Origin of the sequence: Kocuria aegyptia (assembly GCF_039530085.1) — a bacterium.
Classification (GTDB): Bacteria; Actinomycetota; Actinomycetes; order Actinomycetales; family Micrococcaceae; genus Kocuria; species Kocuria aegyptia.
Window position 1 is genome coordinate 502,369 of record NZ_BAAAOA010000046.1, and the last position, 112,657, is coordinate 615,025.

The 112,657-nt window shown below is 72.4% G+C and carries 109 protein-coding genes, 1 tRNA gene and 1 riboswitch (2 of these 111 running past the window's edge); of the genes, 65 read left to right on the plus strand and 45 right to left on the minus strand.

Going from position 1 to position 112,657, the window contains the following annotated elements; translation table 11 throughout:
- The 7 genes from ABD220_RS16605 to ABD220_RS16635 form a co-directional block, all read left to right on the plus strand.
- Positions 1-371, plus strand: the 3' portion of a protein-coding gene (locus tag ABD220_RS16605; protein ID WP_344124484.1) for a Na+/H+ antiporter subunit E. It extends 361 nt beyond the left edge of the window; the window shows 371 of its 732 coding nt (coding positions 362-732); its start codon lies off the left edge, out of view; its stop codon occupies positions 369-371.
- A complete protein-coding gene (locus ABD220_RS16610) occupies positions 368-640 on the plus strand; it encodes an MrpF/PhaF family protein (protein ID WP_344124485.1) in 273 nt (90 codons plus the stop codon). Before ABD220_RS16605 ends, ABD220_RS16610 begins: the two co-directional genes overlap by 4 nt.
- Entirely contained in the window at positions 637-1,092 is a 456-nt protein-coding gene (gene mnhG / locus ABD220_RS16615) for a monovalent cation/H(+) antiporter subunit G (protein ID WP_344124487.1), read from the plus strand. The genes ABD220_RS16610 and mnhG overlap by 4 nt, the downstream gene beginning before the upstream one ends.
- 58 nt (positions 1,093-1,150) lie before the next feature.
- A complete protein-coding gene (locus ABD220_RS16620; RefSeq protein WP_344124488.1) occupies positions 1,151-1,429 on the plus strand; it encodes a DUF4235 domain-containing protein in 279 nt (92 codons plus the stop codon).
- Positions 1,430-1,676: 247 nt separating this feature from the next.
- A riboswitch (TPP riboswitch) is annotated at positions 1,677-1,798 on the plus strand.
- A gap of 90 nt (positions 1,799-1,888) precedes the next feature.
- A complete protein-coding gene (locus tag ABD220_RS16625; RefSeq protein ID WP_344124489.1) occupies positions 1,889-2,509 on the plus strand; it encodes an ECF transporter S component in 621 nt (206 codons plus the stop codon).
- A complete protein-coding gene (locus tag ABD220_RS16630) occupies positions 2,506-4,344 on the plus strand; it encodes an ABC transporter ATP-binding protein (RefSeq protein ID WP_344124491.1) in 1,839 nt (612 codons plus the stop codon). Before ABD220_RS16625 ends, ABD220_RS16630 begins: the two co-directional genes overlap by 4 nt.
- Positions 4,341-5,138 (plus strand): energy-coupling factor transporter transmembrane component T family protein, encoded by a 798-nt coding sequence (locus ABD220_RS16635; RefSeq protein WP_344124492.1) that lies wholly within the window; start codon positions 4,341-4,343, stop codon positions 5,136-5,138. The genes ABD220_RS16630 and ABD220_RS16635 overlap by 4 nt, the downstream gene beginning before the upstream one ends.
- A gap of 7 nt (positions 5,139-5,145) precedes the next feature.
- On the opposite strand, the gene ABD220_RS16640 is transcribed toward ABD220_RS16635, so the two are convergent.
- The 4 genes from ABD220_RS16640 to ABD220_RS16655 form a co-directional block, all read right to left on the minus strand.
- The gene (locus tag ABD220_RS16640) at positions 5,146-6,027 is read right to left on the minus strand and encodes an aminotransferase class IV (RefSeq protein ID WP_344124494.1); all 882 of its coding nucleotides are present in this window, start codon (positions 6,025-6,027) and stop codon (positions 5,146-5,148) included.
- Between the two features lie 29 nt (positions 6,028-6,056).
- A complete protein-coding gene (locus tag ABD220_RS16645) occupies positions 6,057-6,650 on the minus strand; it encodes a uridine kinase family protein (protein WP_344124496.1) in 594 nt (197 codons plus the stop codon).
- The gene (locus tag ABD220_RS16650; RefSeq protein WP_344124498.1) at positions 6,647-7,183 is read right to left on the minus strand and encodes a low molecular weight protein-tyrosine-phosphatase; all 537 of its coding nucleotides are present in this window, start codon (positions 7,181-7,183) and stop codon (positions 6,647-6,649) included. The genes ABD220_RS16645 and ABD220_RS16650 overlap by 4 nt, the downstream gene beginning before the upstream one ends.
- An 82-nt stretch (positions 7,184-7,265) precedes the next feature.
- Entirely contained in the window at positions 7,266-9,227 is a 1,962-nt protein-coding gene (locus ABD220_RS16655) for a BCCT family transporter (protein ID WP_344124499.1), read from the minus strand.
- 327 nt (positions 9,228-9,554) lie between these two features.
- On the opposite strand from ABD220_RS16655, the gene dnaK reads away from it, so the two are divergent.
- From dnaK to ABD220_RS16675, 4 genes are all read left to right on the plus strand, one after another.
- Complete coding sequence (gene dnaK / locus ABD220_RS16660) at positions 9,555-11,411, plus strand: molecular chaperone DnaK (protein WP_344124501.1); 1,857 nt, start codon at positions 9,555-9,557, stop codon at positions 11,409-11,411.
- 2 nt (positions 11,412-11,413) lie between these two features.
- Positions 11,414-12,055, plus strand: coding sequence for a nucleotide exchange factor GrpE (locus ABD220_RS16665; RefSeq protein WP_425552578.1), 642 nt, complete (start codon positions 11,414-11,416; stop codon positions 12,053-12,055).
- A gap of 166 nt (positions 12,056-12,221) precedes the next feature.
- Positions 12,222-13,256, plus strand: a complete 1,035-nt coding sequence (locus ABD220_RS16670; RefSeq protein ID WP_344124506.1) for a DnaJ C-terminal domain-containing protein — start codon at positions 12,222-12,224, stop codon at positions 13,254-13,256.
- Position 13,257: 1 nt separating this feature from the next.
- The gene (locus tag ABD220_RS16675) at positions 13,258-13,698 is read left to right on the plus strand and encodes a heat shock protein transcriptional repressor HspR (RefSeq protein ID WP_344124507.1); all 441 of its coding nucleotides are present in this window, start codon (positions 13,258-13,260) and stop codon (positions 13,696-13,698) included.
- A gap of 27 nt (positions 13,699-13,725) precedes the next feature.
- Here ABD220_RS16675 and ABD220_RS16680 read toward each other — a convergent pair whose 3' ends face one another.
- Genes ABD220_RS16680 through ABD220_RS16690 form a run of 3 tightly spaced genes read right to left on the minus strand, consistent with a single transcriptional unit; the run spans position 13,726 to position 15,627 of the window.
- Positions 13,726-14,220 (minus strand): GNAT family N-acetyltransferase, encoded by a 495-nt coding sequence (locus tag ABD220_RS16680; RefSeq protein ID WP_344124509.1) that lies wholly within the window; start codon positions 14,218-14,220, stop codon positions 13,726-13,728.
- On the minus strand, positions 14,217-15,008 hold the full coding sequence (gene trmB / locus ABD220_RS16685) for a tRNA (guanosine(46)-N7)-methyltransferase TrmB (protein ID WP_344124510.1): 792 nt from the start codon (positions 15,006-15,008) through the stop codon (positions 14,217-14,219). Before trmB ends, ABD220_RS16680 begins: the two co-directional genes overlap by 4 nt.
- Before the next feature lie 4 nt (positions 15,009-15,012).
- On the minus strand, positions 15,013-15,627 hold the full coding sequence (locus ABD220_RS16690) for an LOG family protein (protein WP_344124512.1): 615 nt from the start codon (positions 15,625-15,627) through the stop codon (positions 15,013-15,015).
- Positions 15,628-15,884: 257 nt separating this feature from the next.
- On the opposite strand from ABD220_RS16690, the gene ABD220_RS16695 reads away from it, so the two are divergent.
- From ABD220_RS16695 to ABD220_RS16705, 3 genes are all read left to right on the plus strand, one after another.
- Positions 15,885-17,150, plus strand: a complete 1,266-nt coding sequence (locus tag ABD220_RS16695) for a multidrug effflux MFS transporter (protein ID WP_344124513.1) — start codon at positions 15,885-15,887, stop codon at positions 17,148-17,150.
- A gap of 154 nt (positions 17,151-17,304) precedes the next feature.
- On the plus strand, positions 17,305-18,750 hold the full coding sequence (locus ABD220_RS16700) for an alanine/glycine:cation symporter family protein (protein WP_344124514.1): 1,446 nt from the start codon (positions 17,305-17,307) through the stop codon (positions 18,748-18,750).
- 66 nt (positions 18,751-18,816) lie between these two features.
- Entirely contained in the window at positions 18,817-19,692 is an 876-nt protein-coding gene (locus ABD220_RS16705) for a D-hexose-6-phosphate mutarotase (RefSeq protein ID WP_344124515.1), read from the plus strand.
- A 19-nt stretch (positions 19,693-19,711) separates the two neighbouring features.
- On the opposite strand, the gene ABD220_RS16710 is transcribed toward ABD220_RS16705, so the two are convergent.
- On the minus strand, positions 19,712-21,367 hold the full coding sequence (locus ABD220_RS16710) for an HNH endonuclease signature motif containing protein (protein ID WP_344124517.1): 1,656 nt from the start codon (positions 21,365-21,367) through the stop codon (positions 19,712-19,714).
- A gap of 138 nt (positions 21,368-21,505) precedes the next feature.
- Positions 21,506-21,901 carry a hypothetical protein gene (locus tag ABD220_RS16715; RefSeq protein ID WP_344124519.1) on the minus strand — a complete coding sequence of 132 codons (396 nt, stop codon included), beginning with the start codon at positions 21,899-21,901 and terminating at the stop codon, positions 21,506-21,508.
- Between the two features lie 188 nt (positions 21,902-22,089).
- Between ABD220_RS16715 and ABD220_RS16720 the strand changes: the two genes are divergently transcribed.
- From ABD220_RS16720 to ABD220_RS16730, 3 genes are all read left to right on the plus strand, one after another.
- A complete protein-coding gene (locus ABD220_RS16720) occupies positions 22,090-22,866 on the plus strand; it encodes a type 1 glutamine amidotransferase domain-containing protein (protein ID WP_344124521.1) in 777 nt (258 codons plus the stop codon).
- A gap of 119 nt (positions 22,867-22,985) precedes the next feature.
- Complete coding sequence (locus ABD220_RS16725) at positions 22,986-23,738, plus strand: SDR family NAD(P)-dependent oxidoreductase (RefSeq protein ID WP_344124523.1); 753 nt, start codon at positions 22,986-22,988, stop codon at positions 23,736-23,738.
- A 410-nt stretch (positions 23,739-24,148) separates the two neighbouring features.
- Positions 24,149-25,684 (plus strand): DEAD/DEAH box helicase, encoded by a 1,536-nt coding sequence (locus tag ABD220_RS16730; protein ID WP_344124524.1) that lies wholly within the window; start codon positions 24,149-24,151, stop codon positions 25,682-25,684.
- 79 nt (positions 25,685-25,763) lie between these two features.
- On the opposite strand, the gene ABD220_RS16735 is transcribed toward ABD220_RS16730, so the two are convergent.
- The gene (locus ABD220_RS16735) at positions 25,764-26,423 is read right to left on the minus strand and encodes an HAD family hydrolase (RefSeq protein ID WP_344124526.1); all 660 of its coding nucleotides are present in this window, start codon (positions 26,421-26,423) and stop codon (positions 25,764-25,766) included.
- Positions 26,420-27,133, minus strand: coding sequence for an HAD family hydrolase (locus tag ABD220_RS16740; RefSeq protein ID WP_344124528.1), 714 nt, complete (start codon positions 27,131-27,133; stop codon positions 26,420-26,422). Before ABD220_RS16740 ends, ABD220_RS16735 begins: the two co-directional genes overlap by 4 nt.
- 245 nt (positions 27,134-27,378) lie before the next feature.
- Here ABD220_RS16740 and ABD220_RS16745 point away from each other — a divergent pair, with 245 nt between their 5' ends.
- Positions 27,379-27,933 carry a DinB family protein gene (locus tag ABD220_RS16745; protein ID WP_344124529.1) on the plus strand — a complete coding sequence of 185 codons (555 nt, stop codon included), beginning with the start codon at positions 27,379-27,381 and terminating at the stop codon, positions 27,931-27,933.
- 79 nt (positions 27,934-28,012) lie between these two features.
- Here ABD220_RS16745 and ABD220_RS16750 read toward each other — a convergent pair whose 3' ends face one another.
- Positions 28,013-28,441 (minus strand): VOC family protein, encoded by a 429-nt coding sequence (locus ABD220_RS16750; protein ID WP_344124530.1) that lies wholly within the window; start codon positions 28,439-28,441, stop codon positions 28,013-28,015.
- Between the two features lie 320 nt (positions 28,442-28,761).
- Here ABD220_RS16750 and ABD220_RS16755 point away from each other — a divergent pair, with 320 nt between their 5' ends.
- On the plus strand, positions 28,762-29,370 hold the full coding sequence (locus ABD220_RS16755) for a CDP-alcohol phosphatidyltransferase family protein (protein WP_344124532.1): 609 nt from the start codon (positions 28,762-28,764) through the stop codon (positions 29,368-29,370).
- Here ABD220_RS16755 and ppgK read toward each other — a convergent pair.
- Complete coding sequence (gene ppgK, locus ABD220_RS16760) at positions 29,340-30,176, minus strand: polyphosphate--glucose phosphotransferase (RefSeq protein ID WP_344124534.1); 837 nt, start codon at positions 30,174-30,176, stop codon at positions 29,340-29,342. The genes ABD220_RS16755 and ppgK overlap by 31 nt on opposite strands.
- Positions 30,177-30,195: 19 nt before the next feature.
- On the opposite strand from ppgK, the gene ABD220_RS16765 reads away from it, so the two are divergent.
- Positions 30,196-30,333 carry a hypothetical protein gene (locus tag ABD220_RS16765; RefSeq protein ID WP_344124536.1) on the plus strand — a complete coding sequence of 46 codons (138 nt, stop codon included), beginning with the start codon at positions 30,196-30,198 and terminating at the stop codon, positions 30,331-30,333.
- Between the two features lie 153 nt (positions 30,334-30,486).
- Here the strand turns inward: ABD220_RS16765 and ABD220_RS16770 are convergent, their stop codons facing one another.
- From ABD220_RS16770 to ABD220_RS16805, 8 genes are all read right to left on the minus strand, one after another.
- Complete coding sequence (locus ABD220_RS16770; protein WP_344124537.1) at positions 30,487-30,807, minus strand: hypothetical protein; 321 nt, start codon at positions 30,805-30,807, stop codon at positions 30,487-30,489.
- Between the two features lie 618 nt (positions 30,808-31,425).
- On the minus strand, positions 31,426-32,952 hold the full coding sequence (locus tag ABD220_RS16775) for a SulP family inorganic anion transporter (RefSeq protein ID WP_344124538.1): 1,527 nt from the start codon (positions 32,950-32,952) through the stop codon (positions 31,426-31,428).
- A gap of 213 nt (positions 32,953-33,165) precedes the next feature.
- Complete coding sequence (locus ABD220_RS16780) at positions 33,166-35,364, minus strand: acyltransferase family protein (RefSeq protein WP_344124539.1); 2,199 nt, start codon at positions 35,362-35,364, stop codon at positions 33,166-33,168.
- Between the two features lie 234 nt (positions 35,365-35,598).
- Positions 35,599-35,967, minus strand: coding sequence for a MerR family transcriptional regulator (locus ABD220_RS16785; RefSeq protein ID WP_344124541.1), 369 nt, complete (start codon positions 35,965-35,967; stop codon positions 35,599-35,601).
- 102 nt (positions 35,968-36,069) lie between these two features.
- Entirely contained in the window at positions 36,070-37,755 is a 1,686-nt protein-coding gene (locus tag ABD220_RS16790; RefSeq protein ID WP_344124543.1) for a ribonuclease J, read from the minus strand.
- A 196-nt stretch (positions 37,756-37,951) separates the two neighbouring features.
- A complete protein-coding gene (locus ABD220_RS16795) occupies positions 37,952-38,833 on the minus strand; it encodes a ribonuclease Z (protein ID WP_344124544.1) in 882 nt (293 codons plus the stop codon).
- Between the two features lie 109 nt (positions 38,834-38,942).
- Positions 38,943-39,914 carry a CapA family protein gene (locus tag ABD220_RS16800; protein WP_344124546.1) on the minus strand — a complete coding sequence of 324 codons (972 nt, stop codon included), beginning with the start codon at positions 39,912-39,914 and terminating at the stop codon, positions 38,943-38,945.
- Between the two features lie 127 nt (positions 39,915-40,041).
- A complete protein-coding gene (locus tag ABD220_RS16805) occupies positions 40,042-41,388 on the minus strand; it encodes an MFS transporter (protein WP_344124548.1) in 1,347 nt (448 codons plus the stop codon).
- A 327-nt stretch (positions 41,389-41,715) separates the two neighbouring features.
- Here ABD220_RS16805 and ABD220_RS16810 point away from each other — a divergent pair, with 327 nt between their 5' ends.
- The 7 genes from ABD220_RS16810 (at position 41,716) to ABD220_RS16840 (ending at position 50,051) form a co-directional block, all read left to right on the plus strand.
- The gene (locus ABD220_RS16810; RefSeq protein ID WP_344124550.1) at positions 41,716-42,381 is read left to right on the plus strand and encodes a GntR family transcriptional regulator; all 666 of its coding nucleotides are present in this window, start codon (positions 41,716-41,718) and stop codon (positions 42,379-42,381) included.
- Between the two features lie 180 nt (positions 42,382-42,561).
- Positions 42,562-42,813, plus strand: coding sequence for a hypothetical protein (locus tag ABD220_RS16815; RefSeq protein ID WP_344124552.1), 252 nt, complete (start codon positions 42,562-42,564; stop codon positions 42,811-42,813).
- A 45-nt stretch (positions 42,814-42,858) separates the two neighbouring features.
- Complete coding sequence (hglS, locus tag ABD220_RS16820) at positions 42,859-44,268, plus strand: 2-oxoadipate dioxygenase/decarboxylase (protein WP_344124554.1); 1,410 nt, start codon at positions 42,859-42,861, stop codon at positions 44,266-44,268.
- 89 nt (positions 44,269-44,357) lie between these two features.
- Positions 44,358-45,884 carry an L-piperidine-6-carboxylate dehydrogenase gene (amaB, locus tag ABD220_RS16825; RefSeq protein ID WP_344124555.1) on the plus strand — a complete coding sequence of 509 codons (1,527 nt, stop codon included), beginning with the start codon at positions 44,358-44,360 and terminating at the stop codon, positions 45,882-45,884.
- A gap of 217 nt (positions 45,885-46,101) precedes the next feature.
- Positions 46,102-46,677, plus strand: a complete 576-nt coding sequence (locus tag ABD220_RS16830) for a hemerythrin domain-containing protein (protein ID WP_344124556.1) — start codon at positions 46,102-46,104, stop codon at positions 46,675-46,677.
- Positions 46,678-46,928: 251 nt separating this feature from the next.
- Positions 46,929-49,544: an ATP-dependent chaperone ClpB gene (gene clpB, locus ABD220_RS16835; protein ID WP_344124557.1), complete on the plus strand. Its 2,616-nt coding sequence runs from the start codon at positions 46,929-46,931 to the stop codon at positions 49,542-49,544.
- 282 nt (positions 49,545-49,826) lie between these two features.
- Positions 49,827-50,051 (plus strand): DUF3073 domain-containing protein, encoded by a 225-nt coding sequence (locus ABD220_RS16840; protein ID WP_062735120.1) that lies wholly within the window; start codon positions 49,827-49,829, stop codon positions 50,049-50,051.
- Between the two features lie 146 nt (positions 50,052-50,197).
- On the opposite strand, the gene purM is transcribed toward ABD220_RS16840, so the two are convergent.
- The 6 genes from purM to ABD220_RS16870 form a co-directional block, all read right to left on the minus strand.
- Positions 50,198-51,355, minus strand: coding sequence for a phosphoribosylformylglycinamidine cyclo-ligase (gene purM, locus ABD220_RS16845; RefSeq protein WP_344124560.1), 1,158 nt, complete (start codon positions 51,353-51,355; stop codon positions 50,198-50,200).
- A gap of 1 nt (position 51,356) precedes the next feature.
- On the minus strand, positions 51,357-53,150 hold the full coding sequence (gene purF / locus ABD220_RS16850; protein ID WP_344124562.1) for an amidophosphoribosyltransferase: 1,794 nt from the start codon (positions 53,148-53,150) through the stop codon (positions 51,357-51,359).
- A 16-nt stretch (positions 53,151-53,166) separates the two neighbouring features.
- Positions 53,167-53,583: a hypothetical protein gene (locus ABD220_RS16855; protein WP_344124563.1), complete on the minus strand. Its 417-nt coding sequence runs from the start codon at positions 53,581-53,583 to the stop codon at positions 53,167-53,169.
- A 10-nt stretch (positions 53,584-53,593) separates the two neighbouring features.
- Positions 53,594-53,959 carry a sterol carrier family protein gene (locus tag ABD220_RS16860; protein WP_344124565.1) on the minus strand — a complete coding sequence of 122 codons (366 nt, stop codon included), beginning with the start codon at positions 53,957-53,959 and terminating at the stop codon, positions 53,594-53,596.
- Positions 53,960-53,962: 3 nt separating this feature from the next.
- Positions 53,963-54,994 (minus strand): asparaginase, encoded by a 1,032-nt coding sequence (locus ABD220_RS16865; RefSeq protein WP_344124568.1) that lies wholly within the window; start codon positions 54,992-54,994, stop codon positions 53,963-53,965.
- A gap of 66 nt (positions 54,995-55,060) precedes the next feature.
- Complete coding sequence (locus tag ABD220_RS16870; RefSeq protein ID WP_344124570.1) at positions 55,061-55,363, minus strand: hypothetical protein; 303 nt, start codon at positions 55,361-55,363, stop codon at positions 55,061-55,063.
- A gap of 167 nt (positions 55,364-55,530) precedes the next feature.
- Here ABD220_RS16870 and purD point away from each other — a divergent pair, with 167 nt between their 5' ends.
- Both purD and ABD220_RS16880 read left to right on the plus strand, forming a co-directional pair.
- On the plus strand, positions 55,531-56,853 hold the full coding sequence (gene purD / locus ABD220_RS16875) for a phosphoribosylamine--glycine ligase (RefSeq protein WP_344124572.1): 1,323 nt from the start codon (positions 55,531-55,533) through the stop codon (positions 56,851-56,853).
- Positions 56,850-57,830: a phosphoribosylaminoimidazolesuccinocarboxamide synthase gene (locus ABD220_RS16880; RefSeq protein ID WP_344124574.1), complete on the plus strand. Its 981-nt coding sequence runs from the start codon at positions 56,850-56,852 to the stop codon at positions 57,828-57,830. Before purD ends, ABD220_RS16880 begins: the two co-directional genes overlap by 4 nt.
- A gap of 145 nt (positions 57,831-57,975) precedes the next feature.
- Here ABD220_RS16880 and ABD220_RS16885 read toward each other — a convergent pair whose 3' ends face one another.
- The 3 genes from ABD220_RS16885 to ABD220_RS16895 all read right to left on the minus strand — a co-directional run bounded on the left by ABD220_RS16885 (position 57,976) and on the right by ABD220_RS16895 (position 59,699).
- Positions 57,976-58,317 (minus strand): MGMT family protein, encoded by a 342-nt coding sequence (locus ABD220_RS16885; RefSeq protein ID WP_344124576.1) that lies wholly within the window; start codon positions 58,315-58,317, stop codon positions 57,976-57,978.
- Positions 58,314-59,456, minus strand: coding sequence for a sensor histidine kinase (locus ABD220_RS16890; protein WP_344124578.1), 1,143 nt, complete (start codon positions 59,454-59,456; stop codon positions 58,314-58,316). Before ABD220_RS16890 ends, ABD220_RS16885 begins: the two co-directional genes overlap by 4 nt.
- 111 nt (positions 59,457-59,567) lie before the next feature.
- On the minus strand, positions 59,568-59,699 hold the full coding sequence (locus tag ABD220_RS16895) for a hypothetical protein (RefSeq protein ID WP_017832565.1): 132 nt from the start codon (positions 59,697-59,699) through the stop codon (positions 59,568-59,570).
- A 216-nt stretch (positions 59,700-59,915) separates the two neighbouring features.
- Between ABD220_RS16895 and ABD220_RS16900 the strand changes: the two genes are divergently transcribed.
- The gene (locus ABD220_RS16900) at positions 59,916-60,599 is read left to right on the plus strand and encodes a response regulator transcription factor (RefSeq protein ID WP_344124582.1); all 684 of its coding nucleotides are present in this window, start codon (positions 59,916-59,918) and stop codon (positions 60,597-60,599) included.
- Positions 60,600-60,992: 393 nt separating this feature from the next.
- Here the strand turns inward: ABD220_RS16900 and ABD220_RS16905 are convergent, their stop codons facing one another.
- Positions 60,993-61,712 (minus strand): FadR/GntR family transcriptional regulator, encoded by a 720-nt coding sequence (locus ABD220_RS16905; RefSeq protein WP_344124794.1) that lies wholly within the window; start codon positions 61,710-61,712, stop codon positions 60,993-60,995.
- 155 nt (positions 61,713-61,867) lie between these two features.
- The gene (locus ABD220_RS16910) at positions 61,868-63,652 is read right to left on the minus strand and encodes an L-lactate permease (protein WP_344124584.1); all 1,785 of its coding nucleotides are present in this window, start codon (positions 63,650-63,652) and stop codon (positions 61,868-61,870) included.
- 274 nt (positions 63,653-63,926) lie between these two features.
- Between ABD220_RS16910 and ABD220_RS16915 the strand changes: the two genes are divergently transcribed.
- From ABD220_RS16915 to ABD220_RS16955, 9 genes are all read left to right on the plus strand, one after another.
- Complete coding sequence (locus ABD220_RS16915) at positions 63,927-64,778, plus strand: (Fe-S)-binding protein (RefSeq protein ID WP_344124586.1); 852 nt, start codon at positions 63,927-63,929, stop codon at positions 64,776-64,778.
- Positions 64,775-66,463, plus strand: a complete 1,689-nt coding sequence (locus ABD220_RS16920) for a lactate utilization protein B (protein WP_344124587.1) — start codon at positions 64,775-64,777, stop codon at positions 66,461-66,463. The genes ABD220_RS16915 and ABD220_RS16920 overlap by 4 nt, the downstream gene beginning before the upstream one ends.
- Positions 66,460-67,101 (plus strand): LutC/YkgG family protein, encoded by a 642-nt coding sequence (locus ABD220_RS16925; protein ID WP_344124589.1) that lies wholly within the window; start codon positions 66,460-66,462, stop codon positions 67,099-67,101. Before ABD220_RS16920 ends, ABD220_RS16925 begins: the two co-directional genes overlap by 4 nt.
- A 127-nt stretch (positions 67,102-67,228) precedes the next feature.
- Positions 67,229-67,585, plus strand: coding sequence for a CHY zinc finger protein (locus ABD220_RS16930; protein ID WP_344124591.1), 357 nt, complete (start codon positions 67,229-67,231; stop codon positions 67,583-67,585).
- Between the two features lie 203 nt (positions 67,586-67,788).
- Positions 67,789-68,538 carry an energy-coupling factor ABC transporter ATP-binding protein gene (locus ABD220_RS16935; RefSeq protein WP_344124592.1) on the plus strand — a complete coding sequence of 250 codons (750 nt, stop codon included), beginning with the start codon at positions 67,789-67,791 and terminating at the stop codon, positions 68,536-68,538.
- Complete coding sequence (locus ABD220_RS16940) at positions 68,538-69,272, plus strand: energy-coupling factor transporter transmembrane component T family protein (RefSeq protein WP_344124594.1); 735 nt, start codon at positions 68,538-68,540, stop codon at positions 69,270-69,272. Before ABD220_RS16935 ends, ABD220_RS16940 begins: the two co-directional genes overlap by 1 nt.
- Positions 69,273-69,397: 125 nt before the next feature.
- Positions 69,398-69,997: a biotin transporter BioY gene (locus tag ABD220_RS16945; RefSeq protein WP_344124596.1), complete on the plus strand. Its 600-nt coding sequence runs from the start codon at positions 69,398-69,400 to the stop codon at positions 69,995-69,997.
- A 93-nt stretch (positions 69,998-70,090) separates the two neighbouring features.
- A complete protein-coding gene (locus ABD220_RS16950; RefSeq protein ID WP_344124598.1) occupies positions 70,091-71,536 on the plus strand; it encodes a class I adenylate-forming enzyme family protein in 1,446 nt (481 codons plus the stop codon).
- The gene (locus tag ABD220_RS16955) at positions 71,517-72,683 is read left to right on the plus strand and encodes a thiolase family protein (RefSeq protein ID WP_344124600.1); all 1,167 of its coding nucleotides are present in this window, start codon (positions 71,517-71,519) and stop codon (positions 72,681-72,683) included. The genes ABD220_RS16950 and ABD220_RS16955 overlap by 20 nt, the downstream gene beginning before the upstream one ends.
- A gap of 127 nt (positions 72,684-72,810) precedes the next feature.
- Here the strand turns inward: ABD220_RS16955 and ABD220_RS16960 are convergent, their stop codons facing one another.
- Positions 72,811-73,026 carry a hypothetical protein gene (locus tag ABD220_RS16960; RefSeq protein WP_344124602.1) on the minus strand — a complete coding sequence of 72 codons (216 nt, stop codon included), beginning with the start codon at positions 73,024-73,026 and terminating at the stop codon, positions 72,811-72,813.
- Positions 73,027-73,113: 87 nt separating this feature from the next.
- Here ABD220_RS16960 and ABD220_RS16965 point away from each other — a divergent pair, with 87 nt between their 5' ends.
- The 13 genes from ABD220_RS16965 to ABD220_RS18135 all read left to right on the plus strand — a co-directional run bounded on the left by ABD220_RS16965 (position 73,114) and on the right by ABD220_RS18135 (position 85,646).
- Complete coding sequence (locus ABD220_RS16965) at positions 73,114-73,698, plus strand: CGNR zinc finger domain-containing protein (RefSeq protein ID WP_344124604.1); 585 nt, start codon at positions 73,114-73,116, stop codon at positions 73,696-73,698.
- A gap of 149 nt (positions 73,699-73,847) precedes the next feature.
- A complete protein-coding gene (locus ABD220_RS16970; RefSeq protein WP_344124606.1) occupies positions 73,848-75,038 on the plus strand; it encodes a glycosyltransferase in 1,191 nt (396 codons plus the stop codon).
- A gap of 91 nt (positions 75,039-75,129) precedes the next feature.
- Entirely contained in the window at positions 75,130-76,947 is a 1,818-nt protein-coding gene (locus ABD220_RS16975) for a hypothetical protein (protein WP_344124608.1), read from the plus strand.
- A gap of 296 nt (positions 76,948-77,243) precedes the next feature.
- Entirely contained in the window at positions 77,244-77,930 is a 687-nt protein-coding gene (locus ABD220_RS16980; RefSeq protein ID WP_344124610.1) for a prepilin peptidase, read from the plus strand.
- Between the two features lie 245 nt (positions 77,931-78,175).
- The gene (locus ABD220_RS16985) at positions 78,176-78,394 is read left to right on the plus strand and encodes a Flp family type IVb pilin (RefSeq protein WP_344124613.1); all 219 of its coding nucleotides are present in this window, start codon (positions 78,176-78,178) and stop codon (positions 78,392-78,394) included.
- 82 nt (positions 78,395-78,476) lie between these two features.
- On the plus strand, positions 78,477-78,848 hold the full coding sequence (locus ABD220_RS16990) for a TadE/TadG family type IV pilus assembly protein (RefSeq protein WP_344124615.1): 372 nt from the start codon (positions 78,477-78,479) through the stop codon (positions 78,846-78,848).
- Positions 78,836-79,828 carry a pilus assembly protein TadG-related protein gene (locus tag ABD220_RS16995; protein ID WP_344124617.1) on the plus strand — a complete coding sequence of 331 codons (993 nt, stop codon included), beginning with the start codon at positions 78,836-78,838 and terminating at the stop codon, positions 79,826-79,828. Before ABD220_RS16990 ends, ABD220_RS16995 begins: the two co-directional genes overlap by 13 nt.
- Before the next feature lie 29 nt (positions 79,829-79,857).
- The gene (gene cpaB, locus ABD220_RS17000; protein ID WP_344124619.1) at positions 79,858-80,595 is read left to right on the plus strand and encodes a Flp pilus assembly protein CpaB; all 738 of its coding nucleotides are present in this window, start codon (positions 79,858-79,860) and stop codon (positions 80,593-80,595) included.
- Positions 80,592-81,803: a CpaE/TadZ family protein gene (locus ABD220_RS17005; RefSeq protein ID WP_344124795.1), complete on the plus strand. Its 1,212-nt coding sequence runs from the start codon at positions 80,592-80,594 to the stop codon at positions 81,801-81,803. Before cpaB ends, ABD220_RS17005 begins: the two co-directional genes overlap by 4 nt.
- Positions 81,800-83,248 carry a TadA family conjugal transfer-associated ATPase gene (locus tag ABD220_RS17010; protein ID WP_425552580.1) on the plus strand — a complete coding sequence of 483 codons (1,449 nt, stop codon included), beginning with the start codon at positions 81,800-81,802 and terminating at the stop codon, positions 83,246-83,248. Before ABD220_RS17005 ends, ABD220_RS17010 begins: the two co-directional genes overlap by 4 nt.
- Entirely contained in the window at positions 83,248-84,186 is a 939-nt protein-coding gene (locus ABD220_RS17015) for a type II secretion system F family protein (RefSeq protein WP_344124623.1), read from the plus strand. The genes ABD220_RS17010 and ABD220_RS17015 overlap by 1 nt, the downstream gene beginning before the upstream one ends.
- A gap of 36 nt (positions 84,187-84,222) precedes the next feature.
- The gene (locus ABD220_RS17020) at positions 84,223-85,098 is read left to right on the plus strand and encodes a type II secretion system F family protein (protein ID WP_344124625.1); all 876 of its coding nucleotides are present in this window, start codon (positions 84,223-84,225) and stop codon (positions 85,096-85,098) included.
- Between the two features lie 287 nt (positions 85,099-85,385).
- Positions 85,386-85,646 (plus strand): helix-turn-helix domain-containing protein, encoded by a 261-nt coding sequence (locus ABD220_RS18135; RefSeq protein ID WP_425552581.1) that lies wholly within the window; start codon positions 85,386-85,388, stop codon positions 85,644-85,646.
- 10 nt (positions 85,647-85,656) lie between these two features.
- Here ABD220_RS18135 and ABD220_RS18140 read toward each other — a convergent pair whose 3' ends face one another.
- A complete protein-coding gene (locus tag ABD220_RS18140) occupies positions 85,657-86,016 on the minus strand; it encodes a 3'-5' exonuclease (RefSeq protein WP_425552582.1) in 360 nt (119 codons plus the stop codon).
- 300 nt (positions 86,017-86,316) lie between these two features.
- Here ABD220_RS18140 and ABD220_RS17025 point away from each other — a divergent pair, with 300 nt between their 5' ends.
- Positions 86,317-87,492 (plus strand): IS481 family transposase, encoded by a 1,176-nt coding sequence (locus ABD220_RS17025; protein WP_344124627.1) that lies wholly within the window; start codon positions 86,317-86,319, stop codon positions 87,490-87,492.
- A gap of 34 nt (positions 87,493-87,526) precedes the next feature.
- Here the strand turns inward: ABD220_RS17025 and ABD220_RS17030 are convergent.
- Positions 87,527-87,603: transfer RNA gene (locus tag ABD220_RS17030), tRNA-Pro, on the minus strand.
- A 393-nt stretch (positions 87,604-87,996) separates the two neighbouring features.
- On the opposite strand from ABD220_RS17030, the gene ABD220_RS17035 reads away from it, so the two are divergent.
- The 3 genes from ABD220_RS17035 to ABD220_RS17045 all read left to right on the plus strand — a co-directional run bounded on the left by ABD220_RS17035 (position 87,997) and on the right by ABD220_RS17045 (position 91,051).
- Positions 87,997-89,406, plus strand: coding sequence for a M28 family peptidase (locus tag ABD220_RS17035; RefSeq protein ID WP_344124628.1), 1,410 nt, complete (start codon positions 87,997-87,999; stop codon positions 89,404-89,406).
- Between the two features lie 173 nt (positions 89,407-89,579).
- Positions 89,580-90,290 (plus strand): HAD family hydrolase, encoded by a 711-nt coding sequence (locus ABD220_RS17040; RefSeq protein ID WP_344124630.1) that lies wholly within the window; start codon positions 89,580-89,582, stop codon positions 90,288-90,290.
- Positions 90,291-90,352: 62 nt separating this feature from the next.
- Positions 90,353-91,051 (plus strand): haloacid dehalogenase type II, encoded by a 699-nt coding sequence (locus ABD220_RS17045; protein ID WP_344124631.1) that lies wholly within the window; start codon positions 90,353-90,355, stop codon positions 91,049-91,051.
- 9 nt (positions 91,052-91,060) lie between these two features.
- On the opposite strand, the gene ABD220_RS17050 is transcribed toward ABD220_RS17045, so the two are convergent.
- The 4 genes from ABD220_RS17050 to ABD220_RS17065 all read right to left on the minus strand — a co-directional run bounded on the left by ABD220_RS17050 (position 91,061) and on the right by ABD220_RS17065 (position 95,966).
- The gene (locus tag ABD220_RS17050) at positions 91,061-92,068 is read right to left on the minus strand and encodes an NADP-dependent oxidoreductase (RefSeq protein ID WP_344124632.1); all 1,008 of its coding nucleotides are present in this window, start codon (positions 92,066-92,068) and stop codon (positions 91,061-91,063) included.
- Positions 92,069-92,111: 43 nt separating this feature from the next.
- Positions 92,112-92,534 carry an organic hydroperoxide resistance protein gene (locus ABD220_RS17055; RefSeq protein ID WP_344124634.1) on the minus strand — a complete coding sequence of 141 codons (423 nt, stop codon included), beginning with the start codon at positions 92,532-92,534 and terminating at the stop codon, positions 92,112-92,114.
- A 5-nt stretch (positions 92,535-92,539) separates the two neighbouring features.
- Positions 92,540-93,043 (minus strand): MarR family winged helix-turn-helix transcriptional regulator, encoded by a 504-nt coding sequence (locus ABD220_RS17060; protein WP_344124636.1) that lies wholly within the window; start codon positions 93,041-93,043, stop codon positions 92,540-92,542.
- Positions 93,044-93,110: 67 nt separating this feature from the next.
- The gene (locus ABD220_RS17065; RefSeq protein WP_344124638.1) at positions 93,111-95,966 is read right to left on the minus strand and encodes an FAD-binding and (Fe-S)-binding domain-containing protein; all 2,856 of its coding nucleotides are present in this window, start codon (positions 95,964-95,966) and stop codon (positions 93,111-93,113) included.
- Between the two features lie 208 nt (positions 95,967-96,174).
- On the opposite strand from ABD220_RS17065, the gene ABD220_RS17070 reads away from it, so the two are divergent.
- Positions 96,175-96,333, plus strand: a complete 159-nt coding sequence (locus ABD220_RS17070; protein ID WP_017832526.1) for a hypothetical protein — start codon at positions 96,175-96,177, stop codon at positions 96,331-96,333.
- Positions 96,330-96,944: an RBBP9/YdeN family alpha/beta hydrolase gene (locus tag ABD220_RS17075; RefSeq protein ID WP_344124640.1), complete on the plus strand. Its 615-nt coding sequence runs from the start codon at positions 96,330-96,332 to the stop codon at positions 96,942-96,944. The genes ABD220_RS17070 and ABD220_RS17075 overlap by 4 nt, the downstream gene beginning before the upstream one ends.
- On the opposite strand, the gene ABD220_RS17080 is transcribed toward ABD220_RS17075, so the two are convergent.
- Entirely contained in the window at positions 96,934-97,857 is a 924-nt protein-coding gene (locus ABD220_RS17080; protein ID WP_425552583.1) for a metallophosphoesterase, read from the minus strand. The two genes, ABD220_RS17075 and ABD220_RS17080, sit on opposite strands and share 11 nt — an antisense overlap.
- 14 nt (positions 97,858-97,871) lie before the next feature.
- Positions 97,872-100,028 (minus strand): transglycosylase domain-containing protein, encoded by a 2,157-nt coding sequence (locus ABD220_RS17085; protein ID WP_344124643.1) that lies wholly within the window; start codon positions 100,026-100,028, stop codon positions 97,872-97,874.
- A gap of 91 nt (positions 100,029-100,119) precedes the next feature.
- Here ABD220_RS17085 and ABD220_RS17090 point away from each other — a divergent pair, with 91 nt between their 5' ends.
- Genes ABD220_RS17090 through ABD220_RS17100 form a run of 3 tightly spaced genes read left to right on the plus strand, consistent with a single transcriptional unit; the run spans position 100,120 to position 101,745 of the window.
- Entirely contained in the window at positions 100,120-100,314 is a 195-nt protein-coding gene (locus ABD220_RS17090) for a DUF4177 domain-containing protein (RefSeq protein ID WP_344124645.1), read from the plus strand.
- 41 nt (positions 100,315-100,355) lie between these two features.
- On the plus strand, positions 100,356-100,841 hold the full coding sequence (locus ABD220_RS17095; RefSeq protein ID WP_344124646.1) for a RidA family protein: 486 nt from the start codon (positions 100,356-100,358) through the stop codon (positions 100,839-100,841).
- Complete coding sequence (locus tag ABD220_RS17100; protein ID WP_344124648.1) at positions 100,825-101,745, plus strand: NUDIX hydrolase; 921 nt, start codon at positions 100,825-100,827, stop codon at positions 101,743-101,745. Before ABD220_RS17095 ends, ABD220_RS17100 begins: the two co-directional genes overlap by 17 nt.
- Positions 101,746-101,838: 93 nt before the next feature.
- Here the strand turns inward: ABD220_RS17100 and ABD220_RS17105 are convergent, their stop codons facing one another.
- Positions 101,839-102,516, minus strand: a complete 678-nt coding sequence (locus tag ABD220_RS17105) for a Crp/Fnr family transcriptional regulator (protein ID WP_344124650.1) — start codon at positions 102,514-102,516, stop codon at positions 101,839-101,841.
- 255 nt (positions 102,517-102,771) lie between these two features.
- On the opposite strand from ABD220_RS17105, the gene ABD220_RS17110 reads away from it, so the two are divergent.
- On the plus strand, positions 102,772-103,935 hold the full coding sequence (locus tag ABD220_RS17110; protein ID WP_344124652.1) for a MarP family serine protease: 1,164 nt from the start codon (positions 102,772-102,774) through the stop codon (positions 103,933-103,935).
- A 4-nt stretch (positions 103,936-103,939) separates the two neighbouring features.
- Here the strand turns inward: ABD220_RS17110 and aroQ are convergent, their stop codons facing one another.
- Positions 103,940-104,389, minus strand: a complete 450-nt coding sequence (aroQ, locus tag ABD220_RS17115; RefSeq protein ID WP_344124653.1) for a type II 3-dehydroquinate dehydratase — start codon at positions 104,387-104,389, stop codon at positions 103,940-103,942.
- Between the two features lie 107 nt (positions 104,390-104,496).
- Positions 104,497-106,446 carry an acetate--CoA ligase gene (gene acs / locus ABD220_RS17120; protein ID WP_344124655.1) on the minus strand — a complete coding sequence of 650 codons (1,950 nt, stop codon included), beginning with the start codon at positions 106,444-106,446 and terminating at the stop codon, positions 104,497-104,499.
- A gap of 174 nt (positions 106,447-106,620) precedes the next feature.
- Here acs and nth point away from each other — a divergent pair, with 174 nt between their 5' ends.
- From nth to ABD220_RS17135, 3 genes are all read left to right on the plus strand, one after another.
- On the plus strand, positions 106,621-107,496 hold the full coding sequence (gene nth / locus ABD220_RS17125) for an endonuclease III (protein ID WP_344124657.1): 876 nt from the start codon (positions 106,621-106,623) through the stop codon (positions 107,494-107,496).
- Positions 107,497-107,525: 29 nt separating this feature from the next.
- On the plus strand, positions 107,526-108,272 hold the full coding sequence (locus ABD220_RS17130; protein ID WP_344124659.1) for an NUDIX hydrolase: 747 nt from the start codon (positions 107,526-107,528) through the stop codon (positions 108,270-108,272).
- Between the two features lie 109 nt (positions 108,273-108,381).
- Positions 108,382-112,092 (plus strand): nSTAND1 domain-containing NTPase, encoded by a 3,711-nt coding sequence (locus tag ABD220_RS17135; protein ID WP_344124660.1) that lies wholly within the window; start codon positions 108,382-108,384, stop codon positions 112,090-112,092.
- A 66-nt stretch (positions 112,093-112,158) separates the two neighbouring features.
- Here ABD220_RS17135 and ABD220_RS17140 read toward each other — a convergent pair whose 3' ends face one another.
- Positions 112,159-112,657, minus strand: partial view of a bifunctional 3'-5' exonuclease/DNA polymerase gene (locus ABD220_RS17140; RefSeq protein ID WP_344124662.1) — the end only. It continues 1,250 nt past the right edge of the window; the window shows 499 of its 1,749 coding nt (coding positions 1,251-1,749); the start codon falls outside the window, past its right edge — the gene reads right to left on this strand; the stop codon is at positions 112,159-112,161.

A 112,657-nucleotide genomic window follows, 5' to 3' on the forward strand; every position in this document is an offset into this window, starting at 1 on the left:
CCGGCTCGCTCGTCGTGGAGGTGGACCGTGCCGCCGGCACGCTGTACTTCCACGCGCTCAACGTCCGCAGCGCCCAGGACGCCGAGGACTTCCGCCGGTCCGCGCTGCAGGTGGAGGCCGCCTGGATCCGGATCATGGGCACACGGGAGGAGCTCGCCGCCCTGCGGGCCGAGCGTCGCGGCGCAGGAGCCGCCGGCGCGGACCGGCGGGACAGCGCCGCGATCAGTTCCCCGGTCACCGCGAGCCAGCAGATCGTGGGCCGCCGCCGGGACGAGATCCCCGCCGCCACCCGGAGGGACATCCGCCGAGACCCCCGCCGGGACACCCCGGCCGACACCCCCGCCGACACCCCTGAGGAGGACCGCCCGTGATGGAGATCGCCGTGGCCGTCGCGGCCGTGCTGCTCAGCGCGGCCGCCGCGGGCACCCTCTACCGCCTCGCCAAGGGCCCGTCCCTGCTGGACCGGGTGGTGGCCACGGACGTGCTGCTGGCCATCGTCGCGGCCGCCCTGGCCGTGGAGATGGCCTACCACGGCCACCTCAACAACCTGATCCTCATGGTGATCGTCTCGCTGGTCGGTTTCATCGGCTCCGTGACGGTGGCGCGCTTCGCCACCCAGACCGCCGAGCACGGGCGGTGAGCGCCGTGCTGGACACCGTCCTGGACGCCGCCGCCGCCGTCTGCCTCGTGGTCGGCGCGCTGATGTCCCTGGCCGCCGCGATCGGCCTGGTCCGCTTCCCGGACCTGCTGACGCGCATGCACGCCGGCACCAAGCCGCAGGTCTTCGGGCTGCTCCTCATGCTCACCGCCGTCGCCCTGGAGAACCGCGATCCCGTCATGGTCCCGCTCATCGCCCTCGGCTGGATCTTCCAGCTGCTCACGGTCCCCGTCTCGGCGCACATGGTGGGCCGCTCGACCTACCGCACCAAGCACCTGAACCGCACCACACTGACCCAGGACGACCTGCAGAAGGTGCTCAACCGCGCCGGGGAGGGCACCGGGGAGGGCGCCGGCGCGGGACTGCCGGCGCCGAGCCCGGACGGGCGGCGAGCAGACGGACAGCAGACTGACGGATCGGCGGCGACGCGTTAGGCTGGGCAGGATCGACAGGGCGCACCCGCGTCCCCCGGACGACAAGGAGCAGCACTCCATGAACACCAAGGTTCTCGAACTCGTGGGCACCGGCCTCTCGCTCGGCGGTGTGGCGCTCTCGCACAAGGTGCTCGGCGCCGCGTGGACGCGCATCACCGGCGATCCGCCCCCCGCCAGGAACCCGGACCCGGACGAGGCCTGGACGGGCATCATCATCTGGTCGCTCGTGACCGGCCTCGTGGGCACCGTCATCAAGGTCGGCATCTCCCGCAAGATCGCCGAGATCGAGAACAAGCCCCAGAAGAACCCCAAGGCCTCGAGCCAGGCCGAGGTCTGAGACCCGGCGGACACCCCGCGAAAGGGCCCGCCCGGTCGGACACCGCACCGGTGTCCGACCGGGCGGGCCCCTTGCGTCGTGGCGCGGGCCCTTGCGTCGTGGCGCGGGCCGTGCGGCGGGCGCGGCGGGGGCGGTGCTCGCCGTGCGGCGGGCGCGGCGGGGGCGGTGCTCGCCGTGCGGGCGGGACCGGGGCGCCGGGACCCGCGGGTGTGCGCGGAGCGGGCGACGGAGGGGTAGACTCGGTGCCACTGAACGACAGGGGAGCGCTTCCCGCCGGTGAGACCGACGCGGCGCTGAGAGTGCGGATCGCCGCAGACCCTCGAACCTGCTCCGGTTAGCACCGGCGAAGGGAGTCGAGCATCTCAGGGGTGTTTCCCCGGGAGCGCGCCACCGGCGCGGCCCGCCGAACCCCGTCCCCTCCTGGCACCGACGGCTCGCTGAGCCCAGGAGGAACCCACCGTGAACACCACCACCCACCGTCCCGCCGACCGCCCCGGCACATCGCGCACGTCGTCCTGGCGTGTCGTCGACATCGTCGTGGCCGCCGTCCTCGCCGCCGTGTGCGCGGTCGTCTTCTGGGCGTGGTCGAACCTGCTCTACCCCGTGGTCGGCACCGCCGCGGTCGCCTATCCGCCCGCCGTGGGCCTGATCGTCGGCGGCTGGCTGGTGGCCGGCGTGCTCGGCGGGCTGATCATCCGCAAGCCCGGCGCTGCGCTGTTCTGCGAGCTGCTCGCGGCCGTCATCGAGAGCTTCCTCGGCACCCACTTCGGCCTGCTGGTCATCCTCTCCGGGCTGGTCCAGGGCATCGGCGCGGAACTGGCCTTCGCGGCCTTCCGCTACCGCCGGTTCGACGCCCTCGCGGCGGCCGTGGCGGGCGCCGTGAGCGGGATCTTCCTCGGCGTCCACGAGAACATCGTCTACAACTACGAGTGGGCGCTGGGCCACCAGGCGGCCTACGTGGTCCTGGCCGCCGTCTCCGGGGCGGTGCTCGCCGGCCTCCTGATGCATGCCGTGGTGCGGGCCCTCGCGGCCACCGGCGTCCTGCAGGGCCTCGCCTCGGGGCGGGCCGTGCGGCGATGACCGTCCCCACGGTCCGGCGCCCGGCGGCGCCCGCGGCCCGCGGGGCGCGCGTCGAGGCCCGCGGCTTCGGCTGGCACCACCCCGGGCGGGAGACGGCGGCGCTGCGCGATCTCGACCTCGTGGTGGAGCCGGGGGAGCGGGTGCTCCTGCTGGGTCCCAGTGGGGCCGGCAAGTCCACCCTCCTGCACGCCCTGGCGGGGGTCCTCCACGACGACGACGGACAGTCGGGCTCCGGCGAGCTGCTGCTCGACGGCACGCTCCCGGCTCGGGCGCGCGGCCGGGCCGGGCTCGTGCAGCAGGACCCCGAGTCCCAGGTGGTGCTGTCCCGGATCGGCGACGACACCGCGTTCGGCCTCGAGAACCTCGCGGTGCCCCACGAGCAGATCTGGCCGCGGGTGCGCGCGGCGCTCGACGCCGTGGGCCTGGACCTTCCGCTCGACCACTCCACCGCGGCCCTGTCCGGCGGGCAGAAACAGCGCCTGGCGCTCGCTGGCGCCGTGGCCATGAGCCCGGGGCTGCTGCTGCTCGACGAACCGACGGCCAACCTGGACCCCGCCGGCGTGCGACAGGTCCGCGACGCCGTGGTCTCCTGCCTCGACCGCAGCGGGGCCACACTCGTGGTCGTGGAGCACCGCGTCGCCGTGTGGGCCGAGGTCGTGGACCGTGTCGTCGTGCTCGGCCGCGACGGGGGCATCACCCACGACGGCCCCCCTGGGCGGATGCTCGGCGCGGCGGTCGAGGAACTCAGCAGGGCGGGGGTGTGGGTGCCCGGCCGGGTGCCGGCCACGCGCGAGCCCGCGCGCGCGTCCGCAGGCCCTGCCGGGTGTCCTGCCGCGGGCCCGTCCGCGACCGGCCGTCCCGGAGCGGATCGCGAACCGCTGCTGAGCACCGCCGGTCTGGGCGTCTCGCGCAGCCAGCCCTCGGCGCGTCAGCTGCGCGCCCGGCGGCGGGAGCGCCGCCGGGACCGTCCCGTGGACGACGCGGTCACGGGCCGGGACCTCCCCACGGCGGTGGCCGGCGTGGAGCTGGGCCTGCGGCCCGGCCGCGCGCTGGCACTGATCGGGCCCAACGGCGCCGGCAAGTCCACGCTCGCGCTGACGGTGGCGGGTCTGCTGGCCCCCGTGCGCGGCACCGTGCGGGCCCACCCGCTCCTCGACCGCGGCGCGGGTCCCGACCCGCTGGAGTGGAGCGGACGGGAGCTCGTGGCCCGCATCGGGACGGTCTTCCAGGAGCCCGAGCACCAGTTCCTGCGCGCCACCGTGCGTGCCGAGCTCGAGCACGGCCCACGGCTGGCGGGCACGCCGGCGGCCGAGCGGGAGCGCCGCACGGACGAGCTGCTCCACCGGCTGCGGCTCGCCCACCTGGCGGACGCGAACCCGTTCACCCTCTCCGGCGGCGAGAAGCGGCGGCTGTCCGTGGCCACGGTCCTCGCCACGGATCCGGACGTGCTGGTGCTCGACGAACCCACGTTCGGCCAGGACGCCCTGACGTGGGCGGAGCTGGTGGACCTGCTGGTGGAACTCATCGACGCCGGCACGTCGGTCCTCGTGGTGACCCACGACGAGGACTTCGTGCGGGCGCTCGGCGCCGAGGTGCTCGCGCTCGGCAGGGCTCCCGAGGTGGGTGGGGCCGCTCGCGCGGCACCCCCGGCAGTGCCGGCCGCCTCGGCCCCGCCGGCTGCTTCGACCGCACCGGTGCCGCCGATCGTGCCGGCTGACCCGGCTGCTTCGACTGCACCGACTGTGCCGGCTGCCCGTACCGTGCCGACGGCGCCGGCCGCCTCGGCCGTTGCCGCCGCGCCAGCCGTCCCGGCCCGGCGGGAGTCCGTCCGGTGAGCGCCCCCGTGCTCGCGCCGTCGGCCAGGACCTCCCTGCTGGGACGGACGAACGCGGTGGTCAAGCTGTCCGGGGCCCTGCTGCTGACCGCGGTGCTGCTGCTGAGCGCGGACCCCGTGACGTCGGGGACGGTGCTGCTGGGCGAGGTGCTGCTCCTGGCGCTGGCCGGTCAGCGACCCCTCGCGCTGCTGCGCCGGGCGTGGCCGGTGGTGGTGGCGGCGATCGTGAGCGGGTGGGGCACGGCCCTGCTCGCCGAGGACTCGGGGCCGGTGCTGCTCGACCTGGGGGTCACCGGGATCTCGGCCGGCTCCGTGGCCGCGGGCGCGGCGATCGCCCTGCGCGGGCTCGCGCTGGCCCTGCCCGGGCTGATGCTGGTGCTCACCACGGACCCCACGGACCTCGCCGACGGTCTCGCCCAGACGCTGCGCCTCCCGGCCCGCTTCGTGCTCGCCTCCCTGGCCGCGCTGCGGCTGGTGGGCGTGATGGCCTCCGAGTGGGCCACCCTCGCGATGGCCCGGCGGGCGCGCGGCGCGGGGTCGGGGCGCGGTCCGGTGGGCGCGCTGCGGGAGTTCGGCGGCCAGGCGTTCACGCTGCTGGTGCAGTCCCTGCGCCGGGCCACCCGGCTGTCGATCACCATGGAGGCCCGCGGTTTCGGCGCGGGTCCGCGCACGTGGGCCCGCGTCCCGGGGTACTCCTGGCGGGACGCCGCGGTGCTCGCCGGTTGCGCCGGGGCCGCCGCGGCGGGCCCGGCGGTGTCCGTCCTGCTCGGCACGCACCGCTTCATCTGGGCCTGAGCCCTGATCAGGCCTGGGAGACCCAGTTCGTGACGAGCCGCGTCAGGTCCGGGTCCACCGGCAGCGGCTGGTGGTCGAGCCGGCGCACCGGCACTGCGAGCCGGACGCTGGAGACCAGCCACACGGCGTCGGCCGCCATGAGGTCCGCCGGGTACAGCGGCCCGTAGCCGAGCTCCCAGCCGTCCCGGCGGGCGGCGTCGAAGATCTTGGCCTGCGTGGTGCCCGGCAGGATCCCGTGCGAGGGCTCGGGCGTCAGCAGCGTACGGCGGCCCGCGCGCACCCGGGCACAGACCACGGAGGACGTCGCGCCCTCCAGGACCCGGCGGCCGTCCGTGGTGAAGACCGCCTCGTCCGCGCCGAGCGAGCGGGCGTGGCGCAGGGCGGCCATGTTGATCGCGTAGGAGAGCGTCTTGGCCCCCGGGAGCAGCCAAGGGTAGCCGGCGTCCTGGGCGGGGGCGTGGCCGCGCGGCAGCAGCACCGCGGTCACGCCCTCCCGGCGCTGCCGGAACGTGGTCTCCGGCACGGGGCTCACCGCGATCCACGACCACGGGCCGTCCTCGGGGGTTCCTCGGCTGATCACGACCTTGACGGCGTGCTCGGCGCCCAGGCCGCCGTCCCCGCCGGGCGCGGCGTGGGCGAGCGCCAGCTCCACCGCCCCGCGCACGTCGCGCGCCGACGGCACGGGCAGCTGGGCCAGCCGCGCGGAGGCCGACAGCCGCTGGTGGTGGGCCTCGAACTTCTGCACGGACCCGTCCACGGCGCGCATGGTCTCGAAGACGCCGTCCCCGCGGGTGAGTCCCTGGTCGTCGATCCGCACGAGCGGGACGGCCGGATCGGCGAGGACGCCCGCCGGGTGGGCGGCGTCTAGGACGACGACGGTGCTGGTCACGGCTCCTCCTGCCGGTGCGGCCGAACGGTTCAGCAGACCGGGCCGGGGTGCAGGATGTCCACCTGCTCCCAGACGTGGTCCTCCGCCAGGTAGGCGTCCTCCTGGGCCGCCCAGCGGTCCCAGTGCTCGGCGTAGTACGAGCCGTCACGGCTCAGCGCGCGGTCGTAGCGCAGGGCGGTGGGCAGCTCGACCCACACGGAGACGTCCAGCAGCTCCCGGGCCTCGGCGCTGCAGGCGCCGACGCCCTCCAGGACCACGACCTCCGCCACACGGGTCAGCCGTGGCGTGCCCGGGGAGCCGGTGACCCAGTCCCAGGCGCTCCACTCCGCGTCCCGGCCCTGGTCGAGAGGAACGAGGACATCGTCCACGTAGGTCCGCCGGCCCGGCCCGAGCCCGTCCCAGCCCGGGTAGAGGTCCTCGAGGTGGAAGAGCGTCACGTCCCGCACCGGGCGCAGCACCGCGGCGAGCTGCTCGGCGAGGCTGGTCTTGCCCGCGCCGGAGCGCCCGTCGATGCCGATGAGGTACGGGCGGCGGGTGGGGGAGGGGAGCAGTCTCGCCAGGTTGGTGCCGGCGGGGTGAGCCGCGGCGAGCGACGGGTCCAGCTCCAGCTCGATGTCGATCACGCGCGTCCGGCGTCCTGCGCGCGGCCGTGCGCGGGCTCCCGGTCGGCGCTGAGCTCCCGGGCGACGGCGCGGACGACGCCCGGCACCGCGGCGGCGATCATGCCGTAGGTGGTCTCGAAGTCCTCCGGGCCCCCGTACCAGGGGTCGTAGATCCCCAGGTCGTCGTGCTCGAGGTCCTCGGCGGCGGGATCGAACTCCCGCAGCAGCCGCACCTTGGCGGCGGCCCCGTCCGGTGCGAGCGCCCGGAGCCGGCGCCAGTGCCCGACGTCCAGGGCGAGCACGAGGTCCCGGTCGTCGAAGCGGGCGGGGTCGAAGACCTGGGCCGCGTGCCGGGAGGCGTCGAGGCCCTCGCGGCGCAGGAGGTCGAGGGCGCGGGGGTCCACGGGATTGCCGAGCTCCTCGTCGCTGACGCCCGCCGAGTCGATCTGCACGCGCTCGGCCAGTCCCGCGGCCTCGAAGGCGCGGCGCAGGGCCAGCTCCGCCATGGGCGAGCGGCAGATGTTGCCGGTGCACACGGTCACGATCGAATACATATCGGGCAGTCTAAGCCGTCCGGCCCCGGCACGAGAAGTGCGGCCGCCGCCCGGGGGCGACGGCCGCACGGAGAACGGGGCCTCAGGCCCGGTCGCCGGCCGGATCGAGGGCGCGCTCGGGGTCCTGCTCGCGAGCCTGCTCGGGGTCCTGCTCGCGATCCTGCTCGGGGTCCCGGGCCGGGGCTGATTCGGCGGTGAGGTCGATCTCCTCGCCGTTCTCGTCGACCCGCCGGTACCAGTCGGTGACGGCCGGGTCGTGGGAGTCGAACGTCTCGCCGGCGGCGCGGGCGCCCTGGGCGTGCTCCACCTGCAGGGCGAAGTCGTCGCCGTGCTCCTCGATGCCGTGGATCACGGCCTTGCGGACGGCCGTGAGGCCGAACTCGTGACGGATGGTCGAAGGGTCGCTGCGCAGGTCCTTGTAGAAGGAGACCATCAGGAACGCGACGATCACGGCGAAGGGCAGGGCCGAGACGGTCACGAGGTTCTGCATGCCGGTCAGGGCGTCGTCGCCGCCCACGAGCATCATGACGGTCGCGATGCCGCCGAGGCAGAGGCCCCAGAACACGACGATCGACCGGCTGGCCTCGGGTCGGCCCTGCTGCGAGAGCGTGCCCATGACGACGGACGCGGAGTCGGCGCTCGTCACGAAGAAGATGGCGACGACGACCATGGCGAGCACCGAGGTGACCGCGCCCAGGGGCAGGGCGTTGAGCATGCCGAAGAGCGCTGCCTCCTGGCCGCCGGCGCCGGCGAGGTCGGTCCCGGTGCGCTGCAGGTACATGGACGTGCCGCCGATGACCACGAACCAGAGCACGCACATCGAGGAGGGGACCACGAGCACCACGGTCACGAACTGGCGCAGCGTGCGGCCGCGGGAGATCTTGGCGATGAACATCCCGACGAACGGGGACCAGGACAGCCACCAGGCCCAGTAGAAGACGGTCCAGCCACCGGCGAAGGCGGTCGAGTCCTCGCCCCACCCGCCGGTCTGGCCGGTCATCCACAGGTACTCCTGCAGGTACGTGCTGAACACCGCGGGGACCAGGTCCAGGATCAGGACGGTGGGCCCGGCCACGAACACGAACAGGGCCAGCAGGAAGGCCAGCATCAGGTTCGTGGTGGAGAGGTAGCGCATGCCGCGGGCCACGCCGGAGACGGCGGAGACCACGAAGGCGGCCGTGAGGACGGCGATGATGGCGATGAGGCCGGCGTTGCCGAGGGGTCCCCAGCCGGCGACGATCTCGAGGCCCCGGGCGATCTGCAGTGCGCCGATGCCCAGGGAGGCCGCGGTGCCGAAGAGGGTCGCGAAGATGGCGAACACGTCGATGAGCCGGCCCAGACCGCCCTCGGCGTGCCGCTGGCCGATCAGCGGCACGAAGATCCGGCTGATGAGCGGGGGACGTCCGCGGCGGTACGCGCCGTAGGCGACGGCCGCCCCGACCACGGCGTACATGGCCCAGGGGTTGAGGCCCCAGTGGAAGGCGGTCTGGACGAGGGCGTAGACCGTCATCTCCTCGGAGCCGGGCTCCGCCCCGAAGCCGGGGACGCCCGCGCCGAAGTGGCTCAGGGGCTCGGAGGCGCCGTAGAACATCAGGCCGATGCCCATGCCGGCGGCGAAGAGCATGGCGAGCCACGAGAAGAAGGAGTACTCGGGCTTCTCGTCGTCCATGCCCAGCGGGATGCGGCCGGTGCGGCTGAAGCCGACGACGAGCATGAACAGGACCGCGGCCGTGGACAGGGCCGTGAAGAACCAGCCGGTGTTGCCCGTGACCCAGCCCAGGGCCGCGGTGGAGGCGGCGGTCAGGGACTCGGTGGACAGCACGCCCCAGGCGAGGAACGCCACGATCAGCGCGGCGGTGACGAGGAAGACGACCTTGTCCGTGCCGTAGTGCAGCTTCTGGTCCTCGACGGCGATGCCGGGGACCAGGGCGGGGTGGATGCCGTGGGGGTAGTTGATCTCGCGCAGCACCTCCCGGGGCTTCGTCCGGCGGGAGAGGTCGGCCGGGCTCGGTGGTTGCGGCGTATAAGGTGGCGTGCTGCTCACGGAGGCTCCTGCGGTGTCGGGGGGCGTGCGGTGGCGTGTCGGTGCGTTCGGTGGCGTGCGGGGCGGACCCGGGGTGTCGTCAGCGGCCCGCCAGGACGGGCACAAATACATCAGGTTAGCCGATGCCCTGCCGGAGGGGCAGGGCCGCGTGGCATCTCACACCCGCCCATGCACCCGAGTTGAGTCGAGGTGGCTCAAGTTAAGTTGACATCGGCGGCTCACGTGGCAGACTTGAGTCAGGAAAACTCAAGAACTTGAGACCTCCGGGACCCCAACGGGGCCGGTACGGCCCACCCGGTTCAGCTCGACCCGAAGGAGAACACGTCCATGTCTCGTGCAGTAGGAATCGACCTCGGCACCACCAACTCCGTGGTGTCCGTGCTGGAGGGCGGCGAGCCCACCGTCATCGCCAACGCCGAGGGCAACCGGACCACGCCGTCCGTCGTCGCCTTCTCGAAGGACGGCGAGACCCTGGTCGGTGACATCGCCAAGCGCCAGGCCGTCACCAACGTGGACCGCACGATCGCCTCGGTGAAGCGCCACATGGGCACCGGGTGGTCCACCGACATCGACGGCAAGAAGTACACGCCGCAGGAGATCTCGGCGCGCATCCTGATGAAGCTCAAGACCGACGCCGAGTCCTACCTCGGCGACAAGGTCACCGACGCCGTGATCACCGTCCCGGCGTACTTCAACGACGCCGAGCGCCAGGCCACCAAGGAGGCCGGTGAGATCGCGGGCATGAACGTCCTGCGCATCGTCAACGAGCCCACCGCCGCGGCGCTGGCCTACGGGTTGGAGAAGGGCAAGGAGGACGAGCTCATCCTCGTCTTCGACCTCGGTGGCGGAACCTTCGACGTCTCCCTGCTGGAGGTCGGCAAGGACGAGGACGACTTCTCCACCATCCAGGTCCGCGCGACCGCCGGCGACAACCGGCTCGGCGGCGACGACTGGGACCAGCGCATCGTCGACTGGCTGCTGGCGCAGGTGAGGTCCAAGACCGGCGCCGACCTGTCCAAGGACAAGATCGCCCTGCAGCGTCTCAAGGAGACCGCCGAGCAGGCCAAGAAGGAGCTCTCCTCCGCGACGAGCACCAACATCTCCCTGCAGTACCTCTCCGTGACCCCCGAGGGTCCGGTGCACCTGGACGAGCGCCTGACCCGCGCCAAGTTCGAGGAGCTCACCCGCGACCTGCTCGAGCGCACCGAGAAGCCGTTCAAGGACGTCATCGCCGAGGCCGGCATCTCCGTGTCCGACATCGACCACGTGGTGCTGGTGGGCGGCTCGACCCGCATGCCCGCCGTCGCGGAGACCGTCCAGCGCCTGGCCGGCAAGGAGCCCAACAAGGGCGTCAACCCCGACGAGGTCGTCGCCGTGGGCGCGGCCATCCAGGCGGGCGTGCTCAAGGGCGACCGCAAGGACGTGCTGCTGATCGACGTGACCCCGCTGTCGCTGGGCATCGAGACCAAGGGCGGGGTGATGACCAAGCTCATCGAGCGCAACACGGCCATCCCGACCAAGCGCTCCGAGACCTTCACCACCGCGGAGGACAACCAGCCGTCCGTGTCCATCCAGGTCTTCCAGGGCGAGCGCCAGTTCACCCGGGACAACAAGAACCTGGGCACCTTCGAGCTGACCGGCATCGCTCCGGCCCCGCGTGGCGTGCCCCAGATCGAGGTCACCTTCGACATCGACGCCAACGGCATCGTCCACGTCTCGGCGAAGGACAAGGGCACCGGCACCGAGCAGTCGATGACCATCACCGGCGGCACCTCGCTGTCGAAGGAGGACATCGACCGGATGGTCAAGGACGCCGAGGCCAACGCCGAGGCCGACCGCGTGCGCCGCGAGGCCGCCGACCTGCGCAACAACGCGGAGCAGCAGGCGTACTCCGTCGACAAGCTCCTGAAGGACAACGACGAGAAGCTGCCCGCGGACGTCAAGTCCGAGGTGCAGGCGGACGTCGACGCCCTGAAGCAGGCGCTCGAGGGCGAGGACGACGACGCCGTGAAGACGGCGTACGACAAGCTGCAGCAGTCCCAGACCAAGCTCGGCGAGGCCCTCTACGCGCAGTCGCAGACCGAGGGTGCCGAGGGCGCCCCGGGTGCGGGCGCCACCGGTGCCACCGGTGACGAGGACATCGTCGACGCCGAGGTCGTCGACGACGAGGACGAGAAGAAGTGAGCATGCCCGACCCCACTCCAGGACCCGACGAGAACGCGGACGACCGGGCTGCCGGGAACGTTCCCGGTGACCCCGGCGAGCAGCGCGCGCAGGACCCCGGCGACGGCCCCCGCGAGGAGGCCGGGCCGGAGGGCCTGACGGTGGAGGACATCCTCTCGACGCCCCAGTCGACGGACGCGGAGTCCGGGGACGGCGCGCCGGAGGCCGCGGGGGAGGGCTCCCCTGCGGCGGCCCTCGCCGAGGAGCGGCTCGAGGAGCTGCGCCGGCTGCAGGCCGAGTTCGTGAACTTCAAGCACCGCACGGCGCGCGAGAAGGAGCAGCTGCGGACGTTCGTGACGGGCGACCTCCTGCAGACGCTGCTGCCGGTGTTCGACGACATCGACGCGGCCCGGCAGGCGGGTGATCTCACCGACGGCCCGTTCGCGGCGATCGCGAACAAGCTCGAGGAGACCCTCGTGCGGCAGGGGCTCGTGCGCATCGGGGAGGTCGGGGAGAAGTTCGACCCGAACGTCCACGAGGCGGTGCTGCAGCAGCCCACGAGCGAGGTCGAGCCGGACCAGGTCTCGATGGTGCTGCGCTCCGGCTTCCGGATCGGCGAGCGCGTGGTGCGGCCGGCCCAGGTCGCCGTCGCGGTCGCCGAGTGAGGCCGGTCCGGGCCTGAGCCCGGCGACGGCAGGGGAGGTCCGTCCCGCGGGCCTCCCCTGACCCGTCCACCCGTCCCCCGGCGCCGCGGCGCCGGGGGACGACCCCAGGACCACCACCGGGCCCTGCTCCGCAGGACCCCGACCGGCCCCACAGAAAGGAGGCGTCATGGCCAGCCAGGACTGGATCGACAAGGACTTCTACAGCATTCTCGGCGTCTCCAAGGACGCGTCCGCAGCCGACGTCAAGAAGGCCTACCGCAAGCTCGCCCGCCAGTACCACCCGGACCAGAACCCGGGCGACGCGGAGGCCGAGCAGCGGTTCAAGGACATCACGGAGGCGAACTCCGTGCTCTCCGACCCGGAGGAGCGCAAGCAGTACGACGCGATCCGCGCGATGGGCTCCGGAGCGCGCTTCACCGCCGGCGGCCCGGGCGGTGCCGGCGGCTCGGCGAACTTCGAGGACCTCTTCGGCGACATCTTCGGCGGAGGCGGCGGCGGGCGCCGCCGTCGCACCACCTACTCCACGGGCGGGGCGGGCGGCCCGGGCGGGTTCGAGGACCTGTTCGCGCAGTTCGGCGGGCAGACCGGGTACGGCGGGCAGACCGGGTACGGCGGGCCGGGCGGCTACGGCGGCTACCAGGCCCCGCCGGCACGCGGGGAGGACATCCGGACGGAGACGACCATCCCGTTCCGCTCCTCGGTGCACGGGACCACGGTCAAGCTGCGCCGGGGCAACGGCCAGGAGACCACGGTGCGGATCCCGCCCGGCGTGCGCGACGGGCAGAAGCTCAAGCTCGCCGGCAAGGGCCACTCGGGTGCCGGTGGGGCCGGTGACCTCTACGTCACCGTGCACGTGACGCCGCACCCCTTCTTCCGGCGCGTCGAGGGCACGGACGACGTCGAGGTCACCGTGCCCATCACGTTCCCCGAGGCGGCGCTGGGCGCCACGATCGAGGTGCCCGTGCTGGACGGGGGCACCGTGCGGCTGAAGGTGCCGGCCGGCACCTCCTCGGGCCGGCGCTTCCGCGTCAAGGGGCGCGGGTTCAGCACCACCAAGGGCACGGGGCACCTGATCGTGACGGTCGAGGTGCACGTGCCGGCCGAGCTCGACGAGCAGGCGCGGGCCGCGGTCCGGGCGTTCGCCGAGGCGACCGCGGCCGATGATCCCCGGGCCGGTCTGGCCGAGAAGGCACGGGTGTGAGATGGCACTGGATGCCGATCAGCCGCTGTTCGTGATCTCCGTGGCCGCGGAGATCGCAGAGATGCACCCGCAGACGCTGCGCCAGTACGACCGGCTGGGCCTGGTCAAGCCGTCCCGCGCCCCCGGCCGGGCCCGCCGCTACTCGCAGCGCGACATCGAGAAGCTGCAGCAGATCCAGGTGCTGTCCCAGCAGGGCGTCTCCCTCGAGGGCATCCGGCGCATCCTCCAGCTGGAGAACCAGGTCGAGGCTCTGCGCTCGAGGGTGGCCGAGCTGTCCCAGGAGCTCGAAGAGGCACGGGACCGGGCCGAGGAGTCCTCGCGGATCTTCGCCGCCGGTGTCGGCGGGGACGTGGTGCGCATGGCCCGCGGCGCCCGTCCCAGGGCCCGCAAGATCTCGCAGGCCGTGGTGCTGTACCGGCCCCCGCGCCCGCAGGAGCGCTGAGCCGCACGGGCCCCGGCCCGGTACGGCTCAGCGCAGGTGCTTCTCGAAGCCCACGTCGTAGACGCCGCCCGGGTAGACCTGGGCGGTCCCGGGCAGCGGGACGTACCCGCTGCTGCGGTACAGGGCATCCGCCTCGGGCTGGCGGCTGCCCGTGGTGAGGTAGATGCGCCGGTAGCCCGCCGCGGCGGCGAGCCGCTCGGGCTCGGCCAGGACGCGCCGCGAGATCCCACGCCGGCGGTGCGCCGGAGCGGTCCACACCCGCTTGAGCTCGGCCGTGACGTCGTCGTGCCGGCGGAACGCGCCGCCGCCCACCGTCACGCCGCCCTCGAGGAGGAGCAGGAGCCCCCCGGCGGGGGCGGTGAAGTCGTCCACGGGGTGGTGCGCCATCTCCTCCGCCCCGATCGTGGGACCGTAGCGCGCCACGTACTCGAGGTGCAGGCCTTCGAGCAGCGGCCGCGTGCGGGGATCGCCCGGGAGCACGACGACGAAGCCGTCCCGCTCCGGGCCGGCAGCTGCGTTCACGCCGTCCGGCGGTAGAGGAGGTCGCGCGGGACGCGGCCCGCCTCCTGGGCCTTGCGCTCGAAGCTCGTGAGGATCCGTCCCTCCCAGCGGGGGGCCCAGCCCGTGTCCGGGTGCTCGTCGTCGGCGAGCGGGCCCGGGTGGAGGTTCTCGAAGTGCGGGGACGCGTCGAGGACCTCGCGCATCACGAGGGCGTACTCCTGCCAGTCCGTGGCGAGCCGCCACAGCCCACCCGGCACGAGCACCCGGGCGGCGAGCTCGGCGAAGGCGGGGGAGACCAGGCGCCGCTTGTGGTGGCGGGTCTTGTGCCAGGGGTCCGGGAAGAACACCCACAGCTCGTCGACCGAGCCGGGGGCGAGCATGTGCTCCAGGACCTCGGGGGCATTCGCCTGCACCACCCGGACGTTGTCCACGCCGGCCTGGCCCGCCTTGAGCAGCAGGTCCGCGATCCCGGGCTTGTACACCTCGACGGCGAGGAAGTTCCGCGCCGGGTCCTGGGCGGCGGCGTGCACGACCGCCTCTCCGAGCCCCGAGCCGACCTCGACGACCAGGGGCGCCTCGCGGCCGAAGGCCGCGGCCGCGTCGAACTCGTGGTCCGGGTGGACGGAGGTGTCCGTGCGCACCCGCGGGACGTCCAGCACCCGGGTGGGCGCCCAGTCGTCCCAGGCCTTCTGGCGGCGGGCGGTGAGGCGGTCGCCGCGGCGCACGAAGGAGTACGGCCGGCGGTGGAACGCCTCGGGGACGGGGCCCTGCTCGGACCCCTCGGCGGGGGAAGGGATGTGCTCGCTCATCGCCCTACATCCTAGGGGCAGGGCGGGCCACCGGCGCGTCGGCCCCGGGAACGGGCGGCTCGGACCAGCGCCGGCGCGGCGCCTCCCACCCCGCGAAACCGGCGAGCAGCTCCTCGGCGTCCTGGGCGACCACGGCGGCGTCCCGGTACTCGGGGCGCACGAGACCGGCCGCGGACATCGAGGCCACCGCGTCCAGCAGGGGCCTCCAGTAGCCGGCCACGTCGAGGAAGCCGACCGGCTTGGCGTGCACCCCCACCTGCAGCCAGGTCCACGCCTCGAAGATCTCCTCGAGGGTGCCCAGGCCGCCGGGCAGGGCCACGAAGCCGTCGGCGAGGGCGGCCATCTCCGCCTTGCGCTCGTGCATGGTCCGGACGATGCGCAGCTCGGTCAGCCCCGTGTGGGCCGTCTCGTCGTCGACCAGGGACTGCGGGATGACCCCGACCACCTCGCCCCCGGCCGCCAGCGCGGCGTCGGCGACGACACCCATCAGCCCCACGTGGCCTCCGCCGTAGACGATGCCCACGCCGCGGCGGGCAAGGGTGGTGGCGAAGCCCCGGGCGGCCTCGGCGAACAGGGGGTCGGAGCCGAGGGAGGCCCCGGTGTACACGGCGAGTCTCATGGAGACATTGTCCCGGCTGTTGTGGCAGTTGATGTCCTGGCTGATGTCGCGTTTCGTGGCCGGTCCCGGCCCACGCCATCGCCCCGGTCCATGTCGCGGTCGCTGTCGTTGTCCCGGTCGCTGTCGTTGTCCCGGTCGTTGTCCCGGTCGCTGCCGTTGTCGCGGCTGCCGTCCCCGTCGTCGTGGTCGCTGTCGCGGCGTCGATAGCATGAAGCCCGCCCCGCACCCGCCCCACAGACCCCTGCCGGAGGACCCCCGTGAGCTCACCGCCGCCCGACGACCCCGTGCGCTCCCGCCTGCGCCTGTCCGGCCGCAAGGACCGGGTGGTGCTGGTGGCGGCCCTGGGGATCCTCAGCGCGGTGAGCCCGATGGCCACGGACATGTACCTGGCCTCGATGCCGGCCATGGCCGGGCACTTCGGGGCGTCGGCCTCCGCGGTCCAGCTGACGCTGACCACGTACATGGTCGGCATGGCCGTGGGACAGTTCCTGCTCGGGCCGGTCTCCGACGTCCTGGGCCGGCACCGGCTCATGGTGGCCGGCAACGCGCTGTTCCTGCTCACCTCCGTCGCCGTGGTCCTGGCCCCGGGCATCGGGACGGTGCTGGTTCTGCGGGCGGTCCAGGGCCTCGCCGGGGCGGCGGGGGTGGTGATCGCCCGCGCCGTGGTCTCGGACATCGCCTCCGGCCGCGGGGCCGCCAAGCTGTTCTCGATCCTCGCGACCATCACCTCCCTCGCCCCGGTGGTGGCCCCGCTGCTGGGCGGGGTCATCGCCACGGTGGCCCCGTGGCAGACCGTGTTCTGGGCGCTCGCGGCGTTCGGGCTGCTGATGCTGGCGTGCTCCGTGCTCGTGATCCCCGAGACGCTGCTCCCGCACCGGCGGCACCGCGGCGGGGTCGGCGCGGTCGTCACCGGGTCCTGGCGGGTGCTGCGCACCCCGTCCTTCATGGCCTACGCGCTGGCCTTCGGCCTCGCGTTCGGCGCCCTGTTCTCCTACATCTCCGCCTCCTCCTTCGTGGTGCAGAACGTGCTCGGCTACTCGGCGCTCGGCTACTCCGTGGTCTTCGCCGCCAACGCGGGCGGCTCGATCCTGGGTGCGGTCGTCAACACCCGCCTCGTCGACCGGATCGAGCCCGGCGCCATCCTCCGCACCGCGATCGTGGTCATGGCGGCCGTCAACACGGTGGGCCTGGGCCTCGTGCTGGCCGGGGTCACCGGGTGGACCACCCTGGTGCACCTCTTCGTGAGCCAGACCTGCATCGGCTTCGTCATGGGCAACGCCGTGGCCCTCGCCCAGAGCCGGGTCCCGGGCCGGGCCGGAGCGGGCTCGGCGGTGCTCGGGCTGGTGCAGTTCCTTCTCGGCGGGCTCGTGAGCCCGCTGACAGGCCTGGCCGGTCAGCACACCGCGGTGCCGATGGCCGTGGCCATGGCGGTGTGCTCGCTGCTCGCCACGGGCGCCGTGCTGCTCGCGCGCCGGCTCTCGCGGCGGGCACCGGAGAACCCGGCAGCCCCGCCCGGGTCGTGACCGGGCGGGAACGGACCGGGCCACACCCCGTGCGGTCCATCGGTCCCTGCCGGGGCGACCAGCGCACCTGTGATTAGATGCCTTCGGCCGAGACCGAGGTCACACTCCCGGTCCGGCCCGATTCCTGATCCACCCGACACCCACGGGAGAAGACATGCTCCAAACCATCGAGACCGCCCTCGGCGAGCTGGGCGGCATCATCTGGGGGCCGTACGTCCTCATCCCCCTGCTGCTGCTCACTGGCCTCTACCTGACCATCCGGCTCGGCGGGCTGCAGTTCCACAAGCTGGGCTCCGCGCTGCGACTGGCCCTGTTCGACCGCAAGGACGCGGACGCCCACGGCGGGGACGTCTCCCAGTTCCAGGCGCTGACCACAGCGCTCGCGGCGACCGTGGGCACCGGCAACATCGTGGGCGTGGCGACCGCGATCTCGATCGGCGGGCCCGGCGCCCTGTTCTGGATGTGGGTCACCGGCCTGCTCGGCATGGCCTCCAAGTACTCCGAGGCGTTCCTGGCCGTGCGGTTCCGCACCACGGACGCCAAGGGCGAGATCTCCGGCGGCCCGCAGTACTACCTGGAGCGCGGCATCCGCAACGGGTTCGGGAAGTTCCTGGCGATCTTCTTCGCCATCGCCGCCGCGCTGGCGGCGTTCGGCATCGGCAACATGACCCAGGGCAACTCCATCGCCTCCAACCTGGAGAGCTCCTTCAGCGTCCCCACCTGGATCACCGGCGCCGTGCTCGCCGTGCTGACGCTCGCCGTGCTCGTGGGCGGCATCAGGTCCATCGGGAAGGTCACCGCGAGCTTCGTCCCGGTCATGATCCTCTTCTACGTCCTGGGCGCCCTGTTCATCCTCGTCGTCAACGTCGCGGCCATCCCGCAGGCGCTCCTCCTGATCTTCACCGATGCCTTCACCGGCACCGCGGCGGTCGGCGGGTTCGCCGGATCGGCCATCATGCTCGCCGTGCAGATGGGCGTGGCCCGCGGCATCTTCTCCAACGAGTCCGGCATGGGCTCGGCCGCGATCGCCGCGGCGGCGGCCCAGACCACCCACCCGGTCCGCCAGGGCCTGGTCTCCATGACGCAGACCTTCATCGACACCATCATCGTGGTGACCTGCACGGGGCTCGTGCTCATCACCACGGGAGTCTGGGAGCAGGGGGCGGACTTCGCCGCGACCATGACCGGCGACGCCTTCAGCCGGGGCCTGCCCGGGCAGTGGGGTCACTACGTGGTCACCATCGGGCTCGTGATGTTCGCCTACTCGACGATCCTCGGGTGGGCCTACTACGGCGAGCGCTGCATGGAGCGGCTCTTCGGCAGGGCAGCGGTGATGCCCTACCGGGTCGTCTTCTCCCTGATCGTGTTCGTGGGCTGCACCGTGCCGCTGGCCGTCGTGTGGAACTTCGCCGACGTGATGAACGGCCTCATGGCCCTGCCCAACCTGCTCGGGCTGCTGCTCCTCTCCGGGCTGATCGTCCGCGAGACGAAGCACTACCTGGACCACGACCCCAAGCTGCGGGCGGACCGCCGGCAGGTCGACGCGTTCATGGAGGGTCACCCCGGAGCGATCGACTCGTACGAGCGCACCGGCGTCTGACCGGCGTCGGCGCACGAGGGCCCGGCCTCCTGACGGGGGCCGGGCCCTCCGTCTAGCCTGAGGGGCATGAGCCAACTCCCCGAGCCCCGCCCCTTCTCCTGCGCGGACGCCACCGGTGCCGTCTACGACCAGGGCGCGCACGTGATCGACTGGATCCCCACGGGACACGCCCCGGTGCTGTGGCTGTCCCCGAGCACCGCGCTCGAGAAGGGCCGCCCCGTGCGCGGGGGTGTCCCGATCTGCTTCCCGTGGTTCGCGGACGGGCCCGAGGGCGGGCGCGAGCCCAAGCACGGTTTCGCCCGCACGCTCCCATGGCACGTCGAGTCCCGCGAATCCTCGGACCACGAGGCAGTGGTCGTCTACCGGCTCTCGGACGCGGACGTCACCGATCCCGCCCACCGGGAGCAGTTCCCGTACCGGTTCGAGGCGTACTGCGTGGTGCGCTTCGGCGCCGAGCTGTCCCTCGAGCTGAGCGTCACGAACACCGGGGAGCGCCCGTTCGACTTCGAGGAGGCCCTGCACGCCTACCTGGCGGTGGGGGACGTGCGGAAGATCAGCGTTGAAGGCCTGGCCGGCGCCTCCTACCGCGACAAGGTCCTGGGCCGGGAGGACTGCGTGCAGGAGGGGGACCTCCGCTTCGAGGACGAGACCGACCGGGTGTACCGCTCGACCGGGGACGTGGCTGTCGTGGACCCCGTGCTGGGGAGGGTGCTGCGGATCCGGAAGAAGAACTCCGGCACGACCGTGGTGTGGAATCCGTGGGCGGACATGGCGGCCTCGATGCCGGACGTGGGACCGGACGTCTGGACGGACTTCGTGTGCGTGGAGGGCGCCAACACCCACGCCGACGCCGTGCACCTGGAGCCGGAGGAGACCCACACCATGGGGTACCGGCTGTCGGTGGAGCCCATGGCGGAGGACCGTGGGCGGCCTACCACCTGACGCGCGGGCGACCCGGCGGTCAGAACGGGGGAGGGTCGGCATCCTCCGGCACGGATCCGTCCTGCACGGATCCGTCCTGCGCCGATCCGTTCTGCACCACGTTGCCGTGCACCCCACCGTCGCGCACCCCACCGTCGTGCATCCCGCTGTCGTGCATCCCACCGTCGTGCACCCCGCTCTTCGGGACGGGACCACCGGCCGTGGCCCCGGCAGAGGGATCGGGCGCGGTCCGGTACGTCCGCCCAGCCGGTGACGTCCACTCGAGCACTCCCCCGGAGGGCGCCGGACCGAGCTGCCGGACCGACCAGCGGCCGAGTGCACCGTTGCGGTGCTTGACGAGGTGGTGGTGGCGGCACAGGTGGGCCAGGTTGTCCGCGGCGGTCCGGCCGCCGTCCTGCCACGCCACCGTGTGGTCGAGGTCGCAGCGCTCGGCCCGCCGGCGGCACCCCGGAAAGCGGCAGGTCCCGTCGCGGATCCGCAGCCGGCGGCGCAGATCGGCCGGCACGGCGTAGCTGGTTCGATCGTGGTCCAGAACGGCGCCCGTGACGGGATGCGTGAGCACGCGGTGCCACGAGGACGCACCGGCGGCCAGCTCGCGCGCGGCTTCCGCGCTGATCGGGCCGTGGCCCGCGAGCATCGGGGCGTCCGCGGGCACACCGGCGGCCGGGCCACCGGCACGGCCTCCGAGCAGCGTGAGCACGGGGACCGTCACACAGACCTGGCCCCGCACACCGCGCGGGAACGTGGGATCGTCCGCGACCTCCCCGGACAGCAGCAGGTCGGCGAGGACGTCCGCCCGCAGCTGCGACTCGGTCCGGACGGCCGCGGCCCCCGGCGCCGCCGTCTCCTCCGACTCCTCCGGCTCGTGGTCCGGTCCCGAGCCGGCGGCCGCCTCCGCGGGCCGGAGGAGCGCCACGAGGGCGTCGAGCCGGTCCTGGACCGCGAGCGCGGTGGGCGCGTCCAGCAGGGCGTGCAGCCACGCCATGCCGTCCTCACCGTGCTCGACCCAGACGCCGCGTCCGGCACGGGCCGATCGGTGCCTCGCCTCCTGCGTCTCGGCCAGCAAGGCCGCGCGCCGGCGCCGTGCCCACGCGCGCAGCTGCGACACCGTGCAGTGCGGGGCCCGCTCCACCAGCTCGGCGGCCAGCCGCCGCACGAGGGCGGGGGGCGCCTCCTGACCCGCGGGGGCACCCTCGATCAGCTCGCGCCACTGGTCGGCGATCACCGAGGCGTGGCGGGCGCTGAAACGGCCCGCCTCCAGCCCCTCGAGTATCTCGGGCAGGTGGAGGCCGAGCACGAGCGCCTCGCGGACCCGCTCGAGGGCCGTGCCTGCGGGCAGCTGGAGCGCCGGGCCGATCTCGTCGGCGATGTCGCGCACCATCTGCTCCTCGGTCTCCAGGAGCGAGCACACGAGTTCGTCGGCCTCGTACGGCATCTGTCCCGCAGAGGAGACCCAGTCGATCTCGCGGTCCTCCCAGGCCAGCAGCCACAGCCGGTGGATGCAGCGCAGCTGGCGCCCCGCCTCCCGCGCCTGCGCGGCCGCGGACCCCACGAGCTCGCCGACGACCGCCCGCACCTCGGCCCGGACACCGGCGTCCAGCACCCGCTCCCCGGCGGGAGCGGCGGGGTGCGGACCCGGAGCAGGACGGGCCCGGCGGTGTGCCGTCGTCGTCATGGGCCCATTTTCCCGGGGGCCTCGGACGTCCTAAGGGCTCCGCGGCAGCGGGCGGGTGCGGACGGGCAGGGACGAGAAACGGGTGCCGCCCGTCCGTGCGGACGAGCGGCACCCGTAGAAGCCCTGCGAGGGCCGTGACTACTTGGAGACCACCAGGGCCGCGGCGATCGCGGCCAGGAAGGCGTCCTTGGAGAGGCCCGTGCCGGCCTCGGACGGGCGGACGCCGTCCTGCTGGGTCATCTCCGGGTTGCGGAAGTACATCGCGAGCAGCCCGGCGGAGAACGCGCCGAGGGCCAGGCCCGCGAGGCGCTTGTTGACGAACGGGGTCAGGAGGGCGGCGCCGATGCCCATCTCCGAGTACGCCACGAACTTGCCGAAGGTGTCGGCGTCCCACTCCTTGAACTGGGGGACACCGGTGGCGGCGAACTGCTGAAGACCCGCGGCGGCCTCCGTGGGGAGGTCCTTCTTGCCGTAGCCGGACTGCAGCAGGTAGGCGCCGGAGACGCCGCGCAGGATCGCGTTGGAGAGGCTCATGGTCGGTCCTTTCAGGAGGGGGAACAGGGTCATTGAGTCGTCAACGACCCTATCAGGGGAGGCCCCGCGCCCTCCGCCCGGAAGGGGCCGGGAGCGAACACCCGCTCCGGGGGCGGTGGGCTGCGCCTAGGCTGGCCACCGGCCCGCGGGACGCTTTCCGCGTCCCGCCACCCGACGGAAGGACAGACATGGACATCGAGACCATGAAGAAGGTTCTGCTGGTTCTCACCAGCCACGACACCCTCGGCGACACCGGGGAGCCGACCGGGTACTTCGTCGGGGAGGCGGCCCACCCGTGGAAGGTGTTCCGGGACGCCGGGTACTTCGTCGACTTCGCCTCCATCGCCGGCGGGCAGCCCCCGCAGGACGGCAAGGACGAGGAGGACGAGGTCCAGCGGCAGTACCTCGAGGACGAGACCGTGCGGGCCTCCCTGTACAACACCCCGCGGATCAGCGTGGTCGACCCGGCCCAGTACGACGCCGTCTACCTCGTGGGCGGGCACGGCACCATGTGGGACTTCACCGGCAACGCCGATCTGCAGTCGCTGGTGGCCGCCGTGCACGACGCCGGGGGAGTCGTCGGCGCCGTCTGCCACGGGCCCTCCGGCCTCGTCGACGTCGAGCTCTCCACCGGTCTGCGCATCGTCGAGGGACGCAGGGTGGCCGCGTTCACCAACGCCGAGGAGCAGGAGGTCGGCAAGTCCGACGTCGTGCCGTTCCTGCTCGAGGACAAGCTCGTCGAGCAGGGCGCGGACGTGCGGACAGCGCCGAACTGGACCGAGAACGTCGTCGTGGACGGCCGTCTGATCACCGGGCAGAACCCGCAGTCCGCGGCCGGGGTGGCCAAGGAGATGACCAAGCTCCTGACCGAGGTGGTGCGCGAGCAGAAGGCCGCCCAGGAGGCGGACTCCGCCGCGCTGCGCCAGGCACGCGACGCCGAGAAGTCCGAGGACGACGAGGGCTGAGTCCCGGCCGGCCGCCGGGAGAGGCAGCGGCCGCGCCCTGCTCGCGGGCCCCGACGTTTCCCGACAGACTGGGAGCGTCGGGCCGCCCGGTCCGGCGGACACACAGGCAGGAGAACCACATGGCTGACCTCAGGGAGAAGGTCGCGCTCGTCACCGGCGCCGCCTCCGGCATCGGCGAGGCCTGCGCCAAGGACCTGGCGGCGCAGGGCGCCAAGGTCGTCGTCACGGACATCGACACCCGGCGGATCGACGACGTCGTCCAGTCGATCATGGCCGCCGGCGGCGCCGCCACCGGCTTCCGGCAGGACGTGGCGAAGCCCGAGGACTGCGAGGCCGCCGTCGAGTTCGCCCAGCAGACCTACGGCGCCCTGCACCTGGCCGTGAACAACGCCGGGGTCGGCGGTGCCGCGGACGCCGTGGGCGAGTCGGACCTCGAGGCGTGGGTGCGCACCGTGCAGATCGACCTGCACTCCGTCATGTTCGGCATGCGCTACCAGCTGCCCGCCATCGAGCAGGCCGGCGGCGGGGCGATCGTCAACATGGCCTCCGTCCACGGCACCGTTGCCGTCGCCGCGGGCAACAGCGCCTACACCGCCGCCAAGCACGGCGTGGTCGGGCTCACCAGACAGGCCGGCGTGGAGTACGGCCGCCGCGGTGTGCGGATCAACGCCGTCGGCCCCGCCTACATCGACACCCCGCTGCTCAGGACCGCGCCGGCCGCCGTCCTCGAGGGACTCGCCGCCAAGCACCCGCTCGGCAGGCTGGGCCGCGCCGAGGAGGTCGCCGCCCTGACCACGTTCCTGCTCTCGGACCGGGCCTCCTTCATGACGGGCGGGTTCTACCTGGTCGACGGCGGGTACACCGCGCTCTAGCCCACCCGTGCCGCGAACTCACCGCACCGGTGCGAGATGCGGGCGCTCACCACCGTGTCCTGCGCCGGTGCGGTCAGTTCGGCGCAGCGGGAGGCGCAGCGGGAGGCGCGGCGGGGTGCGCGCCGCGCCGCGGGATGAGATCGGGGCAACAGGGTGAGCGGGTGCGGCGGTGCTCTGCGCCACATCCCGGCGCCGGCGGCCCCCGTGTGCTGTAGGGTGGGCGGTATTGCACATGGCACTGCTCCCCTCCCAGGGTGAGCAGGCAGGCGTCGAGCACCCCGATTCTTCTTCCAGCGTGGCACCGTTCCAGACGGTCTCAGCCCGCTCGCAGGGGCTCCAGGAGTCATTCGGCGCAACCCGGCGCGCTACCCCCTTGCCGGGACATCCGATCGAAAGACGTATCCCAAGTTTTGACTACTTTCACCGACCTTGGCGTGCCCAAGGCCCTTTCCGCCGTCCTCGCCCAGCAGGGCATCGAGCAGGCGTTCCCCATCCAGGAGAAGACCCTCCCCGACTCGCTGGCCGGCCGCGACGTGCTCGGCCGCGGCAAGACCGGCTCCGGCAAGACCGTGGCGTTCGCGCTGCCGCTGGTGTCCCGGCTCGCCGGGCTGACCGGCAACGGAGCCCGCGCCGCCCGCCGCGCCAACCGGCCCACCGGCCTGGTGCTGGCCCCCACCCGCGAGCTGGCCACCCAGATCGACCGTGCGATCGCCCCGCTGGCCGAGGCCGCCGGGCAGACGACCACCGTGATCTTCGGCGGGGTCTCCCAGCGCAACCAGGAGAAGGCGCTCGCCAAGGGCGCCGACATCGTCATCGCCTGCCCCGGCCGGCTCGAGGACCTGCTGAAGCAGAACATCCTCACGCTCGACGACGTCCGCGTGACGGTCATCGACGAGGCCGACCACATGGCCGACATGGGCTTCCTGCCCGTGGTGACCCGCATCCTGAAGCGCACCCCCCAGGGCGGCCAGCGGCTGCTGTTCTCCGCGACGCTCGACGGCGGTGTGGACAAGCTCGTCAAGCAGTTCCTGTCCAATCCCGTCAAGCACTCCGTGGACGCCCCGCAGGCCTCCGTGTCCACCATGGACCACCACGTGCTCGTCGTGGACGCGGACGAGAAGCAGGAGCTCATCGAGGCCCTGGCCTCCGGCACGGGGCGCCGCGTGATGTTCACGCGCACCAAGCACCGCGCCAAGAAGATGGCCCGCAAGCTCAGCCAGATGGGCATCCCCGCCGTGGACCTGCACGGCAACCTGTCCCAGAACGCCCGCGACCGCAACCTGGCCCAGTTCTCCGCCGGTGACGTGCGCGTGCTCGTGGCCACCGACGTCGCCGCCCGCGGCGTGCACGTGGACGAGGTCGAGCTGGTCGTGCACATCGATCCGCCCACCGAGCACAAGTCCTACCTGCACCGCTCCGGGCGCACGGCCCGCGCCGGCGCCTCAGGCTCCGTGGTCACGGTGGCCACCAAGGAGGAGCGCCGCGAGGTCACGCAGCTCATGAAGGCCGCGGGCGTCACCGCGAACTTCGACACCGTGACCGTCGGCTCCCCGGCCGTCACCGAGCTCGTGGGCGAGCTCGCCGAGAAGGTCGCCTACGTGCCGCAACCCGTCCAGGCCCAGGGGCGCCCGGCGGGCGGCCAGCGCTCCGGCGCCGGCCAGCGCTCCGGCGGCAGCCGCGGCCGCGGCGGACAGAACCGCTCCGAGCAGCCGCGCAACGCCTCCCGCGACCAGCGCACCGAGACCGGCAGCCGCGGCGGCTCCCGCCCCGGCAACGGCTCGGCCTCCCGCTCGGCGGCACCGGCGCGCTCGGCGGCGCCCACCCGCTCCGCGGCACCCGCGTACTCGACCGAGTCCGCACCGGACCGCGCCACGCAGGCCGCGGCCCGGCGCCGCACCCGGAGCCCGCGCCGCGCCTCGTCCCCCCAGGGCACCGCGAGCCGCTGAGCTCCAGCACCTCCCACGAGGGCCCGTTCCCAGTCGTCCCGCGTCCCGCGGCCCGGCAGGGAACGGGCCCTCGTGCTCGTCAGGCGGAAGGAGCCAGCCCGCGCAGGAAATCCAGGGTGACGTCCGTGTGGGCGTCCACGAGCACGAAACCGGGCGCCGGTTCCACGGGCAGCTCCCCGGGCACCACCACCACCGGCATCCCGGCGGCCGCCGCGCTCGCCGCCCCGGTCTGCGAGTCCTCGACCGCCACGCACCGGGCGGGGTCCACGCCCAGCCGCCGCGCCGCGAGCAGGTAGGGCTCCGGGTGCGGCTTGGCGTGCTCCACGTCCTCCTGGGAGACGACCACCCGCAGCACCTCGGGCGCCCCGGACGCGGTGCCCTCCGCGACCACGGTCAGGGCATTGGTCACGACGGCGCCGGGGATGCCGGCCCGTCCGAGCTCGGTCAGCAGGTCCCGCATGCCCGGCAGGAAGGGGACCTCGCCCGTGAGCGACGCCGCGACCTCCCGCCCGAGCTCGTCGGTGATGGCCTCGACGGTCCCCTCGGCGCCGCGCTCGACCATGAGCCTCGCCGACGTGGGCACCGTCCTCCCCAGCGTGGCGAGGTCGTCCTCGGTGCTCCAGCCGACGCCGTACCGGCCGGCGACCGCCCGCTTGGCCACGGCCCACTGCGGTTCGGAGTTCACGAGCGTGCCGTCGTGGTCGAACAGGACGGCGGCGGGGAAGTCGGTCGAGCTCACGGGCGGGTCTCCTGGAGGGAGTGGAAGGGTGACGACGGGGTCCGGGGGTCCAGCGAGCGCAGCAGCTCCAGGGTCAGCTCCCGGTGCGACCCCACGTGCAGCAGCCCCGGGCCGCGCTCGACCTCGATCTCGCCGGGGACGACCACCGTGGGGATGCCGGCCGCGACGCCCGCGGCGGCCCCGGCGGGGGAGTCCTCGACCACGACGCAGCGGGCGGGGTCCACCCCGAGGCGGCGCGCCGCCGTGAGGTAGGCGTCCGGGTCCGGTTTGGGGCGGACCCCCTGCGCGTACTCGTCCGTGCCGATGATCACCCGGAACAGGTCCTCCGGAGCCGTGGCCGCGGTGTGGCGGCCCATCGCCGAGCTCGCGTTGGTGACGATCGCCGCGGGGATGCCCGCGGCCGAGAGCTCCGCGAGAAGATCCTCGATCCCGTCGATGAACGTCAGCTCCGTGTCCTCCAGGACGCGGACGCTGTGCTCGAAGACCGCCCGGAACAGCTCGTCCTCGTCGAGCGGAACGCCGACCTGCTGCATGCGGGCGATCGTCGCGGCGACCGGCCGACCCAGGGTCGCGAGCGAGTCCTCGGGGGTCCAGAGCAGTCCGTGCTCGGCGGCGAGATTCTGCTTGGCACGGTCCCACAGCGGCTCGGTGTCGACGAGGGTCCCGTCGTGGTCGAAGAGGACGGCGTGCGGGAATCCGGGGGAGGGCATGCGCTCCAGCCTACCGGGACGCCCAGGGCCTGCCCCCCTGGCAGGGAGCCCGCGCCCACGTCCCGCCCGGGGGCGTCGCAGCGGTGCTCGCTGAGGGTGCCCGTCGCGGCCGACCTGCGGTGGGTCCGCGGGTCCGGCGCGGGGAGCCTCTCGGCGCGGACGAGGTCCTCGGCCGGCGGGGACGTGGCCGGCCCGCACCGCGTCCGGGCCTCGCCGCGCCCGGTGGGCCCGGGTACATTGACCGCATGAGCATCGAGCGCCCCGGCACCCCCGACACCTCCCCGGTCCCTCCGGAGACCAAGGACTGGACCGTGGTGCTGGACCGGGGCTGCCCCGACTGCGGGTTCGACCCGGACTTCGACGTCACGACCACGGGGGAGCGCGCGCGTGCGACGGTCGAGCCCTGGACGGCGGTCCTCGACCGGCTCGGCATGACGGACCGGCCCCGCCCGGGGGTGTGGTCCCCGCTGGAGTACGCGTGCCACGTCCGGGACCTCTGCCGGGTCTTCCGCGGGCGCCTGCGGCTGATGCTCGGCGAGGAGGACCACCCGGTCTTCCCCGACTGGGACCAGGACGCCGCCGCGGTCCAGGAGCAGTACAACCTGCAGGACCCCTACGAGGTCTCCGGGGAGCTGGCGCAGGAGGTCCGCGCCACCGCGGACGCCTTCGACGCCGTGACCGAGGAGCAGTGGGCCCGGACCGGTCGGCGCGGGGACGGCAAGGACTTCACCGTGGCGAGCTTCGCGGCGTACTTCCTGCACGACGTGGAGCACCACCTGCGCTTCGACGTCCGCGGCTGACCGGCCGGGGCCGCCCGGGCCGCAACCGCACCGTCCTTCGGCCGGCCTCCCGGCGCGGGCAGGACGGGGGGAGGGGCGATCAGCCGAGGTGCACGGTCCCGTCGTCGTCGACCCGCCACCCCGGGTTGTGCGCGACCTCCCACACCACGCCGTTGGGGTCGGCGACGTGCGCGTGGAAGACGCCCCCGAAGGCGCCCGGCCGCGGGCTCGTGAGCACGGTGCCGCCCGCGGCTCTCATCGCCTCGACGCTCGTGCGCACCGCGGCCTCGCTGTCCACGTTGTGCGCGAGGGTCATGCCCTGCGCCGGGGACGTCGCCGGGAGGCCGAGGTCCTCGGCGAACTTCCCGGCGTCGAACAGACCCAGCACCGTCCCGGGGGCGATCCGGAAGAAGAGGATCTCGCCGGGGACGTCGAGCAGCGGCTCCCAGCCGAGCCCCCGCACATAGAACTCCCGGGCGGCGTCGAGGTCCGGGGTGGACAGGGTGAGGAAGTGCACGCGCGGGTCCACGACGGCCTCCTGGGTGGTCCGAGGCGGGAGGGTCCCGCCTCCTGCGGGTCCAGCGTAGACTGCCGTCGCCCCGCCACGCCACGAGGTCGGCGTGGCCCCGCAGTCCGGGGGACGTGGTCGAGGCTCCGGTGACGACCTCGCCGGCCGCCCCGGGGCACGGGGTCGCTGCGCGGAGCCGGTCCGCGAGGTCCACGACGTGCAGACCTGCCTCGGGCCGGCGACGTCATCTGCCGGGTCGCCGGCACCGACGGGATAGTCTCGGTGGCAACAGGAACGGGCGCGGGCCGCTCGCCCGGAGCGCCGGAGGACGTGACGAGCACATGGCACAGCAGCACCAGGACTCGGTCGAGCCGGTGGAGTCGCCGTACTACGACCGCGTGCTCACGGTGCCCAACGTCGTCTCGGTGGTGCGTTTCGCGCTCATCGTGCCGGCCGTGCTGGCCGTCCTCGACATCGACGAGCGGCCGGTGCGCGCAGTGGTCCTCGTGGCCCTCTTCTCCCTGACGGACTGGGTCGACGGCAGCCTGGCCCGGGCGCTGAAGCAGCGCAGCCGGATCGGCGAGGTCATGGACCCCCTCGCCGACCGGCTGGGCACGGTGGCGATCGCCGTGGCCGCGAGCATCGTCGGGCTGTTCCCCTGGTGGGTGCTCATCGTCATCGCGGTCGTCGACGTCGTGGTGGCCATCGCCACCCTGGTCCGCCGGTCCCTCGGCACGCTGCGGGTCACGACGGTCGGCAAGGCGAAGACCGCCCTGCTCATGGTGGGGATCGTGCTCGTCCTGGCGGGGCCGGCCTGGTCCAGCCCCGAGGCGACGGACGTCGGCCGGATCATGGTCCAGGCGGCGGCCGCCCTGCACGTCCTGGCGGGTGTGCAGTACTTCCGGCAGGCCCTCCGGGGTCAGGACACCGCCGGCGGCACGGCGAGGTAGGCGTGCCGAGCGGCGCCGATGATGCCCGCCGCGTTGCGCAGCTCGGCGGGGACGATTCGCGTGTCCAGGCGCAGACGGGGCAGGAAGTCCTCGTGCCAGACGGAGATCCCGCCGCCGACCACGATCAGGTCCGGCGAGAAGAGGAACTCCAGGTGCGCGAAGTACTGCTGGAGACGCTCGGCGTAGTCCGGCCAGTCCAGCCCCTCCCGCTCCCTGGCCACCGCGGAAGCCCGCACCTCGGCGTCGACCCCGTCGAGCTCCAGGTGGCCCAGCTCGACGTTGGGCACGAGCTTCCCGTCCACGAACAGCGCTGAGCCGATGCCGGTGCCCAGCGTGATGACCAGGACGGTGCCGCTGCTCCCGCGCCCGGCGCCGTAGCGGAGCTCGGCCAGGCCTGCGGCATCGGCGTCGTTGAGGACCTGGACGGTGCGTCCCAGCCGGCGCGTGAGGAACCGGTGGACGTCCAGCCCGATCCACGCGTCGTCGATGTTCGCGGCGGAGCGCGCCACGCCGTGGCGGATGATCGCGGGGAGCGCCACTCCGACGCTGGCCTCCGGGTGCGGGGCCTGGGGACCTTCGGAAAGCTCCTGGACGATGAGCACCAGCTGCTCCGCGAGGGCCTCCGGCGTGGCGGGGGCGGGGGTGGGGCGCTGGAGGACCGGGGTGGTCGGCTCGCCGTCGGCCATGTCCACGGCCGCGTACTTGATCAGGGTGCCGCCGACGTCCACCCCGATGTGGTGGCGGTGCAGGATCGACCAGCCGGTCGATGCGGGGGGCCGAGCGGTGCGGGGCGAGGGGTGAGCCATCCGACATCCTAGGGTCGAGGTGGGAAGCACGGGGGACGACGACGGGCGCGCCGCGGCCGGCTCGACGCCCCCCGACCAGGTCCGGGCCGTCGCCGGGGCCGGCGCTCCGGACCATTCTGCCATCGAGGCCGCCGCAGCCGTGGTGGGGATGCCGTGAGCCCGGCACCGCCCACCGGGCGCGGCGGTGAAGGCGTTACGCCGGGGGCAGTGCGGTCAAGGCCGTGCGGTGAAGGCCGTGCGGTGGGGGCAGTGCCCGGGAGGCGCCGCGGTGACGGCGCTCCGGGGAACCCGTCGCCGTGGAAGCGCCGGCTCAGGCGCGCGGGCCGGTGCGCGGCGTGCTGTCGTGTTCCTGCGGCCCTGTGTCGTCCCCGGAGGGCGCGATCTCCCAGGAGAACGGGACCCGGGCGACGGGGGCGCCCTCGACGAGCTCGTTGATCGCGCGTGCGAGCAGGTCGCGGTGGGCGGCCGGCAGCCTCAGGCAGCCGTTCAGGAACGCGTCGACCTCCATCATCCCGGCCTCACCGCCGAGCTGGAAGTAGTCCCACCACAGCCGGGCCGTCTCGAGGCCGGCACACTCGACGGCGTGCCGGGCGAGGCGCGCCTGCACGGCTCCGATCCTGTCGTCGTCCACGGTTCCCCCACTGTGGTGCTGCGGTCCGGGGACGGTCCCGGACCGGGCGCGACGCTGCGCAGCGGTCCGGGACCGTCCGTGGCGGTGCGGTGGCGCAGCCGCCCCACCATGGTTCCGGGTCCGACGCGGGGCCACCACCCCACGCCCGGAAGCGTGCGCTTTCCGGACCGTCGGTGCTTCCTCCGGACGCCCGCGCCCCGACGGGACGGCCGCCAGGGGAATCGGGAGAGCCGGGGCCGATCGGCCGCCGGGCGTGGATCGGGGGCTGCCGGGTGCCGCGGACGCACAGAAGGGGAGCGGGGCGGCCCCCCAGCCGGCCCCGCTCCCTGCTGCTCCCGCGCCCGGACCGGGCGCTCATGACGCCCCCGGAGTCGGGAGGCGGCGCGCTGTCGGTCGACGGTGCGGGAGCCGGGGGATGGTCCTCGTCGGACCACAGAATCCCCTGGTGAGAAGCAAGAATGCTCGATTCCACGGTGCTCGGCAAGACCCTGGGTGTGATCCGGTTCACATGCAGAAACAAAGGGTTGTGATTGCAAATGCACCGACCTTCCGTGCGTTCCGGCGGGTCGGTGCACCGGGCGGGCGCACCGCGCCAGGGCGTCGGGTCAGGGCGCCGGATCAGTGCTCGGTGTTGAGCATCCCGCCCAGGCGCACCCGCATCCGGCGGCTGGCCTGGTTCAGCCCCACGATCTCCACGTCCTTGCCGTAGTGGGCGTACTTGTCGGTCACCGAGTCCAGTGCCGCGACGGTGGAGGCATCCCACAGGTGGGAGTCGGAGAAGTCGATGACCACCCGCTGTGGGTCCCCGGCGTAGTCGAACATCGTGTAGAGGTCGTTGGAGGAGGCGAAGAACAGCTCCCCGTGCACGGTGTAGACCGCCGTCTCCCGGCCGTCGTCGCGCCGCTCGAGCGCACGGTCGACGGTGACGAAGTGGGCCACCCGGCGGGCGAAGGCCACCATCGCCACGAGCACACCCACGATCACGCCGAGGGCCAGGTTGTGCGTCCACACGGTCACGGCCACGGTCGAGAGCATCACCAAGGTCTCCGGGACCGGCATCCGTGACAGGGTCGACGGGCGGACCGAGTGCCAGTCGAAGGTCGCCCAGGACACGAAGATCATGATCGCCACCAGCGCGGCCATCGGGATGACCGCCACGACCTCGCCGAGGGCGACGACGAGGAGCAGCAGGAAGACCCCGGCCAGGAAGGTCGAGATGCGGGTGCGGGCTCCGGAGGCGCGCACGTTGATCATGGTCTGGCCGATCATCGCGCACCCGCCCATGCCGCCGAAGAAGCCCGTCACGATGTTGGCCACCCCCTGCGCCCAGGACTCGCGGGTCTTGTTCGAGCGCGTGTCGGTGATGTCGTCGACGAGCTTGGCCGTCATCAGCGACTCCAGCAGGCCCACCAGCGCCATGGTCAGCGCGAACGGGGCGATGATCCGGAAGGTCTCCAGGTCCAGCGGGACGTCGGGGAAGAACAGCGACGGCAGGGACTCGGGCAGCTCCCCCTTGTCGCCGACACTGGGCACGTCCATGCCCATCGGCACCACGATCGCGGTGATCACCACGATGGCCACCAGCGGGGCCGGGACCACGCCGGTGAGCCGGGGGAACAGGAACACGATGGCCAGGCCCAGGGCCGTGAGCGGGTAGACGGCCCAGGGCACCCCGATCAGCTCGGGGATCTGCGAGCTGAAGATGAGGATGGCCAGGGCGTTGACGAAGCCCACCATGACCGACCGCGGGATGAAGCGCATCAGCCGTGCCGCGCCGATCAGGGCCAGGACCACCTGGAAGACCCCGGCCAGGATCACCGCGGCGATGAAGTGGTCCAGGCCGTGGGAGGCCACCAGCGGGGCGATGACGAGGGCCACCGCGCCGGTGGCCGCGGAGACCATCGCGGGCCGGCCGCCCAGCACGGCGGTGGTCACGGCCATGGTGAAGGACGCGAACAACCCCAGGCGGGGATCCACCCCGGCGATGATCGAGAAGGCGATCGCCTCCGGGATGAGTGCCAGGGCCACCACGAGCCCGGCCAGGACCTCGGTCTTGAGGTGGCGGGGGGACCGGAGGGTCAGGCGCACCGACTGGCGCTGCTCGGGGGTGAGGTCGGCCGCGGGGCCGGCTGTCGTGGTGGCCAAGAGGGCTCCGTTCGCGGGAGAAGCAGGGCGGTCGAGAAGGGCAGGTGCGGAGGGCGGGGCGGAAGCCGTGGGGCACCCCGGGTGGTGTGCACGGGGTGGGCGCGGCGCCGCACGAGCGGTGCGGCGTCCGGGTGCGCACCGGTGGCCGCCGCGCCCCAACTCTACCCTAGCGTCAGGGTAGGGTCCTCGGTCCCGGCGTGGAGGAGAGGCAGCTCACGTCCGCCCCAGGGCCTCCAGCATTCGCGCCTCGACGTCGGGAACCAGCGTCTCCCCGTAGGTCGAGGTGACGTGGTCGAGATCGCGGTAGACCATGATGTTGCCGACGACGCCGGGGCAGGTGGTCTCGGTGCACAGCCGGTCGGTCAGGTCGATGCTGTGCAGGTCCTCGTGCCGGGCGGCGAGCTCCTCCAGCGGGTTGACCGGCAGCAGCGACTCGGCGCGGGGCGGGTTGCAGCGGTCGCGGTCGGGGCCGTAGGTCTCCACGCACTCGAACATGTCGAAGGGGAAGCGCGGGTTGTCGCGGAAGGCGAGCACCGGGATCCCGGCGTCCAGGAAGGGTCGGACGCCGTCCTCGTAGCCTTCGACGAGCTTCTCGTGCGGGGCCTGGGGCAGGCTGAGGGTGCCGATGGTGACCACGGCGTCCGGGTCGGCCTCCAGGGTTGCCTCCCGCGCGGCGGTGTTGAAGTCGTTGCACTCGGCCTGATAGTTCTCCGACTCGGCCGTGTAGCGGCAGGCCATCCGCAGGTAGGACACCACCGTCCAGCCCTGGGCGTCGGCGACCCGGTGGATCGGGGTCAGCAGCTGCCGGGCGTGGGAGTCGCCGAGCACCACGAGGGTCCGCCCGGAGTCGCCGGCCCCGGCGGCGTCAGCGCCGCCGCTGTTGTCGTTGCCCGTGCCGGACCCGGCGTCGGGGGCGCGGTCGGGAGCGATGATCCAGCACTCGCCCAGTTCCCCGATGCCTGCCGGGGTCTGCTCGGAGGTGCAGGGTTCTCCGGTGTCGCCCCACTCCTGATCGCGCTCGGTCTCGGTGGGGATGATCGGCACGTCCGGGACCTCGCTCAGCTGCCCGCGCAGCACCGCGGCCCCGGGATAGTTCGCCGCGGTGCGCTCCACCCCGGCCGTGGGGTCGCGCAGAATCGTGTACTGCTGGGCGCCGGTCACCGCCACCGCCACCAGCAGGGCGGTCGCGGTGAGACGTGCCCCGCTGCCGGCCCGGACCCCGGGCAGCGCCCGCCACCCGGCCAGCAGCAGCGCGGTGGCCCGGGTCAGCACCACCGAGGCGGCCAGGATCCCCAGCCCGGCCACCACCGGCACGGTGCCCCGGGCGGTGACCAGCAGATAGGTGATCAGCAGCGGCCAGTGCCACAGGTAGATCCCGTAGGCCCGGTCCCCGAACCACTGCAAGGGCCCGGCCGCCAGCACCCTGCCCACCCCGGCCCGGGCGCCGGGGGCCAGCGCCCCGCCGACCAGGATCCCCACCGCGCCCAGGGTCGGGGCCAGGGCGACGGTGCCGGGGAACCGGGTCTCGGGACCGATCAGCGACGGGGTGGCCAGTACCGCGACCAGTCCCGCCCAGCCCAGGACCACCCCCAGTCCTGCCCCGGGGGACCCGCCGGGCCCTGCCCCGGGGACCCCGACCAGCCACCGGGCGCTCCGCAGCGGCTTCGGCCGGGCCGTTCCCGGGTGGGCCGGGGCGGTGACCGCCAGGGCCGCCATCGAGCCCAGGGCGAACTCCCACAACCGGGTCCAGGTGCTGAAGTAGGCCGCCTCGGGCCCGGCCGCGGTGGCCACCACCGACCAGGCCAGGGAGACGGCGAACACGCCACCGAACACCGCCCAGGCCACCGGGCGGAACCGCAGCCCCGCCCGCCGGGCCGCGGCCCCGGCCCCGGCCAGCAGCAGCGGCCAGATCAGGAACACCTGGCCCTGGACCGACAGCGACCACATGTGCTGCAGCGGGGTGGTGGCCGCGGTGTTGCCGGCGTAGTAGTCCACGGCCTGGGCGGCCAGCACCCAGTTGACCACGTAGAACAGCGACCCCCAGGCCTGGGTCAGCAGCTCCGCCCAGCGGCTGGGCGGGAACAGCGCCAGGACCGCGGCGAGCACCGCCAGCAGCAGCACCGCCACCGGTCCGATCAGCCGGGCGAAGGTCCGGGCCCAATAGCCGGCCAGCCCCAGCGGCCGGCCGTGCTCGATCCGGCGCAGGAAGGACCCGGTGAGCAGGAACGCCGAGAGCACGAAGAACACGTCCACCCCGCCCGAGACCCGATCGGTCCACACGTGGAAGACCACCACCAGCAGCACGGCCACCCCCCGCAGACCCTGCAGGTCCGGGCGGTGCTGGACCCGCGGGGCGGGAGTGGCCGGCGCGGTGTCCGAGGACGCGGGGGCGGTCAGGGTGGGGAACGTCATGGGGTGTCGTGCCTGTACGGGTCGGTGGTCGGCGGCCTGGTGGAGCCCGGCGGCCGGCAGGCCGCTGCCGCGGCGGCCGTGCCCGCCGCCCTCAGGGGCCGGGTGGCCCCGGAGGGCGGCGTCCTCCGGGTGGAGGCCTCCGGGCAGTCGATCACGACTGCCTGGTGGTCCCCTGCGTGGACGGACCGCGGAGCGCCGCCACGCGCGCGAGAGCCCGGCCCGCCGAGCGGCCGCTCAGCGCTGGAGCCGCTGCTCCAGCATCGCGATGAACTCGTCCGCCTGGGCCAGTTTCCTGGCCAGCCGGTCCCGCTCCGGGTGGGCCCGTTCGAGGTAGTCGGCCAGCCGGGCCTCAACGGGCTCGTCGGTGCCGAGCAGCTCGAGCAGCTCGGCCATCTCCTCCAGGGAGAAGCCGAGCGGCTTCATCCGCTTGATGTGGGTGAGCCGTTCCACGTCGCGCTCCGTGTACACGCGGAACCCGCCCTCGGTGCGCGAGGCCGGCAGCAGGCCCACCTCGTCGTAGTGACGGATGGTGCGCAGGGACAGCTCGGTCCGCTCGGCGAGCTCGCCGATCTGCATGGTGCCTCCACGGACGTGCTGCGGCATCGAACGACCTCCAGAGATCAGGGGACCCCGAGTCTACCAATCGCGCGGTCCGGGTCCCGGGGCGCGCGCCGCCGGGCCCCGGGACCGGGCAGTCCCTGCGGCTCAGGCGTCGATGACGACGACCGTGACCAGCGGGGCCCGCCGGTAGGCACGCTCGAGATGGCGGGAGACGGTCTCGGCGATGATCGACTCCAGCTTGTCCAGATCCGCGACCTTGGCGGTGGCCGGGCGCGCCAGGGCGTTGGCCACCTTGTCGGCGGCCCCGTCGAAGATGTGCTCGTCGTGGACGAAGCCCTTGGCGATGAACTCCAGCGGCTCGGCCAGGGCGTTGGTGTCGGCGTCGACGATGGCCACGACCGTGACCACCCCGCCCTCCTGCAGCAGCCGGCGCTCCACGAGGGTCTCCTCGGTGACCTTGCCCACGGTGTGGCCGTCCACGTAGACCAGCCCGGCCTCGACCTGGCCCGAGATCCTCGCCCGGCCCTCGACGAGGTCGATGGTGGTCCCGTCCTTGCCGATGAGCACGTTCTCCGGATCCACCCCGGTGCGCACGGCCAGCTCGGCGTTGGCGTGCAGGTGCTTGGCCTCCCCGTGCACGGGCAGGACATGGGTGGGACGCACGATGTTGTAGCAGTAGACCAGCTCCCCGGCCGAGGCGTGGCCCGAGACGTGGACCTTCGCGTTGCCCTTGTGCACCACCTTCACCCCGAGGTCGGTGAGCTTGTTGATGATCCCGTAGATCGCGTTCTCGTTGCCCGGGATCAGCGAGCTCGCCATGAGCACCGTGTCCCCGGGGTTGAGCTGGATCTGGTGGGTCTCGTTGGCCATCCGCGAGAGCGCGGCCAACGGCTCGCCCTGGGACCCGGTGCACACCAGGGTGACCTTCGCATCGGGCATGGAGGCCAGCTTCTTGAAGTCGACCACCAGTCCGCGCGGGATCTTCAGGTAGCCCAGGTCCCGGGCGATGCCCATGTTCTTGACCATGGACCGGCCCACGAAGGCGACCTTGCGCCCGTGGGCGTGGGCGGCGTCGAGGACCTGCTGGATCCGGTGGACGTGGCTGGCGAAGCTGGAGACGATGATCCGCTTCGGCGCGGTGGCGAAGACCTGGTTGATCGCCGGGGTCAGCTCCTGCTCGGAGGTGGTGAAGCCGGGGACCTCGGCGTTGGTGGAGTCGGTGAGGAACAGGTCCACCCCCTCGTCGCCCAGGCGCGCGAAGTGGCGAAGGTCGGTGATCCGGTCGTCCAGCGGGAACTGGTCCATCCGGAAGTCCCCGGTGTGCAGCACCAGCCCGGCGTCGGTGCGGATCGCCACGGCCAGGCTGTCCGGGATCGAGTGGTTGACCGCGACGAACTCGCACTCGAACGGGCCGGCCTTGTGCCGGTCACCGGCCTCGACGTGGACGGTCTTCGGGGTGATCCGGTGCTCGGTGAGCTTGGCGGTGATGAACGCCAGGGTCAGCTCGGAGCCGATCAGCGGGATGTCCGGGCGCTCCTTGAGCAGGTAGGGCACGCCCCCGATGTGGTCCTCGTGGCCGTGGGTGAGCACGATCCCGACGATGTCGCCCAACCGGTCCCGGATGGAGGTGAAGTCGGGCAGGATCACGTCGATGCCCGGCTGGTGCTCCTCCGGGAACAGCACGCCGCAGTCGACGACGAGCAGCTTGCCGGCGTGCTCGAAGACGGTCATGTTCCGTCCGATCTCGCCCAGACCGCCCAGCGGGGTGATCCGCAGGCCCCCGGAGGGCAGCGAGGGCGGGGACTTGCGCTTGCGGGTGGAATTGGTCAAAGGATTCCGCTTTCGTCGTGGGGTGGATCGAGGTCTCGCGGACGGCTCACCTCGAGCCGTGGCCGCGTGCGGGGCCGGATTGCCCCGAGAAGTCTGGGACAACTCTAACGTCGGGTCAGGGTCGCGGGAGACCGCGGGGCGGCGCGGGAGGCGGAACGGCCTGCTCCGACGGGGCCCGGCGGGAGGCCGCGGCCGATCACCGCCTGCGCGGGAAGGGGATCCGGTCGAGGTCCTCCGCGGCCACCACGGCCGCCCCGCCGGCACGGTCGCGGGCCTGTTCGGCGAGCCCGGAGACATCGGCGTACCGTGACGAGAAGTGGGTGAGGACCAGCGTGCCGACGCCCCCGGTGGCGGCCAGCGCCCCCGCCTGGCCGGCGGTGAGGTGGCGGTGCCGCGCGGCGAGGGCGGCGTCCTCGTCGGCGAACGTGGACTCGGCCACGAGCAGGCCGGCCCCGTCGGCGAGCTCCTCGGCGCCCGGGCACGGGGCCGTGTCCATGACGAGGGCGAAGCGCTGCCCCTCCCGCCGCACGCTCGCGTCCTCGAGGCGCACCTCGCCCAGCCGCCCCTCCCGCTGCAGCCGCCCGACGTCCGGACCGGCGATCCCGGCCGCCGCGAGCCGGTCCGGCAGCATCGTGCGGCCGTCGGGCTCCACCACCCGGTAGCCGTAGGTCTCCACGCGGTGGTGCAGCGGCCGCACCTCCAGGCCCGGCGCCACCGTTCCACCGCTCCCGTGCGGGTGCAGCCGCAGGTCCGTGCCCGGAGTGGCGAGGGACACGAGCGCACGGACCACGTCCTCGCCGGAGGCCGGGTAGTGCAGGTGGACCGGGTGCGGCACGCCGTCGAGGGCCATGCGCGAGAGCACGCCGGGCAGCCCGTAGCAGTGGTCGCCGTGCACGTGCGTGAGACAGATGCGGGTGATCCTGGAAGCCGCGACACCCGCACGGGTCATCTGCCGCTGCGTGCCCTCTCCCGGGTCGAAGAGCAGGCCCTCGCCGTCCCAGTGCAGCAGGTACCCGTTGTGGTTGCGGGTCCGCGTGGGGACCTGAGAGGCGGTGCCGAGGACGACGAGCTCACGCATGGCACCGAGTGTGCCATCCCTGACCGGGCCGGGCGGTGACCGCCCCCCGCCGGACGGCGGTGCGCGGCGGGAACGCCGCGACGGGCACCGGACCGGTGGACGGAGGACGTCAGCCCAGTGGGATGGCGAGGCACTGCTCGTCGTCGCGCCACGTGCACGAGGTGCCCAGCGCGGCGCTGAGCCGCTCCATCCGCCGCGCGATGGGCCGGGCCTCGACCGTGGCCGTTCTCGCCCTGAGGTCTTCGATCACCGTCGGGCGCAGGCGCAGGCGGTGGGCCCGGCCGCCGCGGATGTCGAGCAGGAAGACGAACGACTGGTCGTTGCGCTCGACAGGACGGACTGCGTAGTCGTCGACGAAGTCCCCGGCGCTGTAGACCACCGGCCGGCCGCGGTGCACCTCGATGCCGCGGAAGACGTGCGCGGAGTGGCCGAAGACCACGTCCGCCCCGGCCTCCACCAGCGCGTGGGCGAACATGCGGTGGTCCCGTGGCACCTCGGTGCCCCAATTGGGCCCCCAGTGGGCGGAGACGACGAGGAGGCCGGTGCGCTCCCGGGTCCGCCGGACGAGCTGGAGGAGGTCCCGGGCGCGCCGGTCCGCGAGGCTCACGGGCACGTGGTGGACGCCGGGGGAGCCGGGGCCCGCGGCCCAGCCCGGCTCGTTGTCCGTGAAGGCGAGAAAGCCCACCGCCGTCCCGGCCCGGGTGCAGACCGCGGGCCGCCGTGCCGACTCCGCGTCCGCGCCCGCACCGGTGTGCAGGATGCCGTGCTCCTCGAGCAGGGGGAGCATGCCCCGCAGGGCCTCGGCCCCGTGGTCCAGCACGTGGTTGTTGGCCAGCGACACGACGTCGATACCGGCGGCTTCGAGGCTCGCGACGTTCTTGCGGTCCGAGCGGAAGTGGAACCTCTTGCCGGGCCAGGGCGGGCCGTCGTCGGCGAGCACGCACTCGAGGTTCGCGAAGCGCAGGTCCGCCTGCTCGAGCAGAGGGAGCACGTCTCCCCACGGGTGGGCGGGGAGCTCATGGCGCAGCCGCTCGTCGACCAGCCGGCCGAGCATGACGTCACCGACCAGCGCGATCTGCATGAGCCGCCTCCTGTCCCGGCCCTTCCATCGTGGCCCACGGCCTGCGGGACCGACAAGAGCGCCCGACGTGGACCCTCCGCGGGAACGCCTCGGCGCCCCCTGCCCAGGAGGCAGGGGGCGCCGGCGGTCACCGGCCGAGATCGGCCCAGCTGGTCGTCCGGGAGCCGTTCACCAGGGCCGGGCGCAGGGGCGCGGGCTCCGGAAGGAGCACGAGCAGGTCGGAGACGGCCTGGGAGGCCCACGAAGGCCCGGTGCGGACGGGAGCGGTGCCGGCCCCCGCCCGGTGCAGACGGGTCGCGTGGCCCAGGACGAGCAGGCCGGCCACGGCCAGGCCCACGCCCACCCAGGCGGGGGAGCGGTAGCCCCAGCCGGCCGAGATGACGGCTCCGCCGAGGAAGGCGCCCATGGCATTGGCCAGGTTGAACGCCGCGTGGTTCATGGCGGCGGTCAGGGACGGGGCGTCCTTGGCCTCGCGCAGCAGGCGCATCTGCAGCGCGGTGCTGAAGAGGGCGCCCATGGCGCCGATCCACAGCACCCCGAGCACGGCCGCGACAGCCGAGTGGGCGAACAGGCCGAAGAAGGCCAGGGCCACCCCGGACACGGCCCCGGCGCCGAGGGCGGTCCTCTCGATGGAACGGTCCAGCAGGGGCCCGGCCAGCAGGGAGCCCGCGGTCATGCCCACCCCGTACACGGCCAGCACCCACGGCACCGCCGAGAGCCCGAGACCGCTGAGCTCGGTGAGGATCGGGGAGACGAACGTGTAGACCGCGAACATGCCGCCGAAGCCGATCGCCCCGGCCAGCAGGGTCAGGGCCACCTGGGGACGGCCCAGGGCGCGGACCTCCTGGGCGACGGAGACCCCGCCGCCGTTGCGGGTGCGGGGGACCCAGAGGGCGAGGGCCGCGATGGTGAGCAGGCCGATGACCACCACGAGCCCGTACCCGGCGCGCCAGCCCAGGCTCCCGCCGAGCACGGCCGCCAGCGGCACGCCCACGATGTTGGCGACCGTCAGGCCGAGAGCCACCCGGGCCACGGCCGTGCCGCGCCGCTCGCGCGGCACCAGGGACGAGGCCACCACCGCGGCGACCCCGAAGTAGGCGCCGTGGGGCAGGCCCGAGAGGAACCGCGCCACGTACAGCCACTCCAGGGAGGGGGCGGTCGCCGAGAGGACGTTGCCCAGGGTGAACGCCCCCATGAGCCCGAGCAGGAGCCTCTTGCGCTCCACCCGGGAGGTCAGGGACGTGATGAGCGGTGCGCCGACCACCACGCCCAGCGCATAGAGCGCGATGGCGTGCCCGGAGGCGGGGATCGAGGCGTCGAGGTCCTCGGCGATGAAGGGGAGCAGGCCCATCGAGGCGAACTCGGTGGTGCCCACGCCGAAGCCCCCGAGGGCGAGGGCGAAGAGGGCGAAGCGGATGCCGGTGCGGTCCGGGGCGTTGATCACCTGGAGCACGGCAGTGCGAGGTGCGGACATGGCAGTTCCTTCCGTGGGGAACGAGGGGATGTGGAAGGCGCGTCGTCGGGCCGAACTGGGTGAAACCTCGATGCTACGGACGAAGTCGAGGGCATCCAACGGTTTGGGCCTGTGATCTTGGACAAATCAGGGTGTATGTGATATAGCTCGCGCCCCGTTTCCTCGTGTGCCGGGATTCCACGATCCCCTGTCGTCGTCGAGCGGAGGCCCTGGGCGTGCGGGCGGGCACGATGCCCACCGAGCGGACGGGGCCGACTGCTATGTTTCCCGGGAGTCGACAGGCCCCCACCGGGGCCGCTCGGGACGAGGGCCAGGTCAGGAGGGCGGATGGGGCGCAGCCACGCGTGGGGCGACGAGCTCCGGCCCGCGGAGCTCTCCCGCTCCACGCTCAAGGACTCGACCGAGGCCCTGATCCGCCGGGCGCTGCTCAGCGGGGCCATGCGACCGGGTGAGATCTACTCCGCCAACGCCCTCGCCGCCCGTCTGGGGGTGTCCAACAGTCCCGCCCGGGAGGCCATGATGTCGCTGGCCAACAAGGGGCTGCTCGAGCTCGTGCGCAACCGCGGCTTCCGGGTGGTGGAGCTCACGGACTCCGACAAGCAGGAGGTCTACGACCTCCGCCGCCTCATCGAGGTCGAGGCGGTGCGCCGCGTGGCCGCGGCCGGCGTCACCGCCGAGCAGGCCGCGCAGCTGCGGGCGCTGACCGAACGGACCGTGGAGGCCGCCGACGCGGACGGCTTGCTGGAGTACCTCGAGGCCGACCAGCGCTTCCACGTCACGCTCGTGGACATGCTCGGCAACAGCCGGTGGACGGCGATCGTGGAGAACCTGCGGGACCAGTCCCGCATCAACGGCTCCTATCGTCTGCAGGAGCGGGGGCTGGTCCGGAGCAGCGCCGCGGAGCACAGGGGCATCGCCGAGGCCGTCGTCGCCGGGGATCCGGAGCTCGCGGCCCAGCGCATGGTGCGCCACCTGGACTACGCCCGCCCCTGAGGTGCCCGGGCCCCGCCGGGGCACGCTGCCGTGCGGTCCCGGAGCGGGCCCGGGTGGAGGCCGACGTCATCCCTTGACCCCCACCGCCGGCTCGACCATGCTCGTTATCGATAACCGATGAGCTGGAGTTGCCGGATCGATGCAGGCCCTCCCCGCGGAGCAGCGCCGAGGGAGGCCCCCGTGCCGGACCGGATCGTCTCGCTGGACCCGACCTTCGCCACCGCCCAGCCCCGGGAGTCCGGCTACGTCTGGCTGCCCGAGCCCAACGCCGCGGCCGCCGTCTGCGCCGCGCAGCTGGAGCACCCCGACCTGGAGCACCCGCACCTGGAACACCCCGATCTGGAGGGCGGATGGGCGGGCCCTCCTTCATGGACCCCCGGCGCTTCTCCGCCGACCGCGTCCGCGCCGCCGCGTCCGTGCTGCGCGAAGTGAACATCATCTGATCCGACCCACGCCCCGCCGAGAGGAACCACCACCATGACCTTCCAGCAGCTGTGGCAGCTGCGGGCCCGGTTCGCCGGCCGGCTGTCGACGATGTACGGCCAGGAGGTGCCGGCCTACACCACCCTGGTCGACGTCTCGGCCGCCGTGAACGAGGAGCACCTGGCCCGCCACGGCGCCGATGCGGAGCGCCTGGGCAGCATCGACCGGGTGACCGCCGAGCGCCACGGCGCGATCCGGGTGGGCTCCCCGCAGGAGATGAGGCAGGTCGCCCGCATCTTCGCCGCCTTCGGGATGCACCCGGTGGGCTTCTACGACCTGCGCGACGCCTCGGCGTCCTCCGTGCCGGTGATCTCCACCGCCTTCCGCCCGACCGACCCCGGAGAGCTGGCGAAGAACCCCTTCCGGGTCTTCACCTCCATGCTGGCCGCCGACGACCCCCGCTTCTTCGGCCCGGAGCTGCAGCAGCGGCTGAAGGAGTTCATCGACCACCGCATCCTCTTCCCGCAGGAGCTGCTGGACCTGGCCGACCGGGCCGCCGAGGCCGGCGGTCTGGAGGAGCCCGGGGCGGAGCGGCTGCTGGACCTGGCCACCGGGGTGTTCGAGCTCTCCGGCGAACCGGTCGACCACGCCTGGTACCGGGAGCTCGAAGCGGTCTCGGCGGTGGCCGCCGACATCGGCGGGGTGAGCGCGACCCACGTCAACCACCTCACCCCGCGGGTGCTGGACATCGACGACCTCTACGCCCGCATGGAGGCCCTCGGGATCAGCATGATCGACGAGATCCAGGGCCCACCGCGGTGGGACGGCCCGGACGTGCTGCTGCGCCAGACCTCCTTCCGCGCCCTGGCCGAGGAGCGGGTGTTCCGCTTTCAGGACGGCACCGTGGGTCCCGGTGCGCTGCGGGTGCGCTTCGGGGAGGTCGAGCAGCGCGGCATCGCCCTCACGCGCACCGGGCGCGACCTCTACGACCGGATGGTCGCCGAGACCGACCGGCGCCTGGCCGTCGGGGAGGGCGCCGGGGTCCGGGTCGACGTGGCCCGCGCCGTGTGGGAGGCGCACCTGCCCCGGACCGAGAAGGAGCTGGCCGTCCGGGGACTGGGGTACTTCACCTACACCCTCGACCGGGACGCCCTGGTCCGGGCCGGCGGGCCCGTCATCGGCCCGGACGTGGGCCTCGGGGATCTGATCGAGGCCGGCGTCGCGGTGCCGGAGCCGATCGTCTACGAGGACTTCCTGCCGCGCTCGGCCGCCGGGATCTTCCGGTCCAACCTCACCGACGAGGGCTTCCGCGACGACGCCCAGGCCGGCACCGACTACGACATCACCGTCATGTCCGACGTCGTCGGCCGTCCCGTCGCCGACCCGCACGACCTGTACCGGCGTCAGCAGGACGCGTCGGTGGCTCTGCTGCGCGAGCAGCTCGCCGCCGTCGCCGCGCGCTGAGCGCCGGACCCGCCCCGCGACCGGCACGGTGCACACCCACCGCACGATCCGAGCACCCGTCAGCACCTGTCAGCACCAGGAGGAACACCATGTCCCAGACCGTCCAGGAGACCACTCTCACCGCCGAGGTCCGCCGCGCCCTCCGGGCCTGCGGCGTCGATGCCGATGCCCTGTCCGGCGGGCTCGAGGCCCGCAGCCCCCTCACCGGCGAGGTGCTGGTCACCCTGCCCGCGACCTCCCAGGAGGACGTCACCGCGGCCGTCGGCCGAGCCGCCGAGGCGTTCCCCGCCTGGCGGGACGGCCCGGCGCCGGTGCGCGGCAACGTGGTCAAGCGGTGGGGCGAGCTGCTGACCGAGCACAAGGCGGACCTCGCCGTGCTCGTGCAGGCCGAGGCCGGCAAGATCACCTCCGAGGCCCTCGGGGAGGTCCAGGAGATGATCGACATCTGCGACTTCGCCGTCGGGCAGTCCCGCATGCTCTACGGCCGCACCATGCCCTCCGAGCGGCCCGGCCACCGGCTCATGGAGACCTGGCACCCGCTGGGGGTGGTCGGGGTCATTTCCGCCTTCAACTTTCCCGTCGCCGTCCACTCCTGGAACACCGCCCTCGCTCTGGTCTGCGGGGACACCGTGGTGTGGAAGCCCTCCGAGACGGCGCTGCTCTGCGCCCTCGGCACCGACGCGCTGCTGCGCCGTGCTGTCGAGGACTGCGGCGCCCCGGCCGGGATCCACCAGCTCGTGCTCGCCGACCGCGGCGGCGGCGAGCGCCTCGTCGACGATCCCCGGGTCGCGCTGGTCTCGGCGACCGGCTCGGTCCGGATGGGCCGCGAGGTCGCCCCGCGCGTGGCCGCCCGGTTCGGCCGGGCGCTGCTCGAGCTGGGCGGCAACAACGCCGCGATCGTCGCCCCCAGCGCCGACCTGGACCTCGCCCTGCGGGGCATCGTCTTCTCCGCCGTGGGCACGGCGGGCCAGCGCTGCACCACCCTGCGCCGGCTGATCGTGCACGAGTCCGTGGTGGACACCCTCACGGAGAGGCTGGTCCAGGCCTACGGCACGCTGAGCATCGGGGATCCGCGGGAGCCCTCGAACCTGGTGGGCCCGCTGATCGACGAGCGCAGCTTCGATGCCATGCAGCAGGCCCTGCGCGACGCCCAGGAGCAGGGCGGGACGGTCCTCACCGGCGGCAACCGGGTGCTGGCCGAGGAACACCCCGGGGCCTTCTACGTCGAGCCGGCCCTCGTGCGGATGCCCGCCCAGACCGCGGTGGTGCAGGAGGAGACGTTCGCCCCGATCCTCTACGTGCTCACCTACGCGGAGCTCGCCGAGGCCATCGGGCTGCAGAACGGCGTGCCGCAGGGGCTGTCCTCGGCGATCTTCACCAGCGACCAGCTCGAGGCCGAGCGGTTCCTCTCCTCGGCCGGCTCCGACTGCGGCATCGCCAACGTCAACATCGGGACCTCGGGAGCGGAGATCGGCGGGGCGTTCGGCGGGGAGAAGGAGACCGGCGGCGGGCGGGAGTCCGGCTCCGACTCGTGGAAGGCCTACATGCGCCAGGCCACCAACACCGTCAACTACTCCGGTGAGCTGCCCCTAGCCCAGGGCGTCACGTTCCTCTGAGCCACCGGCCCGGCCGGTCCGCGGCCTCCGGCTGCCTGCGCGCCGGGGAACGACGTCATCGGCCGGCGCGGCCTGGTCGGCGGTGTGCTCGTCGCCTAGAGTCGGAAGTGATCAGCACACTGCTGAAGGGTGGCACGGGCGCGGCGGGCGCTCAGGCGCCGGGACCTCGTCCTGCCGCCCACGGAACCGGAACCACAACCTCAAGGAGGCGCGTCCCATGACCGACACCCACGCTGCGGGGCCGGGCACGGATGTCATCGACATCCTCACCACCGACCACCGCGACATGCTCGACCTGCTGGGCCAGATCGAGGCCGCACCGGACGCCGCCCAGCGCAGGGACCTCGCCGACACCGTGATCGCCGAGGTCATGCGCCACGCCGTCGCGGAGGAGATGCACGTCTACCCCGTGATGGAGAAGCACCTGCCCGACGGCGCCGAGGAGGTCGAGCACGACAAGAAGGAGCACGACGAGCTCGTCCAGGTCATGAAGCAGGTGGAGGGCGTCGACGCCTCCGAGCCGGCGTTCATGGAGCTGATCCGCGAGATGCAGGCGCAGCTGCGCCACCACATCGAGGACGAGGAGTCCGACCAGTTCCCCAAGCTGCGGGCGCACATCCCGGCCGAGGACCTCGTGGAGCTGGGCGAGAAGGTGCAGAAGGCCAAGAAGCTGGCCCCAACCCGCCCGCACCCGAGCGCACCGCACTCGGAGCTGTTCCACAAGACCATCGGGCCCGGCGTCGGCATGGTCGACCGCCTGCGGGACAAGCTCACGGGGCGGAGCACCGGCTAGACCGGCGAGGGACCGCACGACCTGCGCCGCGCGGACCCCTGCTGGACGAGCACCTCGGAGGGCTCGCCCGGCAGGGGTCCGCGCGGTTGCTTCGGCCTCCGGGGCCGGACCGAGCAGGAATAGAACCTGTCGGCCCAGAGTTGAGTGAGATAGACTCAGGTTAGCTGAACTGTCCGGCCGCACTCGCTGGAGCGCCATGCCGGCCGTTCGTTCCTGACCGTTCCCAGACCGTCCCTCGTCAAGGAGCCGCAGTGGAGACCAAGTTCACCACCAAGTCCCAGGAGGCGCTCTCCGCCGCCTCGACCAACGCCTCGACCGCGGGCAATCCGCAGGTCGAGCCCGCCCACCTTCTCAAGGCCCTCATGGACCAGCGGGACGGCGTGGCCGTTGCCGTCCTCAAGGCCACCGGAGCCGACGTCGACGCCGTCTCGGCGCAGGCCAGCGCCGCGATCAAGGCCCTGCCCTCCGCGTCCGGGTCCTCCACGGCCCAGGCCCAGTTCAACCGGGGCGCCCTGCAGGTCATCCAGGCCGCGGAGCAGTTCGCCCAGTCCCTCGGCGACGAGTACATCTCCACCGAGCACCTCCTCTACGGCCTCGCCCAGCACGAGGGGAAGGCCGGGGACGTCCTGCGGAGCGCAGGAGCCGGCCCCGACCAGCTCAGGAGCGCCATCCCGTCCGTGCGGGGCGACCGCCGGGTGACCACCGCCAACCCCGAGGGCACGTTCCAGGCGCTCGAGAAGTTCGGCGCCGACCTGACCGCCATGGCCCGCGAGGGCAAGCTCGACCCCGTCATCGGGCGGGACTCCGAGATCCGGCGCGTGGTGCAGGTGCTGTCGCGCCGCACCAAGAACAACCCCGTGCTCATCGGCGAGCCCGGCGTCGGCAAGACCGCCGTCGTCGAGGGTCTGGCCCAGCGCATGGTCGCCGGGGACGTCCCCGAGTCGCTGCGCGGCAAGACGCTGATCTCCCTGGACCTGGGGTCCATGGTGGCCGGCGCCAAGTACCGCGGCGAGTTCGAGGAGCGGCTCAAGGCCGTGCTCGAGGAGATCAAGCAGTCCGAGGGGCAGATCGTCACCTTCATCGACGAGATCCACACCGTGGTCGGCGCCGGCGCCGCCGAGGGCTCGATGGATGCCGGGAACATGCTCAAGCCCATGCTGGCCCGCGGCGAGCTGCGCCTGATCGGGGCGACCACCCTGGACGAGTACCGCGAGAACATCGAGAAGGACGCCGCCCTGGAGCGCCGCTTCCAGCAGGTCTACGTGGGCGAGCCCTCCGTGGAGGACACCGTGGCGATCCTGCGCGGCCTCAAGGAGCGCTACGAGGCCCACCACAAGGTGCAGATCGCGGACGCCGCGCTCGTCGCGGCGGCCACCCTGTCCAACCGGTACATCCCCGGCCGGCAGCTGCCGGACAAGGCCATCGACCTGGTCGACGAGGCCGCCTCGCGGCTGCGCATGGAGATCGACTCCGCCCCGGAGGAGATCGACCAGCTGCGCCGGGCCGTCGACCGCCTGACCATGGAGGAGCTCGCGCTGGAGCGCGAGACGGACCCCGCGTCGGTCGAGCGTCTCGCCGCGCTGCGCCAGGAGCTGGCCGACAGGAAGGCGGACCTCGACGCCCTCAACGCCCGGTGGGAGGCCGAGAAGGCCGGCCTCAACCGTGTCGGCGACCTCAAGGAGCGGATCGACAACCTGCGCTCGCAGGCGGAGATGGCCCAGCGCCAGGGCGACCTCGCCGAGGCCTCCCGGCTGCTCTACGGGGAGATCCCCGCGCTGCAGAAGGAGCTCGACGCCGCCCAGGAGCAGGAGGACACCTCCGCCCCGCACGACACCATGGTCTCCGAGGAGGTCACGGCCGACGACGTCGCCGAGGTGATCTCGGCCTGGACCGGCATCCCCGCCGGGCGCATGCTCCAGGGCGAGACCGAGAAGCTGCTGCACATGGAGGAGGTGCTCGGGAAGCGGCTCATCGGCCAGCACCGGGCCGTGCAGGCCGTCGCCGACGCCGTGCGCCGCTCGCGCGCCGGCATCTCCGACCCGAACCGCCCGATCGGCTCGTTCCTGTTCCTCGGCCCCACCGGCGTGGGCAAGACCGAGCTCGCGAAGTCCCTGGCGGAGTTCCAGTTCGACGACGAGCGCGCGCTGGTGCGGATCGACATGTCCGAGTACGGGGAGAAGCACACGGTCTCCCGGCTGGTCGGCGCCCCTCCGGGCTACGTCGGCTACGAGGAGGGCGGCCAGCTCACCGAGTCCGTGCGGCGCCGCCCCTACTCGGTGATCCTGCTCGACGAGATCGAGAAGGCCCACCCGGACGTCTTCGACATCCTGCTGCAGGTGCTCGACGACGGGCGGCTCACCGACGGGCAGGGGCGCACGGTCGACTTCCGCAACGTGATCCTGATCCTCACCTCCAATCTCGGCAGCCAGTTCCTGGTGGACCAGACCATCGAGCCCGAGGCGAAGAAGCAGGCGGTGATGAACGTGGTCAACGCCTCCTTCAAGCCCGAGTTCCTCAACCGGCTCGACGACGTGATCCTGTTCGACCCGCTGTCCACGTCCGACCTGGCGAAGATCGTGGACATCCAGGTCGCCCAGCTGGCCGAGCGCCTGGGGCAGCGCCGCCTGAACCTGGTGGTCACCCCCGCGGCCACCGAGTGGCTGGGTCTCACCGGCTACGACCCGGCCTACGGGGCCCGGCCGCTGCGCCGGCTGGTGCAGCGGGAGATCGGGGACAAGCTCGCCAGGGCGATCCTCTCCGGGGCGGTCGTGGACGGCGACACGGTCCGGGTGGACGTCGACGCCGACGTGGTGGCGGACGGGCTCACCGTCACCGCCGTGTCCGAGCCGGCGCGCGCCGCGAGCTGAGCGCCGGGGGAGCCGCCCGCCGGGGGGCCGGGGTGCGCCGCGAGCAGCGGCGGGCCCCGGCCCGGCCGGCGGGCCGCCGCCGGGGAGACCCGGCGGCCCCGGACCGCGTTCGGCGAGCCTCCCGTGAGGTTGCCGACAGTCCACCGCGCCGGTCCCGGGCCGGGCGCAACGGGCTGGCAAACCATGTACCCTGGTCTCACGAACCATTCATACGACATTTCCGGGGCCGTACTCTGTGCCTGAGTGCCGCCGTCCGGACCAAGAGACAGAGGGGGTCACGCCATGGGGCGCGGCCGTCAAAAGGCTAAGGCGACACGGCAGGCGCGGGAGATGAAGTACTTCAGCCCGCAGACCGACCTCACGGCACTCCAGCGGGAACTGCGCGGCAGCGAGCAGATGCCCCCGCTGCGGGAGCCGGTCGAGGAGACCGTCGAGGAGGACGAGGACGACTACTCGGCCTACGTCGACAAGTACGCCGACGACTACGACGAGGACTACCGCCGGTAAGCACCGGGAACTCCGCTCGTCTCCACCGCACGACGCAACAAGGTGCCCGTCCAGGACGTGCACCTTCTTCGCGTGCCCGCCGACAGTGAACGCCCCGCCGACCGGCGGGGCGTTCACTGTTCCTCCGGGTTCTCCGCCCGGCCGGGTCAGCCGGTATAGGCGCCGACCATGCGCACCGCGCCGCCGTCCACGCCCTTCGCGCCCTGCACCCAGTCGGGTCCGCCGTGGTCGGCGTCCGGGTCGAGCTCGCCCACGGATCCCATGACCCACGAGGGCAGGCCGCGGGCCGTGAGATGGGCGACGGCGTCGTCGGCCACCGCTGGGTCGACGATCGCGACCATGCCCACGCCGAGGTTGAGGGTCCGCTCGAGATCGGGCAGCGGGACGTTGCCGAGCTGGCTGATCAGCTGGAAGACCGCGGGCAGCTCCCAGGTGCTGCGGTCCACCGTGGCCTCGAGCCCGGCGGGCAGCACCCGGGCGAGGTTCGCGGCGAGGCCCCCGCCGGTCACGTGGCTGAAGCCGCGGACACCGTGGCCCGTGGCCCGGTCCTGGCCGTTGACGGGGAAGGCCGCGGCGAGGTCGAGGACGTCGGCGGCGTAGACGCGGGTGGGCTCCAGCAGCTCCTCGCCCAGGGTGCGGCCGAGCTCGGAGACCTGCCGGTCCAGCGACCACCCGGCCACGTTGATGACCTTCCGGACCAGGGAGTACCCGTTGGAGTGCAGCCCGGAGGAGGCCATGCCGATGACCACGTCGCCGGAGCGCACGCGGTGCGGGCCCAGCAGCTCGTCGGCCTCGACCACGCCGGTGGCGGCCCCCGCCACGTCGTACTCGTCCGGGCGGAGCAGCCCCGGGTGCTCGGCGGTCTCCCCGCCGACCAGGGCGGTGCCGGCCTGCTCGCAGGCCGCGGCGATGCCCCGCACGATGTCCGCGATCCGCTCCGGCACCACTCGGCCCGTGGCGATGTAGTCGGTCATGTACAGGGGCTTGGCGCCCACCACGACGATGTCGTCGACGACCATGCCCACGAGGTCGAAGCCGATCGTGTCGTGCACGTCGAGGGTCTGGGCGATCGCGACCTTGGTGCCCACGCCGTCGGTCGAGGTGGCGAGGTAGGGCTTGCGGTAGGCGAGCAGCTCCGAGACGTCGAACAGTCCCGCGAACCCGCCGACCCCGCCGACCACCTGGGGGGTGTGCGTGGCCTTGACCGCGCTCTTCATGAGCTCGACGGCACGGTCTCCCGCCTCGACGTCCACGCCCGCGCTGGCGTAGGTGACGGTGCGGTTCGTGGAGGGGGGCTGGGCCATGTCAGGCGTCCTTCGCGGTCTGGGGCTGGGCGGCGTGCTCGGATCCGGGCCCGGCGGCGGGCCGGGCGGTCTCCCGGGCGGCAGGTCCGGCGGGGACCCGGTCCTCGGGCAGGATCAGGTCCTCGAGGTCGGAGTCGGGCCCCGGGTCGCACCCGGTGGAGGTCTCCTGGATGCCGGAGTCCTCGTCGGAGATGCTGGTGCGCTCGGCGGGCCGGCGGGAGACGCCGTCGTCGGCCGAGGGGTGGGTGTCGATGGACACGGCGGAGGCGTGCTCCGGCCGCTGCGCCACGGACGGCCCGCCCGGGGACCGGCGGGGGGAGGAGTCCACGGGCGTGCGGGCCTCGAAGACGTTCTTGCCGAGCTTGTCCGCGTCCGGCAGGCGGGTGGGGTAGGTGCCCGAGAAGCACGCGGTGCACAGTTCGGCGCGCTCCTGCAGGGTGGCCGCGATCATCCCGTCCTCGGAGATGTAGCCGAGGGAGTCCGCGCCCAGGGACGCCCTGATCTCCTCGACCCCGAGGCCGTTGGCGATCAGCTCCGCCCGGGAGGCGAAGTCGATGCCGTAGAAGCACGGCCACTTGATGGGCGGGGAGGAGATCCGCACGTGGATCTCGGCGGCCCCGGCCTCCCGCAGCATCCGGATGAGGGCGCGCTGGGTGTTGCCCCGCACGATCGAGTCGTCGATGACCACCAGGCGCTTGCCCGCCACCACGGACTTCAGCGGATTGAGCTTGAGCCGGATGCCGAGCTGGCGGATGGTGTCCGAGGGCTGGATGAACGTCCGCCCCACATAGGCGTTCTTGACCAGGCCGTTGCCGAACGGGATGCCGGACTCCTCGGCGTAGCCGATGGCGGCCGGGGTGCCGGACTCGGGGGTGGGCATGACGAGGTCCGCGTCGATGACGTGCTCCCGGGCGAGCCGGCGGCCCATCTCCACGCGGGACTCGTACACGGAGCGGCCATTGATGGTGGTGTCCGGGCGGGCCAGGTAGACGTACTCGAACACGCACGCGGCGCGGCGGGTCTCGGCGAAGCGCTGCGAGCGCAGGCCGTGCTCGTCGATCACCACGAACTCGCCGGGCTCGATCTCGCGGACCAGGGACGCGCCCACGATGTCCAGTGCGGCGGTCTCGGAGGCCACCACCCAGCCGCGCTCGAGCCGGCCGAGGACCAGCGGGCGGATGCCCTGCGGGTCGCGGGCGGCGTAGAGGGCGTTCTCGTCCATGAACGCGAGGCAGAAGGAGCCCACGAGCTGGGGCAGCAGGTGCATGGCGGCCTCCTCGAGGGAGCCGTGCGGGTGCTCGGCCAGCAGCGCGGTGACCAGCGCGGTGTCCGTGGTGTTGCCCTGCGCCATCTCCCCCTGGGAGGGGAACCCCGACTTGTCGATCAGCAGCTCGTACAGCTCGGCCGAGTTGGTGAGGTTGCCGTTGTGCGCCAACGCCACGGTCCCGTGCGGGGTGGCGCCGAGCGTGGGCTGGGCGTTGGCCCAGTGGGACCCGCCCGTGGTGGAGTACCGGCAGTGGCCCACGGCCAGGTGCCCGGTCAGGGTGGTGAGGGTCGCCTCGTCGAAGACCTGCGAGACGAGGCCCATGTCCTTGTACACCGCGATGCGGTGGCCGTCGCTCGCGGCGATCCCGGCGGACTCCTGGCCGCGGTGCTGCAGGGCGTAGAGGCCGTAGTAGGCCAGCTTCGCGACCTCCTCGCCGGGGGCCCACACGCCGAACACGCCGCACGCGTCCTGGGGGCCCTTCTCTCCGGGGAGCAGGTCGTGGCTGAGTTGTCCATCAGGGCGAACCACGTCGATCAGCCTTCTCTCAAGCTCGGGGGTCTGTGGTCCGGGGGGCGTCCGCCGGCGAGCCGGCGGAGGCGTCGTCGTCCACGACCTCGGTGGTGACGGCCCGGGCCCGGGCCACGGAGACCCGGTCCAGCACGAGGGCCAGCACGGCGCCGGCGGCCAGGCCCAGGACCGTGCAGACGGAGACCATGAACAGGGTCACGGCCCCCTGGGTGAACTCGGCGCTGCCCCGGCCCGTCAGCCCCACGAGCACGCCCGCGACGGCGCCCAGGATGCCGCCGAGCAGGACGAACGCCCAGATGTTCGGGGCGCGGCGCAGGGTCATCTGCTGGCTGCCGGCGGCGGCCAGCGGCACGGCGGTCCGCTTCCGGCGGCGCCGGCGCGGGACCTTCCGCGGGGACGGGCGCGCGGAGGGGGAGGAGGGAGTGGAGCTCATGTCCTCAAGGCTACCGGGGAAACAGGGGGAGGGCGTCCGCGAGATCGGTCCTTGTGCCCGAGGCCACAGCGGCGCCCGAGGCGACGGCCTCCGGCCAGGTCAGCGCCCCCGTGACGAGGTCGAGCCACGTGCGGGCGTCGGTCTCGACGACGTTGGGCGGAGTCCCGCGGGTGTGCCGGGGCCCGGCCACGCACTGGGTGACGCCGAAGGGCGGGACGCGCACCTCCACGCTGTTGCCGGGCACCCGCTCGGCGAGCTCCTCGAGGGTGTAGCGCACGGCGGTGGCCACGGTCCGGCGCGGAGTGCCGTCCGGGTCCGCGCGCCAGGCGCCCAGCGCCAGGGTCCCATCGGCGGGATCGACGCGGCGGCGGGCCACGGCCTAGTCCTGCCCGAGCGCCCGGACCAGCTCCGGCCCGAGCAGCTCCAGGAGGGGCTCCGCCACGCGGAGCCGGCCGACGGGGCGGGACCCTCCCATGATCGGGCGCACCACCCGCCCGATCACCGCGGCGGCCGCCGCGGCGGGCACGGCCCCGGCGTGGGCGAGCAGGCTGAGGCCGATGAGCGCGTTGGCGCGGGAGCCGCCGTCGAGGACCTTGAGCGCCACCGACCACCCGGTGCGGGTGCCGAGCGCGAGCACGCCCTCCGCCCCGAGCTTCGCCACGACGTCCAGCTCCTCCATGACCACGGTGTTGTACCTGCCCGGCCCGTGCACGAGTTCCGGGTAGTCGAGCATGCACTGGGAGACCGTGGCGGCGCGGGCGTCGGCGTCGAGGTTGCCCGCGGCCCGGCCCAGGGTCGAGTACGCCCGGGCGAGGCCGGTCAGGGAGATCGCCGCGAGGGGGGCGCCGCAGCCGTCCACGCCCACGTGGGCCACGCGCTCGCCCGAGAACTCCTCGACGGTCTCCAGTACGGTCCGCTGCAGGGGGTGCGCCGGGTCCAGGTAGCTGTCCGTGGGCCAGTCGTTCTCGGTGCACGCCCACAGGAACGCGGCGTGCTTGCCGGAGCAGTTCATGCAGATCCGGGCCTTGCCGCGCCCGGTCCGCACGAGTTCCGTGCGGACCTCCTCGTCCTCGGGCCAGTCCGGCGGGCACTGCAGCGCGTCCTCGGTCAGCCCCGCGGCCCCGAGGATCGAGCTCACCGCGTCGAGCTGCTCGAAGGAGCCGATGTGGGACGCGGAGGCGATGGCGACCTGGGCCCCGCGCAGCGGGACCCCGGCCTTCATTGCGGCGATGGTCTGGAACGGCTTGAGGGTGGAACGGGGGAAGATCGGGGTGCCGATGTCGCCCAGCTCCACCGCCACGGCCCCGTCCGGGTCCAGGACCACGGCGGAGCCGCGGTGGCGGGACTCGACGAAACCGCTGCGCTCGAGCACGGCGAGATCCACGGCACGGTCCGAGGTGAAGGTCTGCATCGCCCCAGTATGTCAGCGGCGCCCCGCGCCTCCTCGACGGGGCCGGGGCGCCGCGCCGACGTCCGCTCAGCCGCCGGTGTCCGTGCCGCCCGTGTCCCCCTCGGGGACCGTGCCGTCCGCGCCGGTGGTGGCATCGTCACCGGTGCCGGCCCCGCTGTTGGTGGTGGCGCCGGTGGTGGCGCCGTCGGTGGCGCCTCCGCCCATGCCGGCGCCGTCGGTGGGCTCGGTCGTCGCACCATCCTCCATCGGCGCGGTCGTCCCGGCGGGGGCCTCCGGGGTCTCCTCCGTTCCGGTGTTGTCGCAGCCGGCCAGGAACAGGCCCAGGACGGCGGCGGCCGAAGCTGCAGTGACTCGTCTCGATGTGCTCATGCCTCAACGGTAGGCACGGTGACCCCGCCACATGGGAGGATGTCGGACCATGTCGTCGTCCCCCGGAATTCGAAGGACATGCTCAGGTTGCTTACCTATGCTGGACCGTTGGGGCCGAGGCGTGGGACGATGTGCCACTTCCCGCTGCCGCCAACTAGCCTGAGGGCGTGAAGGTTCTGGTACTGGGCCCCGGAGGCCGTGAACACGCAATCATCCGCGCACTGCTGGCAGATCCCGAGGTCGAGCAGGTGCACTGCGCGCCGGGCAACGCCGGTATCGCCCAGCTCGTCCCGGTGCACGCCGTGGACGCCGACGACCCCGCCGCGGCCACCGCGCTGGCGCGCGAGCTCGGAGTGGATCTCGTGGTCGTGGGTCCCGAGGCCCCGCTCGTGGCCGGGGTGGCCGACGCCCTGCGCGAGGCCGGCTTCCTCGTCTTCGGCCCCTCCCGGGCCGCGGCCCGGCTCGAGGGCTCCAAGGCGTTCGCCAAGGAGGTCATGGCCTCCGCCGGGGTGCCCACCGCGATGGCGCGGGTCGCCACCACGGAGGAGGAGGCCGCGGACGCCCTCGACACCTTCGGTGCGCCCTACGTGGTCAAGGACGACGGGCTCGCCGCCGGCAAGGGCGTGGTCGTCACCTCCGACCGCGCGGCCGCGCTCGAGCACGCCGCCGCGTGCTTCGCCGCGGGCGGGAGCGTGGTGGTCGAGGAGTTCCTCGACGGGCCCGAGGTGTCCCTGTTCGTGCTCACCGACGGCTCCCGGGTGATCCCGCTGAGCCCCGCCCAGGACTTCAAGCGGATCCACGACGAGGACGAGGGCCCCAACACCGGCGGAATGGGCGCCTACACGCCGCTGCCGTGGCTGCCGCAGGGCTTCGTGGACGAGGTCGTGGAGCGCGTGGCCCGCCCCACGGTCGACGAGATGCGGCGCCGGGGCACCCCGTTCGTGGGCGTGCTGTACTGCGGGCTGGCCGTGACGACCCGCGGTCTGCGGGTCATCGAGTTCAACGCCCGCTTCGGGGACCCCGAGACCCAGGCCGTGCTCGCCCGGCTCACCACCCCGCTCGGGCGGCTGCTGCACGACGCCGCGGCCGGGCGCCTCGACGAGGCCGAGCGGCTGCGCTGGCGGCCCGAGACGGCCGTCGCCGTCGTCGTCGCCGCGCAGGACTACCCGGACAGCCCCCGGAAGGGCGACCCGATCGGCGGGCTGGCGGACGCCGAGGCGCTCGAGGGCGTGCACGTGGTCCACGCCGGCACCGCGGTGGCGCGCGAGGGCGAGCACGCCGGGCGGATCGTCTCCGCCGGTGGGCGGGTGCTCGCCGTCGTCGCCCTCGGGGCCGACCTCGACGACGCCCGCGAGCGGGCCTACCGGGGGGTGGGGCTCGTGGCGCTCGAGGGCTCGCAGCACCGCACCGACATCGCGCTGAAGGCCGCCCGCGGCCTGGTCACCGTGCCCGGCGCCTCCGATCCCCGTCCCCGTCAGGAGCAGGCATGAGCGAGCAGGGCACCGTCAGCACCCCTCCCGAGATCCCCGGGTGGAGGCACATCTACTCCGGCAAGGTCCGGGAGCTCTACGTCCCCGACGAGTCGCGGCTGCGCGCCACGGGCGTGGCCATCTACGACGACGCCGAGTACCGGGCCGGCTCGGTCCTGGTGCTGGCCACCGACCGGATCAGCGCCTTCGACGAGATCCTCCCCACGGAGATCCCGGACAAGGGCAAGATCCTGACGCAGCTGTCCCTGTGGTGGTTCGAGCAGCTCGCGGGCGTGCCCAACCACGTCCTGTCGACCGACGTGCACGAGTCCGTCCGCGGGCGGGCCGTCGTCTGCAAGAACCTCTCGATGTTCCCGGTCGAGTGCATCGCCCGCGGCTACCTGACCGGCTCCGGGCTCAAGGACTACCAGGAGGCCGGCGAGGTCTGTGGGATCGAGCTTCCCCCGGGTCTCGTGGACGGTTCCCGGCTCGCCGAGCCGATCTTCACCCCGACCGGCAAGGCGGAGGTGGGCGAGCACGACCTGCCCATCACCTTCCAGGAGATGGCCGACGGGGTCGGCCACGCGGTGGCGGACCGGTTGCGCGAGCTGACCCTGGAGATCTACGCCGCCGCCGAGAGGATCGCCCGCGAGCGCGGGATCATCGTGGCGGACACCAAGGTGGAGTTCGGCCTGGACTCCTACCGGGGGGCGATCACCCTCGGGGACGAGGTGCTCACCCCCGACTCCTCCCGCTTCTGGGACGCGGAGACCTACCGGCCGGGCAAGGCCCAGCCCTCGTTCGACAAGCAGTACGTGCGGGACTGGCTGCGCTCGGACGAGTCCGGCTGGAACGGGACCGGCCCCGTGCCCCCGCTGCCGGAACAGGTGGTGGAACGGACCCGCGCGCGCTACGTCGAGGCGTTCGAGCGGCTCACCGGGCGGACCTTCGACCCGGACGGCAACTTCCTCGAGGTGGCGGGCCCGCTCGAGTACTGAGCCCGGGCGCCGGGCCCGGACCCCGGCTCCGGATGCCGCGGGACACTGCGCCGGAGCACGGCACGGGTGCACCGCAGGGTGTGCGGAGCAGGTGGTCTGAGCGGGTGGGCGGAGCGGGTCGGCCGAGCAGGTGGGCGGAGCGGCGTCAGGCGCCGGGGGAGTCCGGGGTCCACAGCGCACGGTCCATGTCCACGCGCACGAGGTGCCGGTCGTCCTCCCTCAGGGGCGTGCCCTCCTCGCGGTACCGTTCCCGGGCCTCGGCCTGGAGATGGTCCGCGAGGGTGCCCTGCACGGTGACCACGCGCCACCAGGGGAGCGTCTCGCCGGTGGGGTTGCGCGCCATGACCGTGCCCACCACGCGCGGGGAACGGCACTCCGCCAATTCCGCGACGTCCCGGTAGGACAGCACCCGGCCCGGGGGGATGGTGGCCACGACGTCGGTCACGCGCCGGGCCAGGCCGGTGTCCGGCGCGGCCCGGTGGCTCACAGCGCTTCCCGCCCGTCCACGGGCAGGCACACGTCGAGGAGCCACTTCCCGTCCTGCGGCCCGCTCTCGGCGCGGCCGCCCAGCAGCGACACGCGCTCCGCGATGCCGCGCAGGCCGAGTCCCGAGGACATCTCCGCCGAGGAGGCGTCCGTGCGCTGGGTGCTGCGCGGCAGGGGGTTCGCCACGCGCAGGCGCAGCTCGTGGTCGTCCGCCGTCACCTCGATCCGGCATCGCGACCCGGTCGGGGCGTACTTGATGATGTTGGTGACCGCCTCCTGCAGGATGCGGGCGGCGGTGCCGCGCACGGTCGTGGGCATGGCCTCGAGGTCGCCCGTGATGACCACCGCCGGGTCGAAGCGCAGGTCCCGCAGGCTCGCCGCGAGGGACGTGACCACGTGCTCCAGGCTGCCGATGGACAGGCCGGCGCCCGTGACGTCCCGGGGGTGCTCGCCCTCGTTCTCGTTGCGTAGCAGGCGCAGCAGCACCCGCAGCTCGTGCAGTGCCGAGCGGGCGGCGCCCTCCACGGTCTCGAGGACCTGGTGCAGCTCGCCGACGTCCCCGGAGCGGCGCCGGCTCATGGTCTGCATCGTGATGAGGGTGAGCTCGTGGGCGACGACGTCGTGCAGGTCCCGGGCCAGTGCCTGCCGCTCGTCCTCCCGCAGCCGCACATTGAGGATCTCGAGGTCCCGGACCCGCTGTTCACTGCGTCGGCGCTGCTGACCGAAGTAGCGCACGCCCCCTCCGACGAGGGTCACCACGAGCAAAGGGATGAGCAGATTCCAGAAGATGATCCCGTCGAAGCCTCCCTCTCGGAGGGAGGCGGCCGCAATGATCCAGGCGAAGTAGACCAGGAGGTGAACTTTGATGAACCGGTCCGTCGCGGTGGCCAGCACGGACACCGTGACCACAGCGGCGGCGATGATCGCCGCCCCGTAGTCGTGAAGGATCAGCGACGTGATCAGACAGGAGATCGACGCCAGGGATGCCCAGGTGGACCGCCATGCGACGAGGCCGATGACGGCGTAGGACAGAACGCTGTCCACGGCGAACATGATCTCCAGGGGCGCGGAGCCACGGAAGTCACTGACGAGATGTCGCAGCTCGTCCATCATGGTCAGGAGCGCAAAAAGGACGAGCACCGCGGACAGCCACCAAGCAAGAGGCTCGGCGTGGAAGAACGAAGTCTTCCCGGCTGTGCGCGGTGCGCCTTCTAACGATGCAGTTACATTAGCCACACCTGCAGTGATACCTCATCGGCAGATCGCGGGCCACCAGCCGCACACGACGTAACGCGGCGCGGCGTTCGCGGGGGCGATGGGAACGGCCACCAGGGTAGCGGCAACGAGCGTGGCGGCAATGGCGCTGTGGATCTTCTTCTTCATGGGGGGCTCCTTGGATCACGAGAGCAGCACCGGATCGGGGGGTGGCGGCCGGGGTGGGGGAGAGATCTCCCGGTCACTAGGGGTGTGCTGCCCTGGTTGGTTCCATTTTGCCAACGTTAACCGAAGTCACCTATCGACCTTTGTCCAGACCATTTGTGACTTTTGTCGAATATGACGTGTTGCACTTTGGGGGACATCGAAAAATAGACTGTGCAGGTGACTGAATGCAGAGTGCTTGTCGTGGACGACCAGCCGTTGATGCTGGAGGCCCTGAAGTCCTTCTTCTCGGCCGAGCCCGGGTTCGAGGTCATCGGCACCGCGTCCAACGGGCGGGAGGCTGTCGACCGATGTCTGGCGATCGATCCGGACGTCGTGCTGATGGACATGAAGATGCCCGTGATGGACGGCATCGAGGCCACCCGGGAGATCACCTCGCGCAGTCCGCGGTCCAAGGTGCTGGCCCTCACGACGTTCTCCACGCTGGAGTTCGTGGTGCCGGCCCTGCGTGCCGGTGCGGCCGGCTACCTGGTCAAGGACGCCCGGCCCGAAGAGATCATCGACGCCGTGCACCAGGTGCTCAACAACGAGATCGCCCTCTCCCCGGCCATCGCCCGCGCGCTCGCGGACAACGTCATCTCCGTCCCGGACCAGCAGCAGCCGGCACGGTCGGCGGACAACATCCTGCGCTCCCTGCTGACCGACCGGGAGATGGAGACCGTGACACTTCTGGCGCAGGGGCTGAGCAACCGGGAGATCGCCGAGCAGATGCACGTCTCCGAGGGCAGCGTGAAGGCCTACCTGGGGCGGGTCTGTGAGAAGTTCGGCGTCCGCGACCGGGTGCAGGCGCTCATCAAGGCCTACCAGAGCGGGCTCGTCGACCCGCAGCTGCGCGAGCTCTGAGCAGGGCCCCCCGCCCGCGGCGCCGGGTCAGGACGGAAGTCCAGCCCACTTGTAGACGAAAGTACATTCATCTGCATTAGCAAACACGGCATGATCAGTAGTGCGAGCAGAGAAGAAAAGTCGGTGGATGAGTGAGAGACATCCCCACGGCGCACGGCCCAACCCCCCATGTGGCCGAGCACCGGACCGGATGGTCCACCGACCTGCTCACGGTAGGGGGCCGCCCCGGGACAGTCCCCCCTGGACCGGGATGCGGCCGCGCAAGGCTTGGATCACCTTGCACCCCCCCTCGGCCGATGGCCCCCTACCGTGCAACCTCTGTCCCGCAGACGTCGTGGAGCGGCCCCACCGGAATCGGTGGGGCCGCTTTCGTTCGTCTGCGGGGTCCTCCGATCAGGCCCGCGGGTCCTGCTCCTCCTGGGCGGCGGTGCTGTGACCGAAGAACCAGGTGATGTGCTCCCGCAGTGCGGCGGCCGCATCCTCCCCCCGGCGCTCCTGGAAGGCGAGCAGGATCTCCCGGTGCTGCTCCTGGAGGGTGCGGCGCACCTGCGGCCAGTCCTCGAGACCGGCGACGGTCTCCTGGACGTACCCGATCATGGCCTGGCGCAGCGAGGCCATGATCGTCTCGACCACCACGTTGCCGGCCAGGGAGGCGAGCAGGATGTGGAACTGCGCGTCGTCGGCGTGGAAGCGCTCGTCCGGCAGGGTCGGATCCTCCATGGCCGTCACGAGCTCCGCCGCTCGCTCGAGGGCGGCCGCCCGCGCCGGGGTCTCCGCCGCGGTGGCCGCCTCGCGGGCGGACTGGGTCTCGAGCAGCAGCCGGGTCTGCACGAGGTCCCGCACCGGCAGCGACCGGTTGGCCACGTGCATCCGCAGCGCCCAGCCGAGCGCGGCCGAGGGCTCCGCGATGACGATGGCCCCTGCGCTCGGCCCGGACCCGGTCGAGGAACGAACCAGACCCATGGCGTCGAGGATCCGGATCGCCTCCCGCACCGAGGCCCGGGAGATGCCGAACTCCTCGGCCAGGTGGCGCTCCCCGGGCAGCTTGTCGCCCACCGAGATCTCGCCCGAGCGCAGGCGCTCCTCGAGCCAGTCGAGGACGACGGTGTACATGCGTGCGGCTGCGGGCACGGGGGCTCCTCGTGGGTCGGACAGGACGCGGACCAGTCTAGGCAGGTGCGGGTCCCGCCGGACCGAGCACGAAGACCCCGGCCGGGGGTCGTCGTGCTCGGTGGTGCCGTTGCGGGCCGGGCCAGCTGCGGGCCGGGTCAGCTGCGGCTCTGCAGCTCCATCGGTGTGTCGACCCGCATCAGTCGGCGGGCGATGGTGGCCAGCCCGGCGACGAGCAGGAGCAGCATGACGGTGCCCAGGTTGAGTCCCACGCCGTGGATGAAGAGGTGCGCGACCGTACCGCCCGCGAGGCAGTAGTACGTGGTCACGATGACGGTCTTGCGCAGCAGGTCCCCCTCGCGGCCCAGCAGGCCCACGGTGGCGGAGGCCGCCACGATGTTGTGGATGGCGATCGGGTTGCCGCCGGCGCCGCCGACGGCCTGGGCGGAGACCACGAGCTCGGGCGGCACGCCGATCCGGGCGCCCGTGGAGAACTGGAACTGGGAGAAGGTCAGGTTGGACACGGTGTTCGAGCCGGCCACGAAGGCACCCAGCGCGCCGATCCAGGGGGCGATCACCGGCCAGGAACTGCCCGAGATCGCGGCGGCCCCCTCGGCGAGGGTGACCGGCATGCTGGAGAGCCCCGAGTCGTTGAGGGCCGGACCGGACTGGATGAGCACGCGAACCAGGGGCACCGCGAAGAGGAGCGCGGCGGCCGTGCCCGCCAGCTGGCGGCCCGAGACCTTGAACGTCTCGGCGATCTGCCGCCCGGTCATGCGGTGGACGGCGTAGGCGAACAGCGACGCGAGGATCAGCACGAACCCCGGCAGGTAGAACGGCTGCACGGTCGTGGTGATCCCGGTGCCCAGGATGTCCTCGAAGGGGAGCGCCAGACCGGTCAGGAACTCCTTCAGCGGGGTGATGACGCGGCTGGCGACCAGCAGGGCCGCCATGACGGCGTAGGGGGCCCACGCGCGGACCACGCTCATGTGCGTGGACACGTCCGTCGCCTCGGCCGGCTCGAGGGTGCCCATCCAGCGGTGGGACCAGGCGGAGCGCGGCCCGAAGCCGAAGGTGTCCTTCGGCATGAGGAAGCCGCGGCTGGACGTGAACATCACCAGCGACAGGCCGATGAGCCCGCCGAACATCGAGGGGAACTCGGGACCGAGGAAGCGGGCCACCAGCACGTACGGCACGGTCATGGCCAGGGAGGCATACACGGCGAAGGGCCAGACGGCGAGCCCGTCGCGGAACCGCCGCTCGGGGCCGAAGAAGCCGGTGAGCAGGGTGACGAGGATCAGCGGGATGAGGATGCCCACGATGCCGTGCATGGCCGCCGTGTAGAAGCCGATCGAGTTGATGAACTCCGGCATGGTCAGGCCCAGGACGCTGACGCGCTCGGCGACCGCGGGATCGCCGCCCAGGCCGTTGGCGACGCCGACGAGGATGGGGGTGCCGACCGCCCCGAAACTGACCGGCGTGCTCTGCACGATCAGCCCCACCATGACGGCGGCCATCGCGGGGAAGCCCATGGCGAGCAGGAGCGGGGCCACGACCGCGGCGGTGGTGCCGAAGCCCGAGACGCCCTCGATGAAGGAACCGAAGAGCCAGCCGATGATGATGGCCTGCACGCGCCGGTCGGCGGAGATGGAGTTGAAGCCGGCACGGATGGTGGCCATGGCCCCGCCCACGGTGAGGGTGGAGAGCAGCAGCAGGGCGGCGAAGACGATGTACAGCATGGTGGCGGCCACGATGAGGCCCTCGAGAGTGGCGGCCAGCACGCCGGCGAAGCTCATCTGCCACACGACCAGGGCCACCACGACGGCGACGGCGTAGCCCACCGGCATGGCGGCCTTCGCGGGCCAGCGCAACCCGGCCAGGAGTACGCCCACCACGAGGAGGGGCAGCAGAGACAGCAGGCTCAGGAGGGCGAGATTGTCCACGGGGAGATCCTTTCTGGGCCCCTCGGCGGGGCAGGGCGAGGAGGAAGGGCGAGCGCGTGCGGCGCGGTCGGAGATCAGGACGACGCTATGGTCGGACCACAATGGTCTGACCACGGAGCGTACATGGCGCAGATCACAGCCCCAAGCCCATTGCGGCGGATGAATCGAAGGTGTCGACGTCCGTTGTGTCGTGCATCTCACTCGTCTACTATGGTCAGACCACATGCGGCAGTCCGCCGTCGTCGCGCGTCTCCATCCCGTTCCCGGAGGTCCCATGAGAATCGCCCTGTTCGCCACGTGCATCGTGGATGCGATGTACCCCCGGGTCGCGCTGGCCACCGTGCGGGTGCTCGAGCGGCTGGGCCACGAGGTGGTGTTCCCGCCCGGCCAGGGATGCTGCTCCCAGATGCACGTCAACAGCGGCTACGTCGACGACGCCCTGCCCGTGGTCCGCAACCACGTCAGGGCCTTCACCGCCGCGGACCACGACGTCGCCGTGGCCCCCTCCGGCTCCTGCGTCGCCTCCCTGGCCCACCAGCAGCCGATGGTCGCCCGCGCCGGCGGCGACGAGGCCCTCGCCCAGGAGGCTGCGGCCGTCGCGGCGAACACCTACGAGCTCTCCCAGCTGCTGACCGACGTGCTCGGCGTGACGGACGCGGCCGGCCAGCTCGGCTCCTGGTTCCCCCACCGGGTCACCTACCACCCGTCCTGCCACGGGATGCGGCTGCTGCGCCTGGGGGACCGGCAGAAGGACCTGGTCGCCTCGGTCGGCGGCATCGACTTCGTCGAGCTGCCCGACGCCGAGGAGTGCTGCGGGTTCGGCGGGACCTTCTCCTTCAAGAACCCGGACGTCTCCGCCGCGATGGCCACGGAGAAGATCGACAACATCGTCTCGACCGGCGCCGAGCTGTGCACCGGGGGGGACGCCTCCTGCCTCATGCACCTCGGCGGGGCCATGAGCCGCCGGGGCACGGGTGCGGCCACCGTCCACTTCGCCGAGATCCTCGCGTCCACCCGCGAGAACCCGCTCGAGGTCGCCGGGCCGGTCGAGCTGTCCATCCCGGACCCGGGGGCGCGCCGCACGGCGTCGTCGTCGGTCCGCCGCACCACCGGAGGTGTCCGATGAGCCGCACGGCCCTGGGCATGCCCGCCGTCCGCCCCGCCCACGGCCAGGGGAACCTGCACGCGCGGACCGCGTTCCCCGCCGCCGCGAAGGCCGAGCTGGGCAACACGCAGATGCGGGCCAACATCCGCCACGCCACCCACACGATCCGCGGCAAGCGCGCCCGGGTGGCGGGGGAGCTGCCCGACTGGGAGCAGCTGCGCTCCGCCGGCTCCGCGATCAAGGAACACGTCATGGCGCACCTGCCGGAGCTCCTCGAGGAGTTCGAGCGCAGCTTCACGGCCCGCGGCGGCACGGTGCACTGGGCCCGCGACGCCGCCGAGGCCAACCGGATCGTCACCGAGCTCGTGCAGGCCACCGGGTCCACCGACGTCATCAAGATCAAGTCCATGGCCACCCAGGAGATCGGCCTGGAGGAGCACCTGGCCGGCCACGGGATCACGGCCACGGAGACGGACCTCGCCGAGCTCATCGTCCAGCTGGGACACGACAAGCCGTCCCACATCCTGGTCCCGGCGATCCACAAGAACCGGCACGAGATCCGCGACATCTTCCTCGCCGAGATGCCCGAGACCGACGAGACGCTCACGTCCGAGCCGCGCGACCTCGCCGAGGCCGCCCGCACCCACCTGCGGGAGAAGTTCCTCACCACCTCCGTGGCGGTCTCGGGCGCGAACTTCGGCGTGGCCGAGACCGGGACGCTGACCGTGGTGGAGTCCGAGGGCAACGGCCGCATGTGCCTGACCCTGCCCGAGACCCTGATCACCGTGATGGGCATCGAGAAGATCGTGCCCACGTTCGCCGACCTCGAGGTGTTCCTGCAGCTGCTCCCGCGCTCCTCCACCGGGGAGCGGATGAACCCCTACACCTCGATGTGGACGGGCGTGACCCCCGGGGACGGCCCGCAGGACGTGCACGTGGTGCTGCTGGACAACGGCCGCACCGCGGTGCTCGACGACCCCGCCGGGCGCTCGGCGCTGCACTGCATCCGCTGCTCGGCGTGCCTGAACGTCTGCCCCGTCTACGAGCAGACCGGCGGCCACGCCTACGGCTCCACCTACCCGGGCCCGATCGGGGCGATCCTCTCCCCGCAGCTGACCGGCATCACCTCCGAGCAGAACGCGTCCCTGCCCTACGCCTCCTCGCTGTGCGGGGCCTGCTACGACGTCTGCCCGGTGAAGATCAACATCCCCGAGATCCTCGTGCACCTTCGCGACGAGGACGTGCGCACCCGGCACGGCGAGCGCTCCGACGACGGCGCCGCCGCGGCCCCGGCCCGGACCCGGCGCCGGCCGCGGCCCCCGTCCGAGATGGACCTCATGATGAAGGGAGCCTCCTTCGTGATGTCCTCCGGCAAGCGCATGGCGCTCGCCGAGAAGGCGTTGCCGCTGGGCCGGGCCGTTGCCGGCAAGGACCGGGCGATCAGCTGGCTCCCCGGGGCGGCCGGCGGCTGGACCGACGAGCGGGACCTCCCCGCCCCGCCGAAGGAGTCCTTCCGCAACTGGTGGGCCCAGCACGCCGACGAGACCCGGCAACGGGTGGCCGCCGACGGTGGCCCCGTTCCCGGTGGCCCCGTTCCCGGTGGCCCCGTTCCCGGTGGTGCCGGCAGCGCCGGCACCACCGGCACTGCCGAGGGTCCACAGGGCGGGTCCTCGGACGGCCCTCAGCACCACGGGGGAGAGCGATGACCGACGCCAAGACCGAGATCCTGGCGCGCATCCGCGGGGCGCTGCACGACACGCCGGCGCCCGCACCGGCGGAGCGCGCCTACCGCCGCGCCTCGGAACGGCCGCGCGAGGAGGTCCTCGAGATGCTCGAGGACCGGCTGGTCGACTACAAGGCCTCGGTGCACCACGAGACCCCCGAGTCCCTGCCGGGCCGGATCGCCGAGCTGCTGGGCAGCTCCGCCCGCTACGTGGTGCCCGAGGGCCTGGACCGCTCCTGGCTGCCCGAGGAGTCCGGCATGCGCCGGGCCATCGTGGACCCCAACGACGCCCGGGCGGCCTCCGCACTGGGAGTGCGCGAGCTCAATGCCGTGGACGCCGTGGTGACGTCCTCGACCGTCTCCTGCGCCGAGACCGGCACGATCTTCCTCACCGGCCGTCCCGACGAGGGCCGCCGGGCGATCAGCCTGGTCCCCGACCACCACATCTGCGTGGTGCCGCGGGACTCGGTGGTCGAGCTGATCCCCGAGGCCCTCGCCCTGGTGGAGCCCACGGCCCCGGTCACGATGATCTCCGGGCCGTCCGCGACCTCGGACATCGAGCTCGAGCGCGTGGAGGGCGTGCACGGGCCCCGGAGGCTGGACGTGATCCTGCTCGGCTGAGGGCCCGCCCGTACGCAGTTTCTCCGCCGCGTGCCGCCTGCTCCGTACAGTGGGCACTGTCGGACGGACGAGGAGCGGCGCCCGGGGCCTCCCGGGGGCCCGGGACCGAGGGTGGGGGAGCACAGTGATGAGGCGGGTTCTGGGCAGCCCTGTCGACGAGCAGACGCGCTGCGTGCACTACCGGACGGCGCTGGATGTGATCGCGATCAAGTTCCGGTGCTGCCGGGAGTACTACCCTTGTCATCTGTGCCACGAGGAGAGCGCCGGCCACCCTGCGGCGCAGTGGCCGGCCGAGGAGCAGGACACCGAGGCCGTGCTCTGCGGGGTCTGCGGCCACGAGCTGACCGTCCGGGAGTACCTGGCGGTGGAGGGCTGTCCGCGGTGCGGGGCGCGGTTCAACCCGGGCTGCGCCCTGCACGCCCACCTGTACTTCGAACCGGCACCTCGCGACCGGGCGGTCACGGACCGGGAGATCGCGGACTGAGGCATGCCGGGCCCGGGGCGTCCGGGGTCAGGGCATCTCGGTCCGGGACGTCCCGGCGGGGGCGGCTCGGTCCGGGGTATCTCGGTTCAGGGCGTCTCGGTTCCCGGCGTCCCGGCCGGGGCATCGCCACCGAGGCGCGCTGGGGCGGGCTGCGGGAGCGTTCGAGGTCCGGTGGGCACGAGGAGGAGAGGAAGGCGGTCACGGTGTCGATCAAGCACCCGCTGCGGGACCGATCCCGCCGGGCGGAGCCCTCCGCTCCGCCGGAGCCGCAGCGCTCGGACATCCGGCTGACGGGGGTCACGGTCACCCGGGAGGGCGTCGACGTCCTGCGGGACGTCGACCTGTCCCTCGACGAGCACCGGATCGCGGTGATCGGGCTCAACGGCTCGGGCAAATCCACCCTGGTGCGCCTGCTCAACGGGCTGCTGCTGCCCACCCGGGGCACGGTCCAGGTGGGCGGGCTGTCCACCGCCAAGGACGCCAAGCTCATCCGGCGCCAGGTGGGCTTCGTGTTCCAGAACCCGGAGAACCAGATCGTGATGCCGCTCGTGGCCGAGGACCTGGCCTTCGGGGCGAAGAACCTGGGCCTGCGCGGGGCCGAGCTCACCGCCCGGGTGGACGGGGTCCTGGAGCGGCTGGGCATCGGCCACCTGCGCGAGCGGGAGTCCTACGCCCTGTCCGGGGGCGAGAAGCAACTCGTGGCCCTGGCCTCGGTGCTGGTCATGGAGCCGGCCACGATCGTCTTCGACGAACCGACCACCATGCTCGACCGGCGCAACCGCCGCCGGCTGCAGGCCACCATCGACGAGCTCGACCAGCGGGCGATCGTGGTGACCCACGACCTGGACCTGATCGGCGACTACCAGCGCGTCCTGGTGGTGCACGAGGGCCGGATCGCCTTCGACGGCGCCCCCGCGGAGGCCGTGGAGTTCTACTGCGGGATCAGCGACTGATGGACGCAACCCGGCGACAGGACGCCCGCAGCAGAGCTGACCGGCCCGACGGGACTCGAGCGCACGGTGCCGGGCGGCACGCCGCAGGGCCCACCGGCGTGCTCGCCCGCATCCCGGCCGGGTCCAAGTTCGCGTTCCTGTTCGCCGCCAGCCTGGGCATCTACGCCGTGACGCACCTGGGCCTCCAGGTCGCCGTCTTCGCCCTGGCCGTGACCGCCGCCTGGCTCACCCGCACCCCGCCGGCCCGTCTGCTGCGGATGCTGGCCGGACTGCTGCTCATCGTCGGGATCGTGTTCCTCACTCTGGGGCTCACCACGAGCTGGGAGGCCGCGGCGGTCTCGGCGCTGCGGCTGCTCAGCCTGTGCCTGTTCGCCTACGCGGTCAGCCTGTCCACCACCTTCGGCGAGATGCTCGCCCTGTTCGAGCGCCTGCTCGCGCCGACCCGGCACCTCGGGCTGAACCCGGCCCAGATGAGCCTGGCCCTGTCCATGACGATCCGGTTCATCCCGCAGATCCGCACCCAGTACCTCGAGGTCCGGGAGGCGCAGTTCGCCCGCGGTCTGCACAACAGCCCGGTGGCCGTGCTGGTGCCCCTGCTCGTGCGTACCCTCGAGTCGGCCCAGGAGATCGCCGCCGCCCTGGACGCCCGGTGCTACGATGCCGCGGCACCACCGCGGCGGGGCACCGCTGCCACCACCCCGGCTCCGCGGCGCGCCACCCCGCCCACCGACTGACCCGCCCGCACCACCCCGGCTCCGCCCCGACAGTGCGGCCCCGCCCGCTCGCTTCCATCCGCTTGGCCCATTTGCTCGGCCGATCTGCTCGTCTCCGCACTCATCAGCCCGACCCGAAGGACCCCATGGCCACCGACACCTCGCAGACCACCCAGAACACCGTCCTCGTGGCCGTGTTCGCCGCCCTGATCGCCGCCCTCGGGCTCGTGCCGCCGATCACGGTCGGGATCATCCCGGTGCCCATCACGCTGCAGACCCTCGGCGTGATGCTCGCCGGTGCCCTGCTCGGGCCGGTGCGCGGCATGCTCTCCGTCGTCGTCCTGCACGCCCTGGTGCTGGCCGGCCTGCCGCTGCTGGCCGGCGGCCGGGGCGGGCTCGGGGTGTTCCTGGGCCCGACCGGCGGCTACCTCGTCGGCTGGATCCCGGCCGCCCTGGTCATCGGGGCGCTGGTGCAGTACTGGGCGCTGAGGCGCACCGGGACCGCCGCCCGCTTCGCCGCCGTCCTGCTCAGCGTGGTCCTGGGCGGCATCGTGGTGATCTACGCCTTCGGCATCCCGTGGACGGCCGTGGTCACCGGGCTACCGCTGTCCACCTCCGCCCTGGGTTCCCTCGTGTTCATCCCGGGGGACCTGCTCAAGGCGGTCGTGGCGACGCTGGCCGCGATCAACGTCCACCGCAGCTACCGCCGGCTCCTGGGCGGGGTGCAGCAGACCACCGCCCGCTGACCGCCGGGGGAGCAGCACCCGCTGACCACCGCGGCGCCCGGCGCACCGCTCATCGCCCGCCCGCAGCGCGGGTCCATCACCGAGGACGAGGACATGCCCTTTCTGGACCGCGTGACCCGCTGGGCCGAGGAGCGCCCGCAGGAGTCCGCCGTCGTCTGCGGGCGCGCGGAGCTCAGCTGGGGGGAGCTGCGCGCCGAGGCCGCGGCCCTGGCCGCCTCGGGCGAGCCCACGGGCATCCTCCGGCAGGCCAACAGCACGGACTTCGCCGTCCGGTGGGCCGCGGGGGTGGCCGAGGAGCGGGTGTGCGCCGTCCTGGACCCCTCCTGGCCGGAGGAGACGGCCGCGCCTGTGCAGGAACGCTGCGCGGCACGGATCCCCGCCGATCCGGTCCCGGCGGTGCTGCGCGACGGCGACCCCGCCTCGGCGTTCCTGATCGGTCTCACCTCGGGCACCACGGCCCTGCCCAAGGGTTTCCGCCGCAGCCGGGCCTCCTGGCGGCGCTCGTTCGAGACCTCGATCGCGCACTTCGGGCTGGGGCCGGAGGACCGCGTGCTGGCTCCCGGTCCACTGGCCTCGAGCCTGAACCTCTACGCCCTGTCCGAGTGCCTCTACGCCGGGGCCGGTTTCGTCACCCTGCCGCACTTCGACGTGGCCGCCGCCCACGCCGCAATCACCGGTCAGGGCGTCACCCGTCTGGTCCTCGTGCCCACCGTGCTGCGGGTCCTCGCGGAGCGCGGTCTGGCCGGCGGCGTCGACGCCGGCGGTGTCACCGCGATCGTGTGCGCCGGGCAGAAGCTGGACCGCGCCACGCTGACGGCGGCCCGCCGCTGGGCCCCGAACGCCGCGATCTGGGAGTACTACGGCGCCGCCGAGCTCGGTTTCGTCGCCGCTTGCTGCCACCGGCCGGGCGAGCCCGCTGAGGGGCCCGCGCAGGAGTTCGCCGCGGAGTTCACCGAGGAGTCTGCCGCGCAGTCCGGCACCGCGGTGGGCGCCCCGTTCCCCGGCGTGGAGGTGGCCGTCCTCGACGCCGCGGGCCGCCCCGTGCCGGAGGGCGTGGCCGGCACGATCGGCGTGCGCTCGGACCTGGTCTGCGACGGCTACCTCTGGGGCGACGACGGCCAGGCCTTCGGCCGGCTCGGCGGCCTGCACACGGTGCGCGACCAGGGCTTCCTGCGCGACGGACAGCTGCACGTGCTGGGGAGGGCCTCGGAGATGATCAACAGCGGCGGGCTCAACGTCTATCCGCACGAGGTCGAGGCGGCCCTGGCCATGGTGCCGGGAGTGGCCGACGTCGTCGTCGCCGGCCTGCCCGACGGAGCCCGCGGCCAGCGGATCGTGGCCGGGATCCTCCCGGGCACCGGCGGAGCCGACCGGTCGCGGCTGCGCGCCGGCCTGGAGCCCCGGCTGGCGCCGGCCAAGCGCCCGCAGCAGTACTGGGAGCTCCTGGAGCTGCCGGTGACCGCGAGCGGGAAGCTCAGCCGACAGCTGTTCCGCGACTGGATCCTCGAAGGAGACGACCGTGTCCGTCCGCTCGGCTGAGGCCCCCCTGCTGGTGCTGGGCCGCCGCACGCCCCTGGCGCGCGCCGGGACCCTGCTCGACGGCGTGCCCGTCCAGCGGCTGCTGGCGCCGGTGCTGCGCTCCCTGGTGGCGGACACGGGCCTGGATCCCGAACAGGTCGCGGACGTCGTGGTCGGCAACGCCGTGGGCGCCGGTGGCAACCTCGCCCGGCTCGCCGCGCTGGAGGCCGGTCTGCCGCTGTCCGTGCCGGGCCTGACCGTGGACCGGCAGTGCGGCTCGGGCCTGGACGCCGTGGTGCTCGCCTGCCGGCTCGCCCAGGCCGGGGCCGGCCGGGCCTTCCTCGTCGGCGGGGCGGAGAGCATCAGCACCGCCCCGCTGCGGGGACGGCGACGCCAGGACGGGGAGGTCGAGTTCTACCGCCGCGCCCAGTTCGCCCCGGAGCACCTGGGCGATCCGGACATGGGCGAGGCCGCCGAGACCGTCGCCCGCGAGCACGGGATCGGCCGGGAGCGGCAGGACGCCTACGCTCTGCGCAGCCACCAGCGGGCCCTCGCGGCAGTGGAGGCGGGCAGCTTCACGGACGAGCTGGTGCCGGTGGCCGGAGCGCGCGGGCACGTGCGCGCCGACAACGGCCCGCGCCGGACGTTGAGTGCGAGGCTGCTCGCGCGCTTCCCGCCCGTGTTCGAGGCCGGCGGCACGGTGACGGCCGGCAACTCCTGCGGCGACGCCGACGGCGCGGCCGCCGTCCTCGTCACCGACCTCACCACGGCGCGGGAGCTGGGCCGGTCCGAGGGACTGGCCTTCCGCGGTGCGGCCACGGTCGGGGTGGACCCGGCGCGGCTAGGCATCGGTGCCGCCATGGCCGCGCAGCAGCTGCTGGCGGAGCAGGGCGTGGCCGTGGACCAGCTGGCGGCGGCCGAGTTCAACGAGGCCTTCGCCGGGCAGGTGCTGGCCTGCACCGACCTGCTCGGTCTGGACGAGGCGGTGCTCAACGCCGAGGGCGGCGCCCTGGCCCTGGGCCACGCCTACGGCGCTTCCGGGGCGGTGTCCGTGGTGCGCCTGCTCGCCCGGTCCCGGGCGCTGCCCGCCGGGAGCCTGCTGCTGGCGATGATCAGCTCCGCCGGGGGCATCGGCACGGCCGTCCTGTTCGAGAAGGTCGCGCTGTGATCGGCAATTGTTGCTCGGGCCCGCGCTGAGCGGTGCACCCGCACCAGGACCGAACCCCGGACCCGCTCGGGGCACCGCACGACGGCGAAGGGAGAACGACCGGCGCTCCCGGCCGTTCCCGGGCCGCTCAGCGGGTGCGCTGCGCCGTCGTCCGCTCCGCTTCGCCCAGGGCCGGGTAGGACGGACCGTGCTGCCCGAGCACGGTCACTCCGCGCCGCACGTTGTAGTACACGTCCCGCAGCGTCCAGCTGCGCAGGTCCGTGCGCTCCCGCCGCGGGACGGACTGCCGGCCCACGGTGGCGAACACGAAGAGCAGCGCCAGGAGGTAGAGTCCGCCGACCATGACCAACTCCTTCTCGCGACCATCGTCGCGTAAGGGTCTAAACTGATGATGACGCTCACGCTAGCCGGAGAGAGGATAAGTAGTCAAGTGCATTTTGCCTATGACACCGAGGACGTGCTCGAATCCGACGTGGCGCTGATGAACACCGCGCCGGGGGCCTCCCGCTCCGGGGAGGACGAGCTCGTGACCACCCAGCAGCTGCGGGACCTCCTCGAGACGCACGGCTGGTCGGGGCGCTTCGACCGCGACGAGCACGAGCTGGCCGAGGTGCGCGAGGTGCGCCGCGAGCTGCGGCGGGTCTGGGCCCTGGACCGGGACGCCATGGTGGAGGCGGTCAACGCCGTGCTCGACACGACCGAGCTCGCCCCGCACCTGGCCCGGCACGACGGGAAGGACTGGCACCTGCACGCCTCTCCCTCGGACGCACCCCTGGCCGCCCGCCTGCGCCTGGAGACGGCGTTCGCCCTCGTGGACGTCATCCGCGCCGACGAGACCGACCGGCTGCGGGAGTGCGGGGCCGAGGACTGCGACGGGGTGCTCCTGGACCTCTCCCGCAACCGCTCCAAGCGCTTCTGCAGCCAGCGCTGCGCCAACCGCACCAACATGACCGCCTACCGCCGCCGGCAGGCCGGCGACACCGACGACCGCCCGGGCCTCGACGACGAGGTGTGAGCCGGCCCGGCTGACCGGTCGGCGCGGCGGGCGGGGCGTCGTCCTCGTCCGCTGTTCTCGGAGCAACGACCGGCTCCGGGGCTGGTGGCCGCACGCGTCTCCCTCGCAATGAACGGGTCCTGGCGGGGGAGCAGGAGCACACTGGGTCCATGAGGATGATGCTGCTGACGTCCGGGTCCCGCGGCGACGTGGAGCCTTTCGCGGCTCTGGCCCGGTACGCCTCCGACCACGGGCACGAGGTCCGCCTGGGTGTCCCCGACTCCTCCGGCGTGGACCTGTCGGGGCTCGACACCGTGAGTCTGGAGGTGGACTTCCACCGGTTGGTCCAGGCGCACGGCATCTCGCCGTGGACCGCAGTGCGGCACTTCCGCACCGAGGTGGGGCCCGGCATGCGCCGGATGCTCGCCGCCGCCGTGCGGGAGACGCTCGCCTTCGCGCCGGACCTCGTGGTCCACCATCCCAAGGTGCTCACGGCCCCGGCGGTGGCTCAGTCGCTCGGCGTCCCGCACGTGCTGGTCGAGGCCGTGCCCGTGCTCACTCCCACGCGGCAGTTCCCGGCGCCCGGCGTGGTGAACCGGGATCTCGGCCGCTTCAACCGCCTCACCTACCAGGCCGTCCGGGGTGCCGAGCGGATGTTCCGCCGGGACATCGACCGGGCATGCGCCCAGCTGCCCGGTGGCCGGACGGCCACCGTTCCCGCCCCGGCGGCCACCCTGCTGCCGATCAGCCCGCAGCTGCTGCCGCGCCCGGTCGACTGGCCGGCCTCCGTGCACCTCACCGGGTCCTGGCACTCCGACGCCCCGGTGCCGGAACTCGACACCCCTGTGCGCGAGTTCCTCCAGGGCGGGCGCTACCTGGTGGCGACCTTCGGCTCCATGGCGTCCGGGGACCCGCTGGCCCGGGGGAGGGCGGTGGTGGAGAGCGCCCGTGCCCACGGTCTGCGGGCGCTGCTGCTCACCGGGTGGGGCGGTCTCGCCCTGCCGGACGAGCTCCGGAGCGACGACGTGCTCACCGTGCCGGCCCTGCCGCTCGACGCGGCGCTGCCCGGTGCGGAGCTCGCCGTCCACCACGGCGGGGCCGGGACCGTCCACGCCGTGGCCCGGGCCGGCGTGCCGCACGTGGTGGTGCCTTTCCTGGCCGACCAGCCGTTCTGGGGCCGGCAGCTGCACGGGCTCGGCCTCGCGGCCGCGCCGATCCCGAAGCGGAAGCTGACGGCCGAGCGGCTCAGCGCGGCGATCGACGACGCCCTCGGGTGCCATTCCGCCGCGGAGCGGGCGGGACGGGAGATCCGCACGGAACACGGCCTGCAGACGGCGTTGTCCGTGCTCGAGTCCTGCTGATCTCGGCGCGGCGCCCGGTCGGTGTAGTTTGCCTTTGGAAATACATTGTTGCCTGGCGTCCAGCCCGGTGCACCGAGGGGCGAGGACACTCATGGATGGCGACGAGCAGGCGGAGCGCAGCACAGCCGTGGAACGGCTGCGCGGGGTGGCCCGCGCGGACGCACGAGACGGGGTCGAGGGAACTCTGGAACTGCAGCGCGCCCTCGAGTTCCTCGAGAAGCTCGACCTCCGGATCCTGCGGGAGATCGAACGGGAGCTCGCCCGTCCCGACAACATGATCGCCAGCCCGGCCCTGGGGGCCCATGGGGGTCTCACCGCGTTCCTGGGCACGCGCTACGCCGCGGCCTTCCCTGCCTCCCGCTACCACCCGTCCACACCGGTCCCGCAGATCCGGGCCCGGCTGCTGGACACCCTGGTCTTCCGGGAGATCCGGATCGCCCACGGCGGCACGATGTTCGACCGTTCCGTGCGAGGGGTCCAAGGAGCTCTGGGACTGTCTCCGCGCGACAGTCTCGCGGATACGGGCTTCCCCGAGTACGGGGCGCCGAGCGTGTTCCTGCTGCTCGACGTCGCGGCGTCCTTCGCGACCGTGCAGCTCAGCAGGACCTCCGCCCACATCACCGCCTCCATGGGCTACTCGGGAATGGATGCCTATGCGGACGCCCTCGACGCCTGCCACTTCATGACCACCCCTTTCGCCAAGCACCTCCTGCGGTCCCGGCCGGACCCCGGCAAGCTGGTGGCCATGGCGGCGCGCGGACGGCTGGACGGCTTCGGGATCTCGCCCACGGACATCGACGGGGACCGCCTGCTCGCCGAACTCTCGAAGCTCCGGGATCGGCTGCCGGAGCTGAGCGGTGCGTACTCCACCTGGGGGCCCACGGGGAATGCCGGCCGCCGGCAGCCCCCGGACACCGCCGGGCGGGAGGACGAGATCCGGACATCCTTCGTCGTCTCCCGGCGCCCGGGGCGGCCGCGGACCGCCGGTGAGGCCGAACAGAACCACCTGTCGCGCAGGAGCTGGGCACTGCTGGTGCAAGAGCACCGGACTCAGCTCGCGACGGTGCTGGCGGTCGCTGCCATCGCGGTCTTCTGGTGGTCGGCGCGGGCGGCCTCGCTGGAACTCTCGGGCAGGCTCATCGCGCTCGCGGCCGTCATGGGCGCCGTCGCCGGCGCGGCCCTGGTTGCCCTGCTCGACTCCCGGGCGCAGGCCTTCTTCCGGGCCGCCGAGGGGCTCAGCATGTACATGGTGCTGCAGGGCAGGCGGGACGCGCAGTTCCTGGGCCCACTGCTCACGCTGCGCCCGGACCTCTTCGCCGGGGCCCGGCACGCCGGGCTTCCCCGGCTCGTCACCGTGGTCGTCGAGCGCAACGGAGTGCTCTTCCTGGGCCGCGGGACGTGTCCCCCCGTCGTCGCGGCCTTCCACTGGCTGCACGTCCCGCCGATCACCGCGCCCGAGGATCCGCCGGCGAGGCTCGGCCGACGGAAGCATCGGGTGGCCTTCGACGTCCGCCGGGACGGGACGGAGGTGGTGCTCGGCTTCCCGCTCGAGCGGGCGAAGGTCGCCTGGACCCAGCGCAGCTACCTCGAGAACAAGCCGCTGGAGGCGGTGCTCGCGCTCCTGCAGGGCCTGCGGCACACCTGGGCGTTGTCGCCGCTCGGCGCACCCAACGGCGGTGAGGACGTGGACACCTCCGAGCGCCTGCGCCTGTTGAGCGGCGCCGAACCGGTGGCCGGCACCCGCTGGGAGCAGGAAGCCCTCGACTGGGAGTCCGGACCCCGCCCGCCACTGGAACTCGCCGGCGCTGCCGCGGCACGCCGCGAACAGCTGGTACTAGGGGTGGTTGCCGTGCTCATGGCGCTCGGGTGCGTGCTCGTCCCGCCGTTGCTGGCCCTGCTTGCCAACTGATTCCGGCGGTTCGTCCAAGAAACCCTGTTCCCGAGAAAGAGGGCTGTCGACACTCAATTGAGGCGAATCACAACTCCTGATTCCTGGGTACTGGAATTCCTGCCGATCTCGGTTCAGGAGTTTCTCGATAGGTGATTGTCGAATTGTCGAAACGCCGCTTGACGTGCTCGTACACCGAAATAGAGCCACCTCTCGGTTAGTCTCTGTCTCGTACGGGAACCCCGATCGGGGGACAACCACCCATCCGGGCGTCAGCCGAAACGCCCACGGACCGGAGGGACGCTCACGTGGAGCTCATGCTCGGATCAGCCCCCCTCTGGTGGGGGCTGACTGCCGCTCTCATGGGTGCTGTGGTGGGCTGGTTCCTGCCACACGTCGTCCTGCGGTACAGCCCTGTCACGGACCAGCCTGCCTCTGCACCGTCCCGTCCGTTACTGGCGGTCGCCACGGCGGCACTCTTCTTCCTCGTGGCCGCATTCTTCGGGCTCAGCTGGCAGCTCCCGGCATACCTCTTCTTCGCGGCGGTCGCCGTGGTGCTCACAGTGATCGATCTGCGCCACCATCTGCTCCCCAATGCCGTGGTGCTGCCGGCACTGGGCATCGGCTTGGTGCTGCTCGTGCTCGCCGCAACTGGGGAGAACGCCTGGGGAGCGCTATTGCGCGCGGTGCTGGGTGCTCTGGTGCTGTTCGTCCTCTACCTCGTGCTGGCGCTGATCTCCCCTGCCGGACTCGGCATGGGGGACGTAAAGCTCGCCGCCGTGCTCGGGTTGTTCCTCGGCTTCCAGGGATGGGGAGCCCTGTTCGTCGGGGCGGTGCTGGCCTCCGTGGTCGGCATGGTGGTGGGTCTCGCCGTGCTGGCGTCCCGCCGCGGCGGCCTGCGCAGCGACGTCCCGTTCGGCCCGTCGATGCTGGCCGGTGCCTTCGCGGCGGTCATGTGGGGAGAGCTACTGGCGCGGGAGTACCTGCTGCCGGGCCTCTATTGACGCCGTTCGGGGGACAAGCGCTCTCCCAACTTTGGTCTATGTAAATAAATACACCTCTCACCAGGCATTACGTCGCTGTTTAACGTCCCCCAAAGTGCATGCACTCGAATGCTTGTGGCTTTGCTGGAGCAAAGTCTATTCTTCTTACAGGTCAGTAGCCCGGTACGGGGAGCCTCTCGCAGGCAGTGTCGGAAACAGCTGAAGACCCACTCCACCCTTTCTCCGCTTTGCTAAGGAGCTTTCTCATGCTGCCTCTTTTCATCACCGTCCAGGCCTTCTTCACCGACACCTTCGAGCGCATCCAGCGCAACGAGAAGGGTGCCACCGCCGTCGAGTACGGCCTGCTCATCGGCCTCGTCGCCATCGTGCTCGTCACGACCCTCGCACTGCTCGGCGGCACCGGAGGCCCCATGGACATCCTGGTCGACAAGCTCAAGGCCAAGATGACGGCGATCACCCTCTGACTGTCAGCCGTACCGAGAGCGCCGCGGCGGCCCTTCGTCCGGGCTGCCGCGGCGCTCCACGTTGCAGGATCATGGAGGAGTTATGAGCAGTATCCGCGACGAGCGGGGGGCGGTGGCCGTCGAGTTCGGCCTTGTTATGCCACTCCTGTTGATGATCTTGTTCATCATCGTGGAGTTCGGTTACGCCTTCAATGCGCAGATCAGTGTGACCCATGCTGCCCGGGAAGCAGCGCGCACGATGGCTATCACGAAAGACTGGTCGGACGCCAAGGATGCTGCCCTGTCCTCCTCACCATCCTTGTCTCCGGCGAAGCTCCATTTCCCGACCGAGCCCACCTGCGTGGCCGGCGCACCCGTTGAGGTGGTGCTCACCTACTCTCTTTCCGGCCTAACGAGCTTGTTGCCGAGCGGCGTCAACATCAAGGGCAAGGCGGCCATGCAATGCGGCGGCTGATCACATCCCTGCGTGGTACGGAGCGCGGCGGAATCTCGGTCATGGTCGCAATGCTCATGGTCGTGCTCCTCGGGGCCGCAGCAGTCGCCCTCGATACCGGGTTGATCTATGCCGAGCGTGCTCAGCTGCAGAATGGGGCAGACGCCGCCGCGCTCGCCGTTGCGGAAGAATGCGCCAACGACGAGCTCGTTTGCTCTGTCTCTGCCGCAAGCCTTGGAGGCCAATATGCAGATGCCAATTCCAAGGATGCCGCCTCCGACGCAACGATTTTAGAACTCAATACCACTGGTGACTTTGTCCGTGTGCAAGCCAGCACGCGGGACGGAGTGACCGGCTCTGACAAGCTGGGTCTGACCTTTTCTTCCATGCTGTGGGGAACAGAACCTACGGTCGGAGCCACCGCCACGGCCAGCTGGAGCATGTTTCCCCATGGCGGTCCGTCGATCCTCCCATTGGCGTTCGCCCCCTGTGTATTTGACCTCGATGGCGGGGTGCAGCTGATCCGGTTCCACGGCAACACAAGCCCGCCGTCGTGCACGAGCACCAGCCCCTCTGGCCAGGTCCTCCCGGGTGGCTTCAGCTGGTTGGCAGGATCGGACAGCGACTGCAACCTCGACGTCGAGAACGACACCGATGTGCCGAGCAAACCTGGCGTCAGCTCGCCCGAGGGGTGCGTGGATGTTCTGAAAAGCCTGTACGAACAGACCGCGCTGTTGCCCGTGTATGACGATTTCGACCCCGCGGGCGGCGCGAACGGTTCTTATCACATCAAGGGGTGGGCTGCCTTCAAGATCCTAGGTTGGAAGGTTTCGGGAAGTGAGCAGAAGGACAATGACATTTATCCAGATGCCACGTGCACCGGGAACTGCCGCGGTCTTATCGGCGAGTTCGTCAGTTTCGGCACATTGGCCGATGGATTCACCGGAACCACTGATCCGGATGCCGACTTCGGGGCATCCATCGTCACCCTGACCAAATAGCAGCAACAGCATCGCGAGATCGGAAAACCGTGAAAGTTCGTGTCATCGCCGCCGTAGTGGCTGCACTCCTTGCCGTGGTCGGTGCGGTTCTCGTCTCCGGCTACGTCCGCACCGCCGACGCGCGGGCCCTTGAAGGAACGGAGACCAAGGAGGTCTTCGTGGTCGAGAACGATGTGCGAGCCGAGATGCCCGTCGAGGAACTCTCACAGCACTTGCGAAAGCAGACGGTGCCCGTTTCCGCTCTGGCTGAGGACGCCGTGATGGATCTCGCCGAGTATAAGGGGCGCGTTACTGCTGTCGAGCTTCGGACTGGTGAGCAGCTGCTGGGCAGCCGGCTCGTCACTCTCAATTCCCTGCAGGAGCCGGGACGTGTCGCGGTGCCCAAGGAATTACAGGAGGTCACCATCCAGGTGAGCGCCGACCGAGTAGTGGGTGGCCAAGTGAAGGCTGGTGATTTCGTCGGTGTCTTCGCTTCCTTCGACCAGGGCCCAGAGGACAAGCCCGCCACCGAATTGGTGTTCCACCGGGTGCTCGTCACCAGCATCCAAGGCGCGCCGGTTGCCGCCGAGGCGAGCGGTGAGGAGGAAACCGCCCCCGGTGCGCCTCCGGTTCCCGAGGGGGCGATGCTCGTCACGCTCGCTCAGAATGCGGCTGACGCCGAGAAGACCGTCTTCGCGGCGGAGTTTGGCAGGATCTGGCTGTCGAATCAGCCCGTGGACGCCAAGTGGAACGACGACGGAGCCAGTATGGAGGACTTCTTCAAATGAGCAGATTCCTACTCGTCACCTCGGACGTGACGTTCGAGCAGCGCGTGCAGACGGCCATCGCCGGCCGGATCCCAGGGGCGGTCCAGACGGTGTACAACACGCAGGTCCCTGACACCCCCGATGAGCTCTTGCGCAAGGTAGTCGGTGAACTGCCGGCGGTCCTTCTGCTGGGCCCTGGGGTCGACGCGAGCGACGCGCTCCGTCTGGCGTCCGTGTTCGACGTCCAGCACCCCGAGATCAGTTTGGTCCTCGTTGCGGAAGCGGATCCTGCCCTTGCGCTGGCCGCGATGCGAGCCGGAGTGCGCGACATCCTCGAGCCGCAGGCGGAAGTCGACATCATTCGTGTGCTGCTGGAGCGCGCCTGCCACACCGCGGACAGTCGGCGGCGCGGTCTGATTCCCGATCCGTCCCTGGACGCTTCCCCCTCCCGCCTCGGAGGTCGGGTGATCGCAGTGACTTCCCCGAAGGGCGGCGTCGGCAAGACCACGGTGGCCACCAACCTGGCCGTCGGCCTGGGGAAGCTCGCGCCCATGTCCACGGTCCTCGTGGACCTGGACGTGCAGTTCGGCGACGTCGCCGCAGTGCTCAACCTCACCCCCGAGCACACGCTCACGGACGCGGTCACGGGTGCGGCCGCGCAGGACACGATGGTGCTTAAGGCCTTCCTCAGCGTCCACCCAACCTCGATCTATGCCCTGTGCACACCGGATTCGCCGGCCGAGGCCGATCTCATCAACGCCGACCAGATCGGGCACATGCTTGACCAGCTGGCCAGCGAGTTCCAGTTCGTTGTCGTTGACACGGCACCGGGTCTGGGCGAACACACCCTGGCCGCGCTGGAGGCGGCAACCGATGTGGTGTTCCTCTCCGGCATGGACGTGCCCGGGGTGCGCGGGCTGCGCAAGGAGATCGACGTCCTCACCGAGCTGCAGATGCTGCCGGGCTCCCGGCACATCGTCGTCAACATGGCGGACCGCGCCAGCGGACTGAGTGTGCAGGACATCGAGGCGACCGTCCGGACGCCGGTGGACGTGGTGGTGCCCCGGTCCAAGGCGGTGACCTACTCCACCAACAAGGGTGAGCCGATCCTGCAGGAGGCCTCACGGGACAAGGCCGCGAAGGCCCTCAACCAGCTCGTGGCGCGCTTCGACCCGGCACACTCCACTGCACCTCGCAAGGCTGTGCACCGACGGGCGGTGCTCCAGTGAAGCTCTCGCAACGACTCGATGCAGCACGCGGGGTGGTTGCTTCGCCGGTCGCTGAGCCCGCCCCGACAGCCGAAGAGGCCGCGGACGAGGACTTCGTCCCCATGTTCGTCGTGGAGACCCACTCTGTTCCGATCTCAGTCACCCCGGCGTCCGACGCCCTCGGTGCGCTCAAGGACCGCGTGGCCGAGGCGCTGTTCGACCGCATCGGCAGCCGCCTCAACGACTCGGGACTCACCGAGGCCTCCCTGCAGGTTTACGCCCGCGAGGAACTGACCCAGATCGTCGATGCTGAGCAGGTGCCGCTCACCGTCGAGGAACGGCAGCGTCTGGTCCGCGAAATCAGTGACGACGTCCTGGGGTTTGGACCGCTGCAGCGCTTCCTGGACGACGAGTCCGTCACGGAGATCATGGTCAACGGGCCCGACCACATCTTCATCGAGCAGGGCGGCCGAGTCGGCCTCAGCAACGCGCAGTTCAAGTCCGAGGAGCACCTGCGTCAGGTCATCGAGAAGATCGTCTCGAAGGTGGGCCGTCGCATCGACGAGTCCTCACCGCTCGTGGACGCCCGTCTCGAGGATGGCTCCCGCGTCAACGCTGTCATCCCTCCGTTGGCGGTCAACGGTTCGTCGCTCACGATCCGCAAGTTCGCCACCGACCCACTCAAGGTCGCCGACCTCGTCCGATTCGGATCAATGTCGCCCGAGATGGCGGAGCTGCTCAACGCCTGCGTCAAGGCGCACTTGAACATCCTCATCTCCGGCGGCACCGGCACGGGCAAAACGACCTTGCTCAACGTCATGTCCTCGTTCATTCCGCACGACGAGCGGATCATCACCATCGAGGACGCCGTCGAGCTGCAGCTGCAGCAGGAGCACGTGGTGCGCCTGGAGAGCCGCCCGTCCAACATCGAGGGCAAGGGCGAGATCACCATCCGCGATCTCGTCAAGAACTCGCTCCGAATGCGTCCGGACCGCATCGTAGTGGGCGAGTGCCGCGGTGGAGAGGCGCTCGACATGTTGCAAGCCATGAACACCGGTCACGACGGATCGCTCTCTACCGTCCACGCGAACTCACCGCGGGACGTCATTGCCCGACTGGAGACCCTCGTTCTCATGGCAGGTATGGATCTTCCCCTGCGTGCCGTCCGCGAACAGATCGCATCGGCCATCGACGTCGTCGTCCAACTGACGCGCCTGCGCGACGGTACCCGGCGCGTCACCCACATCACCGAGGTACAGGGAATGGAGGGGGAGATCGTCACGCTCCAGGACGCCTTCGTCTTCGACTACAGCGCCGGTGTGGACGCCAATGGGCGGTTCCTGGGCAAGGCCATCCCCACGGGGGTGCGCCCCCGATTCGTGGATCGGTTCGAGGACCTCGGCATCCACGTCTCACCGAAGGTATTCGAGATGCCTGAGACGACGGCACCAGGGCGGGCGCGCTGATGACCGTCGTGCTCGGGGCCCTGCTGTTCCTCATGGCATTCCTGCTGCTGCTGTTCATCACTTTCAGTTCCTCCACGCCCCGGCTCCCGGTGGGTCGGCGACGGCCTCTGCGTCTCGACGAAGCTCCACCGTCCGTGCTCAGCCGGGTCACCGGCATCACCACCAGCGCGATCACCGATACGCTGACCCGCCATGGCTGGACGCGTTCCATCACCGATGCCCTGGACCGTGCGGGAATGCGACTCTCCCCGGCCGACTTCCTCGTGTTGGTCGGAGCCGCCGGACTGGTCTCTTCCATTCTCGGCTTCCTGGTCGGCGGCCCACTGCTCGGACTGCTGTTGCTAATTCTGGCGCCGCTCGGAGGGAAGGTGTTTCTGGGCCTGGCGGTCGGCAAGCGCCGACGCGCATTTGCCGACCAGCTCGACGACACCCTGCAGCTGCTTGCCGGCAGCCTTCGGGCAGGCCACAGCCTCCTGCGTGCCGTCGACGCCGTCTCGCGGGAGGCCCAGGCGCCGACCAGCGAAGAGCTGGCCCGGGTAGTCAATCAGACCCGGCTCGGCCGTGACCTCAACAACGCTCTTGAGGAGACGGCGGAACGGATGGGCAACGAGGACTTCAGCTGGGTCTCGCAGGCCATCGGCATCCACCGGGAGGTGGGCGGCGACCTTGCCGAGGTCCTCGACCAGGTTGGCCACACCATCCGGGAGCGCAATCAGATCCGCCGCCAGGTCAAGTCATTGAGTGCGGAGGGCAAGCTTTCTGCCTACATCCTCATGGCTCTGCCGTTCGCCGTCCCCGGGATCATGAGTTTTATGAACCCGTCCTTCTTTCTCCCTATGTTCGAAAACGCGCTTGGTTGGGCCATGCTTGCCATCGCCACTGTCATGCTGGCCATCGGCGGGTTGTGGATGCGCAAGATCGTCAGCTTCAAGTTCTAGTTCGACTCCGTCCAGCTCAGTTTCAGGAGTGATCCCGTGGCCCCGACTCTCACCTATGCCGCTGTGGTCTTCGGTGCAGCTTTGGCGCTGACACTGTGGGCGGTGTTCAGCACCGCAGGCGCGTCCGCGCGCCAGGTGCGGGAGAACCTCTCTCGCGGTTTCAGCGCCGAGATTGCCGCTGGGGGGGGCCCCGCCCGGCCCTCCTTCGGCACCCTGCATCGCCTGACCTCGCCGAAGGGCGTAGATCGACTCGACCGCCTGCATGCGCTTGCCGGCCGCCCGGCGGCGTGGCCCCTCTCCCGGTTGCTCGCCGCCAAGCCGCTCTTGGCGGGTGTCGGCGTGATTCTGGGACTGTTGCTCCTGGCCGGTAATGCCAGTGGCAGGATGCTCGCCCTTGCAATCGTGGTCACGGCCGTGGCCTACTTCGTGCCGGACCTTCTTCTCTACAGCCGTGGCATTGAACGTCAAAGGGCAATCGGGCTGGAGCTGCCCGACACGCTGGACCAGATGCTGATCGCAGTGGAGGCCGGCCTCGGCTTCGAGTCCGCCATGTCCCGGGCGGGGGAGAACGGCAAGGGTCCGCTAGCAGAAGAGCTCCAGCGCACGCTCGGCGACATGCGGGTCGGCGTGCCCCGCAAGGACGCTTACCTCGCGCTGGAGGAACGGACCAACGTGCCGGATCTGCGCAACTTCACCCGCGCTGTGGTTCAGGCCGACGCCTACGGCATTTCCGTCAGTTCCGTGCTTCGGACACAGGCTGCGGAGATGCGCGTAAAGCGTAAGCAGCGGGCTGAAGAGCAGGCGATGAAAATCCCAGTGAAGATCACGATCCCGCTCATGCTTCTCATTCTTCCCGTGTTGTTCATCGCCATCATGGGGCCAGTCGTGCTGACCGTGATGGAGCAGTTCTAACGCCCGCACGGCGACACGCTGAGCGTCGTCGCCAGGACAAGCAGAAGGCCCCGGACCAAGTGGTCCGGGGCCTTCGCTGGTGGTGTCGACGACGGACGAATACTGAGCAGATGCGACGGCCGAGATCCTGCCGGAGTACTCAAGGGTCGCCCGCCACTATTTGCCGACGGTCGACGCGTTGCGGAGAACTCAAGCCTCCACTGCGCAACGTGCCGATTTTCTTCCTCCCGGCACCCCTGTGAAGGGTCCACGACGAGCCCTCAGCCTGCGCCTCGGGCCCGACCAGCTTGGACACCATCGTGGCCCGATACGAGGCAGGAGAGACCACTACAGCCTTAGCTCGCGAGTATGCTATCTCGCGCTCCTCGATCTTGCGGCTGTTCAGCCAGCGCGGCGTTCAGAAGCGCGTCCGAGGACTCACTCCTGAGAAGGAGCGTGAGGCGCTGCGGCTGCGTGCTGAAGGGCTCATTATCCGGGACGTCGCCAAAAAGATCGGGTGTAGTTACGACACGACGAGGAAGTTTATAGGCCGTACTACTCAGGACTAACTTACGAAAATCAACCGTTGACCGACGTCTCGACAATCCAATCGGCTTTAATGCCATGTAATTTCAGTATGCTATTGAGCCGAGATGCGCTTTTCGGAGGGCATGCTACGGACAGCATCTTCTTTGCACGGCTAGCACCTACGTAAAAAACGCGCAATGACTCAGTCGATTCGTGCTGCTCCCAATCGAGTAGAATACTTGGCTGATTACCCCTAGGTGCTTCAAGAACGAGAAGTACAGCGTCGAACTCCCTGCCTTTGACCGCATGGATATGACTTGCAGGGAGAGGTGTAGCGACACTTTCAGCCAATGCGCTCGACGAACATGGTCCGTCCGAGGGTGTCCTCAACGATCCGTACGCGGACATCATGGCCGCCCAGACCGCCTTCCGGTCGTCCGTTGCGACCGAGACGGCGTCCGGGCCAACGTCGACGCCATCGTCCCATCACACGCGCCGATTTCGGATGTTCTGACGCGTCCTGGCCGGGGTAAGGCGGACATGAGAAATGCCCCTGATTTCTCAGGGGCACCTCTGTCTGTCTCACTTGGGTCGATCTACTTGGACCATGGTTCAAGTAAAGCGCCCTTGGTCGGGATGACAGTGTGCTGGTTCAGCAGATAGGAAACAGATGTCTCAGGACATCGGAAACACCGGTCCTACGGTGCCGGGGTGGAGAAGAACCAAGCGATCATCCTGGCCGTGGTGACCGGAACGATGTCCCAGGCCGAGGCCGCACGCAGATTCCAGGTCAGCCGATCCTGGGTGTCCAAGCTGATGGCCCGCTACCGGGCCCAGGGCGAGGCGGCGTTCACGCCCGGTTCCCGGGCCCCGCATCACCACCCCAATGCGATGCCGGCCCACACGGTGGAGGCGATCCTGGCCACCCGCCGCGCCCTTGTCGCAGCCGGCCACGATGCCGGACCCGAGACCATCACCGTCCACCTGGCCCGGGCGGGGATCACCGTCTCCCGCGCCAGCGTGTGGCGGGCCCTGACCCGGGCGGGGCTCATCACCCCCGCCCCCGCCAAGCGACCTGCCAGCAGCTACCGCAGTTTCACCGCAGCCCTGCCCAATCAGCTGTGGCAGGCCGACTTCACCCACTGGTCACTGGCTGATCGCACCGGCGTGGAGATCCTGACCTTCCTCGACGACCACTCCCGCTACATCACCGCCTGCGCTGTTCACCCGGTGACCACCGTGGCCGTGGTCCTGGCCGACTTCCGCGCCGCCGTGACCACCCACGGAGCCCCGGCGGCGGTGCTCACCGACAACGGCCTGGTCTTCACCGCTCGTCCCCGCCACGGGATCAACGCTTTCGAGGCCCACCTGGCCGCAGCCGGGATCACCAAGATCAACGGCTCTCCGAACCACCCGCAGACTCAGGGCAAGGTCGAGCGCTTCCAGCAGAGCCTCAAGAAGCACCTGGCCACCCGGGCTCCGGCGCCGGACCTTCCGGGGCTGCAGGCACAGATCGACGCATTCAATGCCTACTACAACACCGTGCGCCCCCACCGGGGGCTGGAACGGGCCACCCCGGACACGGCCTACCGGGCACTGCCCAAAGCCACCCCCACCGGTGCCCCCACCGGATGGCGGATCCGCACCGACCGCGTCGACAAGATCGGCAGCGTCACCGTGCGCCTGCACTCGAAACTCCACCACATCGGCATCGGACGGACCTACGCCCGAACCCGCGTACGGATGTTCGTCCACGACCGGCACATCCTGATCATCGATGCCACCACCGGAGCCGTGCTGCGCGACTTCCTCCTGGACCCCACCCGTGACTACCAGCCCCGATCCCTCAACCAAGACCCGGACATGAAAAAACACCCCGGACCATAGGTCCGGGGTGTTTCCGATGTCCTGAGACATCACATGGTCGGGATGACAGGATTTGAACCTGCGACCTCGTCGTCCCGAACGACGCGCGCTACCAAGCTGCGCCACATCCCGTGAAGCATCCGGCCGCGGCCGGAAACAACTGCTCCATCATAGCCATCTGGCCGCGCGGGTGGGAAATCGGGCCGACCTCGTCGTGTCCGGGCCTCGAGCTTCTCCGGCTCGGCCGTGCGCTTCGCCACAAAGCGCACGTCATTGTCCGGCCGACCAGGAACTGGGATTCTGTGCATATCGCTCCACCAGCTCGTCGAAGCCACTGTCCCGGTCGAGCCCCCGGCCGGCCCCTGCCTCGGGAGGAACCATGCTTCACTGCACCCATCGCCACCGGACCGTGGCCGCCGCAGCGGCGCTCACGGACTCGAGCGCGGACGCCGTGAGCACCACCGTGACGCCGGCGGCACCGGGGTGGTCGCGGTGACGCCGGCGGCCGTTCCTCCGGAACGGGTCATGGCGCACCTGGAGGTGTTCCAGGCCGTCGCGCACGCCAACGACGGCAACCGGGCCTCCGGCACGCCCGGCTACCGGGGCAGCGTGGACTACGTGCTCGGCCGGCTGCGGGCCGCCGGCTACGCCCCGCGGGTCCAGAACTTCTCCTTCCCCTTCTTCCGGGAGCTCAGTCCCGCCACGGTCAGCGCGGGCGGCAGACCGCTGCCCGCCGAGGACGTCGCTGTGATGTCCTACTCCGGCTCCGGCACCGTGAGCGCACCGGTGCAGGCCGTCGGCACCACCGGGGAACCGGGGGCGAGCACCAGCGGATGCGAGGCCGAGGACTTCGCCGACTTCCAGGCCGGCAACGTGGCGCTGCTCCAGCGGGGAACGTGCGCCTTCGGGGTCAAGGCCGCCAACGCGCAGGCCGCGGGCGCCTCCGCCGTGCTGATCTTCAACACAGGCGGGCCCGGGGAGGAGGGCGTGGTCGCCGGCACCCTCGGCGGACCGGGCGCGGTGAACATTCCCGTGGTCGGGCTCAGCTACGCCGCCGGCCGGGCACTGCTGGCCGAGGGCGAGGTCACCGTCACCGTCCAGGTCATCTCCGAGCAGCGCGAGACCTCCAACGTCCTGGTCGAGACCGGCACGGGCAACCCCGAGCGCACGGTCATGGTCGGCGCGCACCTGGACAGCGTGCCCGAGGGCGCCGGGATCAACGACAACGGCTCCGGCTCCGCGGCCATCCTGGCGATCGCCGAGTCCCTCGCGGGCACGGAGACCGAGAACCGTCTGCGGTTCGCCTGGTGGGGCGCGGAGGAGTTCGGCCTGCTCGGGTCCCAGCACTACGTGGACGACCTCAAGGCCAACGCCCCCGCGACGCTGGCGGCCATCGCGCTGTACCTGAACTTCGACATGATCGGCTCCCCGAACTACGGGCGCTTCGTCTACGACGGCGACGGCTCCGCCTTCGGCCCGGAGGTCTCCGCGGAGGCCCCCGAGGGCTCCGGGGTGATCGAGGCGGCCTTCCACGCGCACTTCGGCTCCGTGGGACTGGCCTCGGGCGAGACCGAGTTCAGCGGCCGCAGCGACTACGGGCCGTTCATCGCGGAGGGCGTGCCCGCCGGGGGACTGTTCACGGGGGCCGAGGGGCTCAAGACGGCGGAGCAGGCCGCGCTGTTCGGCGGCCGGGCCGGCGTCGGCTACGACTTCTGCTACCACGCGCAGTGCGACGACATCGCCAACATCGACGTCCAGGGGCTCGGTGAGATGACCGACGCGGCCGCCGCCGTGATCCGGCGCTTCGCGACGTCCACCGGGGACGTCGAGGCGGTGGGCCGGCAGCTGCGGACCGTCATGGCGCCCGCAGTGCCCGCCACCGTCGACCAGGGGCACGGACCGAGCAACGCCGCCCAGGAGAAGTCGGAGCGTTGAGACCGGCGCGGTGAGCGGAGGGGCCGGGCTCGAGCGCCCCCGTTGCGGGGGAGGAGCACCCGGTGTGCACATCCCCCGTGAGCAGACAGGTGCGTGCGCGGTCCTGCTCGGGCGGCGCCGCCGGGACCCGGCCTTGCATTGATCGCCCGGGCGCCGGGTGGGAGGGTGAGGCCATGACTCCTCCCCAGACCCCGGACTCGACCGCACCGGCCAGACGCGGTGTGCTCTTCGACGTCGACGGCACCCTCATCGACTCGAGCTACCTGCACACCGTCGCTTGGTGGCACGCCTTCAACCAGGCCGGCCACGACGTGCCCATGCACCGCATCCACCGGCTCATCGGCATGGGCTCGGAGCAGCTGATCGACGAGCTCCTCTCCGCCGACCGGGACAAGGACGGGGACGACGCCATCGGTGCCGCCCACGGGACCCTGTTCTCCGTGCACTGGCCGGGGCTCAAGCCCACCCGCGGCGCTGCGGAGTTGCTGCGCCGCTGCACCGACGCCGGGCTCGTGGTGGTGCTCGCGTCGTCTTCGAACGTCACCGAGGTGGCCGCCATGCGGGAGGCCCTCGGCTCCGACGACCTGCTCACCGCGGTCACGACCGCGACGGACGCCGAGCAGAGCAAGCCCGCGCCGGACATCTTCGCCGCGGCGCTGGAGGCCGGGGGCCTGCGCCCCGAGGACGCGATCGTGGTGGGGGACGCCCGCTGGGACGTCGAGTCCGCGTGGAAGCTCGGTCTCGACGCCGTGTGCCTGGGGAGCGGTGGGATCAGCGAGACGGAGCTGCGCGAGGCCGGGGCCGTGGCCTTCTACGCGGACCCGCAGGCCCTGCTGGACGACTTCGAGAACAGCCCCCTGGGCCGGCTCGTCCGCGCCGGCTGAACGCTCCCGTCCGGCGCCCGCGCGGACTACGCTGTGCACCACCGCGAACGGAAGGCCCCGGAATGACTGCCGACGACAGACCCGTGCTCGTGTTCGACGTGAACGAGACGCTCTCGGACCTGCAGCCGCTGCACCACGCCTTCGAGGAGGTGGGCGTGCCCGGGGAGCTCTCCGCCACGTGGTTCGCCTCCGTCCTGCGGGAGGGCTTCGCGCTGGCGGTCCACGGGGAGGCCCAGCCGTTCGCCGTGCTGGGGCAGGAGGTGGCGCGCACGCTGTTCAGCACGCACCCGCCGGCCGGGGACGTGGAGGACGCCGTGGCCCACGTCCTGGACGCCGTGCAGCGGCTGCCCGTCCACGCGGACGTCCCGGACGGGATCCGGTCCCTCGCGGCGGCCGGGTTCCGGCTCACCGCCCTCACCAACGGCTCCGCGGCCACCGCCGAGGGCCTGCTCGAGCGCGCGGGCGTGCGCCGGCACTTCGAGCACGTCTGCTCCGTCGAGGACGCCCCCTGCTGGAAACCGGCGTCCGAGGCCTACAGCTGGGCGAGCGGGGCGTGGGGCGTGCCGCTGCAGCAGATGCTCATGATCGCGGTGCACCCGTGGGACCTGCACGGCGCCGCCCGGGCAGGCATGCGCACGGCGTGGATCGACCGGCACGGCGCGCCCTATCCGCAGTACGCCCTCACCCCGGACCTCAGGGTGTCCGGGGTGCGGGAGCTCGCCGCACGGCTGAGCGCCGGCGGCGCCGACGTCACGGCCTGACGGCCGAGCTCACAGCCTGACGACCATCTTGCCGGTGTTGGCGCCGGCGAGCAGGTCGATGAACGCCTGCGGGGCGTCGTCGAGCCCCTCGCGCACGGTCTCGTCCCACTGGATCTCCCCGGCCGCCAGCCAGCCGGCCATCTTCTCGCGGAACTCCGGGCCCAGGTCCTGGTGGCCGCTCACCAGGAAGCCCTGCAGGCTCAGCTGCTTGCCGATCGCCAGCGCCAGGTTCCGCGGCGCGGCCGGGGGCTCGGTCGCGTTGTACTGCGAGATCGCCCCGCACAGGCACACCCGGCCGTGCGGGTTGAGCGCAGAGATCGCGGCCTCCAGGTGCTCGCCGCCCACGTTGTCGAAGTACACGTCGATGCCCTCGGGCGCCGCGTGCCGCAGCTGGGGGAGCACCGGGCCGTCGTGGTAGTCGAAGGCGGCGTCGAAGCCGAGCTCCAGCAGGCGGGCGACCTTCTCCGGGGAGCCGGCGCTGCCCACCACGCGCGCGGCGCCGCTGAGCCTCGCGATCTGGCCGACGAGCGAGCCCACGGCCCCGGCGGCGCCCGAGACGAACACTGTGTCCCCGGGCCGGAAGCGGGCGGCCGCCATGAGGCCGGCGTAGGCGGTGAGCCCCGGCATGCCGAGCACCCCGAGGTAGGCCGACTCCGATGCCAGCCCGGGGTCCACCACGGTGGCGGAGCCGGCGTCGAGCACCGCGTGCTCGCGCCACCCGGCCCCGTGCAGCACCGTGGCGCCCACGGGCAGCTCGGGGGCGGACGAGGCGACGACCTCGCCCACGGCGCCGCCGTCGAGCGGGTGGTCCAGCCGGAACGGCGGGACGTAGGACTTCACGTCGTTCATCCGCCCGCGCATGTAGGGGTCCACGGACATCCAGTGGTTGGCGACCACGACCTGTCCGGGGCCGGGCTCGGGCAGCGCGGTCTCCTCGAGCCGGAAGTTCCCGGGCACGGGGGTGCCCTCGGGGCGGGAGGCGAGCACGACCTGGCGGGTGCTGGTGAGCGGGGTCATCGGTTCTCCTGGGGGCCGGGAGGCGGGCGGGGGAGCGGGGGGATCAGTCGTCGACGACGCTCACGCGGACGTCGACGTTGCCGCGGGTGGCGTTCGAGTACGGGCACACCTGGTGGGCCTTCTCGGCCAGGAACTGGGCGATCTCTTGGTCGAGGTCCGGGAGCACGACCTCCAGGTCGACCTCGAGGCCGAAGCCGCCCTGGCCGTCGCCGCCGATGCCCACGCGGGCCCCGACGCTGGAGTCGCCGAGCGCGACCTTCTCCTGCCGGGCCACCAGCTGCAGGGCGGAGTGGAAGCAGGCGGCGTAGCCGGCGGCGAAGAGCTGCTCCGGGTTGGTGCCGTCGCCGGAGCCGCCCATCTCCTGCGGGACGGCCAGACCCAGGTCGATCCGGCCGTCGGTGGTGCGGGTGCGGCCGTTGCGGCCGGCGCCGGTGGCGAGGGCCTCGGCGGTGTAGACGGTGTCCATGCTGGTCACTCCTGGGTTCCGGTGGTGGTCGTGCCGACGGTGGTCTTGTCTGTGGTGCTCGTGCCGGCGCTGTGCTCGGCGTGCCCGTCGGCGGGGGCGCCGATCCTGCGGGCCAGTGCCCGCAGCGTCTCCATCTCGGCGGTGGTCAGGCCCGAGGCCTCTAGGACCCGCTGCTGCACGGCCGGGGCGCGCTCGCGCATCCGGTGCCCGGCCGGCGTGAGGTGGACGGTGACCCGCCGCTCGTCGTCGTGGCCCCGGCGGCGCTCGAGGAGGCCGGCGGTCTCCATCCGCTTCAGCAGCGGGGAGAGGGTGCCGCTGTCCAGGCGCAGGCGGGAGCCGAGCGCCGAGACGGTCTGGCCGTCCTCCTCCCACAGCGCGAGCAGCGCGAGGTACTGCGGATAGGTCAGGCCGAGCTCCGCCAGCGGCTCGCGATAGGCCGCGGTGGTGGCCCGCGAGGCGGCGTAGAGCGCGAAGCACAGCTGCGCGTCGAGCCGGAGGTCTGCGTCCATGCCCCCAGGGTGGCACAGCAGACCATTGGACACAACTTGATTGTGTACAACCAATAGGGCGGGCGGTTCAGCGGGTCGCTTCCTCCAGGTGCTCGAGGACGTGCCGGTACGGGTGCCCGGTGGCCTCCGTCATGCCCTGCTCGCACGTGCGGTTGAGCGAGGCGTAGGCGTCGAAGCGGCGCCCGGTGACCTCGCGAGCCTCGGCGGCGGTGGCCGAGGCCGTGAACTCGGGGTGGAGCATGCCGCGGTCCCCGGCGTAGGCGCAGCAGCCCCAGGCCGCGGGCACCACCACGTCGTTGCTGATCGCCCGCGCCAGTGTCTCGAAGGCGCCGGTGATGCCCAGGTGCACGCTGGAGCACGTGGGGTGCAGGGCCATCGAGCCGACCGGGCGGCGGACGGTCAGGTGCCCCAGCACCCGGTCGGCCACGAACTCCACCGCGTCCACGAACCGCAGCGCGTGGTACCGGCCGGACGCGGCCGCGAGCTCGGCCATGGTTCCCAGGCCCTCGGTGCAGGACGCGGCGTCGCAGACGACCGGCAGCTCGCCCTCGCGGGTCGCCTCCCACAGTGCCGCGAGCGTCCGCTCCGACATCGTGGCGTACCCGGTGGGCAGGCCCTTCGACTTCCACGGCGTCCCGCAGCACAGCCCGCCGATGCCCTGCGGGACGGTGACGTGCACCCCGGCGCGGTCGCACAGCGCCAGGAACGCCTCGGAGGCGGTCAAGCCCGTGCCGTCGCCGGGGCGCGCGGCCGCGCCGAACATCGCGTTGATGCACGCGGGGAAGAACACGGCCTCCGCGGCCGGGTCCTGCCGGTGCGGCCGGGGCGGGCCGCCCGCGGGCAGCCCGTCCTGGTACTGCGGCACGTGCTCGGCGCCGAGGGCGGCCCGGGCGGCGGCGGTCGCGGCGGCGGGCAGCGCGGCAGGCAGGGCCTTCGCGACGGTCAGGCCGAGCCCGGCCCCCGTCGTCGTCGCCCCCCACGCCCTCGCGGCGGCGCCCCAGCCGGCGTCCGCGACCCGGCTGTGGTCCTGGGCGCGCAGCCGGCGCACGAGGTCCCCGGTGTTGATCAGCACGGGGCAGGCCGTCACGCACATCCCGTCCACGGCGCACGTCTGCAGGCCCTCGTAGTCGTACTCGGCGCGCAGCCGCGCGGCGAGCTCCGCGTCCCCCTGCGCCTGCGCGGCCGCGATCTCCCGGCGGCCCACGATCCGCTGCCGCGGCGTGAGCGTGAGGTCCTTCGAGGGGCAGACCGGCTCGCAGTAGCCGCACTCCACGCACCGGTCCACCTCCTGCTCGACCGGGGGCGCGGTCTTGAGGTCCCGCACGTGGACCGCGGGGTCCTCGTTGAGCAGCACGCCCGGGTTCAGCAGGGCGCCCGGATCGACGAGGCGCTTGAGCTGCACCATCACGTCGTAGAGCTCGTCCCCGTACTGCCGGCGCACGAACGGGGCCATGTTGCGGCCCGTGCCGTGCTCGGCCTTGAGCGAGCCGTGGTGGTCGAGGACCAGGGCGACCATGTCCTCGGTGAAGCGCTCGTAGCGGGCCAGCAGGTCCGGGCGGTCGAACTGCTCGTTGAGCATGAAGTGCACGTTGCCGTCCTTGGCGTGGCCGAAGATCACGGAGTCCCGGTAGCCGTGGGCGTCGAAGAGCTCCGTGAGCTGCTCGCACGTCTCGCCGAGCTCCGCCACGGGGACGACGACGTCCTCGAGCAGCGCGTTGGACCCGCTCGGCCGGGCCCCCGCCACGGTGGTGTAGAGGCCCTTGCGCACGGTCCACAGTGCGGCGCGGGACGCGGGGTCGTCCGTCAGGGCCGGCGGCGCCGCGAGGTCCAGGGTGCGGAACAATCCGGCGGCACCGGCGGAGAGCTCCCGCTCCTCCTCGAGCGTGGCGCCCCGGTACTCGACGAGCAGCGCCGCATGGCCGTGGACGTCGATGTCCAGGATCTGCGCCGGGGCCAGGCCCGTGCGCTGGGAGACCCTCAGGGACGTGGCGTCGAGCAGCTCGACCGTGGCGGAACCGGCCGCCACCAGCGCGGGAACCGTGCGGGTGGCCGCGGCCAGGTCCGGGAACACCAGCAGCCCCGTGGCGGCGAAGGGCAGGATCCCCACGGTCCGGAAGACCGCCTGGGCCACGAAGCCCAGGGTGCCCTCGCTGCCGATCAGCAGGTGCTCGAGGATCCGCGCCGGCTCGTCGTGGTCCAGGAAGGAGTTGAGGCCGTAGCCCATGGTGTTCTTCATGGAGAACTGCCGCTGGATCGTGCGCACCGACGCCGGGTCGCCGCGCACCCGGTCCCGCAGCCGGAGCAGCCCCTCGTGCAGGGCGGGCTCGAGCTCCCGCAGCCGCCGGTCGGCGTCCGGGTCTGCCGTGTCCACCCGCGTCCCGGAGGGCAGGACGAACACCATGGACTCCAGCGTCCGGTAGGTGTTGGCCTCGGTGCCGCAGGCCATCCCCGAGGAGTTGTTGGCCACCACGCCGCCGATCGTGCACGCGGCCTCGCTCGCCGGGTCCGGCCCCAGCATGCGCCCGTACGGGGCCAGCCGGGCGTTGACCTGCCGCACCGTGGCCCCCGGCTGCACGCGGACCCGCCGGCCGCCGTCCAGCACCTCGATCCCCCGGAAGTTCCGCCGGACGTCGACCAGCACCTGGTCCGTCACGGCCTGCCCGGACAGCGACGTCCCGCCGGAGCGGAAGGTCAGGCCCAGCCCGTGGCGGGCGGCCGCGCGGAAGAGGTGGCCCATGTCCGCGGCCGAGCGCGGGCGCACCACCGCCGCGGGCTGCAGCAGGTAGTGGGAGGCGTCGTGGGCCAGCGCGCGGTGCTCGAGCTCGGAGGTCACCACCGCGTCGGGGCCGCACCAGGTCCGGAGCTCCGCCAGCAGGTCCTCGGGGGCGGTGCCGGGGACGCGGTGGGCGCTGGGGGCGGTCATGGGATCTCCTCCGGGGGATCGAGGGCAGCCGGCGTGGTCCCTGCCACATCCTATGGTACGACCACAGGGGCCGCGCAGGTCCGCCCGGTCCCGCCCGTGCGCCCCGGAGCGCGCGGGGGATTGTGGGCGGCGCCGATTTGGGGGAAGCTCGGGCCACGGGCCCCCGGCCCGGGAACCGACCCTGGAGCCGATCCTGGAGGAGACCACCATGGACCCCATCTGCCCGTCCTGCGGCGGACCCCTGCGCCAGATCCCCGAGGACCAGTGGCCCGAGGGCGGCCCCGTGCCCGAGGGCACGGTGGAGATGTACCTGTGCGACAGGACCAACCACCGGATCATCGTGGCGGTCCCCGAGATCTCCGGGTGAGCGCCCCGGAGCCGGGGCTCCGCCGGGTCGTGGTGGTGCACGGCTACGACGCCGCCCCCGACCAGCACTGGTTCCCGTGGCTGCGCGAGCAGCTCGCCGCGGAGGGCGTGCGGACGGACGTCGTGGAGCTGCCGGAACCGTCCTACCCGGAGGCCGGGGCGTGGCTGGCCGCGGTGGCGCGGGCGGTGGGCGAGCCGGACCGGCACACCCACCTGGTGGCCCACAGCCTGGGCTGCATCACCCTCCTGCGCCACCTCGCCGGTCTGCCCGGGCCCTGGGAGCTGGGCGGGCTGGTGCTCGTGGCGGGCTTCACGGGACGGCTCGAGGGCGTGCCGTTGCTGGACGAGTTCCTCGCCGAGGACGTGGACCTCTCCGCGGTGCGCGCCGGCGTCCGGCGCCGGCTGGTGCTGCGCTCGGACGACGACCCGACCGTGCCGCCGGCCGCCACCGAGGCCCTCGCCGAGCGGCTCGACGCCCCGGTGCGGGTGGTGCCCGGTGCGGGACACTTCTGCGGCTCCGACGGCGTCACCCGCCTGCCCGCCGTGCTGGAGGCCCTGCTGCCGCGCGAAGGCGCCGGTGCGCCGGCGGGCGGGGGACCGCTCAGTCCGTGAGCGTCAGCAGCACGGCCTCCGGCGGGCAGAACAACCGGATCGGGGCGAAGCGGGACGTCCCCAGGCCCGCCGAGACGTTGACCGGCACCCCGCCCTGGGCGATGAGCCCCTTGCAGCGCTGCGGCTCGAGGTCGCAGTTGCTGACCAGCGCCCGCCCGCCCGGCAGGCAGACCTGCCCGCCGTGCGTGTGCCCGGCCAGCACCAGCTGCGCGCCGTCCGCCACGAACCGGTCCAGGGTCCGCAGATAGGGGGCGTGGGCCACCCCGAGCCGCAGGTCCGCCGCGGCGGGGTCGCCGAACCCGGGGTGTCGGTCGTAGCCCAGGTGCGGGTCGTCCACCCCGGACAGGTCCAGGGTCAGGCCCGCGACCTGCATCCGGGCGGAGCGGTTGATCAGCGGCGTCCAGCCCGCGGCGTCGAAGGCGTCGTGCATGTCCTGGGTGGGCAGCAGGGCCGACTGGTCCCGGCCCTCCCCGGAGGTGTCCCGCCACAGGTAGCGGAACGGGTTCTTGAGCTTCGGCGCGAAGTAGCAGTTGGATCCCGGGACGTAGGCCCCGGGGAAGCGGAACAGCGGTTCCAGGACCTCCAGCAGCCACGGCAGCGCCTGCGGGTGGGAGAGGTTGTCCCCGGTGTCCACCACGAGGTCCGGCTCCAGCGCCGCGAGCGAGTGCACGAACTCCCGCACCGCGCGCTGGCCGGGCCAGACGTGCAGGTCCGACAGGTGCAGGATCCGCAGCGGCGCGCTGCCCTCGGGGAGCAGCCGGAGCCGTTCCGTGCGCAGCTGGAAGCGGCGGCGCTCGACGACGACGCCCCACGCCCCGAGGCCCGCCGCCGTCCCGGCAGCGGCCGCCGTCACGGCGGCCGCGGTCCGCAGGACGGGCGCGACGGCGCGCGGGGAGGAGTGCAGGAGATCCATGGCCGGTCCGGGGCTCAGCCGGGCCGCGAGGTGCCGTTGCGGCCCTCGAGCACCCGCTTGGAGGGCTCCTTGAACTTGCCCGTGTCGTAGTCCCGGGCCACCTCGCGCATGAACCGCTGCCACTGGCCGCCGGCGTAGGTGGAGCCGTCCACCCAGTCGTCGCCCTCGGTGCGCTTCCCGCCGATGGACAGCCCGTTCAGGGACCGGGAGCCGAACTCGTAGTTGCCGACCCAGGACGCGGTGGACAGGCCCTGGGTGTAGCCGACCATCCAGGTCTGGGTGGAGTTGTCCGTGGTGCCGGTCTTGGCGGCGGAGGCACCCGGCAGGCCGATCTCCCGCTGCCAGCCCGAGCCGCGGATCAGGGTCTGGTTCAGGGCGTAGTTCACGCCGTCGGCCACGTCCTCGCTGATCACGCGCTCGCAGGACGTCCCGGGGATCTCGTACTCCTTGCCGGTGTAGTCCACGACCCGCTCGAGGGCGCGCGGCTCGCACATCTCGCCGCGGTTGGCGAACGCGGAGTAGGCCCGGGCCATGGTCATCGGCGAGATGTCCACGGAGCCGCCCAGCAGGGACGCCAGGACGGTGGTGTCGACGGGCTCGCCGTCCTTGCCGTTGACGATGCCCAGGGACTCGGAGAGCTCCCCGATGTCGCACAGGTCGAGGTCCTCCGCCATCGCGTAGATCGCGGTGTTGATCGAGTTGTACAGGCCGAAGTCGGCCTCCATCTCACGGGTGTAGCCGGACTCGGCGTTCTGGATCTCGAAGCCCTCGCCGTTGTTGCCGGGCTCGATCTTGTACCCGCGCTCCAGGCAGGAGGCCTTCCACCGGTGGTCCGGGGGCCACCGGGTCTGGGTGGCGTCGACCGTGTCCTCCGCGCCGTTGCCGGCGTCGATCCAGGCGGCGTACGTCAGCGGCTTGTAGGTCGAGCCGACCTGGAAGCCGCCGGCCCCGCCCATCCACGAGTCCACGTTGAAGTTGTACGTGGTGTTGGAGGCGCCCTCGCCGGTGGAGTAGTAGGTGTTCTGCGCCATCGCCACGATGTCCCCGTTGGTGGGCTCGAGGGACACGAGCGCGGTGGAGACGTTGTCCGGGTTGTCGTCCCGGGGCTGGGTCTCGTTGACCGACTTCTCGGCCGCGCGCTGGGCCTTGACGTCGAGCGTGGTGGTGATGGTGAGCCCGCCGAGCTGCAGGGTCTTGAGCCGCTCCTCGGGCGTCTCGCCGAACGCCGGGTCCTGGAGGATGCTGTTCTCCACGTAGTCGCAGAAGTAGGGGGCGATCTCGGCGGCCGTGCACCCGGAGTTCGTGGGGTTGGGGTTCACCTCGATGGGCTCGGCGGCCGCGGTCGCGTGCTCCTCCTCGGTGATGGCCCCGGTGGCGAGCATCGTGTCCAGCACGATGTTGCGCCGCTCGGTGGCGGCCTCCGGGTTCGCGGCGGGGTCGTAGTAGTTGGGCGACTGCACCATCCCGGCCAGCACCGCGGACTGCGAGATGCTCAGGTCGGACGCGGGGATGCCCCAGTAGTACTGGGCGGCCGCCTCCACGCCGTAGTTCTGCCCGCCGAAGAGCACCATGTTGAGGTAGCCCTCGAGGATCTGGTCCTTGCTCAGCTCCTGCTCCATGGACAGGGCGAGCTTGATCTCCTTGATCTTGTCCGAGTACCCCTTGTCGGCGCCGATGGTGGTGGCCTCCTCGCCGGCGCGGACCTGGGAGTCGATGAGCAGGTTGTTCACGTACTGCTGCGTGATGGTCGACGCGCCCTGGCGGGCGTCCGGGCGGATGATGTTGTTGCCCAGGGCGCGCAGGATCCCGCCGAGGTCCACGCCGCCGTGCTCGTAGAAGTCGCGGTCCTCGATGGCGAGGATCGCGGCCTCCATGTGCGGGGACATCTCGTCCAGGGAGACGGGCGTGCGGTTCTGCGCGTAGAACGTGGCGATCTCCGTCCCGTCCCGGGCCACCAGCGTGGAGGCGCGCGACATCGGCCCCGCCTCCATCTGGGCCGGGAGGTCCTTGAACCACCCGATGGAGGCGTTGGCGGCGAGGCCCGTGGCGGCTGCGGGGGGGACCAGGAGACCGGCGGCCACGATGCCGGCAACGATGCTCGTGGCGATGAACGCCACGATGTTGCCCAGGGCTGACGGTGCCTGCGCGGCAGGGTTCTTGCGGGAAGCCATTCGGACAGTCTACAAGCGCGCACCGGGCGACAGCTGGTGTGCGGTCCGTCACGGCGGAGCGCGTCCCGGCGTTCGTGGCTACGCTGGGGCCATGACTACCTGGGAATACGCCACCGTGCCGCTCATGATCCACGCCACCAAGCAGATCCTCGACAACTGGGGCGACGACGGGTGGGAGCTCGTCACCGTGCTGCCCGGCAGCACCCCCGCCGACGTCCCGGCGGGCAACATGAACGCCCCGGTCCAGACCAACCCCATCGCCTACCTCAAGCGTCCCAAGGCCTGACGGCCGGACGACACGGCTCCCGAGAACACCGGAGGACTTCCATGAGCAACGGCTCCGCCGTCGAATCCCGCATCGCCGAGCTCGGCCTCGAGCTCCCGGCCGTCGCGGCCCCCGTGGCCGCCTACGTGCCCGCCGTGACCACCGGATCGTGGGTGCACACCTCGGGCCAGCTGCCCTTCGTGGACGGGCAGCTGCCCGCCACCGGCAAGGTGTCCGCGTCCGGGGCGGCGGGCACCGTCTCCCCGGAGGACGCCCACGAGCTCGCCGCCCGCGCCGCCCTCAACGCCGTGGCCGCCGTGAAGGAGGCGGTCGGGGACCTGGACCGGGTGGTCCGGATCGTCAAGGTCGTCGGCTTCGTGGCCTCCGACCCGGGCTTCACCGGCCAGCCCGGTGTGGTCAACGGCGCCTCCGAGCTGCTGGGGCGGATCTTCGGCGATGCCGGGGTGCACGCCCGCTCCGCGGTGGGCGTCGCGGTCCTGCCCCTCGACGCGCCGGTCGAGGTGGAGCTCGTTGCCGAGTTCCGCTGAGCCGCGGGCCCCGCGGACGGGCCGCCCGCCGGCCGTGCGCTGGTTCGAGATCCCCGAGGGCCAGCGCGGGGCCGCGCAGGCCTGGCTCGAGCGCGGCGCCGGCATCCCGGGCAGCGCCCCTTCGCCCGCCGCCGCGGTGGTGTTCGTGCGGGACGGCGACCACGGTGTGGAGACCTACCTCAAGTACCGGCCCGGCAACTCACCGCTCGGCACCGTCGGGTTCCCCGGCGGCACCCTCGAGCCCCACGACGACGAGCCCCTCGACTGGGCCGGGCCCAGCCCCGCGGACTGGGGGCGCAAGCTCGGCATCGCGGACGACCTCGGCCGGGCGCGGCGCACCGTGGTCGCCGCGGTCCGCAAGGCGTTCGAGGAGACCGGCGTCCTGCTGGCTGGAGCGGACTCGATGAGCGCGGTGGAGTCCGTGGAGGGCGCCGAGTGGATGCGCTCCCGGGAGGCGCTCGCCGTGGGGGACGTGTCCCTCGCCGAGGTGCTGGGCCGGCGCCGCCTCGTGCTGCGCTCCGACCTGCTCAAGCCGCTGGCGCACTGGATCACCTCCGACTTCGCCCACCGCCGGTACGACATCCACTACTTCACCGCGGTGGTGCCCGACGGGCAGGCCCCGTCCGCGCTGGAGTCGAAGGGCGTCTGGGGCCGCTGGGTGGACGCCGCGCAGGCCGTGGCCGATCCGGCGGGCAGCTGGCTCGGGGACCTCGTGGGGCAGGAGGACACCGTGGGCCGCACGATCGACGACCTCTCCTCGCCCGGCGTCCAGTGCGTGCTGGAGTCGGTCGCCGAGTGCTCGTCGGCGATCGCGTTCCTCGCCAGGAAGCGGACCCTGGTGGCCCGCAACCCGGTGCTCGAGGTGCACGAGGGCCGGCCCGTGCTGCGCCTCGACCTGTCCTGACCCACCCCGGGGCGGGACGCGGACGCCGCCCCGGACACGGAACGGCCCGGGCGCCCGCGAGGGCGGCCGGGCCGTTCCACGTCCGGGCGGGACTCAGCGGCTGCGCTGCTTGAGCCGCTGGAGGTCCAGGATCACCACGGCGCGGGCCTCGAGCCGGATCCAGCCGCGCTGGACGAACTCGGCCAGCGCCTTGTTCACCGTCTCGCGGGAGGCGCCGACGAGCTGGGCCAGCTCCTCCTGGGTGAGCTCGTGCGCCACGAGGATGCCGTCGGTCGCGGGGCGGCCGAACCGGTCGGCCAGGTCCAGCAGGGCCTTCGCCACACGCCCGGGCACGTCGGAGAAGACGAGGTCGGCGAGGCTCTCGTTGGTGCGCCGCAGCCGGCGGGCCAGGGCCTGCAGCAGCTGCGCGGAGACGTCGGGGGAGCGCTCGATGACCTTCTTGAGGTTCTCGTGCTTGAGCCCGGCCAGGCGGGTCTCGGACACGGCGGTCGCGGACGTGGACCGCGGGCTCGGGTCGAACAGCGCCATCTCGCCGAACAGCTCGCCCGGGCCCATGATCGCCACGAGGCTCTCACGGCCGTCCGGGGCGGTGCGGCCGAGCTTGATCTTGCCGGAGATGATGAAGTACAGCTGATCCCCCGGATCGCCCTCGTGGAACAGCGTGGACCCGCGCGAGAGGTCGACCTCGGTGAGCTCCTCGGTGAGGGCTCCGAACGCCTGGTCGTCCAGGGACGCGAACAGGGGAGCGCGGCGGAGGACGTCGATATCCATGGTTCTCCTCAAGATGTGCCGCCACGGGCCCGCGGCCCGCGGCGGCCGATGTCAGCGGGAGTCGCCCGCACCCGTGTGTGAGCGACCTAACGTACCTGACGTTCACTGTAGTGTCTCGGGCCTGCGAATCCCAAGGAGGGCCGCGGCGGGCCCGGGCGCGGTGGCAGGCCCGCTCCACGGATCTCCCAGCCGCGCTCCCTATGCTGGTGACTCGCTCACCGGCCCCCGGCCCCACAGAACCCGCAGAGGAACCCGATGTCCCCGTCCTTCAACCTGCTCGACGTCCTGCTGGCCGTGGTGCTGCTGGGCTACCTCTTCTACGGGTTCAGCCGCGGCTTCTTCAACTCCCTGTTCTCCCTGGCCGGGCTCGTGCTCGGCGGCGTGGCGGCGTTCTCGGCCGCGCCGTGGGTGAGCGCGCAGGTGGACCCGCAGTACCGGGTGGGCGCCGTGCTCGCCACTGTCCTGGTCCTGCTGGTGGCGGGGCAGATGCTGGGCGGGCTGCTTGGCCGCGCCCTGTCCGCCGTGACCGAGCGCATGCGCCTGGGCGCGCTGAACCGGATCGCCGGGGCGGTGCTCGACGTCGCCGTCGCCGCGCTCGTGCTCTCGCTGCTCGGCTCGCTCGTCGGCCAGCTGGGCATCCCGGCCCTGTCCCAGCAGGTGGCGTCCTCCACGGTGCTGCGCACGATCGACCGGCACACCCCCGCCCCCGTGCGCGAGGCGGTGACCGAGGCGCGGGACGCCGTGGGAGGGGCCACCGGCATCCGGCAGATCGACGCCCTGCTGTTCCCGCCGGAGGAGGCCCCCGACGAGAGCGCGAGCACGGCCGCCCTGCAGCAGGCCGGGCAGTCGGTGGTGCAGGTCTACGGGATGGCGGTGGAGTGCCGCCAGAACCAGACGGGCTCGGGCTTCGTGACCGCCGCCGGCCAGGTGGTGACCAACGCCCACGTGGTGGCCGGGGTGGGCGAGCCCGTGGTCCAGACCCGGGACGGCGAGGTGCACTCCGCCGACGTCGTCCACTACGACCCGGGCTCCGACCTCGCCGTCCTCTCCGCGCCGTCCCTCCCGCTGGGGGCCCTGCCGCTCGGGGAGGACCCCGCGGCCGGGGACCTGGTCGCCTTCATGGGCTACCCGCTGGGCGGGCCGTTCGCCGCCGGGTCCGCCACCGTGCAGGGCACCGCGCTCGCGCCCGTGCAGGGCACCGGCGGGACCATGGAGATCATCCAGCTGGCCGGCCGCGTCCAGCAGGGCAACTCCGGCGGCCCGCTCGTGGCGCAGAACGGCTCCGTGGTCGGCGTCGTCTTCGCCAAGGCCCTCGAGGGGCAGGTCGGCTACGCCCTCACGCTGGACGAGCTGCGCGGGGCGCTGGAGGCCGCCGGGGGCAGCACCCAGGCCGTGGACTCCGGCTCCTGCGCCGCCTGAGCCGTCAGCCCGCCAGGGTGCGCAGCAGGTGCTCGACGGCCATCTCGTAGCCGAAGGCCCCCGCCCCGGCGATGACCACGTCCGCCTGCCGGGACACGTAGGACGTGTGCCGGAACGCCTCGCGCCGGTGCACGTTGGACAGGTGCACCTCGACCACGGGCAGCTCGGCCGCCTCGAGCGCGTCGTGGATCGCGATCGAGTAGTGCGTGAACGCCGCGGGATTGATGATGATCGCCGCGCCCGCGGTGCGGGCCTCCTGGATCCGGTCCACCAGGACGCCCTCGTGGTTGGACTGGTGGAACTCCACCTCCCGCCCGCCCGCGGCGGCCCGGGCGCGCACGGCCTCCTCGATGTCCGCGAGCGTCGTGGTGCCGTACACCTCCGGGCGCCGGACGCCCAGCAGGTTGAGGTTGGGGCCGTTGAGGACGTAGATCGGTCTGCGCGAGGTGGTCATGCCCGCATCCTCTCACCCCGGGGCGGGACCGGGCGCGGCTCCCGGACGCCGCAGCGCCCCCTCGCGCGGCAGGGGCGAGGGGGCGCTGCGGAGCACAGGGGCGCGGACTACCTGGCCAGCGAGTCCACGATCTGCTGCATCACGGTCTGGTCCGCGAGGGTCGAGACGTCACCGACCTCCCGCTCCTCCGCCACGTCCTTGAGCAGCCGGCGCATGATCTTCCCGGACCGGGTCTTGGGCAGCTCGGGGACGATGAGCACCTTCTTGGGCTTGGCGATCGGGGAGATCTCCTTGCCCACGTGGGCGCGCATCTCCTCGGCGAGTTCGGCCTTGTCCCGGCCCTCGGCGTCGGCCTGGTCGGAGAGGATGACGAAGGCGATCACGGCCTGGCCGGTGGTCTCGTCCGTGGCGCCCACCACCGCGGCCTCCGCCACGGACGGGTGGGACACGAGCGCGGACTCGATCTCCGGGGTGGAGAGGCGGTGGCCGGAGACGTTCATGACGTCGTCGACACGGCCGAGGATCCACACGTCCCCGTCGGCGTCGCGCTTGGCGCCGTCGCCGGCGAAGTACATCTCGCCGAACCGGGACCAGTACGTGTCCACGTAGCGGTCGTCGTCGCCCCAGATGGTGCGCAGCATCGAGGGCCACGGCTCGCGCAGCACGAGGAAGCCCGAGGTCTCGTTCGGCACGGACTGCCCGTTGTCGTCCACGACGTCGACCTTGATGCCGGGCATCGGGACCTGGGCGGAGCCCGGCTTGGCGACCGTCACGCCCGGCAGCTGGGAGATCATGATGGCGCCGGTCTCGGTCTGCCACCACGTGTCGACGATCGGGCAGCGGCCGCCGCCGATGACCCGGTGGAACCAGGTCCACGCCTCGGGGTTGATGGCCTCGCCCACGGTGCCGAGCACCCGCAGGGACGAGAGGTCGTACTCCGCCGGGATCTCCTCGCCCCACTTCATCATGGTGCGGATCGCGGTGGGGGAGGTGTACATGATCGTCACCCCGTACTTCTGCACGATCTCCCAGAACCGGCCGCGGTGCGGGGAGTCCGGGGTGCCCTCGTAGATCACCTGGGTGGAGCCGTTGACCAGGGGCGCGTAGGCGACGTAGGAGTGGCCGGTGACCCACCCGACGTCGGCGGTGCACCAGTAGACGTCCGTCTCCGGCTTGAGGTCGAAGACGTACTTGTGGGTGAACGCGCCCTGGGTCAGGTAACCGCCCGTGGTGTGCATGATGCCCTTGGGCTTGCCGGTGGTCCCGGAGGTGTAGAGGATGAACAGCGGGTCCTCGGCGCCCTGCTCGGACGGGGTGTGCTCCGTGGAGGCGGCCTCGACGGCCTCGTGCCACCACACGTCCCGGCCCTCGGTCATCTCGATGTCGGCCTCGTTGCGGCGGACCACGAGCACGTGCTCCACGGTGGCGCCGCCGCGGGAGAGGGCGTCGTCGACGGCCGGCTTGAGCATGGAGGGCTTGCCGCGGCGGAAGGTCCCGTCCGCGGTGACCACCAGCTTCGCCTCGCCGTCCTCCACGCGCGAGCGCAGCGCGTCGGCGGAGAACCCGCCGAAGACCACGGAGTGGATCGCGCCGATGCGGGCGCAGGCCAGCATCGCGATGACCGCCTCGGCGATCATCGGCAGGTAGAGGGCCACGCGGTCGCCCTTGGTCACGCCGAGGCCCTCCATGGCGTTGGCGGCCTTCGAGACCTCGTCCTTGAGCTGGGCGTAGGTGAGGCTGCGGCTGTCGCCGGGCTCACCCTCGAAGTGGATGGCCACCCGGTCCCCGTTGCCGGCCTCCACGTGCCGGTCCACGGCGTTGTAGCAGGCGTTGAGGGTGCCGTCCTGGAACCACTTCGCGAAGGGGGGGTTGGTCCAGTCGAGGACCTCGGTGAACTCCTTGTTCCAGGTCAGCAGCTCGCGCGCCTGGCGGCCCCAGAAGTCGACGCCCTCCTCCTCCGCCTGCCGGTACAGCTCGGCGGTGGCGTTGGCCTGGGCCGCGAACTCGGGGCTCGGGGCGAAGGTCCTGGTCTCGGCGGGCGTGGTCTCTGAAGCCATGTGGTCTTCCCTTCTCGTGGCACACCGTGTGCGGACCCCCGGTGGGACCGGACGTCCGTGTCACAGCTCACATAGTGTCGATTTCACCCTAGACGATCGGTGCACCCGGTTCCACAGGGGCCACGCCGGACCGGGTCGCGGAGGCCCTGCGCGCACGCCGCCTAGAATCGGGGCATGGTCCCACCCGCCGTGCCCCGCCCACCCGCCCACCTGCGCACCGTGGACCCCGCGAAGGCCCGCGCCGGTGCCGCGCGGCGCCGCCGGACGGGCGTCCCGGAGTCCCCGCTGGCGCGCAAGCGGCGGGCCCGCCGGATCAACGCGGTGCTCGCCGAGGCGTACCCGTACGCGGTCGCCGAGCTGGACTTCCGCTCCCCGTACGAGCTGCTCGTGGCCACGGTGCTCTCCGCCCAGACGACGGACGTGCGCGTGAACGCGACCACGCCGCGCCTCTTCGCGGCCTGCCCCACGCCGCGGGCGCTCGCCGAGGCGGACGAGGCCGAGATCCAGGAAATCGTCCGCCCGCTGGGCTTCTACCGGGCCAAGACCCGGGCGATCCGGACCCTGGCGCAGAAGATCGTGGACGACCACGACGGCGAGGTGCCCGGGCGGCTGGAGGATCTCGTCACCCTGCCCGGGGTGGGCCGCAAGACCGCCAACGTGGTGCTCGGCAACGCCTTCGGGGTCCCCGGGATCACCGTGGACACCCACTTCGGCCGGCTCGCCCGCCGCTTCGGCTGGACGGAGGAGGAGGACCCGGTCAAGGTCGAGCGGGACGTCGCCGCCCTGTTCGAGCCCCGCGACTGGACCGACCTGTCCCAGCGGCTCGTCTACCACGGGCGCCGCATCTGCCACTCCCGGCGCCCGGCGTGCGGGGTGTGCCCGGTGGCGGACCTGTGCCCCTCCTACGGCGAGGGCCCCACGGACACGGCCCAGGCGGCGGCCCTGCTCAAGTACGAGTTCGCCCCGGGCCGCGAGGAGCTGCTGGAGCAGTTCCTCGCCGGCCGCACCCGGGCCGAGCTGCAGGCCGACGGCTGGCCACTGAGCCCGTGAGCGGCACCGACCGGCGAGGAGGGCGGCCCATGGGCGACGCCTACCAGGACCTGCTCCGCGTGGCCCGCACCGGCCGGCGGCTGCGGATGGAGGACCGCGAGCCGTGGCGGATCGGGCAGATCGACGAGAACTACCGCCGCTCGGCCGTGCTGATCCTCTTCGGGGCGCTCGACGACCTGCCCTCGCGCGCCACCGAGCACGCGGAGGGCGTGGGGCGGGACCTCGACGTCCTGCTGGTCCAGCGGGCCGCGACGCTGCGCTCCCACCCCGGCCAGGTCGCCTTCCCGGGCGGTCGCCTGGACCCCGAGGACGGGGACCTGCACGAGATGCTGTCCGTGCCCGGCGGCGAGGTCAGCGCGGCCCACGTGCGCGCGGCCGTCCGCGAGGCCGAGGAGGAGACCGGGCTGGACCCGCGCGGGGTGGAGGTGCTCGGCGCCCTCGCCCCGGTGCCGCTGCCCGTCTCCAACCACCTCGTCACCCCGGTGCTGGGCTGGTGGCGGGACGTCTCGCCGGTGGACGTCGTGGACCACGCCGAGTCCTCCCTCGTGTTCCGCGTCCCCGTGCTGGACCTCGTCGACCCGGCCAACCGGCACTGCGCGGCCGTCACGCGCGGCCGGCAGACCTACCGCTCGCCCGCCTTCACGGTCCCCGTGGCCGGCACGGACTCCACGGTGACCGTCTGGGGGTTCACGGGCGTGCTCCTGGACCGGCTGCTCACGGCGCTCGGCTGGGCGGTGCCCTGGGACGCCGGCCGGCTCCTGCCCGCACCGCTCTAGCACGTCCTGCGGCCCGCTCGGGCCCCCGGCCGCAACATTGCCGGTGCGCCGGCAGGCCGACCTACGATGCCAGGGTCCCCCCTGTCCACGACCCCCAGGAGGCACCCCGGTGGCCTCGTCCCGCCCCGGTCCCGAGCGGCCCCGGCTCGCCGAGCAGCTGAGCGCCGCGCGCCGCCGCCGCGGCCTGTCGGTCCGCGCGCTCGCGGCCTCCTGCCGGCTCCCCGCCAGCACCATCCAGGGCTGGCTCAGCGGGGCGCACCTGCCCGGTCCGGCCCTGCGCGAGGAGTTCACCGCCCTGCTGGACGCCCTCGGGCTGACCGACGAGCGCCCCGCGGAACACTGGTGGGAGGAGGTCAACCGCTCCCGCACCCCCGTCCGGCCGGACTCCACCCCGTACGTGGGCCTGCGCTCCTACCGCCCCGAGGACGAGATGCACTTCCACGGCCGGACCGCGGAGGTCGCGGTGCTCGGCGAGCGGGTGGCCCAGCTGGCGGGCGCCGGCGGGCCCCGGATCCTGGCCGTGGTGGGGGCGTCCGGGGCCGGGAAGTCCTCGCTGCTGGGCGCGGGGCTCCTCGGCCGGCTGCGCGCCGAGGGCGGGCCCCTGCACGGGTGGAGCGCCGTGGCCACGACCCCGGGCCTCGACCCGGTGCGCCGGCTCGAGGACGCCGTCGGGACGGCGCCGGACCTGCTCGTCCTCGACCAGCTGGAGGAGCTCTGGACGGGCGCCCGGGACGACGAGGAGCCCGGGCGGTTCCTGGACCGGCTCGCCGCGGCGAGCCGGGACCGGGTGGTCGTGGTCGGCCTGCGGGCGGACTTCTTCGGCACCGCGAGCCGGCACCCCGAGCTGCGCGCCGCGCTGGAGCACCCCGTGCTGCTCGGGGCGCTGACCCGGGATCAGCTCGAGCAGATCGTCGTGGGTCCCGCGGAGGCCGTCGGCGCCCGCGTCTCCCCGGACCTGGTCGAGGTGATCCTGCGGGACGTCGCCCCCCGCGGCACGGAGATGGGCGTGGGCCTGCTGCCGATGCTGTCCCAGGCGATGCTCGGCACCTGGGAGCACGCCCGCACCCGGGAGCTGACGGTGGCCGACTACCACGCGGCGGGCGGCATCACCGAGGCCGTGGAGCGGCGGGCCGAGGAGGTGCACGCCCGGCTGGGCCCGCGCGAGCAGGACGTGGCCCGCGCGGTGTTCCTGCGGCTGGTGCGCGTGGTCGGCACCGGGACCTCCGCCACGGTGGTGCGCACCCCGGTGCTCCGGGAGGAGCTGCCGGAGGGCGGGGCGGACGTGGTCGAGGCGTTCGCCCGCGCCCGGCTGCTGACCATCGACCGGGACGAGATCCAGCTCAGCCACGAGTCCCTGCTGGACCACTGGTCCCGGCTCAGCCGCTGGATCGAGGACAGCCGCCGCGACCTCTACGTCCGCCAGCAGCTGCAGCGCGCCACCCAGATGTGGCTCGCCAACGACCGCGACCCCCTCGCGCTGATCCCGCTGGGCCAGCTCGCCTCCTTCCGGGACTGGACCGGGGACCCGCGCCAGCAGGCGCTGCTGAGCCCGGCCGAGCGCGAGTACCTGGCCGAGAGCGAGCGCCACTACGAGGACGCCCTGGAGCGGCAGAAGCGCAGCGCCCGGGAGATCGAGCGGCGCGGCCACGTGGCCCTCGTCCTGCTCGCCCTGGCGGTGTGCGCGGCCGTGGTGGCCGGTGCGCTGGGCGTCCGGGCGGAGCACTTCAAGGCCGACGCGGAGACCGCCCGCGACGAGGCGCTCTCCCGGCAGACGGCGCTGGAGGCGTCCCGGATCCGGGGCGAGTCGCCGAACCTCGCCGCGCAGCTGAGCCTCGCGGCGTACCGGATGGCGCCCACCCGGGAGGGCACCTCCGCGCTCATCGACGCGACCGCGGTGAACTCCCCCGAGCGGTGGCTGGGCCCCGGCGGCGCGTCCCGGCTTGCGGCGCTGGAAGACGGAGCGGTGGTGGCGCGCGCCGCCGGGGACGGCCGGCTGTCCGTGTGGCGGGACTTCGAGAGCCTGGTCGAGGACCGGGAGGACGTCGTGGTCGTCGACGGGACCGAGCGGGGCCTGGCCGACGTCGACCTCGTCGAACGGGACGGCAGGGTCCTCGCGGCCACCGCGGGGAAGGGCCACCTCAGCCTGTGGGACGTCACGGACCGGCCCGCGCGGCGGCTCGCCGGTCTCGAGGTGGACTCGGGCACCGCGGTCAACGCGGTGGTGTTCTCGCCCGGGGGAGGGCAGCTGCTCGCCGGCGGGAGTGGCGAGGTGCTGCGCTGGTCCCTCGAGGACCCGGCAGCCCCGGAGCCGCTGCCCCGGCTGCCGCTGGGCGAGGACGCCGACGTCCTCGCCGTCGCCGCGGCCGCCGACGGGACCGTCTATGCCGGTGGGAGCTCCGCCGGCATCACCCGGTACGCCACCGACGGCCGGCGCGCCGAGCGCCTCGGGACGGTCGCGACCGATCGGATCGTCCGCTCCCTCGCCCTCGACGACGACGGCGCCCGCCTGGCCGTGGGGCTCAACGCCCGGGAGCTGAAGCTCTACGACGTGGAGGGGGACCGGCTCACGGAGGCCGGCAGCGTCCGCGACTTCGGCAGCTGGATCAGCGACGTCAGCTTCTCCCCGGACGGTCAGCAGGTCGTGGCCGCGAGCTTCGACCAGAACGCCTACGTGCACCGGCTGCCCGACCTCGCCCGCGTCGACGTGTTCCCCACCCCCGCCCGGGTGACGGGGGCCCTGCGGGTGGGGGAGCGGCTGATCACGGCCTCCCAGGACGGCACCACCCGCTCGTGGGACCTGGAGGGCCCGGTGATCCACCGCCGCGGGGACCCGGTGTACCAGCTCTCCACCGACCGCTCGGACACCGTCCTCAGCGCGGTGGGCATCGGCGACGGCGTCGTCTCGCTCTTCGACCTCACCGGGGAGGTGCCCGTCCCGCTGCCGTCCCCGCAGGCCCCGCCCGGGGAGACCCTCTGGTACGCGGGCGCCGTGGCGCCCGACGCCTCGTTCGTGGCCGGTGGCACCCGTGACGGGGACCTCCTGGTCTGGCCCCTCGAGGACGGGCGACCGCAGGAGCCGGCGCGGGCGGCGGCCCTCGACGTCGGCGTCACGGGGGCCGACGTCACGGCGGACGCCTCCACCATCGCGGCGTGGTCCGAGGTCGGCTCCGAGATCGCCCTGCTGCGCCGGGACGCGGGGGGAGAGGTCCGGCGGGTGGCCTCCGTCCCGGTGGGCGGGACGGAGGCGGTGCGGTTCAACGCCGCGGGCACGGTGCTCGCCGCGGCGGACGACGCCAAGCACGTGCAGCTGTGGGACGTCTCCGACCCCGCGGCGCCCCGGCGGACCGCGGAGCTGACCCTCGACTCGGTCGTCACCTCGGCCGTGTTCTCCCCGGTGGCCGACGTCCTGGCGGTGGGGACCGAGGGCGGTCGGGTGCGTCTCTGGGACGTCGCGGACCCGTCCGACCCCCACCCGCTGGGGGAGACCTCCGACGCCCTGTCCTCGGTCAAGGGGCTGCAGTTCTCCGCCGACGGCACCCTCCTGGCGGGCGCCTCCGGTGACAAGTTCGTGTGGATGTGGAAGGTCGGCGCCGCCGACCTCGAGGTCCACGCGGCCCTGTCCGCCTCCGGGGACCGGATGAACGACGTGCGCTTCGTCGGGGACCGGCTGATCGCCACCGGCGACGACGGCGTGGTGCGCAGCTGGCTCGTGCGGGCCGACGACGCGGTCGCCGCGGTCTGCGCCACCCGCGGCGACCGGATCACCGAGGACGAGTGGCGCCGGCACGTGACGGGAGCCCCGTACCAGGACCTGTGCTGAGTCCCGCCCCGGGCCGGTTCCCCGGCCCGCTTCACGCTCCTTCGCGGCGGGCCGCCGCGGGGGCGGTCACTTGGCGTCCGCGTAGGACTCCACCACGGCCACGCTGACGGGGAACTCCACCGGGATCCGCCCGAACACGAGCTGGGCGGCCCGCTCGGCGCACTCGCCCACCAGCTCGGCCGCCCGCTCGGCGTCCTCCCGGGCGCAGTGCAGCACCACCTCGTCGTGCAGGAAGAACACGAGCTCCGCGTCCACGCCCTCGCGCGCCAGCGCCGAGCGGATGGCGCCCATCCAGCACACGGCCCACTCGGCGGCCGTGCCCTGGACCACGAAGTTGCGGGTGAACCGGCCCTGGCCGCGGGCCATCGCCCCGGCGCGCCGCTCGGCCTCCTCGGTGGCCGTGTCCCGCTGCGCGGCGTCCCACGCCGGGCCCGGCCGGGGGGACCACCGGCCCAGGTGCGTGCGCACCTGCCCGCCCGTCTCGCCCACCCGGGCGGCCCGCTCCACGTAGTCCACGGCGCGGGGGAACATCCGGGCGAGGTGCGGCATGAGCCGGCCCGACTGG

Excerpts from the sequence above, each read along its gene's own strand:
- ABD220_RS16620 (WP_344124488.1), top strand. The coding sequence starts at position 1,151 with ATGAACACCAAGGTTCTCGAACTCGTGGGCACCGGCCTCTCGCTCGGC.
- ABD220_RS16630 (WP_344124491.1), top strand. The coding sequence starts at position 2,506 with ATGACCGTCCCCACGGTCCGGCGCCCGGCGGCGCCCGCGGCCCGCGGG.
- ABD220_RS16650 (WP_344124498.1), bottom strand. The coding sequence starts at position 7,183 with ATGTATTCGATCGTGACCGTGTGCACCGGCAACATCTGCCGCTCGCCC.
- dnaK (WP_344124501.1), top strand. The coding sequence starts at position 9,555 with ATGTCTCGTGCAGTAGGAATCGACCTCGGCACCACCAACTCCGTGGTG.
- ABD220_RS16665 (WP_425552578.1), top strand. The coding sequence starts at position 11,414 with ATGCCCGACCCCACTCCAGGACCCGACGAGAACGCGGACGACCGGGCT.
- ABD220_RS16670 (WP_344124506.1), top strand. The coding sequence starts at position 12,222 with ATGGCCAGCCAGGACTGGATCGACAAGGACTTCTACAGCATTCTCGGC.
- ABD220_RS16675 (WP_344124507.1), top strand. The coding sequence starts at position 13,258 with ATGGCACTGGATGCCGATCAGCCGCTGTTCGTGATCTCCGTGGCCGCG.
- trmB (WP_344124510.1), bottom strand. The coding sequence starts at position 15,008 with ATGAGCGAGCACATCCCTTCCCCCGCCGAGGGGTCCGAGCAGGGCCCC.
- ABD220_RS16690 (WP_344124512.1), bottom strand. The coding sequence starts at position 15,627 with ATGAGACTCGCCGTGTACACCGGGGCCTCCCTCGGCTCCGACCCCCTG.
- ABD220_RS16700 (WP_344124514.1), top strand. The coding sequence starts at position 17,305 with ATGCTCCAAACCATCGAGACCGCCCTCGGCGAGCTGGGCGGCATCATC.
- ABD220_RS16705 (WP_344124515.1), top strand. The coding sequence starts at position 18,817 with ATGAGCCAACTCCCCGAGCCCCGCCCCTTCTCCTGCGCGGACGCCACC.
- ABD220_RS16710 (WP_344124517.1), bottom strand. The coding sequence starts at position 21,367 with ATGACGACGACGGCACACCGCCGGGCCCGTCCTGCTCCGGGTCCGCAC.
- ABD220_RS16715 (WP_344124519.1), bottom strand. The coding sequence starts at position 21,901 with ATGAGCCTCTCCAACGCGATCCTGCGCGGCGTCTCCGGCGCCTACCTG.
- ABD220_RS16720 (WP_344124521.1), top strand. The coding sequence starts at position 22,090 with ATGGACATCGAGACCATGAAGAAGGTTCTGCTGGTTCTCACCAGCCAC.
- ABD220_RS16725 (WP_344124523.1), top strand. The coding sequence starts at position 22,986 with ATGGCTGACCTCAGGGAGAAGGTCGCGCTCGTCACCGGCGCCGCCTCC.
- ABD220_RS16740 (WP_344124528.1), bottom strand. The coding sequence starts at position 27,133 with ATGCCCTCCCCCGGATTCCCGCACGCCGTCCTCTTCGACCACGACGGG.
- ABD220_RS16745 (WP_344124529.1), top strand. The coding sequence starts at position 27,379 with ATGAGCATCGAGCGCCCCGGCACCCCCGACACCTCCCCGGTCCCTCCG.
- ABD220_RS16755 (WP_344124532.1), top strand. The coding sequence starts at position 28,762 with ATGGCACAGCAGCACCAGGACTCGGTCGAGCCGGTGGAGTCGCCGTAC.
- ppgK (WP_344124534.1), bottom strand. The coding sequence starts at position 30,176 with ATGGCTCACCCCTCGCCCCGCACCGCTCGGCCCCCCGCATCGACCGGC.
- ABD220_RS16780 (WP_344124539.1), bottom strand. The coding sequence starts at position 35,364 with ATGACGTTCCCCACCCTGACCGCCCCCGCGTCCTCGGACACCGCGCCG.
- ABD220_RS16785 (WP_344124541.1), bottom strand. The coding sequence starts at position 35,967 with ATGCCGCAGCACGTCCGTGGAGGCACCATGCAGATCGGCGAGCTCGCC.
- ABD220_RS16795 (WP_344124544.1), bottom strand. The coding sequence starts at position 38,833 with ATGCGTGAGCTCGTCGTCCTCGGCACCGCCTCTCAGGTCCCCACGCGG.
- ABD220_RS16800 (WP_344124546.1), bottom strand. The coding sequence starts at position 39,914 with ATGCAGATCGCGCTGGTCGGTGACGTCATGCTCGGCCGGCTGGTCGAC.
- ABD220_RS16805 (WP_344124548.1), bottom strand. The coding sequence starts at position 41,388 with ATGTCCGCACCTCGCACTGCCGTGCTCCAGGTGATCAACGCCCCGGAC.
- ABD220_RS16810 (WP_344124550.1), top strand. The coding sequence starts at position 41,716 with ATGGGGCGCAGCCACGCGTGGGGCGACGAGCTCCGGCCCGCGGAGCTC.
- hglS (WP_344124554.1), top strand. The coding sequence starts at position 42,859 with ATGACCTTCCAGCAGCTGTGGCAGCTGCGGGCCCGGTTCGCCGGCCGG.
- amaB (WP_344124555.1), top strand. The coding sequence starts at position 44,358 with ATGTCCCAGACCGTCCAGGAGACCACTCTCACCGCCGAGGTCCGCCGC.
- ABD220_RS16830 (WP_344124556.1), top strand. The coding sequence starts at position 46,102 with ATGACCGACACCCACGCTGCGGGGCCGGGCACGGATGTCATCGACATC.
- ABD220_RS16840 (WP_062735120.1), top strand. The coding sequence starts at position 49,827 with ATGGGGCGCGGCCGTCAAAAGGCTAAGGCGACACGGCAGGCGCGGGAG.
- purM (WP_344124560.1), bottom strand. The coding sequence starts at position 51,355 with ATGGCCCAGCCCCCCTCCACGAACCGCACCGTCACCTACGCCAGCGCG.
- ABD220_RS16855 (WP_344124563.1), bottom strand. The coding sequence starts at position 53,583 with ATGAGCTCCACTCCCTCCTCCCCCTCCGCGCGCCCGTCCCCGCGGAAG.
- ABD220_RS16865 (WP_344124568.1), bottom strand. The coding sequence starts at position 54,994 with ATGCAGACCTTCACCTCGGACCGTGCCGTGGATCTCGCCGTGCTCGAG.
- ABD220_RS16870 (WP_344124570.1), bottom strand. The coding sequence starts at position 55,363 with ATGAGCACATCGAGACGAGTCACTGCAGCTTCGGCCGCCGCCGTCCTG.
- ABD220_RS16880 (WP_344124574.1), top strand. The coding sequence starts at position 56,850 with ATGAGCGAGCAGGGCACCGTCAGCACCCCTCCCGAGATCCCCGGGTGG.
- ABD220_RS16895 (WP_017832565.1), bottom strand. The coding sequence starts at position 59,699 with ATGAAGAAGAAGATCCACAGCGCCATTGCCGCCACGCTCGTTGCCGCT.
- ABD220_RS16905 (WP_344124794.1), bottom strand. The coding sequence starts at position 61,712 with ATGTACACCGTCGTCCTCGACTGGCTCGAGGAGCGCCTGCGCTCGGGC.
- ABD220_RS16915 (WP_344124586.1), top strand. The coding sequence starts at position 63,927 with ATGAGAATCGCCCTGTTCGCCACGTGCATCGTGGATGCGATGTACCCC.
- ABD220_RS16920 (WP_344124587.1), top strand. The coding sequence starts at position 64,775 with ATGAGCCGCACGGCCCTGGGCATGCCCGCCGTCCGCCCCGCCCACGGC.
- ABD220_RS16925 (WP_344124589.1), top strand. The coding sequence starts at position 66,460 with ATGACCGACGCCAAGACCGAGATCCTGGCGCGCATCCGCGGGGCGCTG.
- ABD220_RS16930 (WP_344124591.1), top strand. The coding sequence starts at position 67,229 with ATGAGGCGGGTTCTGGGCAGCCCTGTCGACGAGCAGACGCGCTGCGTG.
- ABD220_RS16940 (WP_344124594.1), top strand. The coding sequence starts at position 68,538 with ATGGACGCAACCCGGCGACAGGACGCCCGCAGCAGAGCTGACCGGCCC.
- ABD220_RS16945 (WP_344124596.1), top strand. The coding sequence starts at position 69,398 with ATGGCCACCGACACCTCGCAGACCACCCAGAACACCGTCCTCGTGGCC.
- ABD220_RS16950 (WP_344124598.1), top strand. The coding sequence starts at position 70,091 with ATGCCCTTTCTGGACCGCGTGACCCGCTGGGCCGAGGAGCGCCCGCAG.
- ABD220_RS16960 (WP_344124602.1), bottom strand. The coding sequence starts at position 73,026 with ATGGTCGGCGGACTCTACCTCCTGGCGCTGCTCTTCGTGTTCGCCACC.
- ABD220_RS16970 (WP_344124606.1), top strand. The coding sequence starts at position 73,848 with ATGAGGATGATGCTGCTGACGTCCGGGTCCCGCGGCGACGTGGAGCCT.
- ABD220_RS16975 (WP_344124608.1), top strand. The coding sequence starts at position 75,130 with ATGGATGGCGACGAGCAGGCGGAGCGCAGCACAGCCGTGGAACGGCTG.
- ABD220_RS16980 (WP_344124610.1), top strand. The coding sequence starts at position 77,244 with ATGCTCGGATCAGCCCCCCTCTGGTGGGGGCTGACTGCCGCTCTCATG.
- ABD220_RS16985 (WP_344124613.1), top strand. The coding sequence starts at position 78,176 with ATGCTGCCTCTTTTCATCACCGTCCAGGCCTTCTTCACCGACACCTTC.
- ABD220_RS16990 (WP_344124615.1), top strand. The coding sequence starts at position 78,477 with ATGAGCAGTATCCGCGACGAGCGGGGGGCGGTGGCCGTCGAGTTCGGC.
- ABD220_RS16995 (WP_344124617.1), top strand. The coding sequence starts at position 78,836 with ATGCGGCGGCTGATCACATCCCTGCGTGGTACGGAGCGCGGCGGAATC.
- ABD220_RS17005 (WP_344124795.1), top strand. The coding sequence starts at position 80,592 with ATGAGCAGATTCCTACTCGTCACCTCGGACGTGACGTTCGAGCAGCGC.
- ABD220_RS17015 (WP_344124623.1), top strand. The coding sequence starts at position 83,248 with ATGACCGTCGTGCTCGGGGCCCTGCTGTTCCTCATGGCATTCCTGCTG.
- ABD220_RS18140 (WP_425552582.1), bottom strand. The coding sequence starts at position 86,016 with ATGATGTCCGCGTACGGATCGTTGAGGACACCCTCGGACGGACCATGT.
- ABD220_RS17035 (WP_344124628.1), top strand. The coding sequence starts at position 87,997 with ATGGCGCACCTGGAGGTGTTCCAGGCCGTCGCGCACGCCAACGACGGC.
- ABD220_RS17040 (WP_344124630.1), top strand. The coding sequence starts at position 89,580 with ATGACTCCTCCCCAGACCCCGGACTCGACCGCACCGGCCAGACGCGGT.
- ABD220_RS17045 (WP_344124631.1), top strand. The coding sequence starts at position 90,353 with ATGACTGCCGACGACAGACCCGTGCTCGTGTTCGACGTGAACGAGACG.
- ABD220_RS17050 (WP_344124632.1), bottom strand. The coding sequence starts at position 92,068 with ATGACCCCGCTCACCAGCACCCGCCAGGTCGTGCTCGCCTCCCGCCCC.
- ABD220_RS17055 (WP_344124634.1), bottom strand. The coding sequence starts at position 92,534 with ATGGACACCGTCTACACCGCCGAGGCCCTCGCCACCGGCGCCGGCCGC.
- ABD220_RS17060 (WP_344124636.1), bottom strand. The coding sequence starts at position 93,043 with ATGGACGCAGACCTCCGGCTCGACGCGCAGCTGTGCTTCGCGCTCTAC.
- ABD220_RS17065 (WP_344124638.1), bottom strand. The coding sequence starts at position 95,966 with ATGACCGCCCCCAGCGCCCACCGCGTCCCCGGCACCGCCCCCGAGGAC.
- ABD220_RS17070 (WP_017832526.1), top strand. The coding sequence starts at position 96,175 with ATGGACCCCATCTGCCCGTCCTGCGGCGGACCCCTGCGCCAGATCCCC.
- ABD220_RS17080 (WP_425552583.1), bottom strand. The coding sequence starts at position 97,857 with ATGGATCTCCTGCACTCCTCCCCGCGCGCCGTCGCGCCCGTCCTGCGG.
- ABD220_RS17085 (WP_344124643.1), bottom strand. The coding sequence starts at position 100,028 with ATGGCTTCCCGCAAGAACCCTGCCGCGCAGGCACCGTCAGCCCTGGGC.
- ABD220_RS17090 (WP_344124645.1), top strand. The coding sequence starts at position 100,120 with ATGACTACCTGGGAATACGCCACCGTGCCGCTCATGATCCACGCCACC.
- ABD220_RS17095 (WP_344124646.1), top strand. The coding sequence starts at position 100,356 with ATGAGCAACGGCTCCGCCGTCGAATCCCGCATCGCCGAGCTCGGCCTC.
- ABD220_RS17105 (WP_344124650.1), bottom strand. The coding sequence starts at position 102,516 with ATGGATATCGACGTCCTCCGCCGCGCTCCCCTGTTCGCGTCCCTGGAC.
- ABD220_RS17110 (WP_344124652.1), top strand. The coding sequence starts at position 102,772 with ATGTCCCCGTCCTTCAACCTGCTCGACGTCCTGCTGGCCGTGGTGCTG.
- aroQ (WP_344124653.1), bottom strand. The coding sequence starts at position 104,389 with ATGACCACCTCGCGCAGACCGATCTACGTCCTCAACGGCCCCAACCTC.
- acs (WP_344124655.1), bottom strand. The coding sequence starts at position 106,446 with ATGGCTTCAGAGACCACGCCCGCCGAGACCAGGACCTTCGCCCCGAGC.
- nth (WP_344124657.1), top strand. The coding sequence starts at position 106,621 with ATGGTCCCACCCGCCGTGCCCCGCCCACCCGCCCACCTGCGCACCGTG.
- ABD220_RS17130 (WP_344124659.1), top strand. The coding sequence starts at position 107,526 with ATGGGCGACGCCTACCAGGACCTGCTCCGCGTGGCCCGCACCGGCCGG.